98 protein-coding genes and 2 tRNA genes (2 of these 100 running past the window's edge) are annotated in these 115,343 nt (G+C 55.6%); 58 read left to right on the top strand and 42 right to left on the bottom strand.

Translation table 11 applies throughout. The features are described from left to right. Together LG297_RS02650 and LG297_RS02655 are read right to left on the bottom strand one after the other, a co-directional pair. Positions 1 to 154, bottom strand: partial view of a saccharopine dehydrogenase NADP-binding domain-containing protein gene (locus tag LG297_RS02650; RefSeq protein ID WP_404424861.1) — the 5' end (the start) only. It extends 1,088 nt beyond the left edge of the window; 154 of the gene's 1,242 nt are visible here — the first part of the coding sequence; its start codon is at positions 152 to 154; the stop codon falls past the left edge of the window. A 50-nt stretch (positions 155 to 204) separates the two neighbouring features. Then, entirely contained in the window at positions 205 to 1,302 is a 1,098-nt protein-coding gene (locus LG297_RS02655; protein ID WP_063093100.1) for a carboxynorspermidine decarboxylase, read from the bottom strand. A gap of 516 nt (positions 1,303 to 1,818) precedes the next feature. Between LG297_RS02655 and LG297_RS02660 the strand changes: the two genes are divergently transcribed. The 3 genes from LG297_RS02660 to LG297_RS02670 all read left to right on the top strand — a co-directional run bounded on the left by LG297_RS02660 (position 1,819) and on the right by LG297_RS02670 (position 3,516). Beyond that, positions 1,819 to 2,292 carry a nuclear transport factor 2 family protein gene (locus LG297_RS02660; RefSeq protein WP_062949580.1) on the top strand — a complete coding sequence of 158 codons (474 nt, stop codon included), beginning with the start codon at positions 1,819 to 1,821 and terminating at the stop codon, positions 2,290 to 2,292. A 7-nt stretch (positions 2,293 to 2,299) separates the two neighbouring features. After that, positions 2,300 to 2,875: a TetR/AcrR family transcriptional regulator gene (locus LG297_RS02665; protein ID WP_404424864.1), complete on the top strand. Its 576-nt coding sequence runs from the start codon at positions 2,300 to 2,302 to the stop codon at positions 2,873 to 2,875. A 155-nt stretch (positions 2,876 to 3,030) separates the two neighbouring features. Beyond that, positions 3,031 to 3,516: a VOC family protein gene (locus LG297_RS02670; RefSeq protein WP_007088967.1), complete on the top strand. Its 486-nt coding sequence runs from the start codon at positions 3,031 to 3,033 to the stop codon at positions 3,514 to 3,516. 7 nt (positions 3,517 to 3,523) lie between these two features. Here the strand turns inward: LG297_RS02670 and LG297_RS02675 are convergent, their stop codons facing one another. After that, the gene (locus LG297_RS02675; protein WP_404424866.1) at positions 3,524 to 4,555 is read right to left on the bottom strand and encodes a LacI family DNA-binding transcriptional regulator; all 1,032 of its coding nucleotides are present in this window, start codon (positions 4,553 to 4,555) and stop codon (positions 3,524 to 3,526) included. 185 nt (positions 4,556 to 4,740) lie between these two features. Between LG297_RS02675 and LG297_RS02680 the strand changes: the two genes are divergently transcribed. The 11 genes from LG297_RS02680 (at position 4,741) to LG297_RS02730 (ending at position 17,052) form a co-directional block, all read left to right on the top strand. After that, positions 4,741 to 6,294, top strand: coding sequence for a sugar ABC transporter ATP-binding protein (locus LG297_RS02680; protein WP_404424868.1), 1,554 nt, complete (start codon positions 4,741 to 4,743; stop codon positions 6,292 to 6,294). Further along, a complete protein-coding gene (locus LG297_RS02685) occupies positions 6,287 to 7,300 on the top strand; it encodes an ABC transporter permease (RefSeq protein WP_404424870.1) in 1,014 nt (337 codons plus the stop codon). The genes LG297_RS02680 and LG297_RS02685 overlap by 8 nt, the downstream gene beginning before the upstream one ends. A gap of 64 nt (positions 7,301 to 7,364) precedes the next feature. After that, positions 7,365 to 8,321, top strand: coding sequence for an ABC transporter substrate-binding protein (locus LG297_RS02690; RefSeq protein WP_404424872.1), 957 nt, complete (start codon positions 7,365 to 7,367; stop codon positions 8,319 to 8,321). A gap of 171 nt (positions 8,322 to 8,492) precedes the next feature. Beyond that, complete coding sequence (locus LG297_RS02695) at positions 8,493 to 9,548, top strand: sugar phosphate isomerase/epimerase family protein (protein ID WP_404424874.1); 1,056 nt, start codon at positions 8,493 to 8,495, stop codon at positions 9,546 to 9,548. A gap of 36 nt (positions 9,549 to 9,584) precedes the next feature. Next, positions 9,585 to 10,748: a Gfo/Idh/MocA family protein gene (locus tag LG297_RS02700; protein WP_404424876.1), complete on the top strand. Its 1,164-nt coding sequence runs from the start codon at positions 9,585 to 9,587 to the stop codon at positions 10,746 to 10,748. 276 nt (positions 10,749 to 11,024) lie between these two features. After that, positions 11,025 to 11,990 carry a 2-hydroxyacid dehydrogenase gene (locus LG297_RS02705; RefSeq protein WP_404424878.1) on the top strand — a complete coding sequence of 322 codons (966 nt, stop codon included), beginning with the start codon at positions 11,025 to 11,027 and terminating at the stop codon, positions 11,988 to 11,990. Between the two features lie 202 nt (positions 11,991 to 12,192). Continuing rightward, positions 12,193 to 13,356 carry a TRAP transporter substrate-binding protein gene (locus LG297_RS02710; RefSeq protein ID WP_404424880.1) on the top strand — a complete coding sequence of 388 codons (1,164 nt, stop codon included), beginning with the start codon at positions 12,193 to 12,195 and terminating at the stop codon, positions 13,354 to 13,356. Between the two features lie 95 nt (positions 13,357 to 13,451). Next, positions 13,452 to 14,024, top strand: coding sequence for a TRAP transporter small permease subunit (locus tag LG297_RS02715; RefSeq protein WP_404424882.1), 573 nt, complete (start codon positions 13,452 to 13,454; stop codon positions 14,022 to 14,024). A gap of 47 nt (positions 14,025 to 14,071) precedes the next feature. Further along, complete coding sequence (locus LG297_RS02720; protein WP_404424884.1) at positions 14,072 to 15,493, top strand: TRAP transporter large permease subunit; 1,422 nt, start codon at positions 14,072 to 14,074, stop codon at positions 15,491 to 15,493. Between the two features lie 15 nt (positions 15,494 to 15,508). Then, positions 15,509 to 16,870, top strand: a complete 1,362-nt coding sequence (locus LG297_RS02725) for an amidase (RefSeq protein WP_404424886.1) — start codon at positions 15,509 to 15,511, stop codon at positions 16,868 to 16,870. Next, positions 16,867 to 17,052: a hypothetical protein gene (locus LG297_RS02730; RefSeq protein WP_404424888.1), complete on the top strand. Its 186-nt coding sequence runs from the start codon at positions 16,867 to 16,869 to the stop codon at positions 17,050 to 17,052. Before LG297_RS02725 ends, LG297_RS02730 begins: the two co-directional genes overlap by 4 nt. A 63-nt stretch (positions 17,053 to 17,115) precedes the next feature. Here the strand turns inward: LG297_RS02730 and LG297_RS02735 are convergent, their stop codons facing one another. From LG297_RS02735 to LG297_RS02800, 14 genes are all read right to left on the bottom strand, one after another. After that, positions 17,116 to 18,309, bottom strand: coding sequence for a sulfotransferase family protein (locus LG297_RS02735; protein ID WP_404424890.1), 1,194 nt, complete (start codon positions 18,307 to 18,309; stop codon positions 17,116 to 17,118). Next, positions 18,306 to 19,049 (bottom strand): hypothetical protein, encoded by a 744-nt coding sequence (locus LG297_RS02740; protein WP_404424892.1) that lies wholly within the window; start codon positions 19,047 to 19,049, stop codon positions 18,306 to 18,308. The genes LG297_RS02735 and LG297_RS02740 overlap by 4 nt, the downstream gene beginning before the upstream one ends. 28 nt (positions 19,050 to 19,077) lie before the next feature. Then, positions 19,078 to 19,359: a hypothetical protein gene (locus LG297_RS02745; protein WP_404424894.1), complete on the bottom strand. Its 282-nt coding sequence runs from the start codon at positions 19,357 to 19,359 to the stop codon at positions 19,078 to 19,080. Continuing rightward, positions 19,356 to 20,753: an arylsulfotransferase family protein gene (locus tag LG297_RS02750; protein ID WP_404424896.1), complete on the bottom strand. Its 1,398-nt coding sequence runs from the start codon at positions 20,751 to 20,753 to the stop codon at positions 19,356 to 19,358. The genes LG297_RS02745 and LG297_RS02750 overlap by 4 nt, the downstream gene beginning before the upstream one ends. 161 nt (positions 20,754 to 20,914) lie before the next feature. After that, complete coding sequence (locus LG297_RS02755; RefSeq protein ID WP_404424898.1) at positions 20,915 to 22,333, bottom strand: hypothetical protein; 1,419 nt, start codon at positions 22,331 to 22,333, stop codon at positions 20,915 to 20,917. A gap of 120 nt (positions 22,334 to 22,453) precedes the next feature. Further along, complete coding sequence (locus LG297_RS02760; protein ID WP_404424900.1) at positions 22,454 to 22,945, bottom strand: Lrp/AsnC family transcriptional regulator; 492 nt, start codon at positions 22,943 to 22,945, stop codon at positions 22,454 to 22,456. Continuing rightward, positions 22,942 to 23,946: a N(2)-acetyl-L-2,4-diaminobutanoate deacetylase DoeB gene (doeB, locus tag LG297_RS02765; RefSeq protein ID WP_404424902.1), complete on the bottom strand. Its 1,005-nt coding sequence runs from the start codon at positions 23,944 to 23,946 to the stop codon at positions 22,942 to 22,944. The genes LG297_RS02760 and doeB overlap by 4 nt, the downstream gene beginning before the upstream one ends. Positions 23,947 to 24,053: 107 nt before the next feature. Continuing rightward, positions 24,054 to 25,235 (bottom strand): ectoine hydrolase DoeA, encoded by a 1,182-nt coding sequence (gene doeA, locus LG297_RS02770; RefSeq protein ID WP_404424904.1) that lies wholly within the window; start codon positions 25,233 to 25,235, stop codon positions 24,054 to 24,056. Positions 25,236 to 25,294: 59 nt separating this feature from the next. Beyond that, complete coding sequence (gene eutC / locus LG297_RS02775; protein ID WP_404424906.1) at positions 25,295 to 26,287, bottom strand: ectoine utilization protein EutC; 993 nt, start codon at positions 26,285 to 26,287, stop codon at positions 25,295 to 25,297. Between the two features lie 5 nt (positions 26,288 to 26,292). Further along, a complete protein-coding gene (gene eutB, locus LG297_RS02780) occupies positions 26,293 to 27,282 on the bottom strand; it encodes a hydroxyectoine utilization dehydratase EutB (RefSeq protein ID WP_404424908.1) in 990 nt (329 codons plus the stop codon). Between the two features lie 10 nt (positions 27,283 to 27,292). Next, positions 27,293 to 28,075: an Asp/Glu racemase gene (locus LG297_RS02785; RefSeq protein ID WP_404424910.1), complete on the bottom strand. Its 783-nt coding sequence runs from the start codon at positions 28,073 to 28,075 to the stop codon at positions 27,293 to 27,295. A 98-nt stretch (positions 28,076 to 28,173) separates the two neighbouring features. Further along, positions 28,174 to 29,457: a TRAP transporter large permease gene (locus tag LG297_RS02790; protein ID WP_404424912.1), complete on the bottom strand. Its 1,284-nt coding sequence runs from the start codon at positions 29,455 to 29,457 to the stop codon at positions 28,174 to 28,176. 12 nt (positions 29,458 to 29,469) lie between these two features. Beyond that, positions 29,470 to 30,054 carry a TRAP transporter small permease gene (locus LG297_RS02795; RefSeq protein ID WP_404424914.1) on the bottom strand — a complete coding sequence of 195 codons (585 nt, stop codon included), beginning with the start codon at positions 30,052 to 30,054 and terminating at the stop codon, positions 29,470 to 29,472. Positions 30,055 to 30,208: 154 nt separating this feature from the next. After that, positions 30,209 to 31,606 carry a PLP-dependent aminotransferase family protein gene (locus LG297_RS02800; protein WP_404424916.1) on the bottom strand — a complete coding sequence of 466 codons (1,398 nt, stop codon included), beginning with the start codon at positions 31,604 to 31,606 and terminating at the stop codon, positions 30,209 to 30,211. 227 nt (positions 31,607 to 31,833) lie between these two features. On the opposite strand from LG297_RS02800, the gene dctP reads away from it, so the two are divergent. Further along, a complete protein-coding gene (gene dctP / locus LG297_RS02805; RefSeq protein ID WP_404424918.1) occupies positions 31,834 to 32,853 on the top strand; it encodes a TRAP transporter substrate-binding protein DctP in 1,020 nt (339 codons plus the stop codon). Positions 32,854 to 33,061: 208 nt separating this feature from the next. On the opposite strand, the gene LG297_RS02810 is transcribed toward dctP, so the two are convergent. From LG297_RS02810 to LG297_RS02840, 7 genes are all read right to left on the bottom strand, one after another. Then, positions 33,062 to 34,462 carry an aspartate aminotransferase family protein gene (locus LG297_RS02810; RefSeq protein ID WP_404424920.1) on the bottom strand — a complete coding sequence of 467 codons (1,401 nt, stop codon included), beginning with the start codon at positions 34,460 to 34,462 and terminating at the stop codon, positions 33,062 to 33,064. A gap of 39 nt (positions 34,463 to 34,501) precedes the next feature. After that, complete coding sequence (locus LG297_RS02815) at positions 34,502 to 35,989, bottom strand: NAD-dependent succinate-semialdehyde dehydrogenase (protein ID WP_404424922.1); 1,488 nt, start codon at positions 35,987 to 35,989, stop codon at positions 34,502 to 34,504. Between the two features lie 190 nt (positions 35,990 to 36,179). Continuing rightward, positions 36,180 to 36,428: a hypothetical protein gene (locus LG297_RS02820; RefSeq protein ID WP_404424924.1), complete on the bottom strand. Its 249-nt coding sequence runs from the start codon at positions 36,426 to 36,428 to the stop codon at positions 36,180 to 36,182. A gap of 26 nt (positions 36,429 to 36,454) precedes the next feature. Then, positions 36,455 to 39,649, bottom strand: a complete 3,195-nt coding sequence (locus LG297_RS02825; RefSeq protein WP_404424926.1) for an ABC transporter transmembrane domain-containing protein — start codon at positions 39,647 to 39,649, stop codon at positions 36,455 to 36,457. Between the two features lie 89 nt (positions 39,650 to 39,738). Next, positions 39,739 to 40,518 (bottom strand): MBL fold metallo-hydrolase, encoded by a 780-nt coding sequence (locus tag LG297_RS02830; protein WP_404424928.1) that lies wholly within the window; start codon positions 40,516 to 40,518, stop codon positions 39,739 to 39,741. A gap of 133 nt (positions 40,519 to 40,651) precedes the next feature. Then, on the bottom strand, positions 40,652 to 41,467 hold the full coding sequence (locus tag LG297_RS02835; RefSeq protein WP_404424930.1) for an ion transporter: 816 nt from the start codon (positions 41,465 to 41,467) through the stop codon (positions 40,652 to 40,654). 130 nt (positions 41,468 to 41,597) lie between these two features. Next, positions 41,598 to 42,554, bottom strand: a complete 957-nt coding sequence (locus LG297_RS02840) for an acetyl-CoA carboxylase carboxyltransferase subunit alpha (RefSeq protein WP_404424932.1) — start codon at positions 42,552 to 42,554, stop codon at positions 41,598 to 41,600. A gap of 158 nt (positions 42,555 to 42,712) precedes the next feature. On the opposite strand from LG297_RS02840, the gene LG297_RS02845 reads away from it, so the two are divergent. Continuing rightward, on the top strand, positions 42,713 to 43,216 hold the full coding sequence (locus LG297_RS02845; protein WP_404424934.1) for a GNAT family N-acetyltransferase: 504 nt from the start codon (positions 42,713 to 42,715) through the stop codon (positions 43,214 to 43,216). A 12-nt stretch (positions 43,217 to 43,228) separates the two neighbouring features. Here the strand turns inward: LG297_RS02845 and LG297_RS02850 are convergent, their stop codons facing one another. After that, positions 43,229 to 43,594, bottom strand: a complete 366-nt coding sequence (locus LG297_RS02850) for a winged helix-turn-helix transcriptional regulator (RefSeq protein WP_404424936.1) — start codon at positions 43,592 to 43,594, stop codon at positions 43,229 to 43,231. Positions 43,595 to 43,739: 145 nt separating this feature from the next. Between LG297_RS02850 and LG297_RS02855 the strand changes: the two genes are divergently transcribed. Further along, positions 43,740 to 44,762: a zinc-binding alcohol dehydrogenase family protein gene (locus LG297_RS02855; protein WP_404424938.1), complete on the top strand. Its 1,023-nt coding sequence runs from the start codon at positions 43,740 to 43,742 to the stop codon at positions 44,760 to 44,762. Positions 44,763 to 44,833: 71 nt separating this feature from the next. Here LG297_RS02855 and LG297_RS02860 read toward each other — a convergent pair whose 3' ends face one another. Beyond that, positions 44,834 to 45,820, bottom strand: coding sequence for a CoA ester lyase (locus tag LG297_RS02860; RefSeq protein WP_063093069.1), 987 nt, complete (start codon positions 45,818 to 45,820; stop codon positions 44,834 to 44,836). Positions 45,821 to 46,225: 405 nt separating this feature from the next. On the opposite strand from LG297_RS02860, the gene LG297_RS02865 reads away from it, so the two are divergent. Both LG297_RS02865 and LG297_RS02870 read left to right on the top strand, forming a co-directional pair. Continuing rightward, positions 46,226 to 47,386, top strand: a complete 1,161-nt coding sequence (locus LG297_RS02865; RefSeq protein ID WP_404424941.1) for a diguanylate cyclase — start codon at positions 46,226 to 46,228, stop codon at positions 47,384 to 47,386. 151 nt (positions 47,387 to 47,537) lie between these two features. Beyond that, positions 47,538 to 49,394: a calcium-binding protein gene (locus LG297_RS02870; protein WP_404424944.1), complete on the top strand. Its 1,857-nt coding sequence runs from the start codon at positions 47,538 to 47,540 to the stop codon at positions 49,392 to 49,394. Positions 49,395 to 49,406: 12 nt separating this feature from the next. On the opposite strand, the gene LG297_RS02875 is transcribed toward LG297_RS02870, so the two are convergent. Continuing rightward, on the bottom strand, positions 49,407 to 49,928 hold the full coding sequence (locus LG297_RS02875) for a glycine cleavage system protein R (protein ID WP_404424946.1): 522 nt from the start codon (positions 49,926 to 49,928) through the stop codon (positions 49,407 to 49,409). A gap of 254 nt (positions 49,929 to 50,182) precedes the next feature. On the opposite strand from LG297_RS02875, the gene LG297_RS02880 reads away from it, so the two are divergent. Then, positions 50,183 to 50,671 (top strand): fasciclin domain-containing protein, encoded by a 489-nt coding sequence (locus LG297_RS02880; RefSeq protein ID WP_404424949.1) that lies wholly within the window; start codon positions 50,183 to 50,185, stop codon positions 50,669 to 50,671. Positions 50,672 to 50,750: 79 nt separating this feature from the next. Here the strand turns inward: LG297_RS02880 and LG297_RS02885 are convergent, their stop codons facing one another. Together LG297_RS02885 and LG297_RS02890 are read right to left on the bottom strand one after the other, a co-directional pair. Continuing rightward, positions 50,751 to 51,503 carry a tellurite resistance TerB family protein gene (locus tag LG297_RS02885; protein ID WP_404424951.1) on the bottom strand — a complete coding sequence of 251 codons (753 nt, stop codon included), beginning with the start codon at positions 51,501 to 51,503 and terminating at the stop codon, positions 50,751 to 50,753. 221 nt (positions 51,504 to 51,724) lie between these two features. Continuing rightward, positions 51,725 to 51,801 (bottom strand) — tRNA-Arg (locus LG297_RS02890). Between the two features lie 335 nt (positions 51,802 to 52,136). Here LG297_RS02890 and LG297_RS02895 point away from each other — a divergent pair. Further along, complete coding sequence (locus LG297_RS02895) at positions 52,137 to 53,261, top strand: hypothetical protein (RefSeq protein WP_404424953.1); 1,125 nt, start codon at positions 52,137 to 52,139, stop codon at positions 53,259 to 53,261. Between the two features lie 107 nt (positions 53,262 to 53,368). Then, positions 53,369 to 53,713, top strand: a complete 345-nt coding sequence (locus LG297_RS02900) for a DUF4169 family protein (protein ID WP_404424955.1) — start codon at positions 53,369 to 53,371, stop codon at positions 53,711 to 53,713. Positions 53,714 to 53,996: 283 nt separating this feature from the next. Here LG297_RS02900 and LG297_RS02905 read toward each other — a convergent pair whose 3' ends face one another. The 3 genes from LG297_RS02905 to lipB form a co-directional block, all read right to left on the bottom strand. Further along, on the bottom strand, positions 53,997 to 54,536 hold the full coding sequence (locus LG297_RS02905) for a hypothetical protein (RefSeq protein ID WP_404424957.1): 540 nt from the start codon (positions 54,534 to 54,536) through the stop codon (positions 53,997 to 53,999). 251 nt (positions 54,537 to 54,787) lie between these two features. After that, complete coding sequence (locus tag LG297_RS02910) at positions 54,788 to 55,804, bottom strand: diguanylate cyclase (protein ID WP_404424959.1); 1,017 nt, start codon at positions 55,802 to 55,804, stop codon at positions 54,788 to 54,790. After that, a complete protein-coding gene (gene lipB, locus LG297_RS02915) occupies positions 55,797 to 56,462 on the bottom strand; it encodes a lipoyl(octanoyl) transferase LipB (protein ID WP_404424961.1) in 666 nt (221 codons plus the stop codon). Before lipB ends, LG297_RS02910 begins: the two co-directional genes overlap by 8 nt. Positions 56,463 to 56,579: 117 nt before the next feature. On the opposite strand from lipB, the gene LG297_RS02920 reads away from it, so the two are divergent. The 3 genes from LG297_RS02920 (at position 56,580) to mgtE (ending at position 60,816) form a co-directional block, all read left to right on the top strand. Next, positions 56,580 to 56,666 (top strand) — tRNA-Leu (locus LG297_RS02920). A 308-nt stretch (positions 56,667 to 56,974) separates the two neighbouring features. Continuing rightward, complete coding sequence (locus tag LG297_RS02925; RefSeq protein WP_404424963.1) at positions 56,975 to 59,266, top strand: NADP-dependent malic enzyme; 2,292 nt, start codon at positions 56,975 to 56,977, stop codon at positions 59,264 to 59,266. 143 nt (positions 59,267 to 59,409) lie between these two features. Next, on the top strand, positions 59,410 to 60,816 hold the full coding sequence (mgtE, locus tag LG297_RS02930; protein ID WP_404424965.1) for a magnesium transporter: 1,407 nt from the start codon (positions 59,410 to 59,412) through the stop codon (positions 60,814 to 60,816). Positions 60,817 to 60,895: 79 nt separating this feature from the next. On the opposite strand, the gene LG297_RS02935 is transcribed toward mgtE, so the two are convergent. Then, positions 60,896 to 63,517, bottom strand: coding sequence for an EAL domain-containing protein (locus tag LG297_RS02935; RefSeq protein WP_404424967.1), 2,622 nt, complete (start codon positions 63,515 to 63,517; stop codon positions 60,896 to 60,898). A 357-nt stretch (positions 63,518 to 63,874) separates the two neighbouring features. Between LG297_RS02935 and LG297_RS02940 the strand changes: the two genes are divergently transcribed. Together LG297_RS02940 and LG297_RS02945 are read left to right on the top strand one after the other, a co-directional pair. Then, a complete protein-coding gene (locus tag LG297_RS02940) occupies positions 63,875 to 65,269 on the top strand; it encodes a class I SAM-dependent RNA methyltransferase (protein ID WP_404424969.1) in 1,395 nt (464 codons plus the stop codon). 172 nt (positions 65,270 to 65,441) lie between these two features. Then, positions 65,442 to 66,542: a flagellin gene (locus tag LG297_RS02945; RefSeq protein ID WP_404424971.1), complete on the top strand. Its 1,101-nt coding sequence runs from the start codon at positions 65,442 to 65,444 to the stop codon at positions 66,540 to 66,542. Between the two features lie 23 nt (positions 66,543 to 66,565). Here LG297_RS02945 and LG297_RS02950 read toward each other — a convergent pair whose 3' ends face one another. After that, positions 66,566 to 67,078 carry an SH3 domain-containing protein gene (locus tag LG297_RS02950; RefSeq protein ID WP_404424973.1) on the bottom strand — a complete coding sequence of 171 codons (513 nt, stop codon included), beginning with the start codon at positions 67,076 to 67,078 and terminating at the stop codon, positions 66,566 to 66,568. A gap of 202 nt (positions 67,079 to 67,280) precedes the next feature. On the opposite strand from LG297_RS02950, the gene LG297_RS02955 reads away from it, so the two are divergent. From LG297_RS02955 to LG297_RS02985, 7 genes are all read left to right on the top strand, one after another. Continuing rightward, positions 67,281 to 68,267, top strand: coding sequence for a 2-hydroxyacid dehydrogenase (locus LG297_RS02955; RefSeq protein ID WP_404424975.1), 987 nt, complete (start codon positions 67,281 to 67,283; stop codon positions 68,265 to 68,267). Between the two features lie 149 nt (positions 68,268 to 68,416). After that, positions 68,417 to 71,140, top strand: a complete 2,724-nt coding sequence (locus LG297_RS02960; protein WP_404424977.1) for a cation-transporting P-type ATPase — start codon at positions 68,417 to 68,419, stop codon at positions 71,138 to 71,140. 121 nt (positions 71,141 to 71,261) lie between these two features. Continuing rightward, on the top strand, positions 71,262 to 71,948 hold the full coding sequence (locus LG297_RS02965) for a fumarylacetoacetate hydrolase family protein (protein ID WP_404424979.1): 687 nt from the start codon (positions 71,262 to 71,264) through the stop codon (positions 71,946 to 71,948). Positions 71,949 to 72,018: 70 nt separating this feature from the next. Beyond that, complete coding sequence (gene xth / locus LG297_RS02970; protein WP_404424981.1) at positions 72,019 to 72,816, top strand: exodeoxyribonuclease III; 798 nt, start codon at positions 72,019 to 72,021, stop codon at positions 72,814 to 72,816. A 132-nt stretch (positions 72,817 to 72,948) separates the two neighbouring features. After that, positions 72,949 to 73,779 (top strand): hypothetical protein, encoded by an 831-nt coding sequence (locus LG297_RS02975; protein ID WP_404424983.1) that lies wholly within the window; start codon positions 72,949 to 72,951, stop codon positions 73,777 to 73,779. A gap of 480 nt (positions 73,780 to 74,259) precedes the next feature. Further along, positions 74,260 to 75,114, top strand: a complete 855-nt coding sequence (locus LG297_RS02980; protein WP_404424985.1) for an OmpA family protein — start codon at positions 74,260 to 74,262, stop codon at positions 75,112 to 75,114. Positions 75,115 to 75,140: 26 nt separating this feature from the next. After that, positions 75,141 to 75,338, top strand: coding sequence for a YqaE/Pmp3 family membrane protein (locus LG297_RS02985; protein WP_404424987.1), 198 nt, complete (start codon positions 75,141 to 75,143; stop codon positions 75,336 to 75,338). 89 nt (positions 75,339 to 75,427) lie between these two features. Here LG297_RS02985 and LG297_RS02990 read toward each other — a convergent pair whose 3' ends face one another. The 3 genes from LG297_RS02990 to htpG form a co-directional block, all read right to left on the bottom strand. Further along, positions 75,428 to 75,658 carry a hypothetical protein gene (locus tag LG297_RS02990; protein ID WP_404424989.1) on the bottom strand — a complete coding sequence of 77 codons (231 nt, stop codon included), beginning with the start codon at positions 75,656 to 75,658 and terminating at the stop codon, positions 75,428 to 75,430. A 44-nt stretch (positions 75,659 to 75,702) separates the two neighbouring features. Next, entirely contained in the window at positions 75,703 to 77,028 is a 1,326-nt protein-coding gene (locus tag LG297_RS02995; protein ID WP_404424991.1) for a deoxyguanosinetriphosphate triphosphohydrolase, read from the bottom strand. Between the two features lie 158 nt (positions 77,029 to 77,186). Then, positions 77,187 to 79,070, bottom strand: a complete 1,884-nt coding sequence (gene htpG, locus LG297_RS03000; RefSeq protein WP_404424993.1) for a molecular chaperone HtpG — start codon at positions 79,068 to 79,070, stop codon at positions 77,187 to 77,189. Between the two features lie 276 nt (positions 79,071 to 79,346). Here htpG and LG297_RS03005 point away from each other — a divergent pair, with 276 nt between their 5' ends. After that, a complete protein-coding gene (locus LG297_RS03005; protein WP_062949429.1) occupies positions 79,347 to 79,673 on the top strand; it encodes an HPF/RaiA family ribosome-associated protein in 327 nt (108 codons plus the stop codon). Positions 79,674 to 79,836: 163 nt separating this feature from the next. On the opposite strand, the gene LG297_RS03010 is transcribed toward LG297_RS03005, so the two are convergent. Then, positions 79,837 to 80,427, bottom strand: coding sequence for an NADPH-dependent FMN reductase (locus LG297_RS03010; protein WP_404424995.1), 591 nt, complete (start codon positions 80,425 to 80,427; stop codon positions 79,837 to 79,839). A gap of 124 nt (positions 80,428 to 80,551) precedes the next feature. Here LG297_RS03010 and soxR point away from each other — a divergent pair, with 124 nt between their 5' ends. The 16 genes from soxR to ftsY all read left to right on the top strand — a co-directional run bounded on the left by soxR (position 80,552) and on the right by ftsY (position 105,392). Further along, positions 80,552 to 81,043 (top strand): redox-sensitive transcriptional activator SoxR, encoded by a 492-nt coding sequence (gene soxR, locus LG297_RS03015; protein WP_404424997.1) that lies wholly within the window; start codon positions 80,552 to 80,554, stop codon positions 81,041 to 81,043. A gap of 130 nt (positions 81,044 to 81,173) precedes the next feature. Next, positions 81,174 to 84,044 (top strand): helicase-related protein, encoded by a 2,871-nt coding sequence (locus LG297_RS03020; protein WP_404424999.1) that lies wholly within the window; start codon positions 81,174 to 81,176, stop codon positions 84,042 to 84,044. 75 nt (positions 84,045 to 84,119) lie between these two features. Further along, a complete protein-coding gene (locus LG297_RS03025; protein WP_404425001.1) occupies positions 84,120 to 84,524 on the top strand; it encodes an RNA-binding S4 domain-containing protein in 405 nt (134 codons plus the stop codon). 177 nt (positions 84,525 to 84,701) lie between these two features. Then, on the top strand, positions 84,702 to 86,417 hold the full coding sequence (locus tag LG297_RS03030) for a peptidase domain-containing ABC transporter (protein WP_404425003.1): 1,716 nt from the start codon (positions 84,702 to 84,704) through the stop codon (positions 86,415 to 86,417). After that, positions 86,414 to 88,552 carry a peptidase domain-containing ABC transporter gene (locus LG297_RS03035; RefSeq protein WP_404425005.1) on the top strand — a complete coding sequence of 713 codons (2,139 nt, stop codon included), beginning with the start codon at positions 86,414 to 86,416 and terminating at the stop codon, positions 88,550 to 88,552. The genes LG297_RS03030 and LG297_RS03035 overlap by 4 nt, the downstream gene beginning before the upstream one ends. Continuing rightward, positions 88,549 to 89,901: an HlyD family type I secretion periplasmic adaptor subunit gene (locus LG297_RS03040; RefSeq protein ID WP_404425007.1), complete on the top strand. Its 1,353-nt coding sequence runs from the start codon at positions 88,549 to 88,551 to the stop codon at positions 89,899 to 89,901. Before LG297_RS03035 ends, LG297_RS03040 begins: the two co-directional genes overlap by 4 nt. A gap of 144 nt (positions 89,902 to 90,045) precedes the next feature. Then, complete coding sequence (locus tag LG297_RS03045) at positions 90,046 to 97,320, top strand: hypothetical protein (protein ID WP_404425009.1); 7,275 nt, start codon at positions 90,046 to 90,048, stop codon at positions 97,318 to 97,320. 158 nt (positions 97,321 to 97,478) lie between these two features. After that, positions 97,479 to 97,613 carry a 50S ribosomal protein L34 gene (gene rpmH / locus LG297_RS03050; RefSeq protein WP_007091264.1) on the top strand — a complete coding sequence of 45 codons (135 nt, stop codon included), beginning with the start codon at positions 97,479 to 97,481 and terminating at the stop codon, positions 97,611 to 97,613. Positions 97,614 to 97,629: 16 nt separating this feature from the next. Continuing rightward, positions 97,630 to 98,076: a ribonuclease P protein component gene (gene rnpA, locus LG297_RS03055; RefSeq protein ID WP_404425012.1), complete on the top strand. Its 447-nt coding sequence runs from the start codon at positions 97,630 to 97,632 to the stop codon at positions 98,074 to 98,076. Continuing rightward, on the top strand, positions 98,073 to 98,375 hold the full coding sequence (yidD, locus tag LG297_RS03060) for a membrane protein insertion efficiency factor YidD (protein WP_062950731.1): 303 nt from the start codon (positions 98,073 to 98,075) through the stop codon (positions 98,373 to 98,375). Before rnpA ends, yidD begins: the two co-directional genes overlap by 4 nt. 61 nt (positions 98,376 to 98,436) lie before the next feature. Then, complete coding sequence (gene yidC / locus LG297_RS03065; RefSeq protein ID WP_404425014.1) at positions 98,437 to 100,152, top strand: membrane protein insertase YidC; 1,716 nt, start codon at positions 98,437 to 98,439, stop codon at positions 100,150 to 100,152. 56 nt (positions 100,153 to 100,208) lie between these two features. Then, the gene (gene yihA / locus LG297_RS03070) at positions 100,209 to 100,871 is read left to right on the top strand and encodes a ribosome biogenesis GTP-binding protein YihA/YsxC (RefSeq protein ID WP_007091260.1); all 663 of its coding nucleotides are present in this window, start codon (positions 100,209 to 100,211) and stop codon (positions 100,869 to 100,871) included. Positions 100,872 to 100,909: 38 nt separating this feature from the next. Then, positions 100,910 to 101,839 (top strand): acetylglutamate kinase, encoded by a 930-nt coding sequence (gene argB / locus LG297_RS03075; RefSeq protein WP_404425016.1) that lies wholly within the window; start codon positions 100,910 to 100,912, stop codon positions 101,837 to 101,839. 153 nt (positions 101,840 to 101,992) lie between these two features. After that, the gene (locus LG297_RS03080) at positions 101,993 to 103,018 is read left to right on the top strand and encodes a GGDEF domain-containing protein (protein WP_404425018.1); all 1,026 of its coding nucleotides are present in this window, start codon (positions 101,993 to 101,995) and stop codon (positions 103,016 to 103,018) included. Between the two features lie 194 nt (positions 103,019 to 103,212). Further along, positions 103,213 to 104,460: a tRNA (N(6)-L-threonylcarbamoyladenosine(37)-C(2))-methylthiotransferase MtaB gene (gene mtaB / locus LG297_RS03085; RefSeq protein ID WP_404425020.1), complete on the top strand. Its 1,248-nt coding sequence runs from the start codon at positions 103,213 to 103,215 to the stop codon at positions 104,458 to 104,460. Then, complete coding sequence (ftsY, locus tag LG297_RS03090) at positions 104,457 to 105,392, top strand: signal recognition particle-docking protein FtsY (RefSeq protein ID WP_404425022.1); 936 nt, start codon at positions 104,457 to 104,459, stop codon at positions 105,390 to 105,392. Before mtaB ends, ftsY begins: the two co-directional genes overlap by 4 nt. 87 nt (positions 105,393 to 105,479) lie before the next feature. Here ftsY and LG297_RS03095 read toward each other — a convergent pair whose 3' ends face one another. Continuing rightward, positions 105,480 to 106,214: an SDR family NAD(P)-dependent oxidoreductase gene (locus tag LG297_RS03095; RefSeq protein ID WP_404425024.1), complete on the bottom strand. Its 735-nt coding sequence runs from the start codon at positions 106,212 to 106,214 to the stop codon at positions 105,480 to 105,482. Between the two features lie 85 nt (positions 106,215 to 106,299). Here LG297_RS03095 and LG297_RS03100 point away from each other — a divergent pair, with 85 nt between their 5' ends. Then, entirely contained in the window at positions 106,300 to 106,671 is a 372-nt protein-coding gene (locus LG297_RS03100) for a winged helix-turn-helix transcriptional regulator (RefSeq protein WP_404425026.1), read from the top strand. A 345-nt stretch (positions 106,672 to 107,016) separates the two neighbouring features. Here the strand turns inward: LG297_RS03100 and LG297_RS03105 are convergent, their stop codons facing one another. Both LG297_RS03105 and LG297_RS03110 read right to left on the bottom strand, forming a co-directional pair. Further along, complete coding sequence (locus LG297_RS03105; protein WP_404425028.1) at positions 107,017 to 108,375, bottom strand: diacylglycerol/lipid kinase family protein; 1,359 nt, start codon at positions 108,373 to 108,375, stop codon at positions 107,017 to 107,019. Positions 108,376 to 108,497: 122 nt separating this feature from the next. Then, the gene (locus LG297_RS03110) at positions 108,498 to 109,001 is read right to left on the bottom strand and encodes a Dps family protein (RefSeq protein ID WP_404425030.1); all 504 of its coding nucleotides are present in this window, start codon (positions 108,999 to 109,001) and stop codon (positions 108,498 to 108,500) included. Between the two features lie 224 nt (positions 109,002 to 109,225). Between LG297_RS03110 and LG297_RS03115 the strand changes: the two genes are divergently transcribed. Next, entirely contained in the window at positions 109,226 to 109,693 is a 468-nt protein-coding gene (locus tag LG297_RS03115) for a hypothetical protein (protein ID WP_404425032.1), read from the top strand. A 103-nt stretch (positions 109,694 to 109,796) separates the two neighbouring features. Continuing rightward, positions 109,797 to 110,366: a YqaA family protein gene (locus LG297_RS03120; protein ID WP_404425034.1), complete on the top strand. Its 570-nt coding sequence runs from the start codon at positions 109,797 to 109,799 to the stop codon at positions 110,364 to 110,366. 108 nt (positions 110,367 to 110,474) lie between these two features. Here the strand turns inward: LG297_RS03120 and LG297_RS03125 are convergent, their stop codons facing one another. Then, the gene (locus LG297_RS03125; protein WP_404425036.1) at positions 110,475 to 110,684 is read right to left on the bottom strand and encodes a hypothetical protein; all 210 of its coding nucleotides are present in this window, start codon (positions 110,682 to 110,684) and stop codon (positions 110,475 to 110,477) included. A 345-nt stretch (positions 110,685 to 111,029) separates the two neighbouring features. Here LG297_RS03125 and LG297_RS03130 point away from each other — a divergent pair, with 345 nt between their 5' ends. From LG297_RS03130 to chrA, 4 genes are all read left to right on the top strand, one after another. After that, on the top strand, positions 111,030 to 111,557 hold the full coding sequence (locus LG297_RS03130) for a sigma-70 family RNA polymerase sigma factor (RefSeq protein WP_404425038.1): 528 nt from the start codon (positions 111,030 to 111,032) through the stop codon (positions 111,555 to 111,557). Next, complete coding sequence (locus LG297_RS03135) at positions 111,557 to 111,799, top strand: hypothetical protein (RefSeq protein WP_404425040.1); 243 nt, start codon at positions 111,557 to 111,559, stop codon at positions 111,797 to 111,799. The genes LG297_RS03130 and LG297_RS03135 overlap by 1 nt, the downstream gene beginning before the upstream one ends. A 472-nt stretch (positions 111,800 to 112,271) precedes the next feature. Then, positions 112,272 to 113,741 carry an AMP nucleosidase gene (locus tag LG297_RS03140; RefSeq protein ID WP_404425042.1) on the top strand — a complete coding sequence of 490 codons (1,470 nt, stop codon included), beginning with the start codon at positions 112,272 to 112,274 and terminating at the stop codon, positions 113,739 to 113,741. A gap of 1,435 nt (positions 113,742 to 115,176) precedes the next feature. Then, positions 115,177 to 115,343, top strand: the 5' portion of a protein-coding gene (gene chrA / locus LG297_RS03145) for a chromate efflux transporter (RefSeq protein WP_404425044.1). It continues 1,063 nt past the right edge of the window; 167 of the gene's 1,230 nt are visible here — the first part of the coding sequence; it begins with the start codon at positions 115,177 to 115,179; its stop codon lies beyond the right edge, outside the window.

Consider the following 115,343-nt stretch of genomic DNA (forward strand, 5'->3'; position numbering starts at 1 on the left):
TCTTTTCGTGAATGCTGTCGATGATTTTCTGGCATTTTTCCGCCGTGCGCGACGCAATATGGATATCGCCAAGCACATCATTATGCTGTGCACATTTATGCGCGACCACCTGTGCGACGCCACCTGCGCCGATAATCAGAACATTCTTCTTCATTTCGGGCCAAAAACTCCCTTTTTCGAATAGATGAAACCCAAAGCGCCTTTTTACGAAAGGCTCGAAACATAATCATCGAAGGTGAATTCGCGTATAACGCGTTCGCTACCGTCGAGTTCCTTGATCACGATGGACGGCATGCCGACACCGTTGAACCAGTTCTTTTTGACCATGGTGTAACCGGCGGCATCCTGTACCGAGATACGGTCGCCGACCCTGATCTCGTTTTCGAAATTGAATTCGCCAAAAACGTCACCGGCAAGGCAGGATTTGCCGCAGATCATATAGGTATGATCGCCCGTGTTCGGCTCGATCTTGGCGGTTTCGCGATAGATCAGAAGATCGAGCATGTGGGCTTCGATGGAGCTATCGACAATCGCAAGGTTTTTGCCGTTAAACAGCGTATCGAGCACGGTGACTTCAAGGGTGGTGCTTTTGGTGATCGAGGCTTCGCCGGGTTCAAGATAAACCTGAACACCGTATTTTTGCGAAAAGGCTTTCAGCCGGGCGCAGAATTTATCAAGCGGGTAATTGTCACCGGTGAAGTGAATGCCGCCGCCGAGACTGACCCATTCGACGCGCGACAGAAGCGATCCGAATTTGGTTTCGATATCGCCCAGCATTTTGTCGAACAGATCGAAATCGGCGTTTTCGCAGTTATTGTGGATCATGAAGCCGGAAATGCGGTCCATGACGGCCTCGACCTTGGTGACGTCCCATTCGCCCAGACGCGAAAACGGGCGGGCCGGATCGGCCAGATCGAAGCTGGAACTTGAAACCTGCGGGTTCAGGCGAAGGCCGCGCACGATGCCCGATGCGGCATCGGCAAAGCGGTTAAGCTGGCTGATGGAATTGAAGATGATCTTATCGGCATTTTCGATGACTTCATCGATTTCGGAATCGGCATAGGCCACGCTATAGGCATGGGTTTCCTTGCCGAATTTCTTGCGGCCCAGTTTGACTTCGTGCAGCGACGAGGACGTCGTGCCATCCATATAGTCCGACATGAAATCGAAGACCGACCAGGTTGCAAAGCATTTCAATGCCAGCAAGGCCTTTGCGCCGGAATGTTCGCGCACATAGGCGATCTTTTCCATGTTGCGCAGCAGTTTCGATTTATCGATCAGATAATAAGGCGTATGCGGCATCGTATTCTGGTTCCTCGACCGAAGGCCCTGTTTTCAGGGACCGAAAAGACAACACGGAAAACGTCCGTCGACCGGCAAACATTCCCCGCAAGGTTCGGCATTCAAGCCCGGTTTGCGCCAACGAATTTCATACCATCGATGCGAAGGCGTTCTGTGCCTGTATCGCATGCGCCGCGACCCAATAGCAGCGGCGCGCACATGGGTCAACAGTATGACCGCATCCGATGATCGCATGGCCTGTTGATCGGCGCGGTTGGCGGGGCGTTTAAAGCAGGGTTTGCGGCATTAACCATCTGATTTCATAGGGAAACAGGCAGCGATCACATGCAGGTTTCCGTTTCGTGAAACTTGGCCGGACCGGGCGGGGCTTTGCGCATGTCCGATTTCCAACAATATCACCAAATCGCGGATTTTGCATGGCCGGGGGCCAAAAAGCCCGAACGGGATTTTGGTGATTGCTTTTTTGTACCGATTGGAACATAGTTTACCGATTGGTACAAAACGAAGGAGAAAATCATGTCAGAGCTACGTCAACCTCTGCCGCCCTTTACGCGGGAAACCGCAATCCAGAAAGTCCGCATGGCCGAAGATGGCTGGAACAGCCGTGATCCGGCGCGGGTGTCGCTGGCCTATACGCCCGATACGATCTGGCGGAACCGTGCGGAATTTGCCAATGGCCGTGAGGAGGTCATTGCCTTTCTGACCCGCAAATGGAACAAGGAGCTTGAATATCGATTGATCAAAGAGTTGTGGGCGCATGACGGCAACCGGATCGCGGTGCGTTTTGCCTATGAGTATCGCGATGATTCCGGGAACTGGTATCGGGCCTATGGCAACGAAAATTGGGAATTTGCCGAAAATGGCCAGATGCATCGCCGGTTTGCCTGCATCAATGACATGCCGATCCGTGAAGAAGATCGCAAATTCTTCTGGGATCGTTCGGGGCCGCGCCCGGCGGATCATCCGGGCCTGTCCGATCTGGGATTATAAGTAAGCCATGCCAAAGATTATCGCGGAGCGTTCCGATGTTATTCCCGTCCTTGCGGAGATTTTCCGCGAGTATGGCTATGAAGGGGCGAGCCTTTCACTGATCGGGAGCCGGACGGGTCTGGGAAAGGGCAGTCTTTACCATTTCTTTCCCGGCGGCAAAGAGCAGATGGCATCAGAAGTGCTTCGCGAGATCGATGGCTGGTTCGAGGACGCGGTTTACAAGCCGCTGCGTGACGGGGATGACCCGCGGGCGGCGATTTTGGAAATGTGCCGGTCGGTTGCGACCTATTTCCGGTCAGGAAAGCGGGTTTGCCTGATTGGCGCGTTTGCACTTGATAATGTGCGTGACCGTTTTTCCGACGCAATCCGCGATTATTTTGCGGTCTGGCAACGGTCGCTTCAGCAGGCGCTTGTGCGGATCGGCCATGATGCGGACCGGGCATCGGACATTGCCGAAGATGCGATTTTATCGATCCAGGGGGCGCTGGTTTTGTCGCGTGCGCTTGACGATACGGCGGTGTTTGAGCGCGCCATGGCGCGGGTTGAAGTCGGGTTGCTGGCCGGGCCCGGTCAGGGCTGCTGATGCATAGCGCCAAATGGCGGCCGATACCATTGAGGGTGTCGAAAATGACAGGTTGCCAGACGTTTGACCCTTGATCATCGGGATCGGATGACTAAGTTTTATAATGGTTTAGGGGCCTGACCCCAATCACCCAAGCGACAAATGAGGAGGCGTCCATGCCTGCACCCGTCAGTGTCGATCACTTGGCCTTTCCCACCCGCGATCTTGCGGCGACGGATGATTTTTATTCCCGTGTTCTGAAGGCCCGACTGGTTCATGCCGAAAGCGGTTACAGTCCGTCGTGGAAAAGCGATTATCTGCTGATTACCTTTGCGCTTTCGGACGGGACGCGGCTGTCATTCTTTGACTGGCCAGCCGATACCGGTCCGTATCCCGATGATCCCGATATGCCAGATGACGTGTTTCATATCGGGTTGCGCTGCGATGCGCCGCGCGATGTGATTGCCTGGCAGAACCATTTGTTCCAGCACAAGGTGGTTTATCACAACGAGGATGACGGGAAATCGCGGCGGTTGTTCATTCGTGATCCGAACGGCATCCGGTTTGAAATCTTTGCCGCCGATCAGCCGAAATACAGCAACGATCACGAAGACCGGGCACGGGCCGTTTACGAGGAATGGCAGAAGATCGCCAATCGCTGATCGCTGGTTAAGTTGGGCAGGGGCCGGTGCTTTGGCGGATGATCAGTTCGGTCGGGACAATGACCGGATTTTCCGCCGGTTCGGGAATGGTTCCGGTTTTATCGAGCCGGGCGAGGAGCAGCGAAATGGCCTGTTCGCCCAGACGTCGGCGCGGTTGACGCACGGTTGTCAGCGGCGGGTCGTAATTGGCGGCCAGATGGATATCATCAAACCCGACGACGGAAACATCGTGGGGCACGCGAAGCCCAAGTTCCTTGGCCGCGACAATGACGCCGATTGCCATGCCGTCCGATGAGCAGAAAAACGCCGTCGGGCGGTTTTTGATGTCTTTGAGCAAGGCGCGGGCCGCCGCAATACCCGATTCAATCGAAAAATCGCCGCTATAGATCAGCGACGGGTTGGCTTCGATGCCGCTGCTTGATAGTGCGCGGCGATAACCGGCGACGCGATCCGTCGTCAGGATGTTGCTGGCGGGGCCGGCGATATGGGCGATGCGGCTGTGGCCGAGGTCGAGCAGATGTTTGGTTGCGCTAAAGGCGGCCTTTTCATTGTCGATGATCACGGTCGGCAGATTGCAGCCCGGAATGCGTTCGCAGGCAATGACCACCGGCGGGATGATCCCGCGCGGGGTGTTGGCCAGCGGTGCGGGCAGGCGACCATTGAGCAGGATCATGGCATCGGCCTGATTGCTGCGCAGATAGGCGGCATAGGTTGCTTCGCGTTCGGGTTCGTTCTGGGTGTCGCCGATCAGGACGTTATAGCCCGCCTTGCTGGCCCCCTGTTCGATTCCCGATAGAATTTCCGAAAAGAAGGGGTTGCCGATATCGGGTACGAGCAAAAGGATCATGCCCGACCGGTTGAGCCGCAGGTTTCGGGCCATGACATTGGCGGTATAGCCGGTCGCGGCGATGGCGGTTTGCACCTTTTCGCGCGTGCTTTCGGAAACCACATGGGGTTTGTGCAAGGCACGGCTGACCGTGGCAATGGATACCCCGGCATGTTCGGCAACATCTTCAATCGTCGCGATTTTTTCGATCATGCTTCTTCCTACTCTGCCGCCGATACGCTGTCCAGCGGCATTGATGCCCGTGCGAAGGCCGGATTTCCGACGTGATTTTCATCACAATGCGGTAAATGTAAAGGTTTACATAAATAATGAAAACGTTTACACAAGAGGCAATCAAAAGTTGATCGCATCAATGCGACGCTAGGGAGGTTACATAGATGACGGATGCGGCTGTTCATGCCGTTAATCCCGGCACGGAGGGCAAAATACGCCTGTCCGGTCGGAAGATTTGCAAGTCCTTTGGCCCGGCCCAGGTGCTTTTCGATGTTTCCATCGATCTGTATGCGGGGGAAGTGCATGCGCTTTTGGGCGAAAACGGTGCCGGCAAATCAACGCTGGTTAAAATCCTGTCGGGATATCACGAACCGACCGAGGGCGGGCTTGTCCTTGACGGGGCGGAGGTCAGCTTTGCCGATAGCGAGGCGGGCGAGGGGCATGGGGTGATCCTGATCCATCAGGAGCTTAACCTTGCCGAGCAGCTTAGCGTTGAAGAAAACATCTTTCTGGGCCGTGAGATCAAGCGGGGCTGGTTCCTTGACAAAACCGCCATGCGCGCAGAGGCCAAAAAGCTTCTGGAACAGCTTCAATGCGATGTCGATCCGCGCACCCGTATTCGCGATCTTTCGGTTTCGGATCGCCAGATGGTCGAGATTGCCAAGGCGCTGAGCAAAAAGGCCGATATCCTGATTCTGGATGAACCGACGGCGGTTCTGACCGGGCGGGAGGTTGAAATCCTGTTTGACCAGATCCGGCGTCTGCGCGAACAGGGTGTCGCGATCCTGTATATTTCCCACAAGCTGGATGAAATCAAGGCGATTGCCGACCGTGTGACCGTGTTGCGCGATGGCCGCCATATCGTGACCGAGCCGGTGGTCGGGCTTAGCAAGGATGACATGGCGCGGCTTATGGTCGGGCGCGACATCAAACAGATGTTCCCGCACCGGGTTTCCGATACCAGCGCGCCGGTTGTTTTATCGGTGCGCGATCTTTCGGTGCCCGGACAGGTGCGCGATGCCAGTTTTGACCTGCATAAGGGCGAAGTCCTTGGTTTTGCGGGGATTGTCGGGGCGGGTCGGACGGCGTTGATGGAGGCGATTATCGGCCTTCGGGAGCGGTCATCGGGCACGATTGAGCGCAATGGTGCGCCGGTGCGGATCACAAGTTTGCAGGATGCCAAAAACAGCGGCATTGCCTATCTGACGAAGGACCGCAAGGGCAGCGGGTTGTTGCTGAATATGGATATGCGGCCCAACCTGACCTTGCTGGCGCTGGAAAAATTCGGGCGCGTGATTGTGGATCGCAAGGCGGAAGAAGCGGCCCTTGAAAAGGCGATCGAGGCGTTTGACATCCGGGCCGCCGACCGCAAGGCCAAGGTCGGTGATTTTTCGGGTGGCAATCAGCAAAAGCTGTTGCTGGCGAAGGTCATGGAAACCGATCCGGATATCGTGATCATCGACGAGCCGACACGCGGCATCGATATCGGCACCAAAAGCCAGATTTATCATTTTATCGGCGATCTGACCGATCGCGGAAAATCCGTCATTCTTCTGTCGTCGGAAATGCCGGAAATGCTGGGCCTGTCAGATCGCATCGCGGTCATGGCGGCCGGACGCATTACCGGCATTCTCGAAGGAAACGACCGCAACGAACATGAAATCATGCGGCACGCGACAGGAATATCAGGCCAGGAGGGAGTGTCTGTCCATGAGTAGCCTTGAGCGCCGCGAGGCCAGTGCCTCGCCCCGTTTTTCCATCGATTTCAAGGCACTTGGCCCGTTTATGGCCCTTGTTGTGTTGTTTGTTCTGGGAACGGCGATCAATGATGCCTTCCTGAGTGGCGGCAACCTTTCGAATATTTTCACCCGTGCGGCTTTCATCGGCATCATTGCGGTGGGTGCGACCTTTGTGATCACGGCGGGCGGGATTGACCTTTCGGTCGGTTCGATGGCGGCGTTTATATCCGGTGCGATGATCGTCGTTATGAATACGCTGGTCGAGACACTCGGACCGGGGCTTGAGACCGTTCTGATCGGCATCGTGTTAAGTGTCATTCTTGGTATCGGGGCCGGGGCGGTGAATGGCCTGGTCAGTACCAAGGGCAAGATCGAGGCCTTTATCGTCACCCTTGGCACGATGGGGATTTACCGGTCGCTTGTCACCTATATGGCCGATGGCGGGACGCTGTCGCTGGATTTCGAAATTCGCGGGACCTATCGCCCGGTTTATTACGGCGAGTTGCTGGGCATTCCGGTGCCGGTTCTGGTGTTTCTTGCGGTGGCTGTGGCGGGTTATGTCCTGCTGAACATGACGCCGTTCGGGCGGAAATGTTTTGCCATCGGATCGAACGAGCAGGTGGCGCGTTATTCGGCGATCCATGTCGACCGGGTCAAGACGATGACCTATGTGATCCAGGGGCTTTGTGTGTCGATTGCGACCATCATTTATGTCCCGCGCCTTGGGTCGGCATCGAGTTCAACCGGTGTTCTTTGGGAACTTGAAGCCATTGCAGCCGTGATCATCGGCGGCACGATGCTTAAGGGCGGTTATGGCCGGATCTGGGGCACGGTGGTCGGGGCGATCATGCTGACCACGATTGGCAATATCCTTAACCTTACCGATGCGATCAGCAATTACCTGAACGGGGCTGTTCAGGGCTTGATCATTATCGTTGCCGTGTTCCTGCAACGCGGGGACTGGCGACGCAAGAAAAGCAAATAACCGGCGATCAACGTCCGGTTCAAGATGACGTACAGAATCATTTTTTGATCAGGAGGAAGCTTGAATGAAAACGATTGCAAAGTTTCTAGGGGCGGCCTGCGTTGTGGGTCTTGGTCTGGCATCGACCACGGCACTGGCGCAGGAAAAAATCAAGATCGGGGTTTCGATCCCGGCGGCGACCCACGGCTGGGCCGGTGGCCTGAACTATCATGCGGAACAGGCCGAAAAGCGCCTTGAGGCAGCCTATCCGAACCTTGATATCATTGTTGTTACCGCCAATGGTGCGGGCGAACAGGCCAATGATCTTGAAGATCTGGTATCGGTTCAGAATATCGATGCGCTGGTGGTTCTGCCGTTTGAATCCGATCCGCTGACCGTGCCGGTCCAGCAGGTCAAGGAAGCGGGCAAGTTTGTTACCGTGGTTGACCGTGGTCTTTCGCTGCCGGGGATCGAGGATGTTTATGTTGCCGGTAACAACCCGGAACTGGGCCGTGTATCGGGCGAATACATCAAGGAACGTCTGGGCGGCAAAGGCAAGATCGTCATCCTGCGCGGCATTCCGACCGTGATTGACGAAGAACGCGTCGAAGGTTTCATGACGGCAATCGAAGGATCGGATATCGAGGTCCTTGATATGAAGCACGCCAACTGGAACCGTGATGACGGTTATGAAGTCATGCAGGACTTCCTGTCGCGCTTCCCGGAAATCGATGCTGTCTGGGCGCAGGATGATGACATCGCGCTTGGCGTGATCGAAGCCGTCAAGCAGGCCGACCGGACCGATGAACTGTTCATCGTCGGCGGGGCCGGCATGAAGGACATCATCAAGCGCGTGATGGATGGTGATGAACTGACCCCGATTGACGTTCTGTATCCGCCATCGATGATCGCAACCGCGATGGATATCACGGCGATGAAGTTCGTTTCCAATGCGGCGGTCGAAGGCCGTTACATTCTGGGTGCGACGGTTGTGACCCAGGAAAATGCCGAGAACTTCTATTTCCCGGATAGCCCGTTCTGATCGGGCTGTTCTGAACGGGCCGTTCTGAACGGGAATGGCATGATCGCATAAATGCGAGCAGGCAGAAGGAACCCCGCCCTGTCACGACAGGCCGGGCGGGGTTTGATTTTACATCACATTCGTCATCAGATGACATCCGGGCCACCCGGAAAAAACACACACGAGGTCAGTATGAAAACGCTTAAGGGACCGGCGATTTTCCTTGCCCAGTTTGCCGGGGACGAGGCCCCGTTTGACAGCCTTTCCAATATCGGACGCTGGGCGGCGTCGCTTGGCTATAAGGGGGTGCAGATCCCGAGCTGGGACAAGCGCCTGTTCGATGTCGAAAAGGCTGCCCAAAGCAAGGATTACTGTGACGAGGCCAAGGGCATTCTGGCCGGGCATGGTGTCGAGATCACCGAACTTTCGACCCATTTGCAGGGGCAGCTTGTGGCGGTGCATCCGGCCTATGACGAGATGTTTGACGGGTTTGCCGTCCCCGAAGTGCGCGGCAATCCCAAGGCGCGTCAGGAATGGGCGGTCAATCAGGTCAAGGCCGCGATCAAGGCATCGCGCCATCTGGGCATCGGGGATCATGCGACATTTTCAGGCGCCCTTGCGTGGCCTTATGTCTATCCGTGGCCGCAACGCCCGGCGGGACTGATTGAAACCGCGTTTGACGAACTGGCGAAACGCTGGTTGCCGATCCTTGATGTGGCCGAGGAAAACGGCGTCAATGTCTGCTATGAAATTCATCCGGGCGAGGATCTGTTTGACGGTGCGACGTTCGAGATGTTCCTTGAACGTGTTAAAAACCACGCGCGGTGCAACATCCTTTATGATCCGAGCCACTTTGTGTTGCAGCAGTTGGATTACCTTGATTTCATCGATATCTATGCCGAGCGGATCAAGATGTTCCATGTCAAGGATGCGGAATTTAATCCGACCGGGCGGCAGGGCGTTTATTCCGGGTATCAAAGCTGGATCGGGCGTGCGGGACGGTTCCGGTCGCTTGGCGACGGGCAGGTCGATTTTGGCGCGATCTTTTCGAAACTTGCGGCGATTGATTTTGATGGCTGGGCCGTGCTGGAATGGGAATGCGCGCTTAAACATCCCGAAGACGGCGCGCGCGAAGGGGCCGATTTCATTCGCAACCATATTATCCGTGTGACCGAAAAGGCGTTTGACGATTTCGCCGATGGCGGCACGGACGAGGCCACCAATCGTCGCCTGCTGGGGCTTGATTAAGTCGGCGGTAGAAAACCATTCAGGACGGAGATTGACATGAGTGAGACGAAAAATCCGGCGCGGCGCATCCGCCTTGGCATGGTTGGCGGCGGACAGGGGGCGTTTATCGGCGCGGTGCATCGCATTGCCGCCCGCCTTGATGACCGGTACGAACTGGTTGCCGGGGCATTGTCGTCCAAGCCCGATATTGCACGCGCATCAGCGGCGGAACTGTTTATTGCGCCGGACCGGTCCTATGACAGCTTTGCCGAAATGGCCAAACAGGAAGCCGCGCGCGCGGATGGCATTGATGCCTGTGCGATTGTCACGCCAAACCACCTGCATTTCCCGGCAGCGATGGCGATGCTGGATGCCGGTATTCATGTGATTTGCGACAAGCCGCTTTGCCTGAATGTTGAAGAAGCCGAATTGCTGGCGGCCAAGGTGCGTGAAACCGGCCTTCTGTTTGCGTTGACGCATAATTACACCGCCTATCCGATGGTGCGCGAAGCCCGCCAGATGGTGCGTGACGGGAAGCTTGGCGATATCCGGTTAGTACAGGTTGAATATCCGCAAGGCTGGATGGCGACCCGGGTCGAGGATACCGACAACAAGCAGGCCCATTGGCGGGCCGATCCGGCCAAGGCCGGGATGGGCGGGGCGTTGGGCGATATCGGAACGCACGCCCATAACCTTGCCGATTTTGTCACCGGGCTTGAGATTTCGGAGCTGTGCGCGGATATCGATGCCATCGTGCCGGGCCGCAAGCTTGACGATAATGTCCAGATCCTGCTGCGTTACGATAATGGTGCGCGCGGGATGCTTTGGGCAAGCCAGGTTGCGATTGGCCATGAAAATGGCCTGCGGCTTCGGGTTTATGGTGACAAGGGCGGCATTGAATGGGCGCAGGAACATCCCAACCATCTGCATTTCCGCCCGCTTGACGGTCGCCCCGAACTGATGACCCGCGGCGGGGCGGGGATCGGATCGGCCGGATTGCGCGGTGTCCGCGTGCCGCCGGGCCATCCGGAAGGTTATCTTGAAGGCTTTGCCAATCTTTATACCGATTTCGCCGATCAGTTGATCGCGCGCATCACCGGGGGCAAGGCCGATCCGGCAGCCATGCTGATTCCGGGCATCAATGAAGGTGTCAAAGGCATGAAATTTGTCGAGGCAGTGGTCCGTTCCAGCCAGCGTGGCGCTGTGTGGGTCAGCTTCTAGGTTCCGGCGACGGGACCACCACGCAAATCGGAACATCTGGGGAGAAACAGGCGGCCGTCCTTGTGATCGGCCGCCTGCTTTTTTATCTGCCTTGCGATGCCGTTACGGAAAGGGCGATTCGGGCGGCTTTGGCGTGAAGCGTATCACTATCTGGTATTCCATCTGGTGGAAAATTCACCCCATTGAGTTGATAGGCTATTGTTCTATCTGCCGTAAAAGTGTTTCATGTGAACGATAAAGAAAACTGCAATCCATGCAGGGAACAGGGAGTAGACGATGGCGGAGAAGCCGGTGCTACTGATCACCCGGCGTCTGACCGATGCGGTTCAGGCACGTGCGGCGCGTGATTATCAGGTTATCCTGAACGACGCGGATCACGTCTTTTCGCGTGATGAACTGATCGCACGCTGTCAGGATGTTGACGCGGTTCTTCCCTGTCATTCCGAACATTTCAGCGCGGATGTCATTGCCGAACTTGGTGATCGGGTGCGGATTATTGCCAATCATTCCGTTGGCGTGGACCATGTTGATCTGGATGCCGCAAAGAAAGCCGGGATCACGGTCACAAATACCCCCGATGTTCTTTCCGATGCGACGGCCGAGATCGCCATGTTGTGCATGCTGGGTGCGGCACGCCGTGGGGCCGAGGGCGATGCGATGGTGCGTGCCGGGAAATGGGATTTCTGGTCGCCTGCCTTTATGGTCGGGCGACAGGTGACCGGCAAGCGGTTCGGTGTTCTTGGTATGGGCCGCGTCGGGCAAGTTAGCGCCGATCGCGCGCGCGGCTTTGGCATGGAAGTGCACTATCACAATCGGTCCCGTCTGCCGGGTCACCTTGAAAAAGGGGCTGTTTTCCACGATACGGTCGAGGGGCTTCTGGCGGTATCGGATGTTTTATCGCTGCATTGTCCGGCAACGCCGGACACGACCGGCATCATCAATGAAAAAACCCTAGCACTCCTGCCGGACCGGGCCATTCTGGTCAACACGGCGCGCGGCAATCTGGTCGATGAGGCTGCCCTGATCAGGGCGCTTCAAAGCGGGAAGCTGTTTGCCGCCGGGCTTGACGTTTTCCGCAATGAACCCGGCGGAAATCCGGATCTGTCAGCGTTGAAAAACGTCTTCCTGTTGCCACATATAGGCTCCGCGACCGAAGAAACGCGTGATGCCATGGGCTTTCGGGCGCTTGATAATCTTGATGCCTTCTTTTCCGGCGGACAACCGCAGGATCGCGTAGCCTAGTGGCGCGCCAATAATAAGAACTTACTAAATTCCGGGATTCATTCTGTTCCGGAAAATAATGGTCGAAGAAAGTTTTCCACATGGTGGAAGGTGAAATATTCGATGTTCCTTGTATCGGATCAGGGCCTATGCAAGGCTGAAAATCATCGCCTGTTTTCCGCCAACTAGTTGACGGATACGGCGATAATTCTGGGAGGAAGAAATGAAAAAGATAGCTACACCTGAAGACGTGAAGTCCAAGCAAGTGTCCCGTCGTTCGTTCCTTACCAAGGGTGCGACCGGCGTTGTTGCCGGTGGTGCAGTCGCTTCGGGGCTGTTCGCAGCCCCGGCAGTTCATGCACAGCCTGCACCATTGGTCGTCAAAATGCAGACGTCCTGGCCGTCATCCGATATCTGGATGGATTTTGCCAAACAATATGTGGATCGTGTCGAAGCCATGTCCGGCGGTCGCCTGAAGGTTGACCTTTTGCCGGCCGGTGCCGTTATCGGGGCGTTCCAGGTTCTTGATGGCGTCAATGACGGCGTGATCGATATTGCCCATTCCGTGCCGGTATACTGGTACGGCAAGAACAAGGCTGCCTCGCTGTTTGGTACCGGTCCGGTGTTTGGCGGTTCGGCAACCACCATGCTGAGCTGGTTCTATGCGGGGGGTGGTGAAGAATTCTATCGCGAGCTGACCCAGGACGTTATGGGGCTTAACGTGATCGGTCTTCTTGGCTTCCCGATGCCGGCCCAGCCGTTCGGCTGGTTCAAGGGGCAGGTCAACACCGTTGCCGACATTCAGGGCTTCAAATACCGTACCGTTGGTCTGGCTGCGGATCTTCTGCAGTCGATGGGCATGTCGGTCGCACAGCTTCCGGGTGGCGAGATCGTCCCGGCGATGGAACGCGGCGTGATTGACGCGTTCGAATTCAACAACCCGTCTTCGGACATGCGTTTCGGCGCGCAGGATGTGGCGAAGAACTACTATCTGTCATCCTATCATCAGGCATCCGAAAGCTTCGAGTTCATCTTCAACCGTGATTTCTATGAAGACCTCGAACCTGATCTGCAAGCGATCCTGCGTTACGGGGTAGAAGCAGCTTCGACCTCGAACACCGCACTCGCACTTGATAACTACTCGTCCGACTTGCAGAAACTTGCTGATGACGGCGTTGAAATCCATCGTACGTCGAAGGAAATCCTCGCAGCACAGCTTGATGCCTGGGACAAGCTGATTCCGCAGCTTGAAGAAGACGAATTCATGAAGAAAGTTCTTGATAGCCAGCGTGCCTGGGTTGAGCGCGTGACCTATTATGAACTGATGAACTCGCCGGACTATCAGCTTGCCTATGACCACTATTTCCCGGGCAAACTGAAACTGTAATGAAGCCTGACGGTTTTGTTCTGTTTGTCTGAACCAAAAGGCCATCCCGTGCTATTGAATGTGCGGGATGGCCGTTACGGTAATGGAATTCCCCGATGATCAGCTTTATCGAATTCGCGGACAAGCTTTCGGCCTGGTTTGGCAAGGCCTTCGGCTGGCTCATTATTCTCATGACGCTGGGCATGAGTTACGAGGTCATGTCGCGCTATTTGTTCAATGCCCCGACGACCTGGTCGCTTGATGTGTCCTTCATCATGTATGGCACTCTTTTCATGATGGGCGGGGCCTATACCCTGTCGCGCGGCGGGCATGTTCGTGGCGATTTTATCTATCGCCTCTGGAAGCCCCGGACCCAGGCATCGGTCGACCTTGTTCTTTATATCTTTTTCTTCTTTCCCGGTGTCACGGCGCTCATCCTGTCGGGGTGGAAATATGCCGCTCGTTCCTGGGGATATGGCGAGGTCAGCGTGAACAGTCCGGCAGGTGTGCCGGTATATCAGTTCAAGGTTGTGATCGTTGCGGCCGGTATCCTGCTGTTCATTCAGGGGATCGCTCAGGTCATGCGCTGTATCATGTGTATCCGCGAGGGATACTGGCGCGGGGCCGAGGATGATGTCCAGGAAACCGAAGAATTGCTGATGAAGCAGCATGTCGCAAAAGATAGTTGAAACCGCTGTGAAAAGCGCGATGAACCGGCCCAAACGGAGCTGCAAACGTGATTGACGCACATGTCGCCCTAATGATGCTTGGCATCTTTATTGTTCTTGTTTTCCTTGGTTTCCCGGTTGCATTCACCTTGATGGCGCTGGGGATCGGGTTTGGCTATTACGCATATTTCGATGCCGGACGCATGTGGCGCGCCTTTGACCGATTGGCCGAGGATAGCGATACCCTGACATCGGCCCTTACCTGGATCGAAGGATCGGTGAACAACCGAATATTCGATCTGTTTATCAACCAGACATACACCGTGATGTCGAACGAGGTGCTGACCGCCGTTCCGTTGTTCCTGTTCATGGGCTACATCGTTGAACGTGCCAATATCGTCAATCGCCTGTTCTCGACATTGAATATCGCGGCCAAGAATGTTCCGGGGTCGCTTGGTGTTGCGGCACTGATTACCTGTGCGCTTTTTGCAACTGCGACCGGGATTGTCGGTGCCGTCGTGACCCTGATGGGGATGCTGGCACTGCCCGCCATGCTGAAAGCCCGCTATGACAAAAGCTTTGCCACGGGCATCATCTGTGCCGGCGGGACGCTGGGTATTCTGATCCCGCCATCCATCATGCTGATTGTTTATGCTGCCGCATCCGGTGTTTCAATTGTACGCCTTTATGCCGGGGCATTGTTGCCGGGGCTGACACTTGTCGGGTTGTATCTGGTTTACGTGGTAGGGCGTGCGTTATTGCAGCCCAAATCCGCCCCGCGCCCGACATCCGATGAAATTCCCGAAGTCCCCCTGGCCAAGGTTCTGTGGATGCTGGCCACGTCGTTCTTCCCGCTGGCTTTCCTGATCCTTGCGGTTCTGGGGTCGATCCTGTTTGGTCTGGCAACCCCGACCGAGGCGGCATCAATCGGCGCACTGGGCGGGATGATCCTGGCGGTGTCCTATCGGGCGCTGACCTTTGACCGGCTGCGCGAGTCCGTTTATCTGACGGTGCGGACCTCGGCGATGGTGTGCTGGCTGTTTGTCGGTTCCTATACCTTCTCGTCGGTTTTCTCGTATCTTGGCGGCGAACATGTGATTGCCGAATTTGTTGGCGGGCTGGACCTGACGCCGTTGCAATTCCTGCTGATGGCACAGCTGATTATCTTCCTGCTGGGCTGGCCGCTGGAATGGTCGGAGATCATCATCATCTTTGTGCCGATCTTCCTGCCGTTGCTGCCGCTGTTTGATATCGACCCGCTGTTCTTCGGTATTCTTGTCGCACTGAACCTTCAGACATCCTTCCTGACACCGCCGATGGCCATGTCGGCCTACTACCTTAAGGGCGTTTCGCCTCCAGGTGTTTTGCTGACGGATATTTTCAAGGGGGTTATGCCGTTCCTGTTCATGGTGATTGTCAGCATGGTTCTGATGTATGCTTTCCCGCAGATCGTCTTCCATCTTCCGGATCTGTTCTATGGCGCGCGTTAGGAGCAAGGCTGACTTATGACTGTCAATCCGTTACTCAACCTTGATGTCGTTGAACTGCGCGACCGTTTGGCAAGCGGTGCCGTGCGTGCGGTTGAATATGCCGAGGCCTGCCTTGACCGTATTGCCGAACTGGAGCCGGAAATACAGGCCTGGGCCTATCTTGATGGCGAACACGTTCTGGCGCAGGCCCGTGCGCTTGATACACGTCGTCAATCGGGGATGCCGACAGGACCGTTGCACGGTATTCCGGTTGGTTTGAAAGACGTTATCGATACGGCGCGCATGCCAACCGAAAACGGCACCCCGCTTGATGCCGGGCGGGTGCCGAACGAAGATGCGGTGATTGTCGCAAAACTGAAGGCTGCGGGTGCGATCATCATGGGCAAGACGGTTTCGACCGAAATGGCCTTCATGCATCCTTCCAAAACCCGCAACCCCCACAATACGGCGCATACGCCCGGTGGATCGTCATCGGGATCGGCGGCGGCTGTGGCGGCGTCGATGGTGCCCTTGGCGATTGGTACGCAGACGGGCGGGTCAATCATCCGGCCTGCATCCTTTTGCGGTGTGGTCGGGTTGAAGCCGACTTTTGGGGCCATACCGCGTACCGGCGTTCTGACACAGTCCCCCAGCCTTGATACCATGGGGGTATTTTCCCGGACTGTCGAAGGGGCCGCACTTCTTGCCGAAATCCTGTTCGGGTATGACGCGCGCGATACGGCAACCCGGCCGCAGCCGGTTCCGCGTTTGCTGGAAACAGCCATGACAGAACCGCCGGTGACGCCGACACTGGCGTTTATTCGTCCGCCGCAGTTTGACGAGATTGCCGATGACGATACCGTCATGGCATTTCGGGAACTGACCTCGCTCCTGGGGGAGCAATGCTTTGAAGCGCCGCTGCCCAAGGCATTCGACGATGCGGTCGATATTCGGTCCCGCATCAATTCCGCAGAAATGGCAAAATGCTATTATGCCTATGAAAAACGCGGGCGCGATCAGTTGTCGTCCGAGCTGTGCGAGGCCATCGACAAAGGCAAAACCGTTCTTGCACGCGATTATCTGGCGGCCCTTGACTGGCGGGGATTGTTCAACGCAGCCCTTGAAGAAGTGTTTCAGCGTTGTGATGCGATCATCACCCCGTCGGCACCCGGTGCCGCACCGGGGCGGCTTGATACCACGGGCAACCCGGTTTTTAACGGGCTTTGGACATTGTGTGGCACACCGGCGATTACCCTTCCGCTGCTTTGGGCGGAAAACGGTTTGCCCATGGGGGTTCAGCTTGTCGGTCGTGCCGGTGACGATGCGCGGCTTTTGCGTACGGCACGCTGGCTTGCACAATATGTTTCGAACATTGAAAACGAAGGAGCATCATCATGACGAAGGTACGCCTTGACGGTATAATGGCGATCTTCGCCTATGTCGTGCTGCTGGGGTTTGTCGGGATTTTGTTCGGGCATGTGCCCCGTTGGGATCTTGGAATTATCGTGGCGATCACGCTGGTACTGGCCGGGTGGGATTTCTGGAGTATGGCGACAGGTCGCAAAAGCGATCATCACTGATCCCGGTGCGATAAGCCGAATTCAGCAAAGCATGCGTAAAACACGTGCAAACACGCACAGGGGTTATCCCCGTGCGTGTTTTTTTCCAGCACCACGGAGCGTATTGCCGGACTTGGGGTCATAGCCGAAACGTGCGGCGGCAATTGATGTCACATCACGGATCAGATCAATCTCGTCATCGCTGAATTTCGGGCGGTAATAGGTTGGGGCGTGGATGGTCGGGGCGACATCGTTGATGATCGTTTCGGCGTCGGGCAAATCGACATGATCAAACAGGCGGCGCAACTGATTTGCCGGGTCGGCGACGAAATCCTCGTACCGGACCACCAGCGTCGCATCTTTAAGGGCCTTGTTCACGGTCATGCGATCAGCGATGTAATGGTGCAGGTCGGTCCAGTAATGGGCCCAACCGGCAACTTCTTCGCCGTCTTTCCAGTGTTTCATGATCTGGCGGGTGGCATGCAGATCGCCGGTATTGATCGGACGGCGATCAAGGCCGAATTCGTAATGGCCGACGCGCTGCATATGGGCGACCGCGCGGGGATTATCCTTCTCGCCCTTGCAGAACAAATCGTGCTGCTTGGCAAGGGATGCGATATGCCATAACGGGTCGCGCACCGGCAGAACGAACCGCGCATCGGGGAATATCGACAGCAGATATTCCATCCGGGTGACCAGATAGTTTGCCTTGGAGATGTAACGCTTCCCGCCGCGAACATGGATCAGCTTGCGAATATGATCGCGATAGAATTTCTCGAATGCCGGGTTGCTGATCTGACCATCGAGGACGTTGCTTTCATCGACGTCATGCAGGTGGCGAAAAAACGCCATCCAGATCATTTCCTCGAACGCTTCGGGGCTTTCAGGCGTGATATTGATGCCGTCCGCATGGGTGCGTTCAACCGCGACATTTTTGCCCTTGGGCGCAAGGTCGACAAACTTGTTCCACAGATAGGGGGTGAAAACCGGCGGATAGTCGCGATAACGGTGGGTTGCCGCATCCGGGTGGCGTGCCAGCGTTTCGAGAAGGATCGTGCTGCCCGAGCGGGCAAGACCCGCGACAAAGACCGGCTTTTCGATTTTGACATCTTCAATCGCATCACCGGCAATTTTCGTTTCGAAATTGCCAAGCCGGATCCATTGCATCGGGTGGCGGGCAATCAGCCCGCTTAGCCAGTTATCCCAGCCCGATACATGGAAGGCGGTGCCGTTGGAGGCGGATGCGGTGGATTTTTCGGATGTCGGTTGACCGGTCATTCGATGCGAAATCCTTTTTTGATCGCCAGCGACCCCAATATGAGGGCAAGGAAGAAAGTCAGTTCCCAGCCACGCGCCCAGTCGGGGCCGACATTGATGATGTGTTGGGGCGGTAATTCGAAACGAAGCTGTGTCACCGGGCCGTCATCGGGCAAATAACCCGCCGGATTGCCAATGATGACGTTCCACCATTGTTTTTGATGGATCACGGGAATGGCGGCGGCCGGTGCCACCAGATAGGTTTCGCCGTCATTGGCACCGGGCACCTGAACAACCGGGCAGGCATCGTCTTCCATGCCGGTCGGGTTGATGCCGACCTGTTCGATGGCGGCATTTTCCGGCTGGGTGGTGATCGAAACCTGCTGGCCGGGGGGCGGGCAGCTATAACCATATTGACCGTCCAGCCAGACAATCAGGGCAAGGGCAGGCAGGGATGCGACAACCGCCGGGCCGATGACAAATCCGACAAGTTTCAACGATTGGGCAAGCTGTGCCCTGGCCAGTTTCATGCCTTCGCCGAAATCCTCGCCATCGTCTTCGGCCATGGCCTTGCGGGCTTCTTTCAGCCGTTCCTTGATCGCCCTGATGCGGGTTTGCGGTGACAGCAGCTTATAGAGCAGCATCGATATCACAGCACAGATCAACGCCCAGATCAGGACGCGACCAAACGGCCCGACGGCATTTGCCATCAGGGTATCAAGCGCACCAAAGGCGGGGGCAGGCCAATCAAGTATTCCCATGCTTTATTCTTTCCGTTGCTTTTCCCGATCAGGCTTTCGGCTGATGGGATGCGTCGGAAGATGCCGAATGCGAGGCGGTACTGGATGTGCCCTGCTGCGCACGTTTGCGGTTGCGCATCATCTTGCGGATCGGCCACAGCAGGACAAATCCGACAGCAACAAATACCGCAGCCAGAACAGCCCAAAGGGCGGAAATCAGGCTCAGACCGGCGCCCGGTCCGACATAGGCCTGTGCGGGCAGTGCGGTCAGAAGGGTTGCTGCGGCAAGGGTCGCGGTTCCGATTGAAAACAGTTTCATATTGGGTTTCATTGGTTGTCTCCGTCAGGGGAGGTCGGGGTGAAATCGGTATCGCTGTAAAGGGCTGCGCGTTCGTCGCTGATGCGCTCGGCCTGCGATACGACGGGGATCAGTTGCTGGCCGGGATTGTCCGGATCATCGCGACGGATCGGATTGTGGAATTCCCAAACGATTTCGCCGTCGGGGGTGACTTCGAAAAGCCGTCCGCCCGATGATTCGGTAATCAGGGTATTGCCATTGGCAAGGCGTTGCTGATCAGCACGGATGTTGCTGTCGAATTTCTGTTCGGCCGTGCCCTTGTATTCCCAGGTGATGCCGTTGGTTTCGGGATCGATTTGCAGGACGCGTGATTGCCCGGCATCCGGATCGGCAAGCTGGCCCTGATTGTCAAACAGCAGGATATCGCCATTGGGCAGGACATCCGGGTCATGTTGGCCCAGCCACGGGCCGCGTGTGGCCCAGACGACTTTTTCCGCATCCATATCAAGCACGGCAATGATGCCAAGATCACGGAAGGACAGAACAACATCGCCTGCCTTGCCCTTGGCGAAGTTCTGGGCGGTTTCCTCGGTAATGAGCTGGATCGTGTTGGTGTGCAGCACATCCTCGTTCGAGAAATAGGGCGCGAAGTCGACCATGTTGGCGTAGCTGGAATTGATCAGCGCATCGAGGATCGAGACACGTTTGATTTCCTTGCCTTCGGGTGACAGGATCACCGCGAAATCGTCCAGACGTGGCGGGGTGAGCTGTTTGCGGTTCGGATATGTGTTAAAGCGGAATTCCTGTGTCAGGGCATAAATCCGGCCATCGGGCGCAATCGAAAAATCATGATGCGCGGTTCCCAGATATTTCCAGACCGGTTTGGAATTGCGGTCAAGCTTGGCCATGCCATAGCCATAGGGTGTGTCGCCCGCCGCAGTATATTGCACGATCAGGTCGCCATCGGGGGCCATTTTGGCGGTGTGCCAGTGCATGAAATCGTCTTTTTGCGGGTTGGGGATCGGCGATGTTTCATCGTGGATTTCGCTGAACGGCATGCGCCATTCATGGAGCATGTTGCCATCCATATCGACCAGAACGGCATGCGGCCCGTCCCCCGATGAATACAGCGTCAGACCTTTTTGGGTTTTTGCCGTATCATTGATGGTGACACCGGTTTTTTCGGTGCGCGCCGGGGACCAGAAATCAAGCCGTTCGATATTGGTGTATTTGGTGCGCTGTTCCCACAATGCGGTGCCCGCGCGCCACGCGTTTTTCATCGACTGGTAGGGCGGGACTTCGGCCAATATGACAAACGCACCGATGCCAAAGCTGATCGCGGCAATGCCGGTTATGAAAGCAGCAAAAAAAATTTTATCGCCGCGGTTGTTTTCCGCAGGTTCACTGTTTTTTTCAGGTGAAGGCACGCCATAATCTCCTTGTCATCAGACAAAAAGGTTATGCGTGCCTGTGGGCAAATTTACGGCCAATATCAAGGGGATTGCGGCGGTTTGGCCGCTTTTCGCCTTTGTTTCGCCCAAGAGTTCAATGGCTGCAGGGGGTGTTTTTTGCCGGTTTGTTCGCTTGATTACCGCCGGTATTCGGTCCCGTCCATCACCAGCAGGTTACCGTCAAACCGGCAGGGTACGGTGCCCGATTGTGCGCTCATACGTTGCAGGACCTGTCCGGTTGCGGCATCGCTATAGGTGCCGTTGCCATAGGTGACCGAAATGCTGTCGGGCGTGGTGACATAGGTGAAGCCGATCTCGAACCGGTATTTTTGTGCGCCGCCGTAGGTGTAAGTGACGAAATTGCCGTTCCCTTCACCGGGGGTGTCGAGTTCAAGGGTGGAATTGCCGGTATTGTCGCGGAATGTGCCGCTGGCATTCCGGCAGCCGTTTTGGGCGGCGGCCTGTGGTTCGGTGGTTTCTGCTGCGGCTTTTGCTGCGATCTGGCGATCACGTTCCATCAGGGCGGCCAGTTCATCCGGCCCCGAAAGTTTTTTGCCGCCATAATAATAGCATTCACCAGCCGGGACGGTTTCTCCGCCGCAGACGAATTCGCCGGTCTGGCTCGGGAATGCCGATCCTTCGGGCAGTTCCATCCAACCGCCTTCCCACCAGGTCAGGCGACCCTGACCGGCGGGCCTGCGTTCGCGTACCGGGCCCTGCCAGACATTGCCATCGGCCATGCGCAATTCACCGTCAAGCGGATCAAACACGCGATAGGTGCCGGTAAAGATTGTGCCGTCGGGCCATTTGGTTGTGCTGCCCGGTTCGATCTGGTGGCTGTCGCTTAGATAGTCGCCGTCCACGATGCGGCCATCGGCATATTCGGTGTCGCCGGTGATTGTTTCGCCGGTGATGTCGGCATTGACGATTTCGGCAAAGGGCTGTCCGTTGCGGGTGATTTCGACCGTGCCGGTGCCGACCGGATTGCCGTTATTTTGCGGGCCGGTATATTCCGCGCGGTAGCCGTCATGGGCAAACATGACTTCCGGGCCGTAGGTGGTGGTGATCGGTATGCGCCATATCCCGGTATTGATCTCCGGATCAATCCGGGCGGGGTCGGGTTCGCGGCTTATTTTAACGTCTTCGGAAAACAGGCCGTAATCGGCATAGACCACCGTGACCTCGCCGGGGAAGACATCGACCCAGCTTTCCGATTCCAGTTCGCCCAGTCGAGAGACCCTGACCAGATAGCTGTCGGGCCACAGGGTGTATTCCTTCATCTGTCCGGCGGAAAGCTGTTCGGTGGTGAAGGGTTTGAAACCCTTGTTACGCGCCGCTTTTACGATCTGCATCTGCCAGCCGTAATAAGCCCCGTTGCCCGACGGGTTGATCCGAAAGGCGATGCTGCCGGGGTCGGAAATACTGGCCGGGGCAATGGGGGCTTGCGATGGGGCGGGCGAGGGTGCCGGGGCTGTGTTAATCGTCTGGCAGGCAGCAAGGCCGATACCCAAAATGCCGACCGACATGATCCTGATCATGGTAACGCCCGGTTTCATCCCCCATCCCCCATAGGTCAACTGATACAGTCGATTTCGCCACAAGTTTCGCAGGTTGGGAAGTGTTTAAATTCGGGGGACAGGGGACGACCGTCAATGTTGGGTATTTGGTGTCGGTTGTTATTTTCGTCCCCCGGGATCGAGAAGGGCGTCAATCGGCGGGACCGGTGTTACCTTGACCTTTTTGGTGACGATATAGGTGAAATAGCGGTCAATGCCGATGCCTGCGATCAGAAGCCCGTCGATCAGGCGCTGATAGGCATCGACATCACGACAGAGTATCTTGAGCATGTAATCCACCCCGCCGCCAAGGGCATAGCATTCGACGATTTCGGGTATATCCTGTACGGCCTTTTCGAAAATCGTGAAATCCTCGTGCTGGTGATGGCGCAATGTTACCTCGGTCATCACAAGGGTTGGTTTGACCAGCATTTCCAGATTGATATGGGCGTGATAGCCCGAAATCACGCCAAGGTCCTCTAGGCGTTTGAGCCGTTCCCAGCACGGGCTTGGCGAGAGGTTCACCGCCTCGGCCAGTTTGACCTTGGTAATGCGCCCCTCGCGTTGCAGCGTGAGCAGGATTTTCAGATCCTGATCATCCAGCCTGATCATTTCCCGACCACCTCGGCAATGACGGCAAGGCAGTCACCGGTCTTGATCAGGCCGGGGAAATGGCGACAGGCGACGATGCCGTCGCGCGGTGCCTTGTATTCGGTCGGCACCCCGCCGGTCCGGTTGGCATCGTAAACGCGCGCAATCAGATCACCGCGCGCGACCATCTGCCCTAGGTCGACACAGGGTTCGAACAGGCCGCCTGAAACCGATGCGACAAAGCAATTGCCGTCCGGCATATCAAGCATGACGCCGCTATCGTCCGGAACGTCCGGTTCACCGGCAAGAATACCGGCATGGATCAAAAGGTTGCGAACCCCGCGATCCGCAATCGCCACCCGTTCGGCGGTGGTCGACCCGCCGCCACCCAGTTCGGTGGTAACGAATGTTTTGCCGGCTTCTTCGACAACGGTGTCAAACATGCCGACCGAATCAAGTTCCAGCATCATCATCGACCAGGGGGCGGCGAAGGCCTTCATCGCGCTAACGCAGCGGGCTTCCTGTTCCTTGTCTTCAAGGACGTGGACAGCGGCAAACGGAATGAAGTCCAGCGTCTTGCCGCCGGAATGCAGATCAAGGACGATGTCGGCTTCGGGCACCAGATGGCGCAGAACGTAATCGGCGATTTTCTGTGTTACCGTGCCGTCGGCTTTACCGGGGAAGCAGCGGTTAAGGTTGCCCTTGTCAATCGGGGATGTCCGCGATGCATTGAGGAAAGCCGGGAAATTCATGGCGGGCAGGATGATGACGCGTCCGGTGATTTCAGCAGGCGAGAGTTTACCCGCCAGTTTGAACAGCGATACCAGTCCTTCGTACTCGTCACCGTGATTGCCGCCGGTCAGAAGGGCGGTCGGTCCATCGCCGTTGCGAATGACCGTGATCGGGATCATCACGGCCCCCCACGCGGAATCATCACGCGAATAGGGCAGTTTTAAAAAGCCGTGATGAACGCCATCCTGATCGAACGGGATCGTTGGCGTAATCGGGGATTTCTTTGTCATGGCCGTTTCCTTGCATATAGGCAGGATACCGCGACCGTCGGTATCCTGCGTGGCAGTCTTGCACCGGCATTTTATCTGCGGTGCGATTTTGATCGGCGTTGTTTGCGTCAGTTTTTGACGAATAACTGCCTTGGATAACTGGTCAGCGTTTTGCTGCCGGTTTCCGTGATCATCATGCTTTCGGTGATCTCGATCCCCCAGTCATCAAACCAGAGTCCGGGCATGAAATGGAATGTCATGCCGGGTTCAAGGACCGTGCGATCACCGGGGCGCAGGCTCATGGTGCGTTCGCCCCAGTCGGGCGGATAGGAAAGCCCGATGGGATAGCCGCACCGGCTGTCTTTGTGGATGCCGTATTTTTGCAAGACACCAAAGAAGGCAATGGCGATATCCTCGCAGACATTTCCGGGTTTGGCGGCTTCAAGGCCAGCCTGAAGGCCTTCGATCAGCGCGCTTTCGGCATCAAGGAAACGCTGTTCGGGTTGCCCCAGATAGACCGTGCGCGAAAGCGGCGCGTGATAGCGCCGATAGCAACCGGCAATCTCGAAGAATGTTCCGGCATTGCCGGGGATCGGTTTGTCATCCCAGGTCAGATGCGGTGCACCGGCATCAGCACCCGATGGCAGCAACGGCACAATCGCCGGATAATCCCCGCCGATCCCGTCAATGCCGACAATCCCCGAACGATAGATTTCGGCAACCAGTTCGTTTTTCTTCATGCCCGGTTCGACAACTTCGAAAATGCGTTCATGCATGTTTTCGACGATGCGGGCGGCCTGGCGCATATAGAAAATCTCGGTCTCGGACTTTACGGCACGCTGCCAGTTTACCAGTGCGGTGGCATCGTGGAATTTTGCATTGGGCAGATGGGCCTGCAATTGCGCATAGCATCTGGCGGAGAAATAGTAGTTATCCATTTCAACACCGATATTGCGCGTGCCCCAGCCGCGATAATCGATCACCTCGGACAGGTAATCCATCGGGTGATGGGTGGTTGATTGCACGTAGTAATCGGCATAGGGGATGATGCGGTCATGGGTCATATAGACCGTGCGCTTTGCCCCGTTTGCATCCTGGGACCGCCCGAACCAGATCGGGTCATCCTCGATCGGGACAAGGACGCATTGGTGAACATAAAACGACCAGCCGTCATAGCCGGTCAGCCAGGCCATGTTTGATGGGTCGGTCACGATCAGAAGATCGAGCCCCTTTTCCACCATGGCTTTTTTTGTTTTTTCCAGACGCTCGGCATATTCCTCGCGCGTGAAATTCAATTCAACCTGGCTCATTGCAGGCCTCCAAAAAAAGGCGGGGTTTCAGTTTTTCCTGACCCTGTTTCCTTTTGTTATTACGACGTGATCTCGGTCCCGGCCTTGGCTGCGTCGCAGCGGGCGAGGGCGAGGGTGGCGATTGCGGTGTCCTGGACACCCGTACCGGTCAGATCGGCAACCGTGATTGCATCATCGGAACCGCGTCCCGATGCCGATCCGGCAATAACCTGACCCAGTTCTGGAAATGTGTGGTCGGCCTTGATGATCCGGGCATCAATGGCGTGATGCAATTCACCCAGAATCCGGCATTGCGAAAGGCTGTCGCACACATAAAGGTCTGCCCGGCCGATCAATGCCGGGTCGATTTCGTTTTTATGTTCCGCATCCGACCCCATCGCGGTGATGTGGGTGCCGGGTTTGACCCAATCGGCCAAAAGGACGGGTTCACGCGCGGGGGTGGTGGTAACGATGATATCGGCATCCTGTGCCGCCGCCCGGCCATCGGGCGTTGCGGTTACGGAAAGGCCAAGTTCGCTGGCGCAGGCGGCGGCACAGACTTCGGCCTTGGCCATATCGCGTGCCCAGATGGTGGCCGATGTGATACCGCGGACCAGTTTAAGCGCCTTTAGCTGCAATTTCGCCTGCACCCCGGCCCCGAAGATCGCGGCATGTGTGGCATCCTTGCGCGCCAGATGTTTGGCGGCAACGCCCCCGGCGGCGGCAGTGCGGACATCGGTCAGATAACCGTTATCGAGCATGACGGCTTCGAGCAGGCCGGTTTTGGCCGAAAACAGGTTCATCAACCCGTTGACCGAGGGCAGGCCGAGTTTCGGATTGTCAAAAAAGCCGGGGCTTATTTTGATTGCGAAACTGTCGAGCCCCGGCACATAGGCGGTTTTGACATCGACCTCGCCATTGTGGTCGTCGATATCAAGCCGAAGGATCGGCGGCATCCGCACATCCTTGGTCGCCAGTGCGAGAAAGGCATTTTCGATACAGGCAATCGCATCGGTATCAAGGGTGATAACGTTGCGAAGGTCGGTTTCGGTCAGAATTCTGATGTTGGGCATATCGGTTACTCCGCCATCAGGTCGACGTCTTCGCCGCCGACAATACGTTTATGCAAATCCATATCGATATTGCAGCCGGTCGACAGAACGACCGTGGTGCCGGGATTGTCGATCAATCCGGCGCGAAGGGCCGCGATGCCAACGGCGGCCGCCCCTTCGATGACCTGCTGGTCATCGTGATAGGCGGCGCGAATGCCGTCCGCGATCTGGGTTTCATTCACCAGAACAAAGTCATCGGTCAGATCGGCACACATATCGAAGGTGTATTGGTTGTTTTCCCCGATGCCGCCGCCCAGACTGTCGGCCAGTGTCGGCAGTTCCTTGACCGCGGTCGGTTTGCCTTCCTGAAGGCTTGTGATCATGGCACAGCCGCGTTCCATCGAAATGCCGACAACCCGGATCGCCGGATTGATCGACTTTGCGGCAAGGGCCACACCGGCCAGAAGCCCGCCACCGGACAATGGCACCAGAAGCGTGTCGGTTTCGGGAAGCTGTTCAAGGATTTCAAGGCCAAGCGTGCCTTGCCCGGCGATGATGTCGGCATGGTCGAAGGGAGGCAGCATGGTCATGCCCTTTTCCGCAACCAGACGGTCTACTTCCTTTTGGGCCTCGTCCTGCGAGGTGCCGGAAATGCATATTTCGGCCCCCTGGGCGCGGATGCCCTCGACCTTGTTTTTCGGGACCAGTTCGGACATGCAGATAACGGCCCGAACCCCGGCATTGCGCGCCGCATTGGCAAGGGCGCGGCCATAATTGCCGGTTGAGACACCGACAACGCCCTTTTCCTTCTGTTCGGGGGACAGTTTCAGAACGGCATTCGCCGCCCCGCGCAGCTTGAAGCTGCCGGTATATTGCTGGTGTTCGCATTTCAGCCACACGGGCGATCCGATCTGCTCAGAGAGGCTGGCAGACGGGCGGAGTGGTGTATGGATCACGTGGCCCGCGATGGTCTTGCGGGCAGAAAGCACATCACCAAGCGTGATGGGTTCCTTCATGGCGACCTCGTTACGATTTGTGTGGGGCGTGGTCAAACAGGGTTCCGAACCCTGTGACCGGCTTGTCATATTTCATCAGATGCAGGGCGTGCCAGATCATGGCCTGATTGCTGGTAATCACCGGCTTGCCCAGAAGCTTTTCCGCACGTTCGGCAATTTCGGCGGCCCGTATCGCGGTGCAGGAAATGAACACGGCATCGGCGTCCGGGCTGTTGACCTGTAATGCGGCGGCCAGCAGGGCATCGGGCGGGATTGCCGTCATATCGATATCGTTTTCAAGCCCGAAACCCATCAGCCGGGTCACATCGAAACCGCGCACCATCAGTTGTTCGGCAACGGAACGGGTAACATCCGCAACATAGGGGGCGACCACGGCGATTTTTTGCGCACCGATTGTTCGCAATGCGACATCGGCCGCCAGCAGCGGGTTGGTCACCGCCGTGCCGGGCATTCCCATGTTGATCATTGCCTCGATCCGGTCCGATCCATTAACCGCGGTGCCCGAGGTGCAGCCGAAAATGGCAACATCGACACCATAACCCGGCAACAGGGTGCGGGCCGCACGCGGCAGATCGTCGGCCATGTTACGCAGGGTGTCGACCGTGATGGGATTGGCGTTTTCAATGCGCGTGGTGAACAGGCCGACATCCTTGGGGATGATACGGCGCAGATCATCTTCGCAGTTGAAATCGGTGGCGAGCGTGATCAGTCCGATCCGCCCGGCCGGGGCAACCGGATCGGGCAAATAGGACAGGTCTACCGGCTCTGGCGTGACCGCAGGGGCAACGGACATCGTCCTGGACTCCTTGAACGGGGCGGGGCAATGAATGCCCGCACCCCGGTTTGTTATTGTGGTTATTCTTTTCCGGGACGATCCCGGTTATCTGCCGATTATCGGAATGCCATGGTCGGCAGGAACAATGCGATCTGCGGAACAAAGACCAGAATTACGGCTGCCAGCAGAAGCATGAAGATAAAGGGCGGCGTTCCGCGGATGACCTCGTAATAAGGTCGCCTGAAGATCGCGATGGCGGTGAAAATATCGCACCCGAACGGAGGCGTTGCCGACCCGATGGCGACCTGCAGGGTCACCAGCGTCCCGACCAGCACCGGATCAAGTCCGGCATCACGGACCAGCGGCATGAAGATCGGTGTCAGAACCAGAATGACGACAATCGGATCGACAAACATGCAGCCGATGAAGAACGCGATGCAGATGGCGGCAAGGATCAGGTAGCTGTTCGCGCCTTCAAGCCCCAATGCACCGATCACATGCTGCGGAATCTGGGCAAAGGAAATCACGAAGGAGAAAGTTGTGCCCGCCCCGACAAGGATGAAGACCACAGCGGTGATCAGGCCGGTCGAACGGGCGATTTCCAGCATTTCCGACCATTTCACCGACTTGAAGATCATGACTTCAAGAATGATGGCATAGACCACGGAAACGGCTGCGACCTCGGTCGGGCTGACCCAGCCGAGATAAATGCCGCCAACAATCAGCACCGGGAACATGATGGCAGGGCCGGCATTGACCACGGCCTTGCCGCGATCGGCCCAGCTCATGCGCGGAATGGTCGGAATGTCGTGCTTTTTGGCGTAATAGACGCAATAGGCCGAAAACATCAGCAGGATCAGGATGCCCGGGCCGATCCCGGCCAGGAACAGTTCACCAATCGACACCTTGCCCACGACGCCAAACACGATCATGCCAATGGATGGCGGGATCAGGAAGGCGATGTCGCTGGCATTGATGATCAGGGCCATGGCAAAGCTGTCTTTGTAACCGGCCTTCAACATTTTGGGACGCAGCGGGCCACCCATTGCAACCACGGTGGCCTGTGTCGAACCCGAAACGGCACCAAACATCGTGCAGCCAAGGGCGGTAGTGACCGCAAGACCGCCGCGGACATGGCCGACAAAGGTCATGGCAAGATCGATAAGCCGGTTGGCGGTATGTCCCTTTGTCACGATATCGGCGGCGAAGATGAACATCGGTACGGCAATCAGTGCGACCGGCGATATCCCCGTGACCATTTGCTGGATCAGAATTTTGGGATCAATCGGCATGTAAAAGGTAAAGGCGACGACGCTGGCCATGGTCAGCGGTACCATCATCGGAAAACCGAGGACGAGAAGCCCGAGCATCACAATCAGAATTGTGGTTCCAAGATCCATTTTTCCGTCCCCCTACAGATGATGGTCGTCAGCGTCGGTGAACGTGTCTTCGACCCGGTAGGACAGATGTGTCCCCGGTCTGAAGATGTTCGTCGCTGCGGCAAGTACAAACTGGATGCCTGTGACCGTAAAGCCAAAGGGCACGATGAGGACGGTCAGGTAATAGGGAATGCGCAAGGCCGGTGTCAGGCGGTTGGACTGGATCAGGGATGAAACATAGCCGATAGAATACCATGCCAGAAGAAACAGAAGAGCCGCCGTGCCCAGCGTGATGATGATCATCATGATCTTGCTGGCCTGCGGGCCCAACATATCGGTAAAGGCCGACATGCGGATATGACGCCCCATGCGGGCGGCCTCGCTGATGCCGACGAATGTGACAAGAATGATCAGAAATTGGTTGAGTTCTTCGGAAAAGAAGATGCTCGAACTGAAACCCAGACGCATGATCACGTTGGCGACCGTGTTCACGGCCATGATCACGATGCTCCACCCCAGCAACTGACGTTCGACGACAGATAGCCCGTCATCAAGCCGTTTCAGCACCGATAGCACCCCGCCTTGTGGCGCTGGTGCCTCCCCGTTAGAATCTGACATACGACCTCCATGATGCGCGTGCGAGACATTCTTGCTGAACGTTGTGTGTAGTGGTTGGTTCCCTCCCACACGTTTTCCTGCTCGCTTCACGCCAGACTGCCAGAATAAAAACGGTTTGTGACGGTTCAATCAGATTTTTGTCATGACACAAAAATCAATACATAACGTCGAAGGCATGGACACCAGGCATTTGTTCCATCGTGTGCCTGATCTGCATCAGGGCATGATGCAGGGCGGGGGTATCAACCGCCCCGCCGACACAAATCCGGATGGCATTCGGGCGGGGGACCTTGACCGTCATGAACGGGTCTGAAATCGTCACGGCAACGCCGTTTTTCCGCAGTTCTGACGCAAACCATTCTTCTTGCCAGTGATGGGGAATGCGCACCCAGGCACTTAGCGATGTGGGGTGATGGCGGACCACGGCATCACCCAGTATTTCGGCAACAAGCGCTTGGCGTTCACGCATCAGGGCGCGCTGAACGGTCACGGCCTGCTCGACCGTGCCATCGGCAATCCAGCGTATCCCGATCTCGGCCATCAGGGGTGTTCCCATCCAGCCGGTGACGCGCAGGACGCTGCTGGCGCGAATCGACAGATGTTGTGGCACGACAAGAAATCCGGTGCGCAATCCCGGCATGACGATCTTGGTCAGGCTGGAAACATGAAATCCCAGCCGTGGCAGGAAGCTTGTGATCGGCGGCAGGTTTTGTTCCAGCAGCGGGCGGTAAACATCGTCTTCGATGACATAAACGCCGTAATGCTCGGCAATCTCGGCAATTCGTTTGCGCCGTTCCAGCCCCATCAGGCAGTTGGTCGGGTTTGTGTAGATCGGGGTCACGACCAGGGCGCGGATGTGACGCGCACGGCATTCGCGTTCAAATGCGTCGGGCAGGATGCCTTCGTCATCGGTGGGCAGGGCACCAAGCTTGAACCTTAGAATGCTGGCCGTGCCGATCACGCCATGATCGGTCAGGCTTTCGGTCAGGACGACGTCATCGGGTTGCACCACGGTGGCAAGGGCGGTGAATACACCCTGGGCAGCTCCGTTTGTGACCAGAATATTGGGAAGGTCGGCAGAGATCCCCATGGATGACAGCCATTTGCTGCCGATTTCACGATGATATTCGAAACCGGCAACCGGGCGGCAGCTTTCCATCCAGTTATGGTGGGTTTCCTCGGCCAGTTTGCCGTGAATCTGGCGCGACAGGTCATTGTGGAAATCGGTATAGGCCGTGCGCACAATCGACAGGTCGATCAGGTCGGGCTGACGGTTATCCAGAATGAAGGTCGATGCACGATCCGTCAGGCGTGCCTGAACGAATGTGCCCCTTCTTCGTTCCGATCTAAGATAACCCTGCCGTTCTACTTCCTTGTAGGCGGCACTAACGGTTTGCACGCTGACATGCAGCCGATAGGCCAGTTCACGATGGGTCGGCATCCGGACATCGTGTCTGAGGCGTCCGGCCTCGATATCCGTGATGATTGCTTCGACAAGGGCCTTGTATTTTGGTCCCGTATCGCCGCTCAGGTCGATATTTGGCAGCCACATCCTGTTGATTTCCGCCCTTGTCTATTCCTGGGGTTTTTTCGACCCTAACATGACCTGAGGGTTAATGTGTAGACGTCAATGTTATTTTGTCATGATACAAAACTAACATTGACCTGATGCAGGAACATTTCAACACTTTGCGCGTTCATAACATTGATGTGCCAACTAATCGCCGCCGATTAAGGGTTAGATCCCGGTCGTCGCGGCATAATAAGGGAGACTTCGATATGAGTTTGAACAAGCTCTTCAAGGCGACCCTGTCTGCTGCCGCAATTTTTGCGGTCGCCGGGACAGCCGCCCATGCCGAAGAATGGAAATTTGCGCATGAAGAAAGCCCGGGCGATGTGCAGGACCTGTATGCACAGGAATTCAAGCGTCTGGTCGAGGAAAAAACCAATGGCGATGTGACGGTTACCGTCTACACCTATGGCCAGCTGGGGACGGAAAACGACATTACCGAACTGACGACGGCGGGGGCTGTTCAGTTCTCGAATGCATCGCCGGGCCATCTTGGCACCTTTGTTCCGGAAATTCAGGTTTTCGGCGTACCGTATCTGCTGTCGCAGGATAACGAGGTAAACAAGGAAGTTCTGTCGAGCAGCCCGACGATCTATGAAGGTCTGTCGGATGACTTTGAGTCCAAGGGGCTCAAGCTTTACACCATGTACCCGGAAGGCGAGATGGTCTGGACCACCAAAAAACCGGTGACCCAGCCGTCCGAGTTTGACGGGGTTAAATTCCGCGTCATGACCTCGCCGATCCTGATCGAAAGCTATGAATCTTTCGGTGCCGATCCGGTTGCCCTGCCGTGGGGTGAAGTCTATTCCGGTCTTCAGACCAGTGTGATCGATGCACAGGTCAACCCGATCTTCTTCATCGAAAGTGCGAAATTCTATGAAGTGACCGACTATCTGATCTATGCCGGTCAGCAGCAATACACCACGACCGTGGTGTCGAATGCTGCCTTCTATGAAGGTCTGTCTGACGAGCGCAAAGATATGCTTAAGGAAGTCAAATCGGAACTCGATGACTTCATCTATGAAGCGCAGCAAAAGGCAAATGCCGAGGCACTTGATCGCATCAAGAAAGCCAAGCCAGAAATCGAAGTCATTCGTCTGAATGATGAACAGCGCGCTGCCTTCAAAGAGGCATCGGCCGGTATTGGTGACAGCCTTGTCAAGGAAGTCGGTGGTGACACCGAAGAAGTGCTGAAAGCGCTTCGCAAGGAATTCGGCACCGAGATGTAATCATCTTTGACCGCAATTCCCCCTTCGTGGGATGATATCTGAAACCCCTGCAATGTTGGCCGCAGGGGTTTCTTTTTGTCTGCTTGGTAGACGCAGGTGTCGGGAAAATGATTTTGTACTGACAAAAAACAGAGGCCGGCATGGGTCCGGCCTCTGTGGTGCACCCGGTCGTCATAAAGAAGGCCGGGTGGGGATGGTGTGAGCCTTATTATTTGCCGCTGGCAACTTCGTCGGCAACCGCATCAACGGCCTGTTTGGCGATGTCGATAACCTTGTCGATTTCGGCCTTGGTGATGCAAAGCGGCGGGGCAAAGCCCAGGATATCGCCATGGGGCATCGCACGTGCAATCATGCCGCGTTCAAGGCAGGCGGCCGAAACGCGCGGGCCGATTTTCGCATTCGGATCGAACCGTTCCTTTTTGGTTTTATCGGCGACAAATTCCAGTGCGGCCATCAGGCCGACACCACGCGCTTCGCCAACCAGCGGGTGCTCGTTAAATGTTTCGCGCAGGCGTTTCTGGAAATAGCCCCCGGTATCGGCCGCATTGCCGGTCAGGTTTTCACCATCGACAATATCGAGATTGGCGTTGGCGGCAGCGGCACAGACCGGATGCGCGGAATAGGTCCAGCCATGACCAATCGGTCCCATTTTATCGGACCCCTGTTCCAGAACCTTCCAGACGCGTTCGCCGATGATCACACCCGACAGCGGCAGGTAGCCCGAAGACACACCTTTGGCAATCGTGATCAGGTCGGGTTTGATGTCGTAATGGTGCGAGCCGAAATAGCTGCCGGTGCGGCCAAAGGCGGTAACGACCTCGTCGGCAACCAGAAGCACATCGTACTTGTTCAATACTTCCTGGATCGCGGCCCAATAGCCTTCAGGCGGGGTGATGATGCCGCCCGTGCCCATGACCGGCTCGCCGATGAAGGCGGCAACGGTTTCCGGGCCTTCGCGCAGGATCATTTTTTCAAGATCATCGGCACAGCGTTTGGCAAATTCGGCCTCTGTCTCGCCGGCCTCGGCATTCCAGTAATGGTGCGGGCAGGTGGTGTGCAGGATCGGCGCGCGTGGCAGGTCAAACGCGTTATGGAACGCTGCCAGACCCGTCAGGCTGCCGGTCATGATGCCGGAACCATGATAGCCACGCCAGCGCGAGATGATTTTCTTCTTCTGCGGCAGGCCGCGGATATTGTTGTAATACCAGATCAGTTTGATGTTGGTTTCGTTCGCATCCGAACCCGACATGCCATAATAGACGCGCTGCATGCCTTCTGGTGCCGATTTGACGATACGATCCGACAGGCGGATGACCGGCTCGTTCCCGTGCCCGACATAGGTGTGGTAATAGGCCAGTTCCTTGGCCTGGGCATAGATCGCATCGGCGATTTCGGTACGGCCATAGCCAACATTCACACAGTAAAGACCGGCAAAGGCATCAAGCGATTCCCTGCCTTCGGTGTCATGGATATAAATGCCCTTGCCGCCATTGATGATGCGGTTGGGGGTTTCACCCGCCGCGTGCTGGCGCATATGGGTCGAGGGATGCATGAAATGGGCGCGATCCATTTCCTGCAGATCGGCGGTGGTGTTTTTGATGACATTCATTGTGCTTCTCCCATGTGAATGCGGTGGCCGCTGCGCGCGTTACGGTTTGAACGCGGCGCAGACATATTTAAGCTCGGTGAATTCTTCTAGGCCGTGGCGCGACCCTTCGCGGCCAAGGCCGGACTGCTTGACCCCGCCAAACGGGATCGGGGCGCCGGTAATCTTCACGCAATTCAGCGCGACCATGCCGTATTCAAGTGCGTTCGAAACACGCGCTGCGCGATCATGGTCGCTGGTATAGACGTAAGCTGCAAGGCCATATTCGCTGTCATTGGCGCGACTGATCACCTCTTCTTCGGTATCGAACGGGATCACCGGAGCAACCGGACCAAAAGTTTCCTGATGATAGATGTTCATATCCTCGGTCACATCGGCCAGAAGGGTCGGGGCATAGAAAAGCCCGCCCATTTTCCTGCCACCGGTCAGAACACGGGCACCTTTGGCGCGGGCATCTGCGACATGTTCATCACATTTGGCAACCGCACGATCATGCATCAGCGGACCGATTTCGGTGGTTTCATCAAGTCCGTTGCCAACGCGGAGTTCACCGATTGCCTTGGCATATTTATCAAGAAACGCGTCATAGATGTCGCGATGGACAAAGATGCGGTTTGCCGCAAGGCAATCCTGCCCGCTGGTGGCGAATTTGGCACCGAGCGCATGCGTGACGGCCTCGTCCAGATCGACATCGGGGAACAGGATAAAGGGGGCATGCCCACCCAGTTCCATCGACATCTTTTTGACGGTCTGTGCGCCCTGCGACAGCAACAACCGACCAACTTCGGTGGAGCCGGTGAACGAAAGCGCCCGCACAACAGGGTTGCCGCAAAGCTCGCCAACAACCGGATTGGGATCGCCGGTCACGACGTTAAAGACACCGGCCGGGATACCAGCACGTTCGGCCAGTTCGGCAAGGGCGGTAGCCGAAAACGGCGTTTCGGTGGCCGGGCGAACGATCATGGTGCAACCTGCGGCCAGTGCGGCGGCGGCCTTGCGCGTAATCATCGCACACGGGAAGTTCCACGGTGTTACCGCCGCAGTTACGCCAACCGGTTCGCGTTTGACGGTCATATTGCGGCCGGGCAGGTGGGATGAAATGTTTTCGACATTCACCCGTTTGGCTTCTTCGGCGAAAAATTCGATGAAGCTTGCGGCATAATCAATCTCGCCACGGGATTCCGAAATCGGCTTGCCCTGTTCAAGCGTCATCAGAAGGGCCAGATCTTCCTTGTTTTCGATCAGAAGGTCAAACCAGCGACGCAGACGTGCCGCACGATCCTGTGGCAGAAGGGCGGCCCATGCCGGAAAGGCCGCATGGGCCGCGGCAATCGCGTTACGGGTTTCGGCAATACCCATATTGGGCACGGTTCCAAGAAACGCGCCATCAAACGGATTGGTGACTTCGATAACCTGGCGATTGTCGGCCGAGCACCAGCGCCCGTCGATATAGGCATGTTCGCGCAGAAGCCGAAGATCGGACAGCTGGCTTAACGACACGCAGCGCTGTTCTTTGAGTTGTGCCGTCATGAAAACCTCCTTGAAACAAGGCCACGCCTTTTGGCGTCAGCCTCTGTTTTGTTGAACTGCCAGCAGGCTATCAACAAGCTGGCAGAGGAGGTTTCCGAACTCGATGCGATTTGATGCGGTTTTTTTGGCAAGCCCCGGTCGAAAGCAGATGTTTTTTCTGCTGGCCAGGACAAAGGTCGAAAATTGGGGATCAGTCTTGGTCGTTATCGCGCAGAAAGGCCCGCATTTCGCGGCGTTCACGACGTTTCTGAAGAACGGTACGAATGATGATCGCGGCAAAGAACAGCACCACGATGCTGGTTGACATCGGAAAGGCCAACGGAATCCCGATGATAAAGACAATCGTTCCCAAAAGCCCGCCTCCGATCATCGCTGCCAGCCCGCCCAGAAGGGCAATGGCCAAAACGGCAGCGATGATGATAGAGGCAAGCTTGTTCATAACAGGTCCGGTCGGGCGTAATTCAATCAGCCATTCCGGCTGGTAAGCTGTTTGGTGGTGACATCAACGCGGTGTGCCAGAACACGGATCAACTGAACCGCAACCGCCTGGTCCTGACGGACAAGACCAAGGAACTCGTTTTTATCGAGTTTCAGGACTGTCATTTCCTCGACCGCGCGGATGGTGGCGGAACGTGGTGCATCGACCAGCAGGGCGATTTCACCAATGACTTCCTTGGGTTCGACGTCGCGCAGCTTGATCGTCTGGGCCTCGTCGGTCGTCAGCCAGATTTCGCCACGACCGGAAATCACGATAAAGGCCGCATCGCCCGGGTCACCCTGCTTGACCAGAACCTCGCCGCGTTTGAAGGTCAGGCGCGGGCTGGTAAAGGCCAGCAGTTTGACCACGCTGGGGTCAAGCCCGGCAAAGAGCGGAATGGTGCGCAGCAACCGGACTTCCTGTTCGATGCTGCCATCATTTGTATCGATTGTGGTGTCTGCTGCTTCGTCTTCGGCTTCTTCGGCGGTGGCCTCGTCAATTGCATGGCTTTGACGTTTGACCAGTTTGCCATTTGCCATATGCAGATAGGTGCCGAACCGTTCATTGTCGGTGTCATCGCCATCGACCCAGATCAAGCTGCGATGTTCGGACTGCCCGGTCAGCCAGGAAATAACCTGTTCACGGGTTTCGCGATCAAGGGCCGAAAGGGCTTCGTCAACGACCACCAGATCGGGATTTTTGATCAGGGCGCGGACAAGTGCTATTTTCTGACGCAGGCTTTGCGAGATGCGGCTGCCGCCGACACCGACCTGACTTTCAAGGCCAAGTGCGACGAGTGCATCATACAGGCCGCCTTCATGGGCGATTTCAAACAGCACTTCGCCAACGCGTTCTTCGGAATTTGCACGACCATAGGCAAAACGTCCGAACAGAAGGTTGTCGATAACCGGGGCTGCGGCGGCATATTCGTCAACCTTGAAGAAGTCGATCATATCGGCAAGGTCATCGGGCAGATTGCCATAGAATTTTGGCCGGGCTTTCAGAACCAGTTGGCGGAATTCATTGTCAATGACCCGCAAGCGGTGACGTGCCGGGGTCAGGTTCATTGCCACGTCAAGAAGGCGCAGCTTGTCTTCGGCACGCATATCCTTGATTGCGACGCCTTCGGTCCGTTTCAGCATGTTTTTGACCTCGGGCAGTTCATCGGCCGAGATAAAGCTGTAACGGTCAAAGAATTCATGTCCCGGCGGCAGGCCGGTAAACAGTTCGATCATCAGGTCAAGCGTATCGCGACCGATACTGATCATGACATCGTAAAGCCCCGTTTCACGCAGGGTTTTCTGCATATAGGGATGGGACAGGAATGCCGTGCGTTCGAAGTCGGATCGGGCGGGCGCACCGAAAACAAGGTTGATGCCGACCGGGGCATTGTCGTTATAGAGGTCAATATCATAGGGTTCGACCAGATCGGAAAGACCGCGTTCGGCAAGGATTTCCTTAAGCTTCGGTCGTGCGGCCAGAACGGCTTCGATCAGATCGGGGCGTTCTTGCGGATCAATGCGGCGTTGCAGACCGATGCGATAAATATCGCGGTCAAGATGAACGACCTCAAGCAGGCGCATAAGTTCGGCTTTCAACTCATCGATCGAGTTAAAGCCGGGGCCGATATAATCGATCCATTCTGCCCCGGGGTCATAGGGAATGTTCCCGGAAAGCCTGATTTCATCATACATTTCGCTGGTCAGGCGCGATGGCAGATGGGTGGGATCGGAAAGTTCGACCTTTTCGACGAATTCGGGCAATGGCAGTTTCAGGTTCGAAGCGGTATCGCCGTCGGTGCCTTTATCCTTTTTTTCCAGACCGGCAACAAGGATCGGGCGATGCTTCAGGCCATAAAACAGGTTATCGGCAATCGTTCCGTTAAACAGATACGCATCACTGCCGACATAGGCCAGACGCTGTCCAAGAGTGGATGACGGGATATCTTCGGCATTCCGGTCGCTGAACTGGATGCGGCCGCCGGTCGGGGTCAATAACCGGGCGATCAGGCGGGCCAGTTGTGATTTTCCGCTGTCCGCCGAGCCCGTCAGAAGGGCCGTGCCCGGTAATGCCATGTTGAACGACACATTTTCAACAACCCGCGTGCCGTCATCATCGACCCAGGACAGGGCCGCAACATCAAGCGGCCCGGGCAGGCGTTCGGATTTCGGTGCGATCAGTTCATGTTCGCGGCCAAGATCGGGCAGTTCGAACTGTTCATGAAGCTGTTCGTATTTGATCCGGGCATCGGCAAGGCGCTGATAATAGGCCAGCAATTCTTTCCAGGGCGCGGACATATCCTTGTAGGCGGCAAGGGCAGCAACAAGTGCCCCGAAGCTGAGATTGCCCTTGATCACCAGATAGCCGCCGATGGAATAGAAGAAGAACGGCGTGATCTGGGCGATGAAATTGTTCAGAAACTTGATAAAGAATTTGCGGAAATAGATTTCCTTGCGGATTTCAAAAATCCGGCCCATCCGCTGGGTGAAATGGGTGAGTTCGAATCCTTGCGTTTCATGGGCGCGGATATCAGTGGCACCGGCGACGACTTCGCCGATATGTTCGGACATCCGGCGCACATTCTGCACACGCTGTTTGCCAAGCTGGTTCACCCGGCGTTGCAGTTTGGGGATCAGATATCCCTGCAACGGATAAAATGCAATTGCCGCAAGGCCCATCAACGGGTCCTGTACGAAAATAAAGGCGGTAATCGTTAAAAGGATGCCGCCCTGATAGAGCGGCAACGAGAAAGCTTCGCCAAAAAAGCCGCCCAGCGGTTCTGCTTCGGCGGTGATCATGGAAACGATTTCACCCTGGCTGGTCTTGCGGAAATGCGGCAAGGGAAACCGCAGAACCCGTTCAAACAGGGTGTAGCGCAACCGGCGCAAAAGCCGTTCCGACATCACGCCAACATAGACGTTGATGAAATATTTGAACCCGCCATTGACGAAAACCAGTGCGAGAAAAATACCCGAAAGCGTAAACAGATATTCGATCTGGTTCAGTTCAATGCCGAGAAATTCGTAAGGTTCGCCCGCACCGCCGATTGCCTCGTTGACGATCTGTTTGGGCAGGTCCAGCGAATAATACAGAAATGGAAAGGAAATCACCGTGACCAGGGTCAGGATGATTTGCTGGATGCTGCTGTGGCGCCAGATATAGGCAAAAACCGACTTCGGCATTTACGGGTCCCGTATTTTTTGTCGGAACGAACATGATTGTCCGTTCCTATTGCTCGTTTAGATGCAAAATGTACCCGGCCTTTAAGGCGTTAGCCAAGCTCGAAACTTTGACCCGGTTCAACAAATCCGCAAAAGCCATCCGCAACCGCATCGGGCCGTGGATAGGCCTGATAGTGATAGAGCCACATTTTCGCTTTGATATCGGCGGGCAGGGTCACAAGTTGTTCGTAATGGGCATGTACGCCGGAATGGCGCGGGCCAAGTTCGCAATCCTGAAAAATGATATCTGCTTTTTGATACAACGGCATATGGGCATCGGGATTGAAAATCGCATCTGTTGTCAGGAAAAAGCTTTGATTTTTTCCACGCCCGAACAGCGCGTAGGACAGCATGGTATTCTGGGCGGTAACGACATGTTCGACCGGGATAATGTCAAAATGCGTACCCTGCCAGTCAAATCCCTTGACCGGGCTGAGTTCCTGAATGTCGAAATAGGATGACAGGCTGCTATTGCCCGTGTCACTGACCTGAAGTCCGCCGCGCAGGCTGTGTTCCCACAGCGGCTCGATCAAATCCTTGACCGCGAGCAGTTTGACCCGGTGGCCTTCGAAAATGAAATAATTGGCAAGTGCCATCCATTCCAGCCCGCCAATATGGTCGGAATGCAGATGGCTGATATAAACGGCATCAAAGTCGTTAGGCATATAGCCCAGATTGCGTAGCGAGTGCCGTGCATCTGAACCACAGTCAATCAACATGCGTGTCGGCCGGTCGCTGCCAGGCTGAACTGCTTCCAGAACCATATTGCTCTGGAAATTGTCAGCCGCCATGCAGAATGCCGAACCTGTCCCCGCAAACGTAAGCTTCATTCCCCGATCTCCCGACATTTTGTCGAAAGATTAGACGAGGTTTGGGGCAAAGAACCACCCCCTTTGATAGAGAAATGCTAATTTTCCTGATAAAAGCCACAGGCTGACCCATGGTTCAGCACGGTATTGTCTGCTATTCGCCGGGTTGCCGGACGGTATCGACATTCTTTTTGCCATCGGCAAGCCGGGTGACTTCGGCGCGCAATTCCCGCAGTTCCCTTAGGATTTCGTGGTGATCAAGGCCAAGTTCATTGCGAGTCTGGGTCTCTTCGACGTCGACATGAGTGGCCATGGCATCCACCACAATGGCGATGAAAAGGTTGAGGACGGCAAAAGTGGTCACAAGGATGAAGGGGACGAAAAACAGCCAGGCCAGTGGATAGATTTCCATCACCGGGCGGACGATTCCCATCGACCAGCTTTCGAGCGTCATGATCTGGAACAGGGAATAAAGCGATGCGCCGATTGAACCAAACCAGTCGGGGAAACCCGATCCGAACAGCTTGGTTGCCATGACGGACGAAACGTAAAATACCAGCGACAGCAGGGTCAGGACCGAAACCATGCCCGGGATGGCTTTCATCAGGGCTTCGACGACCTTGCGCATGGAGGCCACGGTCGAGATCAACCGGAAGGCACGCAGGATTCGGAGCGCACGCAGGACCGATACGTCCTGTCCCATCGGCAGCAGGGTGATGGCAACAATCGTGAAATCAAAGATGTTCCAGGAACGCCGGAAAAAGCCCAGCCGATACACGGCAAGTTTCATCAGAAGTTCGACGACGAAAATCGCAACCGCGATCTGATCAAGCAGATGCAGGACCGATCCGGCGGCATTCATAACGGTCGGGGATGTTTCAAGTCCGAGAATGACGGCATTGATCGCAATCACGGCCGTGATGAAATTCTGGAACTTTGAAGATTCGACAATCCGGCGCAGCTTTTCCATTAGGCCCTCCCGGCAGGTACCGGTTCAAAAGGCGCAGCGACCGGGGTTTTTACCGACGGGCGGGACAGCGCCGGAGAGAAAACACAAACAGGGCGCAGGTCAGACGTGCTGATGACTGCGCCCTGCGGGATCAGTTCAGGCCGTGACGGCCCATATCGAGGAATTTGTCGCGACGGCGCGCCTTGAGAACGCCCCCTTCGACATTGTCCATCGCTTCAAGGGCCTTGATGATGGCATCGCCGACGCGTTTGCAGGCATCAACGGGTGAACGCTGTGCGCCGCCAAGCGGTTCGGTGATGATTTCATCAATAACGCCAAGCTGATGCAAATCCTGCGCGGTCAGGCGCAATGCATCGGCAGCCGTTTTGGCTTCGTCACCCGAACGCCACAGGATCGAGGCGCAGCCTTCCGGCGAGATAACGGAATAGATCGAGTTTTCAAGCATCATGACGGTGTTGGCAACAGCAAGCGCAATCGCGCCGCCAGAGCCACCTTCGCCGATGATCACCGAAATCAGCGGAACCTTGATATCAAGGCAGGCTTCGATCGAACGCGCGATGGCTTCGGACTGGCCGCGCGCCTCGGCGTCGGCCCCCGGGAAGGCACCGGCGGTATCGACCAGTGTGATGACCGGAATACCGAAACGTTCGGCCATGCGCATCAGGCGGATCGATTTGCGATAACCTTCCGGCTTGGCCATGCCGAAATTGTGTTTCACACGGGATTCGGTATCGCGGCCCTTTTCGTGGCCGATCACCATGACGCTGCGACCTTGCAGGCGCGCCAGACCACCAATGATGGCCTCGTCCTCGCCAAACAGGCGGTCGCCGGCAAGCGGGGTGAAACCCTCGAACAGGTGGGCGACATAGTCGGTGAAATGCGGCCGGTCGGGATGACGGGCGACCTGTGTTTTCTGCCACGGGGTCAGCTTGCCATAGGTGCTTTGCAGCAGCTTGGTCAGCTTGTCCTGCAGGCGCGCAACCTCGTCGGCGATGTTGACTTCATCATTGCCGGTCAGGTGGCGCAATTCTTCGATCTTGCCTTCGAGTTCGGCGATCGGTTTTTCAAAATCCAGAAAGTTATGCATCAGGGCATCATATCCGGCTGGGAAACAATGAGGCGGAACATAGTAGATCAACCCGTCACGTCAAGGGTTGAGGTCCGATACGCATATAAATTCCATCGATCCACGGGTTATATCGTATATTTCATCCTGCACAGTGACAGTTTTGCATACGGAAATCCATGACATCCAGTATCGAGATCACATCGCCCCGCGATCCCGCCCTTGTGCCGTTCGACCGGCTTGTTGAAATCCTGCTGGCCGCCTTTGCCTTTCAGGACGATATCGTCGATCCGCCCAGTTCGGCAAAATCGGTCAATATTGCCGAACTGCAGTGGCGTTTTGCGCGCGATACGTTGTTTCTGGCGCATGATTCAGCTGGTCGTGTTATTGGCCAGGTCTGGGTCGAGGATGTTGGAAAAGACGCCTATCTTTATAAATTGTCGGTCGATCCGTCCATTCAGGGCGGCGGCATTGGCAAGGCACTGGTCGAGGCGGCGTGCAACCATGCCCAAAGTGCGGGCAAGGAAAACATGCGACTTCATGTTAGGGTTGAACTGACCGGTAATATCGCCTTTTTCAAATCGCGCGGGTTTGAAATCGCCGGTGAAGGCGTTCATGACGGATACGATCGCACGACATTCTGGAAAATGGCACGGCCATTACAGTTGGCGAAAACGGCCTGATCAGACTGGCAATCATGCGACGTCGGTTTCGGGTTTGACTGCATAATAGGGCACGTGGCTTTCACCCCAATCCTTTAACGCAAGGATGATCGGGCGAAGCGTTTCGCCCTTTGCGGTCAGGCTGTATTCCACGCGCGGCGGGACTTCGGCATAGACTTCGCGGTGGATCAGGCCGTCGGCTTCCAGTTCGCGGAGTTGGCGGGTCAGCATGCGCTGTGTCACGCCGGGCATCAGGCGGCGCAATTCATTGAACCGTTTTGTTCCGTCCAGCAGATGGTACAGGACCACGCCTTTCCATTTGCCGCCAATCACGTCCAGCGCCCCTTCGACCGGGCAGCCGGGGCTGCGATCCGATGGGCAGTTGAATGTTGATGCCATCCATTGGCTCCTTAAACCTGCAGGAAACGACAATAGTATACAAAATGACACTATTGGTCTGAATTGTGCGTACTTATTATATGTGTCATTATGCGCTATGTCTTGTGCATTCACAATTCAAACCTTTGATCAAAAGGATGCCACGATGAAAGCAATCGGACTTTATAAAGCTGCCCCCGTTGAGACGGACGGGTTGTTCAGTGAAATCGATATGGAAATTCCAAAGGCCGAAGGCCGCGATATCCTGGTTCGTGTCAAAGGCGTTGCCGTCAACCCGGTTGATTTCAAGGTGCGACGCGGCAAGGCGGATGACGGTACTTTCAAAATCCTTGGCTGGGACGCGGCGGGTATCGTTGAAGCCGTTGGCGAGGATGTCACCCTGTTTCGTCCGGGGGACGAGGTCTGGTATGCCGGGGATGTCACCCGGTCCGGCAGCAACGCCCAGTTCCAGCTTGTCGATGAACGTATCGTTGCGGCAAAACCAAAGTCGCTTGGTTTCACCGAGGCGGCGGCACTGCCATTGACCACAATCACGGCATGGGAAGCCCTGTTTGACCGTATGATGATTGACCGCAACGCCAAGGATGCCAATGCGGGCAAGACGCTTCTGGTGATTGGCGGGGCAGGCGGGGTTGGCTCGATTGCGATCCAGCTTGGCAAACTGGCCGGTTTGACTGTCATTGCAACCGCATCGCGGTCGGAAACCATCGAATGGGTCAAAAAGCTTGGGGCAGATCAGGTGATCAATCATCGTAATCCGCTGGCCGATGAACTGACAGCCGTCGCGATTGCCGATGTTGATTATATCTTCTGCACGTCGGAAACCGACCAGTACTGGGAGACGATGTGCGCGATCATCGCGCCGCAGGGACGGATTGCCTCCATCACCGAAGCAAGCCGCGACCACAATATCGATATGCTGAAAGCGAAATCGGTGACGTTTTCCTATGAATTCATGTTCACCCGGTCGATGTATCAGACGCCCGATATGATCGAACAGCACAAGCTGCTGAGCAATGTTGCCGATTTGATCGACAGGGGTGTTCTGACAAACACCGCCAATGAAAGTTTTGGCCCGTTAACGCCTGAAAGCCTGCAAAAGGCGCATGCTCTGCTCGAAAGCGGCAAGGCGATTGGCAAGATCACCTTTGACGGCATCGCGGATTAATCTGTAACGATCAATCCAAAAGTAAGGGGTGCCGACGGCATCCCTTACTTTAATATGTCTGTTTTTTTGGCTTAGCCCGCGTCGCGCGCCGCAATGGCTTCCGCTTGTCGGACCATGACTTCGGCCTGTTTGATCGAGGCGATATCGATCAGTCGGCCATCAAGTGCGACGGCACCGGCACCTTCGGCCTGTGCCTTGGTCATGGCCTCAAGGATGCGTTTGGCCTTGGTGACCTCGGCCTCGGACGGGGAATAAACATCGTTGGCAAGGGTGATCTGGCTGGGATGGATGGCCCATTTGCCTTCACAGCCCAGCACCATGGCGCGTGCGGCTTGGGCGCGATAGCCATCCGGGTCGGAAAAATCGCCAAACGGGCCGTCAATCGGGCGCAGGCCATTGGCGCGCGCGGCCACCACCATACGGGCAATGGCATAGTGCCACATATCGCCCCAGTGATAATCGCGCGGATTGTCACCATCCTTGTCGGTCAGAACACCGTAATGCGGGTTCGGCCCCCCGATGCCGGTCGTCATGGCCTTGGTCGAGGCGGCGTAATCGGCGACCCCGAAATGCAGGCTTTCATTGCGTTTGGAGGCACCGGCAATTTCGTGGATATTCTGCATGCCAAGGGCGGTTTCAATAATCAGTTCGAACCCGATGCGTTTTTTGCGGCCCTTTGCGGCCTCGATCTGGGTTGCCATCATATCAAGCGCATAGACATCGGCGGCCGTTCCGACCTTGGGGATCATGATCAGGTCAAGCCGGTCACCGGCCTGTTCGAGCACATCGACGACATCACGATACATATAATGTGTATCAAGGCCATTGATGCGGACCGAAAGCACCTTGTCGCCCCAGTCGATATCGTTGATCGCGGCAATAATGTTCTTGCGGGCCTGTTCCTTGTCGCTTGGCGCAACCGCGTCCTCAAGATCAAGGAAGATGGCATCGGCCTTTGATCTGGCGGCCTTTTCAAACAGTTCGATACGGCTGCCCGGAACGGCCAGTTCGGACCGGTTCAGACGCGCCGGGGCCGGGGTCGGTGTGGTGAAGCTCATGGTAACGTCTCTCCAAAGCCTGTCATTCTGGAAGGATCGGCCTGTCTGGGCCAAGCTTCCGGCGTTAAATGCTTTTGTCCCGTTTTCGGGATCGTACCGTGGCCGCCGTGACAGAATTCTGCGCCTGCGATCATTGTGCGCCGCAGTGAGATCGAGCGAATTTGATCCAATTTATGGTGCGCATGCTAACAGATGCAAGCCATTTTGCGCACACGACCATTGTCTGATGCCAACCGGAACGCAACCCGGAAACGGGTCTTTGTGGCTGGATTAGAAAAAACGCAGAAACACGGCATAAAGCAATGGCCCCTTAAGGATGCAGTGGTTAGATTACCGGCGATATTGCGGATCGGGCCTGCCCGATACCGTATCCTTGGGGGAATTTCAGGCAGAACCAAACGGCCCATGCGTCGCGCTTATTCCATTCTTGTTTCGGCCGGGCTGGCACCCTTTCTGATATTGGGGGCTTGCCTTGTGCTTGCGCTGTCGCCCGGACTGGTTCCGGGCGAACTGGCCGGGCTTGTGCGATACGGGCCGTTCGTCCTTGCGGTGCTGGGCGGTGCAATCGGGTGGTGGTTTAACCGCGGGCGGGCGGTTCTCGTGATGATCCTGCTTCTGGTCTGTTACTGGTTGCTGGTGGGAAATGGTGGCGGATTTTCCGCCGATGGCCTTGCCTTTATGCGCATTGCGACGCTTTATCTGATCCCGGTTAATCTGCTGGTGCTGGGTTTTACCGCCGAACGCGGGGTGCTGAATTCACGCGGTATTGCGCGGATGCTGGTGCTGGGATTGCAGGTTTTTGTCATGCTGATGCTGGCAGGCAAGGCCGATGTCGGGGCCGCACTTCATCAGATACTTAATTACCGGCTGATCGATACCGGAAGTTTCATGGCCGACATGCCGCAACCGGCCCTGATCCTGTCGATCCTGTCGGTCGGGATATTGCTTGCCCTGCATCGACCGCTTGAAACCAGTTTTGCCGCCGCGATCATTGCCATTGCGGTTGCAACAGTCATGGGCCCGGGTTTTATCAAGTTCGGTTATCTGGCAGCAACCGGTGTGGTCCTGGCCGGGTTGGCGCAGGAAGCCTGGCGGATGGCGTTTGTCGATGATCTGACCGGATTGCCCGGACGGCGTGCGTTGGGACATGCCTTGGCCGAACTTGGCAGCCAGTATGCGATTGCCATGCTTGACGTCGATCATTTCAAGAAATTCAACGATACCTATGGCCATGATGTCGGTGACATCGTGCTGCGCAAGGTTTCACGCGAACTGGCACGTGTTGGCGGCGGGGGCAAGGCATTCCGCTATGGTGGCGAAGAATTTACCGTCGTTTTTGCCGGACGGAGTGCAGAAAAGGCCTATGAGCCACTGGAAGCCCTTCGCAAGCGGATTGCCGCGACCAGAATTGCCCCGCCTGACAAAAACAAGACCGTTTCGGTCACCATTTCGGTGGGTCTTTCGGAACGTGACGAGGATGTTGATGATCCCTGGGCGGTGCTGAAACAGGCAGACGAAAAACTTTATGCCGCCAAGCAGGCAGGGCGTAACCGGGTTGCGGTTTAAGGGCGTCATTGGCGCGGCGTCGTGCCATTATTGGCAGAAAACCTGCATTTCCGGTTGAAAATGGAACTATATTTTAGGTTTTATTTTTCTTTTTTGAATCACCCATAGGGCGTACCGTTGAGTCGTTTCATTCAACGACAGGAGGCCTTCCATGGCACGGATCATCGGTACAAACGAAGACGACGTGTTGAACCATACCTCTCGTGGTCGTGACATTATTTATGGGCTGGATGGTGATGATGAAATCCATTTCAGCGAGTCAGACACGGTGATCGGTGGGGCCGGGGCCGACAGCTTTTTCGTCAGTGGCCGATCTGACGATTACGTATTGTCCTATGCGACGTCGCGCGAACCGCTAACCTTCAAATTCTACAATAACGAAGATGCCCCGTCTGGCGAACAGGTGGCCGAGCTTGATGTCAGTGGTGGTGATGCGGATGGCGATCAGTTGATTGTTGGTGAGTATGGCGACCATATCTCCCAGAAGCTGGGCGTGATTGGTACTGACGGAGACGACTATTTTGAAGGAGAAATAAGTGCGGTCGAAGGTGGTGGCGGTGCCGATACCATCAACTTTGATTTTCGCGATATATTTCCCACTTCCTATTCCCGTTATGCGCCGACTGTTGCGTATGGCAGTTCGCCCGAAGCCATTTACTTCGATCAGGACAGCATGAACGGTTATGGCGGGGATGCCGAGGGTGACAAAATTTCCTTTGCGGACGACAGCGAGCTTCGCGATCTGAACATACGCGGATCAAATCATGATGACCTGCTGATTGGTGGGGCGGATCGCGGCGGCACCCTGTTTGGCGCGGGGGGCGATGATCTGATGATTGGACGCGGTGGTGACAATACAATGGTTGGCGATACCGGCAATGACACCCTGATGGGAAATGACGGTGATGACCACCTGACAGGCGGCCAAGGAGCGGATTTCCTTGATGGCGGCAGCGGGCAGGACACGATCAGCTATCAGACGTCTGCCGAGGCTGTGCATATTGATCTTGGCGCGGGCATTGCCGAAGGCGGCGATGCCAACGGGGATGTCCTGATTGATGTCGAGGGCATTTTCGGAACCAGCCACAGCGATCTTTTGATCGGTGACGATCAGGATAACAATATTGATGGCTATTTTGGATATGACACCATCTATGGCAAGGGCGGTGATGACACGCTAACCGGGGCGACGGCCTATGGCGGTGACGGCAACGATACCCTTTCTGGCACGGAATATGGTCAGCCTGATCGCGATTACCTTTACGGTGATGCCGGTGATGACACCATTCTGGGTAATGAGGGCGGCGATTATCTATATGGCGGCGATGGCAATGACACGGTTCTGGCCGGTGAGGTGTATTATGATGATGATCTCTTTCCGCCGGACGGCACCCATGCCGATGGCGGAGACGGAGATGACATTGTCAAAGGCCACAATGCGGACGACTTTCTTTATGGCGGCGCCGGGAATGACCTTATCGAAGGGGGTATGGGTGATGACGCAATGTATGGCAACGATGGTCAGGACATCATGCGCGGGGATCACGGCGATGATCAGTTAGTGGCGGGTGCTGGTCGCGACCTTCTGGAAGGTGGTCGGGGCGAGGACCGGATGTTCGGGCAAGACGGGCATGATGTCCTGCGCGGGGACTATGGCGAAGACGCGCTGTTTGGCGGGGATGGCAATGATCTTCTGACCGGCGGGGCATCTTCGGACAGTTTCGTCTGGGTCAGGTTCGAAGGCGGGGCAGAACGTGATCGCATTACCGATTTCGAAGCAGGTGAAAACGGTGACCGCCTTCTGCTTGGCAAGACATTCCAGGAAAAAAGCGGCATCGACGATTTTGATGATTTCATCAACCACGCCGAACAAAACGACGACGGTGTCTATGTCGATTTCAGTGACGGCCGGCATTACAGCTATGGCGTTCAGATCGACGGGATCGAGATCAGTGATCTGGTTGAAGATAACGTGACCTTTGACGTCGACGATTACGGAAGCTTGTAAGCCGTGACGCTCTTAAAGTTCTTCGAACCGGAACAGCATGCGCATTGACCCGGCGGTATTGGCAAGCGTTGCCAGACAGGCAGCCGCACGGCCGGCCGGGATGGCAATCGCAAAGCGCGTGGTATAGATGCGCGTGTCTTTTTCATCGGTTGCCGATGCGGCGAGCTGCACGATGTTGGCGTTGAATTCGATGAAAATTTCCGACAGCCGGGCGATCAGGCCGGGCTGATCAATCCCGGAACATTCAATCATGTGCGTCGCCCCCGGTGCGCGGGTCAGAAGCGGGGCGGGCTGGATTTCCTCGACCGTGATTTCGGCCTGGTCCATTGGCAGTTCGCAAAGGGCTGCCTCGCATTCGGTGATCGGGCAGGTGTCGGGCAATTCGCAGGTCGTTACGAAATTCGCGCGCCCCTGATCCAGCACAAAGCTGGTCGGCCCCAGATTGGCCCCGATATCAAACAGACGACCGGATATATCCGATACCAGACCGACGCGATCGGTGCAGGAAATGGTGATACGCGTGTTGGCATTCATGCGTGGGGCTCCTTGAGGCGATCATGAGATGGCATCAAGCATAGCATTCCTTGCCGTTTCCGGGCACCGGCTTTTTCCCGATTTCGACAGGCACAAGCGATCCTGTACGCAAGCCAGCCCCATGTGGATGTCGGGGTGGTCATCACAATTAAATGATGGATTGCGATGGATCCGTGCCTTGGGCAGGGTACGTACGGTTTTCGACAGCAGAGATGTCGGGAACATCCGACGACATATGGACAGGAGTTCGAAACATGACTGCTTTGAAGAAAACCGTGATCGCAACCGTTGCCGCCGCGGCACTCGCATTGGCAAGCCTTCCGGCAAAGGCCGCCGACATCGTTGATACGGCTGTATCTGCCGGGTCTTTTAAAACGCTTGTTACTGCGGTTCAGGCAGCCGGACTTGTCGATACCCTTAAAGGTGAAGGGCCCTTTACCGTTTTTGCGCCAACCGATGAAGCCTTTGCCAAGCTGCCGGCAGGGACGGTCGAAGACCTTCTGAAGCCGGAAAACAAGGAAAAGCTGGTGGCCGTGCTGACCTATCACGTTGTGCCGGGCAAAGTGATGGCAGCAGATATCGCGGGCAAGGAAATGGAAGTTGCCAGCGTGCAGGGTGACACCATTGATGTGAACGCGACAAACGGGGTTATGGTCGATGGTGCAACGGTGACGAAGGCCGATATCGAAGCCGATAATGGCGTCATTCACGTCATTGATACCGTCATCATGCCGGGAATGTAATCGGCCAACATAATATATTGTCACGAAGTCAGGCCCGGACGATATCGTCCGGGCCTGCTTGTTTGTATCGGCGGATCTTCTATGCGGCTGCGAATTCGCGCCGGGCCCCTTCGGCCTGTGTATCAAGATGGGCCCGCAATTCACCGGGCAGGCCAAGGCAACCGGCAAGCCGGTCAAGATATTGCTGTTCGACCTGTTCATCGGGATCAATCGACAGACTGGATGCCAGATAGATTTCGGCACCCTGTTCGCTGGTCCGTGCAAGACGGGCAATCGCGAGCGGATCGGCATCGGCCGAGAAGGCATCAAACAGAAACGCCTTTTCCGATGCACCAAGTTCAAACTGTTCGATCTGGGCTGCGATGCGTTTGTTTTCAGTCTGGTCGATATGTCCGTCGGACTTGGCAGCCGCGATCATCGCGCGGACCAGTGCCAGACGGAAATCAAGATCGCCTTCGCCGCGTTCCTGTTCCGGTGCAAAACCGCTATCGGCGGGGACGTTGGCAAGATCGCTATCGCGCGCGTGGCTTTGCGGTTTCTGGCGATTGCTGTAATCGCGCCATGCCTTGTAGGCGAGGCCCGCAACAAGGGCTGTGCCGCCATAAGCCAACACTTTTCCGCCCATCTTGCGGCCCTTTTTCGACCCGAGAATCGCAGACATCAATCCGCCGCTTAGCGCGCCACCGACAAGACCGCCACCCAGACCGCTATTGCCCAGTGCCTTGCCAATGCCGCCGGTCGATCCGCCGGAAGTGACTTCCCTGATCCTGTCGCCGATCTGGCCGGTGCTGCCGGAGCCGAGCACGTCGCCGAGAATTTTTCCGATATCCATTCCTGTTTCCTTGCGGGCGGGATTACTGTTCTACCGAGATATGTTCGTCGTATTGGGAGAGGCAAGGATGATGGATAAAAGTTGCGTAATAAGGGCAGATAACCGGTCAAAAGTGTAATCCGGTTCACATTTTCGCAGCCTTGCGGGAGGGGAAATCGGACCTGGATCAAACATGATCCGGAAATGGCAAAGGCCCGACGCGGTGACGTCGGGCCTTTGAATGGCGCGCCCGGAAGGATTCGAACCTCCGGCCTTCTGATTCGTAGTCAGATGCTCTATCCAGCTGAGCTACGGGCGCTTTGCCTTGGTTTCCGCCGGTTTGCGTCGAGTGCTCCCCGTCGGCGGAGCGGAACTTATGCAAACGAGCGGGCCATTGCAAGCGGTAAATTTCAAAAAACCGTATTTTTTCCGAATGCAGGTTTTTTACCGTTGCTAGGGCCTTGTTCTGCCCCGGTTTGTTGCGTTTGACACCGATATGACAAACTATGGCTAAAAAAGGGGCAAATGCGTCTTGTTCCACAAGTGGTCGTGGACTAAGATGCATTCAATCCCGGGGGAGCAGGGGCTTGTTTCAATTCATAAAAAAGCAGGCTCAGGGAGATTCGCTTATTCCTACTTAGGTAATAGATCGAAATGGCCGTTCGTAAAACCTACCTCGCCGTAATCGGCGCCGCCCTTTTGCTGGGGGGATGTTCTTTTTCTTCAGAGGCCCTTTGGCCTACATTGGCTGGCGAAGAGAATGCCGGCACTGAAAGCTCGGCTGAGATGGCCGATACAAGCGGGGCAGATGCTACGACATCCACCGATGTTGCGCGCAGCTCCCAACCACTGACGAGCATATCGCAGACCGGGACCTTTGTCGGTTCAAAGGTCGAAAATATGCAGTCCGAACTCAATCGTCTGAAATCGGCGCTGGACGATCACAGCAATGAATTGCAGCAGCTTCGGGCGCAGACGGTCCGCAATTCGCAGGCCTATCACGGCACTGTCGCTGCGATCAGTGCGCGGCTTCAGGTTGGTACCACGCCGGGCAACCCGGTTCTGGTACAGCAGTGGAATACCGCACAGCAGGAACTTGATCGTGTGAATGACGACATTGCGGCGATGAATTCGCTGGCCAACAAAGTGGCTGCTGATTCGACGCTGTCGACCTTCCTGCTGGAATCTGTCCGTTCTGCCTATCAGGTTTCAGGTGCGGTTGACGAAGATCACCGTCAGTTGGCGTTGCTGGAAGACGAAACCAATCGCACCACGGTGCTGATTGACCGTCTTCTCAATGAAATCAGCGAGGGCCTTGCCCGTCAGACGTCTTATGTCAGCAACGAGCGTGCGAACCTCAATGCGCTGGCGCTGGCTGTCAAGAATGGCGAGATTTTCGGTGACGCGCTTTCCAAGCGTGTCTTCCAGTCGCAGCAGGAGGCACCGGCATCGGCCGGTGCCAGCATGGCATCGACCAGCGAACGTCCGCTGGTGGTTATCCGCTTCGACAGTTCGAGCGTGAAATACGAGCAGGCGCTTTATAACGCGGTCAACCGTGTGCTGGAGCGTCGCCCGCAGGCCAGCTTTGACGTTGTTGCGGTAACGCCGAATCGCGGGACTCCGGCGCAGGTTGCACTCAACAGCAACAAATCCAAACGCAATGCACAGTCTGTTCTGCGTTCCCTGACCGATATGGGAATGCCAAGCGGGCGTGTCCGCGTTTCTGATGCGACCAGTGCCTCGGTCTCGGCCAACGAGGTGCATGTCTTCGTCCGCTAAGGCGCGACAAGGCAGGTTTTATCGACGGTTTGCATGTTCTAGCGGGTGCCCTGATCAATCGGGGTGCCCGTTTGTCATTTTATGCCGGGATGAAAGGGGACGTCCGGATGGGCGATCTTGTCAATTTGCGTCAGGCGCGCAAGCAGAAGAAGCGCACAGCCAAGGAAAAGCAGGCCGATGCCAATCGTGCCCTGCATGGCCGGACACGTGGCGAACGCACGAAGAAAGACGCCGAGGATCGCAAGGCCGACAGGCAGCATGACGGCCATTATCGTGGTGGTTCAGCATCGTCTGAAAATACCGAATCCGATAAAATCGATGATGAAACCGAAGCCGCCGTGATCCGGGCCGATGAAAATCCGGATGACACCGATATGGCGCGGTCGGATAAAGATAACGTGATTTCGTTTTTCCGCGCCGCCAATCCGAATTCCAGACCCGATAACGACTAAACCCGGTTCTTGCGCCAGAGCCGCCGCCTGATGGCCTTGCTATCTGGTGTCGCTATACATATCCGGGAAATAGGGTGACGCATACTGGTTGCCCTGCTGTTGGCTGGACCGGTACGCATTCGTACCCGGGAACAGCTGGCGGGCAATATGTGGCCATCGGACGGGCATCCGGGCCGACCGGATTAATTCCGGTGTGGTCAATTCCGGCACCGCCCTGGTTCCCCCAAATGGTGCCGGTCGCAGATTTTTATTACCGGTCAGGTCAAGCCGCCGGGATGACCGGCTAATTCAGAAGCGTTTCTGCTTCCCGTTTGCTTTGATCAAGTGCTTCGTCCCAGCCCATTTGCCAATCTTCATGGTCGCGGCAATCCGATGGATAGGGGTTTTCAGTCAATCGATGGAAACCAAGTCCGGCCGAAAAGCCCGATCCATAGGCGGGATTAGGCAGATGACGTTCATGGACCACCGGGGCGTTGGCATCATAAATCTGATTGCGAAATGCCGGTAGCGAACACAATACACCATCATCAATGCCCATCGGATAGGCCATCATCATGGCCCGGCCAAGGGATGTGATCGCCAGTTTTTCATCGGATGTTTTATGCACCAGACCGGCAATTTCCAGATGCGAAATGGCATTGGCGATACGACGCCGCAGATCGGGCGTGTCTTCGACAACGACCTGGTTGCCGTCATCGTCTGTACAAAACAGGGATAAAATGCGTTCCAGCAGAACGCTATGGTCAAGGTTGCCATCGGCACTGCGTAGTACCGTCAGCATCAAGGCGGGATCGCCAGGCACGAAATCCGTCGCAGTGGACATCAGGGGCCTCCATTCTGTCCGAACCGAATTCCCTCCCAACAGGCAGCATTTTTCTCTCTCATCGCGAGCCCGTTACCGGGCTTCGACTGCCTTTTATTATTATAGTTTGCAGATATGTTTCCATCTTGTGAAGACAAGATTGCAGACGGGTAAAATTTTTTGGATTTGAGAACAGATTTTGCCAGCCCGTTGGAATCGAAGCTTTAACCTTGACGTTAGACTTTGGGATGAGAATGCCTATCGGGCAGACGTCAGGCCTTTGACGTGTCGCCGTCGCGCTTGCCCGTGCGAACGTCATCGGGGCTGCGCCAGACGCGGACCTTGTTGCGCCCGCCTTCCTTGGCGGCGTAAAGCGCCTGATCAGCCTTTTCGATGATTTGTTCCATGGTGCGGGTTTTGGTCATCGGGGCCGCCCCGATGGAGGCAGTGACAGGTAACATGGTGCCGTCGTTGAGAGTAACCGGAGATGCTTCGATTACGCGGCGCAACCGTTCAAGCACGCGCGCACATTGCTTCATATCCGCGTTGGGCAGGCAGATCAGGAATTCTTCGCCGCCATAACGGTACACCTTGTCAAACGGTCGGACATGCGATTGCAGGATGCTTGCCACTGATTGCAGGACAAGGTCGCCGATCTGATGGCCGTGCGTGTCGTTAACCGATTTGAAGTGATCCAGATCGACCAGGGCAATCGCGGTCGGCGTATCGGTACGCACGGCGCGTTCGCGCTCCGTCGCAAGGTCTTCGAGCATATTCTGGCGGTTATAGGTGCCGGTCAGGGGGTCGACATCCGATCTTGCCGTGCGGAAGGCCCGTTCAAGACGGCGAAGCTGGGCAAAGAAGGATTCGGCACGCAGCGACAGCATTTCGAATTCGGCTTCGTCGACGCTGCCATCAATTTCGTGGCCGTCCAGAAGCCGTCTGGCAGAGGCATGAAGCTGTTCATGGGTGGCGGCAAGCGCGTGCATCGCAGGCTGGTCTATCAGCCTGTTATGGCGATTAAGCGCATACCATGCGCCAAAGTCGCAATCGTGGTCTTCGGCATGATCATGCGGGGAGGGGGCGGCGGCCTTGCCCGCAGGCAGGGTCAGGCGGCGGCTCCATCCGAGCAGGAGCGAGATATGTTCGCTTAACGCCTTGTCGAGTTCCGCCAGAATATCACGTTCTGCATCGGCCATGCCGACTTCGGCGATGCTTTCGCCCATCTTCCGGGAATTGCCCGGTTTGGTTTTGCTGTTTTTGGCAACCTTGTTTTGGCTGTCACTCATCTGCGAATCCGGGGAATACGTCGACAAAGGTCTGTTTTAACAGCCTATCGAGTTCCGCCATAGAAATATCGACGCCAAGATCGGCAAGGCTGGTGACACCGTGATCGGAAATGCCACACGGGACGATGCCGCCAAAATGTGACAAATCCGGGTTCACATTGATCGCAATGCCGTGAAATGTGACCCAGCGCCGGACGCGCACACCGATCGCGGCGATCTTATCTTCGCGACCGCCGCTACGCGCGACCCAGATACCGACCCTTCCATCGCGGCGTTCGCCGACAACGCCAAGCAGTGCGAGCGTGCGAATCACCCATTCTTCAAGGTTGTGGACATAGGCGCGGACGTCGCGACCGCGTCTTTTGAGGTCCAGCATCAGGTAAACGGTGCGCTGTCCGGGACCGTGATAGGTATATTGTCCGCCGCGTCCCGCGTCATAGACGGGGAAGCGGTCCGGATCGACGAGATCTTCTGCATGCGCGCTGGTTCCGGCCGTATATAGCGGCGGATGTTCCAGAAACCATACCAGTTCCGTGGCTTTGCCTTCATGGATGGCTTCGGCGCGCGCTTCCATTTCGGCCAGTGCTTCGGGGTAGGAAACCAAACCGGAGGCGGTGCGCCAGTCGGGAATTTGCGCGGTAGGGGCGATGGTTTGCATTTTTCCTGTCAAATAAGTGAAATGAGCCCTTGATCAGGGGTAACCTTTTTGCTATCTCCCTTTCCGCACCAAGGCAAGCCCGCAAAATTACCTCATGGGTTTGCAGACAAGACATATGCGGTCGTGGCGGAATTGGTAGACGCGCAGCGTTGAGGTCGCTGTGGGCTAACCCCCGTGGAAGTTCGAGTCTTCTCGACCGCACCATTATCTGGATCTTTCCTTCGGGAAGGATCATGAAAAAGAACCCGCCAGTGATGGCGGGTTTTTTCGTTTCGGATGATCCCCATATGAAACGGGACCGCTATTGGGTCGGGAACGTGGAAAGTTGCGGTGTGGCGTTGAAAATTATGCAATGCTGACCCTTGCCGTGTTTGGGCACTTCTTTGAACTGAATGCTTCAAACCGGCTTGAAAGTACTTTACGCTGTGCGCCCCACTTAAAGACAAAATAATCAGGATTTAACCAATTTACAGTTAATTTGGCTCAAATACCTGAAATTAAAAGGTATTCTTATGGCAAACAGAAATGACAAGCTGCGCGAAGCAGCTTTGGACTATCACCGGTATCCCACCCCGGGGAAGCTGTCCGTTACGGCAACCACGACGCTTGCGAACCAGCGTGACCTTGCGCTGGCCTATTCGCCGGGTGTTGCGTTCGCCTGCGAGGAAATTGTCAAAGACCCTGAAACCGCAGCCGAATATACCGCGCGCGGCAATCTGGTTGGTGTGATTTCCAACGGTACGGCGGTTCTGGGCCTTGGCCCGATTGGCCCGCTGGCATCCAAGCCGGTGATGGAAGGCAAGGCGGTTCTGTTCAAGAAATTCGCCAATATTGATGTCTTCGATCTTGAAGTGAACGAAACCGACCCTCAGAAATTCATCGATATTGTTGCCGCCCTTGAGCCGACATTTGGCGGTGTTAACCTGGAAGACATTAAGGCACCGGAATGCTTCATTATCGAGAAGGCATTGCGCGAACGTTGCAACATCCCGATTTTCCATGATGACCAGCACGGAACCGCGATTTGCGTTGCCGCAGCAGTGCGCAACGGGCTTCGGGTTGTTGGCAAGGATATCAGCAAGGTGCGCCTTGTTGCATCGGGTGCCGGGGCTGCGGCACTTGCGTGCCTTAACCTGCTGGTTTCCATGGGCATGCCGCGTGAAAACATCACCGTAACCGACCGGTTCGGTGTGGTTTACAAGGGACGCAAGGAAGAGATGGATCCGTGGAAAGCGGAATATGCCATCGATACCAATGCACGTACCCTGAGCGATGTGATCGAGGGCGCGGATGTGTTCCTTGGTCTTTCGGCGCCGAACATCATGGGCGAGGAAGAACTGCGCAAGATGGGCGAACGCCCGATCATTATGGCGCTGGCAAACCCGACCCCGGAAGTTTCGCCCGAACTGGTCAAGGAAATCCGCCCGGATGCCGTTATGGCGACCGGACGTACGGATTACCCGAACCAGGTTAACAACGTTCTTTGTTTCCCGTTCCTGTTCCGCGGTGCGCTTGACGTCGGCGCGACCGAGATTAACGAGGAAATGAAGATTGCGGCGGTCGAGGCGATTGCCGATCTGGCAACCGCCGAGGTTTCCGACATTGTCGCGGCCGCCTATGGCGGGCAGGAGCTTCGTTTTGGGCCGGAATATCTTATTCCGAAGCCGTTTGATCCGCGCCTGATGCTTGAAATCCCGCCGCGCGTGGCAAAGGCCGCAATGGATAGTGGTGTTGCCAAACGCCCGATCACGGATTTCGATGCCTATCGTCAGCAGCTTGAGGGCTTTGTCTTCCGGTCCGGTCTGGTGATGAAGCCGGTCTTTGACATGGCACGTGCGCACAAGAAGCGCGTGGTTTATCCCGAAGGCGAATCGCGCCGTGTTTTGCAGGCCTGCCAGGTTCTGGTTGATGATGGTGTGTGCCATCCGGTTCTGATCGGTCGTCGTGATGTCATTCTTGAACGCATCGCCGAACTTGGCTTGCGCCTGATCCCCGACGAGCAGGTTGAAATCCATGATCCCGAAGACAATCCGCATTTCGAACAGGACTGGCAGGATTTCCACAACATCATGGGCCGTCGCGGCATCAACCCGGAATATGCCCGTGCCATCGTTCGGACCCGCCCGACCGTTATTGCAGCCCTGATGCTGCGCCGTGGCGAAGTCGATGCGATGCTGTGCGGTTGCCAGGGCGGTTTCCTGCGTCATCTGCGTTATGTGCGGAACCTTGTCGGCGTGCAGAAGGGCGTGACCGATTTCTCGACCGTCAATATGATGATCATGAAGCAGGGCACATTCTTCCTGACCGATACCTATGTGTCGGTTGATCCGACGCCGGAGCATGTGGCGGAAACCGCGATTATGGCGGCCGATGTGGTCAAGCGTTTCGGGATTACGCCAAAGGCGGCCCTGATTTCGCATTCGAATTTCGGCAGCCATGAAAACAAATCGGCCTGCAAGATGCGCGATGCGTTGCAACTGATCCGCACATTGGCACCTGACCTTGAGGTTGAGGGCGAAATGCATGCGGATGCCGCGATTTCCGAAGAAATCCGGTCGCGCATTTTCCCGAATTCAATGTTGAAAGGTTCGGCAAACCTGCTGGTGATGCCGACCCTTGATGCGGCGAACATTTCCTACAACATGGTCAAGATGCTGGGCGATGGTTTGCCGGTTGGCCCGATTCTGGTCGGTGCGGCCAAACCGGCCCATGTCGTCAGCCCGTCGATCACCGTACGAGGGATCGTTAATATGAGTGCGATTGCCGTGGTTGATGCCATCAATCGCAGTCAGGAACACAGTTAACCGTAAATTGCTATCGCGCGGCCCTTGACCGGGCCTGATCGATAGCGCAGAAACAGCCGTGTCGGGCAACATGGTCCGACACGGCATTTTTAATTGAAGTGCAGGAACGGACTTAGCGCGCAACACAATCAGGGGAGGGACAGATGACGGATCAGGTCGAAGAACTGGAACGTCCGGCAGAAAATACGTCGTCTGGTGACGACTATGTCGATCTTACTCCTGAATATGCGCGCGAGATTCTCGATGCACTGGGCGAAGATGATGTATCGCGCGCCGAAGAACTGATTTCCGAACTTCACTTTGCCGATATCGCCGACCTTCTGGGGTGGGCGAGCAGCAGCCAGCGCGCAAAACTTGTTGACCTGATCCGTCCGGATTTCGATCCGGAACTTTTGACCGAACTTGATGACGAGTTGCGCGAAGAGGTCATTTCGCTGCTTGGTACCGAGGCGGTGGCCGAAGCGATTTCCGAACTCGATTCGGATGACGTGGTCGAGGTTGTCGAATATCTGGAAGAAGAAGACCAGAAAGAACTTCTGGGCGCGCTTTCGGATATCGAACGCGCGCGTGTTGAAGAAGCACTATCCTATCCGGAATATACCGCCGGTCGTATCATGCAGCGCGAGCTGGTGGCGATCCCGGATTACTGGTCGGTCGGGCAGACCATCGATTTCCTGCGGTCTGCGAAAAATCTGCCGGATGATTTTTATGATATTATCGTGGTTGATCCACGATACAGCCCGGTGGGCATCGTGCCGCTTTCACGGGCCATCCGTACCAATCGTCCGGTACTTATACGCGATGTGATGGATACCGAAAACATGCGCACGGTTGTCGTGACCGAGGAACAGGAAAACGTCGCCCATCTGTTCCGTCAACGCGACCTTATTTCCGCACCGGTTGTTGATGATACCGGGCGACTGGTCGGTGTGATCACGGTCGATGACGTGGTTGACGTTATCGATGAAGAATACGAAGAAGACATGATGCGCCTTGCCGGTGTCGGCGAGGAGGACGACCTTTCAAGTGCGATTTTTGATACCACCCGATCCCGCTTTACCTGGTTGCTGGTCAATCTTTTTACCGCGATTGCGGCATCGATGGTCATTGGCGTGTTTGAAGCGACCATCCAGCAGCTTGTTGCGCTGGCGGTTCTGATGCCGATTGTGGCCTCGATGGGGGGTAATGCCGGCACCCAGACCCTGACCGTTGCCGTGCGTGCGATTGCCACACGTGAATTGACCAGCACCAACGCCTGGCGTGTTATCCGCAAGGAAGTGGCGGTATGTGGCCTTAACGGCATTGCCTTTGCCATTCTGACCGGTGCGGTAACCTGGTTCTGGTTTAATGACGGATTGCTTGGGGCGGTGATCGGGGCGGCGATGGTGATCAATCTTTTGTTTGCCGGACTGTTTGGTGCGCTGATCCCGCTGGGACTGGAACGGGCCGGGATCGACCCGGCGGTGTCTTCATCGGTGTTTCTGACGACGATTACCGATGTTGTCGGGTTCTTTGCCTTCCTTGGACTGGCGGCAACCTTCCTGCTGTAAGGCTCTTTTTACCAAACAGGCAAAAGCCGGGCGACGAGGCCCGGCTTTTTTGATTGCGATCCCGGATAAAAGCGAACGATCAGCTTCGGGGTTGTGTCTTGTCCGACGGGTTCTGTCGGGTAAGCAATGCGGCGGTTTCAATTGCATCGACAGGCGGGGATAACAGGAAGCCCTGCAATTCATCGCAGTCTGCCGATTGCAGGACGGCCAATTGATCTTCTGTCTCGACCCCAACGGCGACCACCTTGCGGTTCAGGCTTTTGCACAGGCGAATGGCCGGTTGCAGGATGCTGTTTTCAGGTTGTTCATCAAGGGCAATATTGAATAATGCCTTGGACAGTTTGATGCGCTGAACCGGGAAGCGTTTCAGGTAACGAAGCGACGTATTGGCCGCAGCAAAGTGATCCAGTGTCAGACCAATGCCTGCCTCGGCGAAGCGATAGAACTGGCCAAGTGCGCGTTCGGGGTCGCGCATGGCGATTTCCTCGGACACTTCGATTTCGATCATGGCGGGATCGATTTCATGTGCCTTGGTCAGTTCGACAATGCTTTTAAGCAGATCGGCCTGAATGAACTGGCGGCTTGATACGTTCAGCGCGACGGGGACCGGTACATAGCCCTCTTCACGCCATTGGGCGATCTGGGTGCAGACGGTTTCAATGATCCAGCGACCCAGCGGTGACAAAAGACCGGTACGATCGGCAACCGCGATGAAGTCAGGCGGCAGGCGTCGTTTGCCGCTTTCATCAATCCAGCGCAGCAGGGCTTCGAAGCCGGTAATGGTTCGGTCTGATGTGCGATAGCGCGGCTGGAATTCCAGCATAAAGCGTTTTTCATCAACCGCACGGCGCAACTGCGTTTCCATCGAAAGGCGCGCATGCATGACGCTGTTCATCGTCTCGACAAAGAAGCAATAGGACGATTCTGCAGATTTCTGTGCGCGATACATTGCGGCATCGGCATTGGCCAGCAATTGCGATGGTGCCCGTGCATCGTTGGGATAAAGGGCAACCCCGACACTAACATGCAGGCGGATTTCGTCATTGCCACCAGCCTGGATCGGTTGCGACATGGCCTCGACAATCCGTTCAGCGACAAGGGCCGCACCTTCTGCCTCGGACAGGTCGGTCGCGATCACGGCAAACATGTCGCCCGAAAAACGCGCACAGCTGTCTTTTTCCCGAATGGTTGCGCGCAGGCGGCCCGATACGGTGCGCAGTGTTTCATCACCGATGTCCGAGCCAAAGCGGTCATTGATGGCGCGGAAATTATCGATATCCACCACCAGAACCGCCAGAAGCTTTTCATAGCGTTTGGCATGGGCGACGGCCTGATTAAGGCGGTCATCAAACAGGGCCCGGTTGGGCAGGCCGGTCATCGGATCGTGGGTCGCCAGATAGCGCAGGCGATTGACCGATGCATTGGCGGCCGGATTGTGATGCAGGGTAATATCGACGCAATCATCATGATTGACGGATGGCCGCATCGACAGATCGCATACAACATGCACGCCTTCAGCGCTTCGGACGACCCATTCACGGCGGATTTCCTCGTCACCGCGGCTTAGCGCAAGCAGCATTTTTTCCTGTGCCCGGCGTGATGCGGTGCCATCGGACTGGAATTCGGGTGCCAGATTATAGAACCGTATGAAACCGTAATCCTCTTCGCGCAGGTCAAAGAAATCGGCAGTTTCGGGCGTCATGGATTTCAGGTGACCATCCAGCCGTGTGATGGCAAGTGACAGGTCGCTGATATCGTCAGGCGCGCGCATGTGATGGATGATGCGCCCGGACGAACGCGGTTGCCGGTTGCCAAGAACAAAAACAACAATCGTCATGATGATGGTAATGGTAGCCCCGATGAACAGAACCATTTCCGGGTTGAACATCGCCTGATCCGCGAGGTCTGGATCGGCAGTAACGTCAATGTGCCATTGACGACCGGCAATATCGACCGCCGTGGTTTGTTCGAGCCGCGGGTCATCGCCCTCGCCCTGAAGGTCGAACAGGACGGTATCGCCCTCGCGGACGCGAACAGAATAGCCGATGATACCTTCGTCATCGATAACCGATGTCAGCATGGTCCGGATACGGATGACACCATTGATCACGCCGATAATCTCGCCGTCACGGCTAAGCACCGGGGTATAAACGGCAAAACCGCGACCACCCTGCAGCAGTTCAAGGGTCGGGGTGATCTGGGTGCGGCGTTGATCCAGCGCGATATCAAGCACCGGACCGGCCAGGGGATGACGTTTGAGGTCAGCCCCCATCGCCGGGACATTGCCCTTGATCGGGGCGACATACATGATGATGTAATTCGGTGTGACCCAGTTTACGGCCTGAAGAGCGGGGAAGCGTGCCTGCAACGGGGTGGCAAGGCTAAGATAGTCGCGTTCCTCTGAAGGGGGGGCATCTTGCCAGTTATCTGCAAAGGTTTCGAGCACATGAAGATTGTTATCGACGATCTGCTTTACCTGACGGGCGATACTGTCCGACATGATGCGTGCTGAAGACAACAACATGGTATCGCGGTTCTGGAGTGCATTGTTCCAAAGCAGGAATGTCGCCAGTGCCAGAAAGGTTCCGGTCACAAAGCTGGCGAGCAATGCCTGCTTGCGAATGCCGGTTTTGCGTTCGGTTGCTGTTTCTTCGGTTTGCCGGTTATCGTCTTCCATGTCTTCCCCAAGTCTCACGATCATTGGTTAATCGTGACTTTATTCTGCGCCTCAGCCTTATGAGACAGATTGCATTGCCGGGATAGTGTTCGTGCAATTGTCGAAAATAGCGTGCCAGCGCTTTGTGGCCCCGAATTTAATCCACTACGCTGTTTATGTGGGCATTCTTACACGATTTTAAGGGTTTGAGCGTGTGCAAAAGTGAATAAGGGCTAAATTCAACTGACCCGGTGATCACTTGTGATGATGGGAAAGGCGGATTTCGGGCTGTCAGGCAGCCATGCATTGTGCGGGTCTGTTCGTTGTTGCATATCTGGTGTATGTCGATGCCGATGCGCCATCCCGCAAGGCAGCCGAGAAGACCGATCAAAGAGAGAGTTCATGAAACATCACAGCCGCAATCCCCGTGCCCGGGGTGGACGTCGTAAATCCGCGCCGCGTCGTGATCCGCTGATCGGGCTTGAGGCGACCACGACAATTCGCGAGATCGGATCGCGCGGCGACGGGATTTCCAGCGTTACAGGCCCCGGTGGCGCCAGCATCATCGCTTATGTCGATTGTGTCCTGCCCGGTGACGAGGTTCGCGTGGCCCTGCGTCAGAAACGCGGTGACGGGTATGGCGCGGAGCTGATCGAACTGATTGCGCGCAGTGTCCCGGCCAGTGCGCCACGTTGCAGCCATTATGAGAGCTGCGGCGGGTGTGCGCTTCAGCATCTGGACGACGATGCCTATCGGAACTGGAAGCGCCAGAAGGCGCTGACGGCTGTCCAGCGTGCCGGAATTGATCCAGACGAAGCGGAAGAACTGGTGGGGGCGGTTGAAATTTCCCCCCCGGCAAGCCGTCGCCGGGCCGGCTTTGCCGTTCATGTGGGGGCAACCGGTGTGCATGTCGGCTTCCATGGCCGGTTCAGCCATACGGTCATCGACATTACCGACTGTGCCGTTCTGCATCCGGACCTGATGGCGTTTCGTGATGCCTTTGCGGCCTTTCTTGGCAAATGTGAACCGGATGCCGCAAAGACCGTCAAGGAAGTGTTTGTGACCCGTGCTGATAACGGCCTTGATGTGGTGATACATGCAGGTGTCGAACCGGGGCTCGATATGCGGCAGGATCTGGCCGAATTTGCCCAAAATCTTGATCTGGCAAGGCTAAGCTGGAAGGTCGGTGACGCGAATGATGAACCGGTGGCGGCGCGCCGTACCCCAACCGTTGCGTTCGAAGGCATCGACGTGCCCTTACCACCGGGGGGATTCCTGCAGGCGACCCGCAATGGTGAGGCATCCCTGACCAATGCGATCAAGGTGGCCTTGCAACGTATTCCGGCCCGTCATGTGGCGGACCTGTTTTGCGGGATTGGCAGTTTTACCTTTGCGCTTGCTTTGGGCGGGGACCGTCGCAACGTGATGGCGGTCGAAAGTGATCCGCGTGCGGTGCGCAGCCTTCAGTATGCGGTGGGACAATCGTCAAGTCCGATCAAGGTTGTCGAACGAGACCTGTTTCGGCGACCGCTGGATAAATCCGATCTTTCGGGGCTTGATCTGGTGCTGTTTGATCCGCCACGGGCGGGGGCGTTGGCACAGTGTGAAAACCTTGCGATTGACGGGCCGGAATGGGTGATTGCGGTGTCCTGCAATCCGGCGACTTTTTCGCGTGATATCAGAGTGTTGCGGAATGGCGGTTATGAGTTGAAACAGGTGTTGCCGGTTGATCAGTTTTTGTGGTCGGCCCATCTGGAAATATTTGCGGTTTTGCAACGTCAGAACGCAGCATTATAGCCAAACGCACCGGTTGCCTGATTTGTCTTAATATTTAACTTCAAATAAATTATACTTCTGTCTGGTTTTTCCGCCGGACTTCCAGGATGGGCTGCCCGGATCTGAACCAGTTTGGTTCGGACCGGGACGTGGCATGTAGCTGCATAACCGGCTTGTTTGTGCGGAAACGACATTGCAGGCAGTTGGTAGTCCCTATCCGGTCTATACAAATACTGCGCGCGCCATTGCGCCGCAGCAACGTTTGCTTGCGTCCGTCGATACGATCCAAAGCAGCAATGCGCAGAATTCCAGCCGCAGCAATGATGCCCTTCGCAACAGTGGTTCTGCTTCGCAGAACCTGCGCGGATCGCTTGGCCATGCCGACGATCTTCTGAAAACAGCGGCGGACGATCTTTCGCGGATCGGTTCTACACTTGATGAAATCGATACGCTTGTCACCAGCGTTGAAAACAATTCATCGTTGTCGCGGACCGAACGCGCATTTATTTCGTCGCAAATTCAGGATTATCTCGAACAGATCGACGATATCGCTGCCAGCAGCAATTATGACGGGCGGAATCTGCTCGATAGCGATCAGACCCTTGAATTGCAGATCGGGTCGGGTACGACATCAAATGATCGTTTGAATGTCGAACTTTATGCATCGGGCAGTGACGATCTGGCGACGGGCCTGTCATCCATCGACATTTCCGATGATGCCGCGGTTTCCAGCGCGCGCGACCTTGTCGATGCCGCACAGGAAGCACTTTCAAACCGGGAAATATCATTACAGGCGGACCGTGGCAGCATTGCCGGTGCAGCGGACCGCAGTCGTGTTTCACAGATCGCCAGCGACAATATCCTTCAGGCGCAACTTGCCGCCAGTGAAGCCGGTAGTGCCGATCAGGCTCGTGCCGGGATTATCGAGGCTTTTCAGGGTTATCTTGGCGAAATATCGGCCCGCTTGCAGGATCAGACGGTGACGCTTGGCGGCATCAGCCTGCCAGAACCATTGCCAGAACCATTGCCAGAACCGCGGCCTGAACCGGTTATCGAACGCGATGATCCGTTTGCCTATGATCCGAATGATGATCCGAATGCGGACGCGTTCGGTAGAAACGAAACGCAATATTTTGCCCTGAATGATCGCACACCGGCTGAAAACCCCACACCATCCATCGGCTTTGGCGGTTATGACAGCAATGGTGGCGGTACCGGGATTGGCGGGGGAGTGTCAGGTGGCGGAGCATCCGGTAGATCGGGTAGCGGGTCGAACGTGTCGATAGAGGCCTGACATCCTGTTCCGGTATGTCTTACCTATTCTATATATTCCCCGTCATAGACACCCCAGTAACCCTGTCGCGGGGCCCATCCCTCGAAATCGCCAAACTGCAACTGGCACCAGTCAACTGCCCTTGGACAGGTTTCGATCTTGCCAATCACCGAACTGGAAATCAGGGCAATTTTGCGGGCATTTTCATCGGCGGCGGAATAAAGCGTGATGGTGTCGGCGGTAACAATCACATGACGTGATCCCAGCAAAAGGCTTTGATGTACCCATCCTTCGCTGCCTTCCCAGTCCCGCACCTTGCGCCAGGTATCAAATTCCGAAATGACTTCCATCGGCATGTTGCGGCGTTGATAGATCCAGACCTTTGGGTAACGCAGCCCGGGACCGGAACGCAGATGCACCTTGTCTGATCGCAACGCAACAAAGCGCGGAATCGGCAGGCCGGATTCCTGTGCGCTGGCGACAATCGGCGCACCAAAACTGCCAAGGATCACCAAGGCGAAAAAGCGACGAAGGAATTTACGGATCATCCGCGGCATTGTGACGGTTTTCCCTGCTCTTTCTTATGCTGCCGGAGCCCGGCAGGCTGTTGTCTTTAAGAAATAAAATTACAAAAATGACGTCAAAATTCTTGCTTTAATACCCGATGCCGTGGCATCACTGCATTGCGGCAAGTGCGCATTTGGCGCAAGAAACCCATCTTGTCAGCAAAAGAGTTAAAAGACCGCATAGGAACGGCAGATGACCAAGAAAAAACCCCTCGTCATCGTGACCCGCAAACTGCCGGAAGCGATTGAAACCCGCATGATGGAACTGTTTGATGCACGCCTGAACATCGACGATGTCCCGATGTCCAAGGCCGAATTGATCGAGGCGGTCAAACAGGCAGATGTTCTTGTCCCGACGGTCACCGACCGGATCGATTCTGCTGTTCTTGCCCATGCGGGGCCGAATTTGCGCCTGATCGCCAATTTCGGGACGGGTGTTGACCATGTCGATCTGCAAACCGCACGGTCACGCGGCATTACCGTGACCAACACCCCCGATGTCCTGACCGAGGACACTGCCGATATGACAATGGCGTTGATCCTTGCGGTATCGCGCCGTGTGGCCGAAGGCGAACGTCTGATTCGCAGCGGCGAATGGACGGGCTGGGCACCGACATCGATGCTGGGACATCGCATCTGGGGCAAGCGGCTTGGCATTGTCGGCATGGGGCGTATTGGCCGTGCCTTGGCCCGGCGCGCAAAGGGTTTTGGTCTTTCGGTGCATTATCATAACCGCCGCCGCGTTCATCCCGATATCGAGGAAGAACTGGATGCGACCTGGTGGGAAAGCCTGGATCAGATGCTGGCCCATGTTGATGTTGTGTCGGTCAACTGCCCGCATACACCGGCAACCTATCATTTGCTGTCGGCCCGTCGCCTTAAACTGATGCAGCCGCACGCCATTCTGGTCAACACGGCCCGTGGCGAGATTGTCGATGAACCGGCATTGACCCGGATGCTGACTGATCGCGAGATCGCCGGGGCGGGGCTTGACGTGTTTGAACATGAGCCGGCGGTGAACCCGAAATTGCTTGAATTGCAAAACGCTGTTTTGCTGCCGCATATGGGGTCGGCGACCATTGAGGGACGTGTCGATATGGGCGAAAAGGTGCTGATCAATATCAAGACCTTTGTCGATGGCCACACGCCGCCTGATCGGGTGATTGAGGGCTTGCTGTAACCGGCATTCAAAATCGGAAAATCTGAAGCCCGTCGCACCCTGTGGCGGGCTTTTTGAGTTTTTCCAAACTGGTTTGATTTGCCGCAAGGTGTGAGCGGGTGCAGCATTCTACCTTTGGGTGAATATTTCACAAAGCGCGGAATGGCACCATGACAAAACGTGTTGGCACCACCCACACCGGTTCGTCAGACAGACAGCAGATATGGCATGCGATGCCTGTGGAGGTGATACACGCCACACTGGGTAGCCGCAATGCGGGGTTGTCCCGGGCCGAAGCCGCAGCGCGACGGATGGAATATGGTCCAAACAGCTTGCCTGCCCCGCGTCCGCGTTCGGCTATGATGCGTTTTGCCATGCAGTTTCACAATCTTCTGATCTATGTGTTGCTGGTTGCGGCTGGAGTTACCGGGGTGATGGGGCACTGGGTTGACACATCCGTAATCCTTGCTGTGTGTGCGCTGAATGCAATTATCGGTTTTGTGCAGGAAGGCAAGGCGGAAGAAACGCTTCGTGCGATCCGGCAGATTCTCTCGCCGCATGCGGCGGTTTTAAGGGATGGTCATCGCCAGTCAATCCCGGCCGAGGACCTTGTGCCAGGTGATGTTGTGCTGCTGGAACCGGGGGATCGTGTGCCTGCCGATATCCGTTTGACGGCTGTCAAATCGCTTCGAATTCTGGAATCCACCCTGACAGGCGAATCTGTGGCGGTGTCTAAATCGCCCGATCCGGTTACCGCTGATGCCGCGCTTGGCGACCGGGTTTCGATGGCGTTCGGCGGCACAATGGTTTCAACCGGGCAAGGGCGGGGCGTTGTTGTTGGAACCGGGCGGAATACCGAAATCGGCAAGATCAATGCCCTCCTGCACGAGGTGGTCGATCTTTCGACCCCTCTTTTGCGGCAGATGTCGCAATTTGCCAGAACTCTGACAGTCGTGATCCTGTTGCTGGCGACGATTGTGTTTGCGATCGGCGTCTGGGGGCAAGGGCTGGTTGTGCAGGAAACCTTTATCGCGGTCGTCAGTCTGGCGGTAGCAGCCATCCCCGAAGGACTGCCTGCGATCCTGACGGTGGCAATGGCGATTGGCGTGCAGCGCATGGCCGGGCGTAACGCGATTATCCGCCGTCTGCCCGCTGTGGAAACGCTGGGTGCGGTATCGGTGATTTGTTCGGATAAAACCGGGACGCTGACGCGCAATGAAATGACAGTACAATCGATCTGGCTGGCGGGCCTGCATGTAAAAGTCGACGGGATCGGATATGCGCCACATGGCGGATTTTCTATCGATGGAGGTGACCGCCCGGTTGACGATATTCCCGGCCTGATCGAACTTTCACGGATTGCCGCCCTGTGTAACGAGGCGCGTCTGTATCAGACCGACGGGACATGGCAAATTGCAGGTGATCCGATGGAGGGCGCTTTACAGGTTCTGGCCCTCAAGGCCGGGCTCGACCGCACGCACGAGCAGGGACTTTTTCCCCGAACCGATATCGTGCCATTCGACTCACAGCATAAATTCATGGCGACCCTGCATCACGATCATCAGGGCCATGACATGGTGTTCATCAAGGGAGCACCGGAAAAGATCATTGCCATGTCGACCCATGAGCGCGCCGCAGATGGTGGTGAAATCGCCATTGACGATGAAAAATGGCTTGCAGCACTTGATCGATTAGCTGAACAGGGGCAGCGTGTTCTCGGGATTGCATTCAAACCGATGCCGAAGGGGACAACGGAACTGGAATTCGACGATGTGACCGGCGGCATGGTGATCGTTGGCCTGGTCGGCATGATTGATCCCCCCCGGCCCGAGGCGATTGCAGCGGTAGCCGATTGTCATGCGGCGGGCATACGGGTCAAGATGATTACCGGCGATCATAGTGGTACGGCATGTGCGATTGGTGCACAGCTTGGCCTCGAAAACGCGGGAGCGGTTTTGACCGGGCCGCAGCTTGATGCCATGAGCGATGCAGAATTGCATGAATGTGTCAGGACAACCGACATTTTCGCCCGGACCAGCCCGGAGAACAAATTGCGCCTTGTCACTGCCTTGCAGGCACACGGGCATGTCGTGGCAATGACGGGCGATGGCGTGAATGATGCCCCTGCTCTGAAGCGTTCCGATGTTGGGATTGCGATGGGTATTTCGGGAACCGAAGCGGCAAAGGAAGCCGCTGAAATGGTTCTTGGCGATGATAATTTTGCCTCCATAGTCAATGCTGTGCGCGAGGGGCGAACGGTTTACGACAATCTCAAGAAGGCAATTGTCTTTCTGTTGCCGGTCAATGGCGGTGAATCGCTGGGTGTTCTGTTTGCCATTCTGATGGGCCTGTCCCTTCCGATTACGCCGCTTCAGATTCTGTGGATCAATATGGTCAGTTCAATCGGGCTTGCCTTGGCCCTTGCATTTGAACAGGCCGAGGAAAGCATCATGAACCGTCCGCCCCGAGATCGTGCACAACCGATCCTGTCGGGCTTCCTTTTATGGCGGATTTTATTTGTATCCTGTCTGTTCATGGCCGGGATTTTCGGTGCCTTTGAAATGGCGCTGTATCTTGGTGAAGATGTCGAAACCGCCCGTACTCTTGCGGTTAATGTGCTGGTTGCGATGGAGGTTTTTTATCTGTTCAGCGTCCGCTATCTTGCCGGGTCGTCACTGACTGTCGTCGGAGCGATGGGGACGAAGCCGGTGCTGATTGCCATCACTGTTGTGTTGGTATTGCAGCTCAGCTTTACCTATTTGCCCCCGGTTCAAAGTTTGTTTGACAGTCGTCCGGTCAGCATTCAGTACGGGATTGCGATTATCGCGACAGGTATTGGGTTATTTTTGGTGCTGGAGATAGAAAAAATACTGCGTCGCCACTGGATCGGTTAACCGGTATCTGGTCTCTCCTGACAATTACTGACAGGGGAAAGACGGGTTTTGCGGATCGGCCATTTCAATTTTGCGGTGGCTTGGGTATCAGTAAGGGCAATATTTCCTTCAGGGGGCCACCATGAATTTTGTCTTTCCCGCAGCCGCGCCGGTTACTGTTCCCGTTCAGAATTCGGATCAGCTTTTCCCGGTCAATCGTATTTTCTGCATCGGCAAAAACTATGCCGACCATGTGCGCGAAATGGGTTCCGATCCGGCCGACACCCCGCCCTGTATCTTCATGAAGCCGACGGATTGCCTCAAAGTCGGAAACGGTGATCTTGCCTATCCGTCGGGGACCGAAGACCTGCATTACGAGGGCGAGCTGGTTGTTGCCCTTGGTGCGGGCGGCAAGCATCTTGATCGTGCAGCGGTTGAAGCCGCCATTTTCGGATATGCTGCGGGACTTGATATGACACGCCGTGATGTGCAGGCAGGCCTCAAGGACCGCCGTTTGCCGTGGGATATGGCAAAGTCCTTTGATGATTGTGCCGCGATTTCGGTAATCCGCCCCAAGGCAGACGCAGGCAATCCGCAGGCAACCAATCTGAAATTGTCGGTCAATGGCACGGTCAAACAGGATGATACGACCGCCAAGATGATCTGGCCGATGGTTGACGCATTGGTGCATCTGTCGACCCTGATCGAGCTTAAGGCAGGTGATCTTTTGTTTACCGGGACGCCCGAAGGTGTCGGTCAGGTGGTGCGCGGTGACCGCATGGATGTGGTGATTGCCGATGTTGCCGAACTGTCGGTTACGTTGAAATAGAACCAATCCAGTCGGATACAGGGATTAAAGGGTCAGGGCCCAATCACCCCATCAGGAAACGGAGTCCGTTTTGAAAATCGTCAGTTGGAATATCAATTCCGTTCGATTGCGCATCGAACAGGTCGTGAAGTTTTTGGAAGAACAACAACCCGATGTGCTTTGCCTTCAGGAACTGAAATGCCCGGACGAGCATTTCCCCCATGAAGCATTTGAAGCCGCCGGTTACGTCCATCGCCATAACCACGGCATGAAAAGCTATAACGGTGTCGCGATCCTGTCGCGGTTGCCGTTTGCAGAAACCGACATCAGGCATTTCTGCGGCAAGGAAGATCGCCGTCATTGCATGGTGACGTTTGAAAACGGGGTTGAACTGCACAATTTCTATATTCCGGCCGGGGGTGATGAGCCGGATGTGACGATCAATGAAAAGTTCGCTCACAAGCTTTCTTTCCTTGATGAAATGACTGCATGGTGGGCGGAACGCCGGGTTGCCAATCCGGACCGCAAGGCCATTCTGGTCGGGGATTTCAATATTGCCCCGTCGGAAAACGACGTCTGGTCGCACAAACAGCTTTTGAAAGTTGTCAGCCACACCCCGATCGAGGTCGAGAAGCTCGAAGCATTCCGTAAATCCGGTGATTTCGTGGACTCGGTGCGTGAAATCGTCGAAGAGCCGGAAAAGCTGTTTAGCTGGTGGAGCTATCGTTCACGCGACTGGCGGGCCAGCAACAAGGGGCGTCGTCTGGATCATGTCTGGATGACGCCGAATATGGCCGGATCGGTCCGCACCGCATCGGTCTATGACCTTGCGCGTGACTGGGAAAAACCATCCGATCATGCACCGGTGGTTGTCGAGTTCAATATCTGAATACCGTTTTTTCGTCTAAAATGTCTTGATCACGGGACGTGCCGGGGTGAAGCTTCTGATTGAATCCGGAAACGAACGTCCCCAGTTCTTTAAGCAATTTTATCCCGATGAAACAAAAACAGGATACGGGCAATGAAAAAGATCCTTATCGCGTTGGCAGCCATCATTTTGCTGGTCGTTGCCGGACTGGTGTATGTCTATGTCAATCTAGACAATATCGTCAAAGCAACCATCGAAGAGGCAGGCACGCGTGTGACGCTGGCCGATGTGACGGTGGATAACGTCAAGATTGAAACCACGCAGAACACGGCATCGATTGGCGGGCTGGTTGTCGGGAACCCGGATGGTTTTGAAACCGACTATGCCTTTTCGCTAGGCAATATTTCGGTTCGACTGGATGGTTCGACGCTTACCAGCGATACGATCCGTATTATCGAGGTGATCGTGGATGAACCAAGTGTGACCTACGAATTGGGGCAGGGTTCGTCAAACATCGCGACCATTCAGCGCAATGTTGAAAGCTTTGTCCAGCGTGTCTCCGGCCCGACCGGTGCAGATGGCGACAAGGCAGATACCGCCGCCGATGACGGTTCGGGCGCCAAGGTCGTGATCGACAATGTTTATGTTCGCAATGGCAATGTCAGCGTATCGGCTGCGATGCTGAAGGGCAAAAAGCTGTCATCGGGGCTTCCGGAAATCCACCTTAAGGACATTGGCAAGGAAGAAGGCGGGGCGACCCCGGCGCAAGTTGCCGAGGAAATCATCACGGCCCTTAACACGGCGGTGTTCAAATCGGTTTCCAGCCTGAATGTCGATGGGCTTTTGCAAGGGGTTGGTGACCTTGGCAAAGGTGTCACCGGACTGATTGGTGGTGCTGCCACCGGGACTGGCGGTGTGGTCAAGGACGGCACAGGTGCCGTCGGTGATGCGGTCAAGGGACTGTTTGGCGGTTCGTCCGAATAACGGGACTCGGAACCGGAATTACGGGATATTTCAATAATATCCTTATAATCAATGTCTTGGCGGAAGGGGTGGTTGTCACTCCTTCCGTTTTCTGTTTAAGGACGAATTCTCGGCCCAGCCGCGCGGCATAAGGATAGTCCGCATATTACTGATGTGCGATTTTCTCTATCCCCCTGCTTTTTTTCATGAATTTGGTTTCCATATATTTTGGGGTGTGGAAACATTTCAGCAAAGGCCGGTGTCGTCTTGGGGAACCTTATTCGGTACTACGAACCGAACACGTTTATTTTCGGGGTCGGGTCATTTTTCCGATCTGGTCATCGACAAGGATTTACACCGCCAAACAAGGATCGATGCATTGCATCCGATCACGGGGCATTTGCCATCAAGCCGGATCAACCGGTTGGTAAAGCGCTCTTAGAATAAAACGATTGGGACTGGGATCATTATTGTCGTCATCCAGACAAGGAGTGAAGACCAATGAGAGCTAAACTGCTTTTCGCTGTTTCCGCTGCGGCATTTCTTGGTGCCTGCGCGAATATGGACATTCCGGGCGTTCGCGGAATGGCCGATACCGGATCGGCATTCGATGCAACCCTTCATCAGGCATATTCCGATCTGGCGCAGGCCGAATATGACGAAGCGGATTGGGGTGATGCACGTTACTTCACCAACCGCGCGAAAATGGCGGCGATGGGACAGGATACCGGTCCGCAGCCATTGGCAGATCGCAATCTGCCCCAGGAAGGTCTGTCCGAGATCAGTGTTGCACGGGCTGATTTGATGGCGGCTTTTGACGCGGGGGGACGTGACAAGGCACCAGAAGCCGCCGCGCGGGCCCAGGCCGGTTTCGATTGCTGGATGCAGGAACTTGAAGAAAACATCCAGAAGGAAGACATTGATAATTGCCGTGCGTCATTCTATCAGGCGCTTGCCCTTGTTCAGGCGGAATTCGATAAAAAGCCGATGGCCGCGACTGCGACCGCGCCGATGATGCCCGAACCGATGAAAATCTATTTTGCCTTTGACAGTGCCGTTCTTGGAGACAAGGCGATGCCGGTTATCGACGGGATTGTCGAGGCATATGAAAAATACGACCCGAAAATGATCAGCCTTACAGCCTATGCTGACCGGGCGGGGGATGCGATGTATAATGACATCCTTGCCAAATCGCGCGTCGATGCGGTGGTCAAGGCATTGCGTGATCATGGCGTCAGCCCGAGCCGGCTTGCCATCAGCATCAGTGGCGAGGCCAACGTACCGGTTCCGACCGCCGATGGTGTCGCGGAAAAAGGCAACAGGGTTGTTACAGTCGAATTTGAAGACGGCATGTAAGCCGACACAACAAAGAGGATGAATATATGCGGTTACTTATCGCGCTTCTGCTGCCGTGGTTGTTGTTCTTTACCATCGGGCGGCCAATTGCAGGTATCATCTGCCTGATCTTGCAGATCACCCTTCTGGGTTGGGTTCCGGCAGCAATCTGGGCTGTCTATGCGCTGAGCCAGTACAACACCGACAAAAAAATCAGCAATGCCATGGGCGGTGGGCAGGATTAATTCCCTGCAATATGTTCACGCATACTGATTGTATTGGCGGTAATGCCGCACCGTATCTGAAAGACAGGTCTTTGGGCCTGTCTTTTTTGTTAATGCATGTGGCGTCGGACGCCACCGACAAACCGGCCAATCACGCGCGATACGATAAAGCGCGTGACAATAAAGGCAGCAAATCCGGCAAGGCCAGGCCAGTACCATGCCTGAACTTCGGGGCGCGTGCTTTGTTCAACCAGCCCATAAATGACAGCAGCAACACCGGCCCCCGCCAGAAAGGCCACGCGCCTGCGATAGCGACCGATAAACGGGGCAAGTAACCACATCGTTACTTATTCCTGCACTGCCAGTCTTTGAAACCGGAGCGGTATCAATGCTGCCCGCCGCCGATATCGCGCGCCAGCCGGGCGGCAAAGTCATCGGTCATGCCCGAGATGTAATCAAGGATCGTCAGATACAGGTTGTAAAGCGGTGCGCCGACCGGCATTGAATCATTGCCGATCAGTTCGCGAACCCGTCCGGTACGATAGGAAAGCTCTGCGTCATCCCTGGCCTGATGGATTTCAAGTGCGGACTTGCAGAAGGTATCAAGCAGCGTTTCAAGGCAGGCAAAGGCCCCGACCTCGATCTGTACCTTGCGCCGGTTCAGGATGATCTGCTTTTCGGAAAACTGTTTGGCGGTGGCGATCATTTCGTTGAACGGACCATCGGCACAGGACAGAAGATCACCCGTAACCTCGCCCTTGAGGAACGGCTCCTCGCGCGTGATAAAGGCATCGGTCAGGGCATCGAGCAGCCCGGTGATGATCTTGCCGCGCAAGAAGGTCATCTTGCGCCGGATGTTGGTTTCACGATGATATTCGGCGGGAATATCATCGGGGATGCAGGGCAATAACAGGTTTTCAAAGACGCTGAAATCAACTAGTTCCAGTTCGATCCCGTCTTCTATGTCAATCAGGGCGTAACAGACATCATCGGCTGCCTCGACCAGGTAAACCAGCGGATGGCGGCAAAACGATTGCGGACCGGTGCGGATCAGTCCTGTGGCATCGGCGACCTCGGTCAGCAAATCCATTTCGCGCTGAAACGCGCCGAATTTCATTTTCTCCGGATAGGGACTTCCAATCGCCGACCATGGATATTTTACAAAACTTGCCAGCGTCGCATAGGTCAGGCGCATGCCACCGTCATAAAGGCCGCTTCGTTTATGGGTCAGTAACCTGAACCCCTGCGCATTGCCTTCAAAGGTGGTCAGATCGGCGCGTTCGGCTTCTGACAACGGGGCAAGATATTTGGGATCGGCATCCAGAAACCACTGACGCACGGCATATTCCCCGGCATGGCCAAATGGCGGGTTGCCGATGTCGTGGGCAAGGGCGGCGGCCTGGACGATGGCGGCCATGTGATCGGCTTCAATCCCGTCGGGCAGATGTCCTTTTTCCGCCAACTGATGGCCGACCATAAGCCCCAGGGACCGCGCAACACAGGATACTTCGAGGCTGTGGGTCAGGCGGGTATGCACATTGTCATTTTCGGGCAAGGGATGCACCTGCGTCTTGCGTTGCAGGCGCCGGAATGCCGACGAGAAAATGATCCGGTCGTAATCCTTGTGGAAATCGGATCGGCCAAAGGCACCGACACTTGAATGTCGTGTGCCCAGACGTGCTGGTGACAGCAATTTTTGCCAGTTCATCATCGGTCCGAATTTCCCGTATGCCAAAGTCTGTTTGCTTAATGTGGTGGTTATATGCCGGTGTTTGGTAAAGAACCGTTTTAAATTTGCAGAATCTGCAAAAGAAAACGGCGCATCGAATGACGACGCGCCGCTTTGGTTTTCCATAGAACAGGGTTGGGTTAGCTGCCCAGACCCTTTTCCATCACCAGATCAAGACGGCGGGCAAAGCTGACCGGATCGGGCAGGGCTTCGCCTTCAAGGATGCGGGCCTGATCAAGCAACAGCAGGGCGGCGTCATGAAGGATCGGGGTCTTGGCGTCCTTGATGGCAATGTCCGAAAGCTTTTTGATCAGGCTGTGTTTCGGGTTGATTTCAAGGATGCGCGGGCTGATTTCATCAACACGGTTATGCTGCTTCATCAGGCGTTCCATCCGCAAATCCATGCCGGTTTCATCGGCAATCAGGCAGCAGGCCGAACTGGTCAGGCGATCTGATTCACGAACATCCTTGATGTTGGTGCCAAGTGCTATCTTGATTGATGCGATCAGGGCATCAAGCGATGCATCGGACGCGGCATCGTCTTTCTTATCATCCTTGGCATCGTCCTTGTCGTCCGATTTGACGTCGGCCAGGTCAGCCCCGCCACGGGTAACCGATTTGAAGTCTTTTTCTTCAAACTGGCCAACAGATGGCAACCAGAATTCATCCACCGGATCGGTCAGCAGCAGGACTTCGATCCCCTTGGCGGCAAAGCCTTCAAGCTGCGGGCTGCGTTTAAGCGCATCGACGTCTTCGCCGCTGATGTAATAGATCGCCTTCTGGCCATCCTTCATGCGCGCGACATAGTCGGCAAGCGTTGTCCAGCCATCGGAATGGGTGGAACGGAAGCGTGCCAGTTTCAGGATACGGTCGCGGTTGGTGTAGTCCTCGTACAGGCCTTCCTTGACGACAGAGCCGAAGTTTTCCCAGAAGGTTTCGAAACCCTCAGAGTCTTTTTTCGATGCGGTTTCAAGTTCGGACAGCAGTTTCTTGGTCAGGCCGTTTTTGATTTTGGTCAGGACCGGATTGTGTTGCAGCATTTCGCGCGAAATATTCAGCGGCAGATCCTGGCTGTCGACAACACCGGATACAAAGCGCAACCAAGGCGGCAGAAGGTCATCCGCACCCTCGGTGATGAAGACCTTGCGAACGTAAAGTTTCAGATGGCCTTTGCGGGCCGGATCATAAAGATCGAACGGGCGCATGGTCGGCAGGAACAGAAGGCCGGTATATTCAATCGCACCTTCGGCCTGATAGTGGATCGTTTTCCACGGATCGTCGAAGGCGTGCGAATTGTGTTTGTAGAATTCCTTGTACTGCTCGTCGGTAATGTCGGATTTCGGACGGGTCCAGAGTGCCGATGCCTCGTTCAGCGTTTCGTCATTGCCGTCCGCCTTCATCAGGACAACCGGGATGCCGATATGGTCGGAATAGGTTTTGACGATATGACGCAGACGATGTTCTTCGGTGAATTCCTTGAAATCGTCGGTCAGATGCAGGGTGATCTGGGTGCCGTGGCCTTCCATTTCGGCTTCGGCGATGGTGTATTCGCCCTTGCCGTCCGATGACCATTTCCACGCCTGATCTTCACCGGCCTTTTTCGTGACGACTTCGACCTGGCCCGCAACCATGAAGGCGGAATAGAAACCGACGCCAAACTGACCGATCAGGTCAACATCCTTGGCCTTGTCGGATTTCGACAGGGCCTCGACGAATTTCGCGGTGCCCGAATTGGCAATCGTGCCAAGGTTTTCGATCAGGTCGGTCTTGTTCATTCCGATCCCGTTATCGGCAATCGTCAGAACATTACGGACGTTATCGGTCAGAAGACGAACCTTGAATTCCGAATCCCCTGCGAGCAGTTCCGGCCTGGCAATCGCCTCGTAGCGCAGCTTGTCGCAGGCGTCCGACGCATTGGAAATGAGCTCGCGCAGGAAGATGTCCTTGTTCGAATAAAGCGAATGGACAACGATATCGAGCAGGCGGCTGACTTCAGCCTCGAACCGCATTTTTTCTTCCGTCATGACCTCTGTGTTCTCCTGTAATTTCAATCCACTATGTGCAATTTGCGCTGTTGGGTCCCGATTTGGCAACCGTCAGGCAGTGCTTGATATGCGTCAACGCATCTTGCAGCGCAAGCCCTGTATCCTAAGTATATAAAAAGACGGTTTCATTACAGGGCGCGAGGCTTGCGGAAGTTGTCTTGGGTCCTGTCCTGCCCCGAAACGGCAAACGTTTCGGATAATTGCAAGGTGCAATGCCTTGTGAATGTCTCAGGCTCTATAACAGGAGGCCGCAATATGAAGGTTCCCGTTCAAATCACCTACCGTGATGTTGATCAATCAGATGCGCTGGACGAGCGGATCCGCTTCAAGGTGCAAAAACTGGAAGAAACCTTCGACCGCATGACAAGTTGTCATGTCATCGTGGAAAGACCCCATGCATCCCACGCACAGGGAAACCGCTATGCGGTTCATTTCGGAATTAATGTGCCGGGTAAGGAGATTATGGTTAAGCGCGACAGTGCCGATCATGCCCATGAGGATGTCTATATCGCGCTCAAAAACAGCTATCAGGCCGCGCGCCGTCAACTTAAGGAATATGTCGACCGGATGCGCGCCCACTAGGGTTCCTGTTAACAACAGCGAGTAATTGAAATGACGGGGCGGTCAGTTGACCGTCCCGTTCATGTTTGGGCAAACGCGATGCGGTTCGGGGCGCTACACAACGTCCGACCGCCAGCGTGGTATATCCAGCACGGGATATACCGGCAGGCAGCGCCCTTGTTGTTCATGATGCCGCGACCTCCTGCATTTCGGCCAGGACTTGCGGATAGCGACCGTCGCGCAATGTGCGCGCCCACCATTTCAAATCATTGACCATGTGTTTAAGGGCCGCCTCGGACCCGGCTTTGTCGATCGGATAACCATTCTGATCAAACCGGTCCCAGACATTGGCAAAGCTGACAACATCCCGCATGGTCACGACATGCAATTCGGCAAAAACCAGTCGCAATTGTTCGACCGCCCGCAAACCACCCGACATTCCGCCATAGGACACAAACGCCAATGGCTTTCGGCGCCATTCGGGCTTGGCGGCGTCGATCAGCAATTTCAGTTCGCCGGTAAAGCTGTGATTATATTCCGGGGTTACGATCAGAAAGGCGTCGGCTTCGGCCAAGCTGGCCTGTAGTTCGGCAACACCGGGATGCGTATTGCCGACATGACGCGACGGCAGATCAAGCTTTGCGGGGTCGATGATATCAATGGACAGGTCCGGATCATTTTTCAGGATTTCGACGGCCCATCCGGCAACCGTGTCACAGAACCGGTTTTCGCGCGCACTGCCATAGATGATAGCAAGGTTGAATGACTCTTTCATGGCGTGACTCCTTGATTATTTTGCAGCAAGGAGTAATTCTATAGAACCTTAACATTGGTTCAGGTCAATAACGTATTTAGAATGCAGCAATGCATCGTGAAAGAATGACGAAAAGGGCAGGGAAATGGGAAAAAGCGGCGTATTACATCGCTATCTCAGTGTTGGTGAGGTCGCAAAAAGAAGCGGACTTGCCGTATCGGCGATTCATTTTTACGAGCGCAAGGGGCTGATTTCCTCGATCAGAACAGATGGCAATCAGCGACGCTTTCCGCGTGGTATCCTGCGCCGGGTCGCGATCATCAAGGTAGCACAACGCACCGGCATTCCGTTGGCCGAAATCGGTAATGCGTTATCGGGGCTGCCAAATAACCGGGCGCCGACGACACAGGACTGGGAAAAGCTTTCGTCGCGTTGGCGTGATGATCTTGATAGCCGGATCGAACAATTGACCCTGCTGCGCGATCAACTCGGTAAATGCATCGGGTGTGGCTGCCTTTCCATCAGCGACTGCCCGCTTCGCAACCCGTCGGATGAATTGGCAACGGATGGTCCAGGGGCGCGGTTGCTTGAACTTGATGATGCACAGGATCACGACCCGTCAGATGGAACGTCTTGATCTGTAACGGAATGCATTGGGATACTCTTGCCGATACGGCAGAATGCTTGACATTGTGCGATGCGGCGTGTTGAAAGGCGCATTGATCTAGGCGCGCGAAATCATCCGCGATGCCTGCTGGAAAAGTTTGATGCAGATTTCAACCCGAACCGGTCCCCGTATCCTTGCCATATTGGGGCCGACCAACACCGGCAAGACCCATCTGGCCATGGAACGGATGTTGGCGCATACCTCGGGTATGATCGGTTTTCCGCTGCGGCTTCTGGCGCGTGAAAACTATGATCGTGCGGTCGCCCGTGTTGGCAAGGGTGCGGTGGCGCTGATCACCGGCGAAGAACGCATTCTTCCGAAGTCTGCACGCTATTTCCTGTGTACGGTCGAAGCCATGCCGGTCAACAAGCAGGTTGATTTTCTGGCTATCGATGAAATCCAGATGTGTGCCGATCCCGAACGCGGGCACGTATTTACCGACCGGCTTTTGCATGCGCGCGGTATCAGCGAAACCATGTTCATGGGGGCGGAAACCATTCGCCCGGTGATCGGTCAACTGATCGACAATGTTGAATTTGACACCCGCGCACGGTTTTCGACTCTGACCTATAACGGATCGAAAAAAATCCAGCGTCTGCCGTCACAATCGGCCGTGGTGACATTTTCCGCACAGGAAGTTTACGCCGTTGCCGAACTTGTCCGCCGCCAGAAGGGCGGGGCGGCGGTGGTGCTTGGCGCACTCAGCCCGCGTACACGCAATGCTCAGGTCGAGATGTTCCAGAATGGCGAGGTCGAACACCTGATCGCGACCGATGCCATCGGTATGGGGCTTAATCTTGAGCTGAATCATGTTGCTTTTGCCGCCCTTCACAAGTTTGACGGTCAGTTCAATCGCGGGCTTACGGCGGCGGAAACCGCGCAGATTGCCGGACGTGCCGGGCGGCATATGAATGACGGCACCTTTGGGGTGACGGGGAATCTTTCGGGGATCGATCCCGATATTATCGAACAGATCGAAGCCCACGAGTTCGAACCGCTTGCGAAAGTCTTCTGGCGCAATGCGCGACTGGATTTCAGAACCGTCGATGCCTTGCTGAAATCGCTGCGCAGGCGGTCGGATAATCCGACGCTTGTTCTGGCGCGCGAACCGGTCGATGAAATCATGCTGGCGCATCTGTCGCAAAACGAAGACGTTGCGCGCATCGCATCAGCACCCGACCGGGTGCAATTGTTATGGGAAGTCTGCCAGATTCCTGACTTCAGAAATATCCATACCGATGCACATCCAAGACTGCTAACATCTATCTATCGCTATCTCGCGAAACCAAACAGCAAGCTGCCAATCGACTGGTTGGGCGAACAAGTCTTGCGCCTGGATCGTTATGATGGTGATATTGATCAGTTGTCATCACGGTTGGCGGGGATTCGCGTCTGGACTTATGTATCGCACAAGCATCACTGGCTTGAAGATGCCAATCATTGGCAGGAACGTACGCGGGCCATTGAGGATAAGCTCTCTGATGTGCTACATGAACGCCTGACCCAAAGGTTCGTTGACAGACGAACTTCGGTTTTATTGAAAAGTCTCAAGGACAAGTCTGAACTCATGTCTACCATCACTGCGAATGGTGAAGTCCAGGTCGAAGGTGAATACGTCGGCCGACTGGAAGGATTCCGTTTCATCGCCGATGAAACCGATGCTGCGTTTGAAGGCAAGGCTATCGCCAGTGCTGCACGTCGTGCGCTGACTGGCGAAATTGCCCAGCGTGTCAAACAACTGGAAACCGATGAAGACGATAAATTCGCGGTGAATGGTCAACTGGAAGTCCTGTGGAACGGGGCTGTCGTCGGTGGGCTGAAAAAGGGCGATACTGTCCTCAGTCCAGACGTCCAGGTCATTGACAGCGAGTTCTTTGACGGGCCGACCCGCGAACGTGTGCGGACCCGGCTTCAGAATTTCGTCAACGCCCATATCGAAGCGCGCCTAAAAATGCTGACCCGCCTGCGCGATTGTCAGTTGCCCGGTCCGATTCGCGGCCTTCTGTTCCAGTTGAACGAAGGTCTGGGCTGTGTGCCGCGTGCCGATCTTGAAAGTCTGATCAAGGATCTTTCGGACGAGGACCGCAAGGCACTGGCCAAGCTGGGCGTGCGTCTGGGCGTTGAAACGGTTCATGTTCTGGACGCGCTGAAACCCGACCCGGTCGAACTGCGTGGTATTTTGTGGGCTGTTTCGCGCGAACTTGACGCGCTGCCGGAACTGCCGCCCGCAGGCCGGACATCTGTTCCCAATGATCGCAGCAATTCCAAGGGTTTCTATCTCGCGGCCGGCTATATGCCCGTTGGGCCGCTTGCCGCGCGTGTCGACATGCTCGAACGTTTTGCGGCATTGCTGCGCCAGAAGGCACGCGAAAATGATGGCAAGGTAAAACCAGATCCCGATCTTTTGTCGCTTCTGGGGTGCACGGTCGAACAGGCCGAAGGTGTTTTCACCGCACTTGGCTGGCGTGCCGAAATCGTCAAGGTCAGCAAGGCTGAACTTGACGCCAAGGAAGCTGCTAAAAAGGCTGCTGAACTTGCTTCTGAACCTGCTGCTGTGACCGCAGATGCACCGGAAGCTCCTGCTGAAGCCGCAAATGCCGATGAAGCAGCGAAAGAAGCACCGGCCGACGCCGTCAGCGAAACGCCCGCCGAAGAAGCTGCCCCGGCAGCCGGTGAAGCCGAAGCCGAGCCGGAATTCGTCGAGGTCAAGTATTTTGTCCGTGTAGATCGCCGAAAACGCGGTGGCGGTGCAAACAAAGGCCAGCGTGGCGGCCCGCGTCAGGAAGCCCGTGGCAAGGGTGCCCCGAAAGGCAAGGGCGGTCAGCGTCCGAATCGTGGCGGCCCGAACAAGGGCGGCGACCGTTCCGGTGGCGGACAGGGGCGTCCGAACAACGCACCGGCCAAAAACAACCAGATCAACGAGGATTCACCTTTCGCCAAGCTCAAAGAAATGCTGGCGGCAAAAGGCTGACTCCGACCTGTTTTCAGCAATACGGCGATCCTTTGCGGGATCGCCGTATTGCGTTGGGGATGGCAAAATCAATTCATGACAACTGATCAATCAGGCAACAAGGTCCGTATAGATAAATGGCTGTGGTATGCGCGGTTCTATAAAACCCGCTCGCTTGCCAGCAAAGCCTGCCAGTCGGGGCATATTGTTCTGAACGGGCAATCCGTTTCCAAGGCCAGTGTGACGGTCGTTGCCGGGGACCGGCTGCAGTTCTTTCAGGGGCCACATCTGCGTGTGGTCGAGGTGGTGGCACCGGGGGAGCGTCGCGGACCTGCCCCCGAGGCCCAATTGCTTTATGTCGATCATTCGCCGCCGCGCGTGGCAAAAAAGGAAGTTGCATCGGATATCAGGACTGCCCCGGTTGCCGAACGCGAATCCGGAAGCGGCCGCCCGACAAAGGCCGAAAGACGTGCTACAGATCGCTTGCGCGGCGAGGAATAATACTTTTACAGATAGAAATCTGATCTGACGCCAGGTACGGCGCGAACATTATATCGGGTTGTATAATCTTCAGGATCTTCTTGCTTATGGCATAGGCTTGGGCTATTGATCCTATATAGAAGTATAATACACCTACTTAAGTATGGTTTCGCTCGAACCTCGGAGATCGACGGCGTTATGAAACGCAAGCCTGGCCTGCATATCGGAACTTTATCCCATTTGGGTGCGGGCCGACTTAGCATTTTGATTGCTGCACTCGTTATTAACCTGCTGTCGCTGGCACTGCCGGTGACATTGTTGCAGGTCTATGACCGTGTGCTGCCCCATAATGCCATCCCGACTTTGACGCTGCTGATACTGGGTGTTTTCGGGGCCCTGCTGCTTGAGGCGATCCTGCGTCTGGGGCGTGCCTATATCTCGTCCCTGTCGGCGGCGAAGTTCGAACATAAAAGTTCCCAGGCCGCAGTCGGTCACTTGCTGGCGACCAGTCTTTCCGATTACGAAAAAATCGCGCCGGGTTTACATCTTCAACGGCTTAACAGCCTGAATGTCCTGCGTGATTTCTATGCCGGGCAGGCGATCGGAGCCGTTATCGATTTACCGTTTATCGTCCTGTTCCTTGGCCTGATTGCGATTATCGGCGGCAAACTTGTCATTGTGCCTCTGGGCATTCTGATTGCCTTCATGCTGACCGCGATGTTTTTGGGGCGGCGTTTGCGCCATGCGCTTGACGAACGCAGCCAGGCCGACGAGCGGCGCTATAATTTCATCATCGAAACCCTGACCGGTATTCACACCATCAAGGCGATGGCGATGGAAAACATGATGATCCGCCGCCACGACCAACTGCAAATCCAGTGCTCCGGGGACGATCTTGCCGCGGCGCGTTCTGCCCATGCCGCAATCAATTCCAGCGCCAGTTTTTCCATGATCACCATGGTCCTTGTTGCGGGGGTCGGCAGTCTGCTTGTCATCAATGCTGACCTGACGGTCGGCGGTCTTGCGGCCTGCACCATGTTGGCCGGACGGTCGATCCAGCCACTGCAACGGGCGATGGGGCTTTGGACCCAGTTCCAGAATATCCGGGTTGCGCGTGACCGTTGCCGGGAACTTTTCCGTTTGCCGCCCGAAGATGCCGAAAATGCAGGCGAGATGCCGCCGCTTGACGGGCGTATCGAGCTTAACGATGTCAGTTTTTCGCATGCAGGCGGGGACATGGTTTTTGACAATCTGTCCCTTGCGATACAGCCCGGTGAATCGGTTGCAATTACCGGCGAAAACGGGACGGGAAAAACAACCCTGCTGTGGCTTCTGATGGGGGCATTGCGCCCCGATAGCGGCACGGTGCGGCTTGATGGTCGCGACCCGCAAAAATATGCATCGGAATCGATCCGTCGCCAGATTGCCTATCTGCCGCAGCATGGTGTGATGTTCAAGGGCACGATCCTTGAAAACATCACATCTTTCCGCAAGGAAATCGGCAGTGATCGTGTGGTCGAAATTTCCAGACGGCTTGGGCTTGATGAAATCGTCATGCGCATGCCGCACGGTTATGACACCGAGGTTGGCGGGCAGGCTTCCGAAACCCTTCCGCGCGGGGTCAAACAGCGCATCGCAATCGCACGCGCCCTGATTGATTATCCGCGGATCGTGCTGTTTGACGAAGCCAACAGTTCGCTTGATATCGCGGGTGATAACATTCTGGCCGGCCTTCTGATCGAACTTCGCAAACATTGCACGCTGGTGATGGTATCGCATCGCCCGTCCCTGATCGCCCTTGCCGACAAACAATATCGCCTGATTGAAAAACGTCTGGTGCCGGTTCTGCGGCGCAGCGGGACGCAGCCGGTGATCGAGGCACAGGAAATCCGGCACACGGGGGCCCGGTCATGAATATCGAAAACATGGATTTTGCGCTGAATTATCGCATGGGGCTTGCCAGTCACGATGCGCAATCGGATTTTGATGCCTGCCTGTGGCCGTTGTTGCAAGCCCTTGGCTGGCGTGGATTGCCACGCCAGGTCGCAGAAGCCCTGCCGCATATGGACGAGGCGCTTGATCTGACCGATTTTCGCAATGTGCTGGCCAACCTGAATTACCGGTCGCGCGAAATCGATACGACTTTTGACCGGATCGATGACCGGCTGATGCCCTGTCTGTTTGTCCCCGATAATGGTACGGCACTGGTGGTGATCAAGCCGGAAAATGTTGGTATCCGGGTGTTTGATGGCGGCACCAGCCGCGAAATGGTGATCAAGCCGGGGAACCTTCCGGGGCGACTGTTCCAGTTCACCCAGGCCGACCGAAATGAACGCTTCTTTGAAGATGACAAACGTGGCTGGTTTGGCGGGATCACGGACCGGTTTTCCGCTCTTGGCGGGCAGCTTCTGATGATTACCCTGATGCTGAACCTGATGGCCTTGGCAAGTCCGATCTTTGTGATGGGGATTTATGACCGGGTTATCGGGACGCGGTCGATTCCGATGCTGATCCAGTTCGGGATCGGTATGGGGATTATCCTGATCCTTGACTGGGTCTTGCGCAATTTGCGCAGCCAGATGGTCAGTCATTTTGGCGCACGCCTTGATACCCTGGTCAGCAGTGCCATTTTCGAACGGTTGCTATCCCTGCCGCCGGCCTTTACCGAACGTGCGCCGGTCGGGGTCCAGATTTCGCGTATTCGCGATTTTGAAAGTGTCCGCGAATTCTTCAGCGGCCCGATGGCGCTGGTCGTTCTTGAAATGCCGTTCTTGCCGATTTTCCTGATTGTGCTGGCGATCCTTGGGGGCTGGTTGGCACTTATTCCGATTGGACTTATCTTCGTCTTTGCCCTGATCGGGCTGGTGACCTTCCCGGTCGTGTCACGACGGGTTTCCGAACTGGGGCGCAATGGTGCGAACCGGCAGGAATTTCTGGTCGAGACGGTCGGCAAGATGCAGGCGCTGAAATATACCGGGGCCGAACATCGCTGGTTATCGCGTTTCCGCGATATTTCGGCGGATACGGCTTATGCCGGCTTCCGGGTGGCGATGGTCAATAATGTGATCAATACATCAGCACAGATTCTGATGGTCTCAGCCGGGGCGCTTATCCTTGCCTTTGGCGCGGTTCAGGTCATGGCTGGTTCAATGACCGTTGGCGCGCTGGTGGCATCGATGATGCTGGCCTGGCGTGTACTTGGCCCGATCAATCAGGCCTTTGTCGGTATGCCGCGACTGGCACAGTTGCGCGGCTCCGTGCGTCAGATCAACCGTCTGATGACGCTGGCGCCGGAACGTGATCTGGTGCCGCGCACGGTTGGCCAACGCCGTTTCGAAGGCAATGTTACCTTCTCGCGCGTGAGCTTCCGCTACGCACCGGATGCCGACCCGGCACTGGTGGGGGTGAATTTCGATATCAAGGCGGGTCAGGTGGTCGCCATCGTCGGTTCAAACGGGGCCGGAAAATCATCCCTGATCAAACTGATCGCCGGGATGTATCAGCCCCAGGCAGGGGCTGTCTTGATCGACGGGGCCGATATCCGCCAGATGGACCCGCAAACCCTGCGTCAGTCGATTTCCTATGTCCCGCAGGATATTGAATTTTTCCGCGGATCAATCGCGCAGAATCTGCGTCTTGCCAACCCGATTGCATCGCCTGATGAATTGCGGATGGCCTGTATGTCGGCGGGCATTCTTTCAGAAATCGAAGCCCTGCCCGACGGTTTTGAGACACGGATCGGCGATCAGCATTCCTCGCGCTTTTCGGCAAGCTTCCTGCAACGGCTTGCTCTGGCGCGTGCCTTTGTCCGCGAAGCACCGATCATTCTGTTTGACGAGCCGACCAACGGCCTTGACCAGAAAGCGGATCGGGCTTTCCAGCATACGATCAACCGCCTGCGTGGCGGGTCGACGATTTTCCTGATTACCCATCGGCCCAGTCACCTTGATCTGGCCGACCGCATCATTGTTCTTGATGCCGGGCAGGTGCGCGCCGATGCGCCCCCCGCACGCATCAAGCAACGGGTGCTTGACGGAGGTTTCCTATGAGCGACGCAGCCCAGAACACCGCAATAGAACGGTTCCGTCAGTCGCGTCGTATGGCGCGTTATCTGTCGCATGCCGTATTGCTTGAAGAAGGCGGAATTTCCGTTTTTGTCCGCTCGGCGATGGTGATGCTCTCGGTTGGCTTTATCGCGCTGGTCGCGTGGGCCGCGACCACACAAATTAAGGAAACCGCGACGACCTTCGGGCAGGTTATGCCGACCGGAGCCGTCAATAAAATTCAGCATTTTGAAGGCGGTATCATTTCCGAGATCATGGTGCGGGATGGTGACTTGGTCGAAAAAGACCAGGTTTTGATGCGGTTGAAACCCGAAGCATCTCAGGCCGAACTGTCGCAGGCCGAAACCAGACTGGGCAGTCTGCGTCTTGAAGCCGAACGCTATCGCGCCCTTGCCGAATCGCGCGAACCCGATTTTTCCCTGCTGATGGATCGCTATCCGGAACTGGCAAAGAACCAGCAGGAAATCTATCGGATCAAGACCGATCTCGATAACAGCCAGCGTGAAATCCTTGAAGTCCAGATCAAGGAACGCAATGCCGAGCTTGCCCAGCTTCGGCAACAGGAAAGCACATTGCGCCGTTCTGCTGACCTGCTTGATCAGGAAGTGACCATGCGTCGCTCGCTGTATGAACAGGGTCTGAATTCCAAGGTTCTATTCCTCAACATCCAGCGCGAATTGAACGAGGCGCAGGGCAATCTTTCCGGCGTCATTGCCGAAATGGCACGTGCGCGCGAAACCATCGCCGAAGCAAATTTACGCCTGAATGAGCTGGAAAACAGCCAGCGCGAAGAAGCACTTAGCGAACTGGGGCGGCTTGGCGGTGAAATTGCCCAAGCGGACGAGGCACTGCGTAAACTGAAGGACAGGGTCGCCCGCCTTGAAATTCGTGCACCGTCCAAGGGCTATATCAAGGGGCTGCAATTCACCACGATCGGCGGGGTGATCGCCCCGGCACAGGTGGTCATGGAACTGGTTCCGACCGATGATGCACTCGTCGCGGAAACCCGGATTTCGACCGAGGATATCGGTCATGTCCATCTTGGACAGCCGGTGACGGTCAAGGTGAGCGCATTTGACTATATACGATATGGTAGTATCAGTGGTGAATTAGTATCAATATCGGCCTCTACTTTTGTTGATGAAGAAGGCCGACCGTATTATAAGGGAAGGGTGGCGCTTGATGCCGACAAAGTCGGTGACGGTGCCCGCGCTCAGCCGATTATCCCGGGCATGACGGTTCAGGCCGATATCCAGACCGGGGAAAGAACATTGCTGCAATATCTGCTCAAGCCGGTTTATGTCTCGCTTGATCAGGCATTTAGCGAACGCTGAGTTCAAATTGGTCCCGCTGGAAATGATGATGTCATTTCTACTGCCTGGCCGCACATTTCTCTGGTAAAACAGAGAATTCTATACTTTTGTATAGAAATGCGGACTGGGGATTCCCTTCCCGCATTTCTCGGAGAATGGGTTTAGATGGCGGACGATCCTCGCGACGCAGAAGGCACTCGTAACGAACTGGGCGGCAACCGGTCTGAACCGGACACCGGCGATGACGACCTTTTGCGCGATGACCGCAGCGGCGATGATACGGACGAGCATGTCGAACTCCATGCCGATCAGGATGCCGATGCATCCAATCCCAATGAACAGCTTGGCAATGTTCATTACGGTAACCAGATCAGCAACCCCGAGGGCGAACAGCAACGCGAATTCCGCCGTCGCAATGCCGATGACAAGCGCGCCGAGGAAGCCACTCAGGCCGAAGCGACCGAAAAGCAGGCCTTGGCCGAGTCCGAGCGCGCCGATCTTGAAAACAATATCGATACGGTTGGTGAAAGTCCCGAAACTGCCGGGGGCGGATCGGGGCGCGACCCGGTTTCCTTGCGCGGAAGCGACACGGGTAATCTACAGGACCTGCAGCCGGTATCGACACCCGATACTACATCCGTCCCGGGGGCCCGTGAAGGATCGGGGGGCCGCACGGGTGAAAATATCGGACCAGACGTCGTGCCACAGGCCGCGCCCGATACGCCCGATGTGACCAATGTTTCCACTTCAACTGGTCAGGCCGTATCGGCAGAGGCAGCCGATCCTCTTGAAACCGAAACACCGGTCGAGGTGCCGAAAATTGCCGATGCACCAATCCTCTCTGCGTCTGATGCCCGCGGTGACGAGGACAGCGCCATCGCGCTCGATGTTTCGGCAGCCCTGCGCGACCTTGATGGTGGCAACGAAACTCTTTCCATCACTATTTCGGGTGTGCCCGAGGGCGCAATCCTGTCTGCCGGTACGAATAACGGCAACGGCATATGGACGCTGACGCCGGGGCAACTTTCCGGGCTGACGATTACGCCGGGCGAAAACTACAATGGCAGCTTCAATCTGTCGGTTACTGCAACCAGTACCGAAGCCAACGGCAGCACATCCTCGACCGGCACGACACTGACCGTCGATGTCGGAGCGGTCGCAGATGGTGCGACACTTGATGTGACCGATGCGGCAGGTACCGAAGACAGCGCAATCGCGTTGTCGATCGATACCGAACTGCTCGATGCCAACGAAGCCCTTTCGATTACCATCTCCGGTGTTCCGGACGGCGCGACCCTGTCTGCCGGCACCGATAATGGCGACGGCACCTGGACGCTTGATGTCTCAGACCTTGACGGTTTGACCGTCACGCCAGGGGAAAACTATAGCGGCAGTTTCGACCTGACCGTTTCGGTCTCGACAAGCGACGGCAACGATACCGCGGTCGTGGTCGAAGAGATTACGGTGGATGTCGAAGGACTCGCCGATGCGCCGACGCTTGATGTTGCCGATGCCAGTGGTTCGGAAGACAGCGCGATAGCACTCGACATTGATGCGGGTCTGACCGACAGCAGCGAAGTTCTGACGGTTACCATCTCTGGTGTTCCGGAAGGTGCGGCCTTGTCTGCCGGAACCGATAATGGCGATGGAAGCTGGACATTGTCTGCTGCTGATCTGAACGGTTTGACGATTACACCAGCTGAAGATTTCAGTGGATCGTTTGATCTGATGGTCACGGCGCAGTCTGCGGATGGCAATGATATCGCCACTGCGTCAGATACGATCACGGTCGATATTGCTGGTGTCGCCGATGCGCCGACACTGGAAGTATCCGATGCAAGCGGATACGAAGACAGGACAATTGCGCTGGACATCGATGCGGGCGTAACGGATTCGAGCGAAGCATTGACCGTCACCATTTCCGGTGTTCCGGACGGTGCAAGCCTGTCGGCAGGCACGAACAATGGTGATGGAAGCTGGACACTTGATGCTGGTGATCTTGATGGCCTCAGGATACACCCGGCTCACAACTATAGTGGCTCGTTTGATCTTGGTGTCACGGCGAAATCTGCGGATGGAACCGATATTGCCAGTGCAAGCGGCATCATCACAGTTGATGTTGCGGGCGTCGCGGACAGGCCATTGCTTGATGTGTCTGATGCATCGGGCAATGAAGATTCAGCTATCGCTCTGGATATTGATGCATCCCTCACCGATGATAGCGAAGTTCTGACAGTCACGATTAGTGGTGTTCCGGAAGGTGCGATTCTATCCGCCGGAACCGATAATGGTGACGGTAGTTGGAGCCTGTCCGCAGCTGACCTCGATGGCCTGACGATTACGCCACCAGACGAGTATTGGGGGGGCTTTGATCTTGGTGTGACGGTTACTTCTACCGATGGTACGGATAGCCAAAGCGTTTCGAATACCGTCACTGTTGATGTCGCATCTGACGGGCGCGAAACCATCATTGGCAGCGACGGCAAGGATCAGATCACGGGTGGTGATACCGACGATTATATCGAAGGGGGTTGGGATCACGATAGCATTGCATCGGGCGCGGGCAATGACACGGTTTATGGTGGAGATGGCCATGACACGATTGATGCCGGTGCCGGAGATGACAGCGTTTATGGTGGTACCGGGCACGACACGATTGCCGGTGGCGAGGGAAATGATTACCTCGATGGCGGCAGTGGCGAAGACATCATTACCGGTGGGGCCGGTGACGATACACTGGAAGGTGGCAGTGGCAACGACACGCTTGATGGTGGTGAAGGCACAGATGTGCTTTCAGGCGGCTCGTGGGACGATACCCTGATCGGATCGGGTGGTGACACACTTGATGGCGGCTCGGGTGATGACATTCTGGAATATACCATCACGCCTGAAAGCGGACAGGTCGGTCTTGTTGATGGCAGTGGCAATGCCGACATTCTCAAACTGCATCTGACGAGCGAACAGCTCGCGAACCCGGATGTCCTGAGTGCTTTGCAGGACCTGCAGAATCATATTGATGGCGGAAATACAGGCAGCCTGACGTTTGCTGCACTTGGTGTTGAAGTCGCCGATATCGAAGAGCTTCAGGTCTTTGTTGACGGCGAAGCCTATAATCCGCTTGCCGATGCGCCCGAGCTTGAGGTTGGCAATATCTCGGGCAATGAAGATACGGCGATCACTCTTGACATTGATGCATCCCTTTCTGATGCGACCGAGACATTGAGTGTGACTGTTTCCGGCGTGCCGGAAGGTGCCACTTTGTCAGCCGGAACCAACAACGGAGATGGCAGCTGGACGTTAAGCCCGGATCAGCTTGACGGCCTCACGATTACGCCGCCCGCGGATTACGCTGGCAGCTTCGATCTGAATGTGGTGGCGACATCTGTATCCGGCGATGACAGTGCAACGAATGCTGCAACCATCACGGTTGATGTCGCTGGTGTCGCAGACACACCAATCCTGAATGTGTCGAATGCTTCCGGTTTGGAAGATTCTGCGATTGCGCTTGATATTGATGCCGGTCTGACGGACAGCTCTGAAATTCTGAGTGTGACGATCTCCGGTGTGCCGGAGGGAGCAAACCTGTCAGCGGGAACCGATAACGGCGACGGAAGCTGGACGCTCAGTGCTGTTGATCTGAATGGTCTGACGATTACGCCAGCCGATGACTTCAGTGGTTCATTCGATCTGACGGTGACCGCCAAATCGGCAGATGGTGAAGATGTCGCCACCGTGGGCGGGACGATCACAGTTGATGTCACTGGCGTCGCCGATACCCCGATGCTGGAAATCGCAGATGCATCCGGAAATGAAGATGCGGCGATCGCGCTTAATATCGATGCCGGTTTGACGGATGGTTCGGAGAGCCTGACGATCACCATTTCCGGGGTGCCCGACGGTGCAACGCTTTCTGCTGGCACGGACAATGGTGACGGGATCTGGACGCTTGTTGCCGCCGACCTTGAGGGTTTGTCGATCACACCGCCGGAGAATTATAGCGGCAGCTTTGATATCGATATCACTGCAAAGTCTGCGGACGGGATCGATATTGCGACGGTTTCCGATACTGTCATGGTCAATGTCGCAGCGGTTGCCGATGTGCCGTTGCTTGAGGTTCTTGATGCCTCGGGTGATGAAGGCACGGCCATCAGCCTTGATATCGATGCAATCCTGACCGATGCGTCCGAGACCCTGACGGTAATGATCACAGGCGTTCCCGATGGTGCAATCCTGTCGGCCGGAACCGATAATGGCGATGGTAGCTGGGCATTGAGTGCTGCCGATCTCGAAGGACTGACGATTACCCCGGGCGAAAATTATTCCGGTTCGTTTGACCTGAGCGTGACGGCGACCTCAATCGACGGAGAGGACAGCAACAGTGTCAGCCAGAACCTGACGGTCGAGGTGATTGATAACCCGGACGAGACGGTAACCGGCACCAACGGCAAGGATACGATCACCACAAGCGACGGCGATGATTATATCGACGGCAAGAACGGCAATGACACAATTTCATCGGGCGCGGGGGATGACACCATCCTTGGCGGTTCGGGCAAGGATAAGATCAATGCCGGGGATGGTAATGATTATATCGATGCGGGAAATTCCGATGACATCGTTTACGGGGGAGCCGGCAGCGACACAATTTATGGCGGCGGTGGCAAGGATACGATTTCCGGCGGTGACGGCGATGATTACATCGAAGCCGGCAATGCCAATGACATCGTCTTCGGCGATGCGGGCAATGACACCATTCTGGGCGGTTCCGGCAAGGATACTCTGGATGGCGGGGAAGGCACCGATACGCTTTATGGCGGTAGTTCCGATGACAAGCTGACGGGATCGGGCGACGACAGGCTGTATGGCGAGGCCGGAAATGATGAGATCAATTACACCGTCGATCTGACCGCAGAGGGAACCGGCATTGTCGATGGCGGTTCAAATACAGACACATTGAAGCTGTATCTCCGTTCCGATCAGCTTTCGGGGGATGGTGTCCTTGAAGCGCTTCAGGACCTGAAAACCCATATTGAAAGCGGTGAGGGCGGAAGCCTGATGCTCGACTCGCTCGGTGTCGAGGTCAATAACATCGAGAATCTCGAGATTTATGTTGATGGTGCGTCTTATGATCCGGCGGCAGAAAGTCCCGTGCTGGATGTCAGCGACGCCAGCGGTGTCGAGGATGGTGGCGCGATTGCCATTGATATCGATGCGTCGCTAACCGATGCGACCGAAATTCTGGGCATCACGATTTCAGGTGTGCCGGATGGCGCAACCCTGTCAGCCGGAACCAATAACGGAGACGGTAGCTGGACGTTGGCTGCATCTGACCTGGAAGGTTTGACGATCACACCGGCGGATAATTACAGCGGTACATTCGATCTGACCGTCACGGCAACGTCGACTGCCGGTGACGACAGTGCATCGACCAGCCAGATCGTCAGTGTTGATGTCGGTGCGGTTGCCGATACACCGACTTTGGCGGTGTCCGATGCATCGGGCAGCGAAGACAGTGCGATTGGTCTGGATGTCGATGCGGGGCTGACAGATAGCAGCGAAACGATGACGATCACCATTACCGGTATGCCGGACGGTGCGAGCCTGTCTGCCGGTACGGATAATGGTGATGGCAGTTGGACATTGTTGCCTGCTGACCTGAACGGTCTGACGATTACCCCAGCCGATGATTTCAGCGGATCGTTTGATCTGACGGTCACGGCACAATCTGCGGATGGCAGCGATATCGCCACCGCGACGGAGAGGTTCACGGTCGATGTTGCGGGTGTTGCCGATGCGCCGATACTTGATCTGTCTGATGTCAGTGGGGACGAGGGCAATGCTGTTGCGCTTGATATCGACGCGGCATTAACCGACAGCAGCGAGACCCTGACGATCACGATTGGCGGTGTGCCCGATGGCGCAATCCTCTCTGCTGGAATCGATAACGGGGACGGAACCTGGACGTTAAGTGCGGCGCAGCTAAGCGGTCTGACGATTACACCGGCAAGCGATTATTTCGGAACCTTCGAATTGACCGTGTCGGCCCGATCTCGGGATGGCAACGATACCGCGACCACAACAGCGATCCTTTTGGTGACCATCGAGGAAGAAATCGTCGATCCCGATGAAACCGCATGGGGCGGTGAGGCAAGCGAAACCTTCTATACTGGTTCGGGCAACGACACCATCGGTGCGGGTGGCGGGAACGACACCATCTGGACAAATGGCGGGAACGACACAATCTGGGCCGGAAACGGCAATGATGTGATTTATGCCGGTGATGGAGATGACAGTATTACCGGCGACGGTGGCAACGATTATATCGATGCCGGTGCCGGCAACGACACCGTTCATGGTGGGGAAGGCACAAACACGATCTATGCCGGTGACGGCAATGATTATGTTACTGGCGGCAGCGGTAGTGACAAGATCCACGCCAGCGGCGGCGATAACATTGTTTATGCCAACGAAGGCACCAATACCATCCAGACGGGTGCGGGCAACGACACGATTTATAGTGGCAGCGGCAATGACACCATTGTTGGTGGCGATGGCAACAACATCGTCAATGCAGGGGAAGGCGATAACCGCATCTGGACGGGGACCGGCAATGACACGATCAGTGTCGGAAGCGATGACGACTATATCGATGCCGGGGATGGCGACAACACGATCACGGGTGGCGAAGGCCGCAATACCATCCTGAGCGGCAGTGGCGATGACAGCATCACGACCGGCAGCGGTAACGATACGGTCGCGTCTGGTGATGGGAATGATCGCATTGATGTTAGCGGTGGGAATAACACCGTATGGGGCGAGGGCGGCAACGACTCCATCCATGGCGCATACGGTGATGACACCTTCCTTGGCGGTGACGGCAACGACATCCTGAACGCGGATGGCGGGTCCAACTATTTTGACGGTGGATCGGGCAACGATACGCTAACCACCGGATGGGGGCGCGATACGCTGTATGGCGGATCGGGTGACGACACGATTGATGGCGGTGGTGACAATGACCGTCTTTATGGTGACGACGGAAATGACACCCTGATTGGCGGTGCGGGGAAAGATACCCTGTCTGGGGGGGCCGGGAATGACATGCTGCTGGGCGGGGATGATGACGACACGCTGATTGGTGGCACGGGGGATGACCAGCTTTACGGTGGTGGCGGGTCGGATCTGTTTATTTTCAACATGGGTGACGGGGCGGACCATGTGGACGGTGGGGCCAATGGCTGGACCACCGATACCATCGAATTGCATAGCGCCAATGGTGGCAATATCGATTCGAGCGACTGGACCCTGGTTCTGGATGAAGGCAGCATTACGAAATCGAAGCACAACTATATGGAACTATCCACCGATTCGTCCGGAACCATTGTGTTTTCTGATGGAACCGAGTTGACATTTTCCAATGTCGAACGTATCGAGTGGTGACGAAAAGGCGCTTTGGATGCCGTCGGGACGCAATCTCGGCGGCATTGCCGGTTTTCTGGGGGAATTCACCCTGTCGCGATTGACAGCCATGGTGTGAAGTCCTATACAGCGGACCTCGAATTTTATTGGATTACCTTTATTAGAACGGAGTAAGTGCAGTGAAGCGCACCTACCAGCCCAGCAAACTCGTACGGAAACGCCGCCACGGCTTCCGTTCCCGCAGCGCGACCGTCGGTGGCCGCCGTGTGCTGACCGCACGCCGCGCCAAGGGCCGCAAGCGTCTGTCGGCCTAATGTTGTGACCGTTTCGGTGGAACGCTTGAAAAAGCGCGCAGAATTTCTTCGCGTCGCAGGCACCCGCCGGAAATGGGTTACACAAGGATTGATCCTTCAGGGCGCACCCCGCCCCGGGATCAAACCGGACACAGAATACGCCGGTGAAGATCGACTCGCACGAGTCGGATTTACCGTCACCAAAAAGGTGGGCAAGGCCGTCGTTCGCAATCGCGTTCGGCGGCGTTTGCGTGCCGTGGCGGACCAATTGATGACGGAAATGGCATTGCCTGGTTGGGATTATGTCGTGATCGGTCGTCAGCAGACCATTGACCGGGATTTTGAAAAACTGGTCGAGGATATGCGGTTTGCCCTGCGGCGTATTCCGGATGCCAAACCTTCTGCCCCGGATGCCCAGCGTCCCCGCAAGGGACGTGGATCAAGGCCCGGTGGTGCGACGAAGGCGGGAGACTCTGCGAAATGAGTAACCTTCCCGGATCGAATGTGGGCCCCTTGGCGCGTCTTCTTCAAATCGCGGTTCGCGGCTACCAGCTCTTTTTATCGCCCTATATCGGGTGGTCCTGCAGATATCAGCCGACCTGTTCGGCCTATATGATGGAGGCTCTTGCCCGCCATGGGGCAATAAAAGGCGGCTGGATGGGTTTTAAACGGATAATGCGTTGCCATCCATGGGGTGGTCATGGTTATGATCCCGTGCCCGGATGTGGCTGTGAACAAAACAAAGCGCCGTCGGAGGATGAACTCCGGTTAACGGCGCTTTAGTCATGTAAATAGAATACCGGTCAGGCGTTTCTTCGCCGCCGGACGAAAGCGGAAAGAGGCGATGAACGAACAACGTAACCTGTGGATTGCGATTATAGCTTCGGTCGCAATCCTTGTCGGGTTCCAATTCTTTTTCGCTCCCGAACCTGCCCCGCAGGATCGGGAAGCGCAAGTTCGCGAACAACTTGACGTCAACGGCAATACTGCACCGCAGTCTGCCTCGAACGTGCCCAGCGTACCGGGTAGTGCAGCACCGGCAGCGCCGGTCGTCAACCGCGACGCAGCGTTGGCAAAAGCTCCGCGTATCAAGATCGAAACCCCGCGTGTCGAGGGTTCGATCCGTCTGGTTGGTGGCGTAATTGACGACATCCAGTTGCAGGATTACCGCGAGACCGAAGAACCGGACAGCCCGCTGATCCATGTTCTGAACCCGACCGGCAGCGATAATGCATACTTTGCCGAATTCGGCTGGGTTGCTGCTGACAAATCTGTCAGTGTTCCGAACAGCGACACCCAGTGGACCGCAAGTTCCAATGAATTGACGCCGGAAAAGCCGGTCACGCTGAGCTGGGATAATGGCAGCGGCCTGACCTTCAATCGCGAGATTTCGATTGACGAGAACTATATGTTCTCGATCAGGCAGTCGGTCAAAAACGACAGCGGTTCGGATGTCACGCTGTATCCGTACGGCCTGATTTCGCGTAAGGGCAAGCCGACCACGGCAGGGTTCTATATCCTGCATGAAGGTCCGCTTGGCGTCATTGACGGCACCCTGACCGAAATCGATTATGACGATCTTGCCGAAGATGGTGCGGTAGAAAAGAAAACCACCGGTGGCTGGCTTGGCATTACCGACAAATACTGGCTGGTTGCGCTGGCACCGTCCTCGGACGAGGCACTGACCACGCGCTTTAGCCACCATGTTGCCGAGAATTCCGACAAGTACCAGACCGATTATCTTGGTTCGGCCCGCACGGTGGCGGCCGGTTCCGAAGCCGCTTCGGAAACCCGTCTGTTTGCCGGTGCCAAGGAAGTGGCGCTTCTTGATCAGTATGCCAATGACTATGGCATCACGAATTTTGACCTCGCGATTGATTTCGGCTGGTTCTACTTCCTGACCAAACCGTTCTTCCTGTTCCTGCAGTGGTTGAACCATCTGGTTGGTAATTTCGGGGTCGCCATTCTGGCATTTACGGTTCTTGTTAAGCTGGTTCTCTATCCGCTGGCGAACAAATCCTACAAATCCATGAGTGCGATGAAAAAGCTGCAGCCGCAGATCATGAAGCTGCGTGACCAGTTCAAGGATGACCGTCAGCGTCAGCAGCAGGAAATGATGGCGCTTTACAAGCGCGAGAAGATCAACCCGGCTTCGGGTTGCCTGCCGATCGTGGTTCAGATTCCGGTGTTCTTCGCACTCTATAAAGTGCTGTTTGTGAACATCGAAATGCGCCATGCCCCGTTCTTTGGCTGGATTCAGGATCTTTCGGCACCGGATCCGACCTCGTTGTTCAACCTGTTTGGCCTGATCCCGTGGGATCCGCCGCAGATGTTGATGATCGGCGTATGGCCGCTGATCATGGGGATCACCATGTTCCTGCAGCAGAAACTGAACCCGGCACCGGCAGATCCGACGCAGGCCAAGATCATGATGTTCCTGCCGCTGATCTTTACCTTCATGCTGGCAAGTTTCCCGGCGGGTCTTGTGATCTACTGGGCATGGAACAACCTGCTGTCGATCGCGCAACAGCGTTACATCATGTATAAGATGGGGATGTAAATCCCCGTCCTCCCCCAGGGGCGTGTAAACGCCCCCTGGGGGCTCAAGGAACGACAATGACCGAAGAAAAATTGCCATCGGCAACTGCTATCCCGACATTTGAATCGGCTCAGATCGAAGCCGGGCGGAAACTGTTTTCCCGCCCGGTTACTTTCATGTTGGGGGTGGCGCAACTTGAACAGTTGCCGCCCGAAGACAAGATCGAAATCTGCCTCGCGGGGCGCTCCAATGTCGGAAAATCAAGCCTTTTTAATGCCATAACCGGTCGCAAGGATATGGCCCGGACATCGAACACGCCTGGTCGCACCCAGCAGCTGAACTATTTCGATCTGGATGGCGCGCTTAATATCGTCGATTTGCCGGGCTATGGATTTGCCAAGGCTCCCAAGGATATCGTCGATACATGGCAGAATGTGATCAAACAGTATTTGCGCGGGCGGGTAACGTTGCGGCGTGTGTTTGTTTTGATCGATTCCCGGCATGGCTTCATGAAAGCCGATCTTGAAATGATGAAGATGCTTGATGAAGCCGCCGTGTCTTATCAGATTGTTCTGACCAAGGCCGACAAGCTGAAAAAAGGCCAGATGGAAAAACGCATTCGCGAAGTGGTCGAAGCGGTCAAAAAACATCCCGCCGCCCTGTCGCAGCTTTTTGCGACATCAAGCGAAAAAGGCACCGGCCTTGAAGCGCTTCGCGCAGAAATCGCAACGCTGCTATAATCCACCCGATAGCGCTCGTATAACATTGGGGAAAAGACATGAACGAAGAAGTCCGTTCTGAAGAAGAAAACTCGGAATCCAGCGCATACCGGACGCTGGCACGTGCCAAGGTTCTGTCCGAGGCTCTTCCCTATATGCGACGCTATAACGGTCAGACGATTGTGGTCAAATATGGCGGGCACGCAATGGGGGATCCGGAGCTGGCCCGCCTGTTTGCCCAGGATATGGTTCTTTTGAAGCAGGTCGGCATGAACCCGATCGTGGTTCATGGCGGCGGTCCGCAGATCGGTCAGATGCTCAAAGAGCTTAACATCCAGTCCGAATTTGTTGATGGCCTTCGCGTGACGGACCAGCAGACAATCGACGTTGTCGAAATGGTTCTGGCAGGCAAGATCAACAAGGAAATCGTTTCGAACATCAACCGTGCCGGGGGTGTCAGCGTTGGCTTGTGCGGCAAGGATGCGCATTTGATCAAGGCGCGCAAACTGCAACGCACCAAACGCGATCCCGAAAGCAATATCGAGAAGGTCCTTGACCTTGGCTTTGTCGGTGAACCGGTGGAGGTCAATCCGCATGTGCTTGATTGCTTCATCAATACCGACATTATTCCGGTAATTGCACCCATAGGGGTTGGTGAAGACGGTCAGACATACAATATCAATGCTGATACGGCTGCCGGTGCGATTGCAAAGGCCGTCGGTGCGCGTCGCCTTTATATGCTGACCGACGTCAAGGGTATCCTTGATGCAGACAAGCAACTGGTGCGCGATGCGGACATCGACAGCATCAATGCAATGATCGCCGACGGTACGATCCAGGGCGGTATGATCCCGAAAACGGAAACCTGCATGGATGCAGTCCGCAACGGGGTCGAGGCCGCGGTAATCGTCGATGGTCGTGCGCCGCATGCGGTATTGCTGGAACTGTTCACCGAACGCGGTGCCGGTACCATGATCCGGGGCGGCTGATTCCGGCCTTTTTAAGTGTAGACCGCCGATAGATTACCATTATGGATGAGTGGCCCGATCCCGCAGACTAGGCTATGTTCTATGCGAGCAAACGCCTTTGCGGGCTTAGGTCTCTGAAATATAATAGGTAAATAAAAAGGCGGAGCAGCCGTTGTGACAACGACGGATCATCATGTTTCAAAACATTGGGACTATGCCAAGGCAACGCTGGATGCCCTGCGCGATCATGGCCTGCGTCCCACCCCCGAACTTTACCATGTCTGGTTTGTCTACTACGCCGAAGAAAACCCCGAAATTCTGCGGGTTATCGACGCGGTAAAGGCAAGTGGCGAGGCCATCGGCGAAGAAACGCTGCTGCAACTTTATTACCGCTATATCTTTGACCGGCAGGCTGCCGATTTCCTTCAGCGCGGCATGGAAGATTTTTCCGATGTTGTTGAGAACAGCGACGCCAGCCTGACAAACACGCGTGACGAGCTGCGCGTTTATGGCGATATTCTGGGCAAGGCAGGGGAATCCCTCAAGACCGGTGAAAATCTTGAAGAGATGATCCACAATGTTGCCTTGCATACGGATCGGATGCAAACGACGGTCGAAAGCCTGCATGAACAGCTGGGCGATTATCTGAACAAGATCGCCCATCTGCAGCGTGAATTGCATGAGACCCGTGAACGGTCCTACACCGATGGCCTGACCCGGGTGTCCAATCGAATGCATTTCGAGGAAACCCTGGCGAACTGCTGCATCGAGTTCGATGCTGGCAACAGCGACGAGCCATTTTGCGTGATGATGGTTGATCTTGATCAGTTCAAGGTGGTGAATGACAAATACGGTCACCGGATCGGCGATGAAATCCTTGTCCTGATCGCATCCATGATCAAGGCAAATACCAAGGGCCGCGATCTGGTGGCACGTTATGGCGGGGACGAGTTTGCAATCCTGTTGCCCCAGACGCCGCTTAACGATGCGATGATGCTGGCCGATGATATGAGCAAGCGTATCGCCGCCCGCGAAGTCCGTGCCAAATCCAGTGGAACGTCATTTGGCCACATGACGGTTTCGGTCGGTGTGGCCGAATATGTGAAGGGCGAAGGTGCCGCCAAGGTCGTTGATCGGGCCGATAATGCACTCTATCGGGCGAAAAAGAACGGTCGCAATCGTAACTTCGCTGCCGAATAGGTATTCCGTCCCGTTCGGTGCATGCGTGCCATGAACCGGGCAGACTTGCATTGAAACTGCGAAAAGCGTATGAAACCAGCGCTTGGCAAGGGAATTGACCTTGCCAGACATTCCGTACTGGCAGCAGGTAATTTTGATTGTGCCGCGCCGACGGGGTTGTTTTCCAAACCGGAATGGACGGTAAAAGGGCGAGCATGACAGAGCCGCGCGTTGTTACATTTGGTTGTCGCCTGAACACCTATGAATCCGAGGTGATGCGCGACCATGCCAAAAATGCCGGTCTTGATGATGCGATCATTATCAATACATGCGCCGTTACGACCGAGGCAGAACGTCAGGCCCGCCAAAGCATCCGTCGCCTGCGTCGTGAAAACCCCAATGCCAAGATTTTCGTGACCGGCTGCGCGGTTCAGGTCAATCCCGACAAATTCGCCAAAATGACCGAGATCGACCGCATCTTTGGCAACGATGCCAAGATGAAGGCCGAAACATTCCTGATGCCCGAACATGAACGTGTTGTCGTGAACGACATCATGTCGGTCGAGGAAACTGCAAGCCATCTGGTTTCGGGTTTCGAAGGCCGCGCGCGCGCCTTTGTTCAGGTTCAGAATGGCTGTGATCATCGCTGCACATTCTGCATCATCCCGTTTGGGCGCGGTAATTCGCGCAGTGTGCCGATGGGCGAGATTGTAACACAGGTGCGCGAACTGGTTGCCAATGGCTACGGCGAAGTCGTTTTGACCGGGGTGGATATCACATCCTATGGTCATGATCTTCCGGGCAAGCCGACATTGGGGCAGATGGCACGCCGTCTGCTGGCACAGGTTCCCGAATTGCCACGTCTGCGGATTTCGTCAATCGACCCGGTCGAGGTCGACGAGGATATTTTCCGTCTGATCGAAACCGAACCACGCCTGATGCCGCATATGCATATCAGCCTCCAGGCAGGCGATGACATGGTACTGAAACGCATGAAGCGTCGCCATCTGCGGCAAGATGTCATCGATTTTTGCGACAAGGTGCGGGGGCTTCGCGCCGATGTGACCTTTGGGGCGGATATCATTGCCGGTTTCCCGACCGAAACCGATGAAATGGCGGAAAATACCCTGCGTCTGGTTGATGAATGCGGCCTGATTTACCTGCATGTTTTCCCCTATTCTGCCCGTCCGGGCACACCGGCAGCCCGTATGCCCCAGGTGCCAAAGGATATCCGCAAGGAACGCGCAGGCGCGCTTCGCGATGCCGGTGACATTCAGTTGAACAATTTCCTGAAATCACGCATCGGCCTGACCGAGAATGTGTTGGTGGAAAAGGAAAATACCGGACATACGGAGCATTTTGCTCCCGTTACGTTGGATCGCGTGATAGAACCGGGCACAATTGCAAAGGCCAAAGTTATTGGCGTTGAAGACGGAAAATTGAAAGCGGAGCTTGCGGGATGAGTGAAGAGGGGAAAAAAAGCTGGTTTGCCCGGTTGAAAGACGGGTTGAAACGCTCCTCCTCGAAACTGACCACCGGGATTGCGGATATCTTCACCAAGCGCCGTCTGGATGACGATGCGCTTGAGGAATTCGAAGATCTGCTGATCACATCCGATCTGGGTGTCACCACAGCGGCAAAACTGGGCGCGGAATTGTCGCGCACCCGTTTCGACAAGGAAGTCGATCCCGCCGAGGTTCAGGAATTCATCGCCAGCGAAGTCGCCAAAATCCTTGAACCCGTGGCAAAGCCGCTGGTGATTGATGCGACCAAAAAGCCCCATGTGATCCTTGTGGTCGGCGTTAACGGATCGGGCAAAACCACCACAATCGGAAAGCTTGCCAAAACCTATCGCGATCAGGGACTCAAGGTCATGATGGCTGCGGGTGATACATTCCGCGCCGCCGCAGTCGAACAGCTTAAAGTCTGGGGCGAGCGGACCGGTTGCCCGGTGATTGCGCGTGATACCGGTGCGGATGCCGCAGGGCTTGCCTTTGATGCCATCGATCAGGCCCAGCGCGAAGGTTATGACCTTTTGCTGATCGATACCGCCGGCCGTTTGCAGAACAAGGCGCATTTGATGGACGAACTTAAAAAGATCGTCCGTGTCATTCACAAACGCGATGAAACAGCCCCGCATGACACCCTTCTGGTGCTTGATGCGACCACCGGCCAGAATGCCCATTCCCAGGTCGAGGTCTTTTCCGAAGCAACCAGTGTCAGCGGCCTGATCGTGACCAAGCTGGACGGGACCGCCAAGGGGGGTGTCGTCGTTGCACTGGCTGAAAAGTTTGGCAAACCGGTTCATGCGATCGGGGTGGGCGAAAGTGCCGAGGATTTGCGACCGTTTGACGCCAAATCCTTTGCGCGCAGTCTGGCAGGGCTTGAGGACTAAGGAACGGTCCAACTGGCTGTGTATAAGTGACTGGTCAAGAATAGACAGGGGCGGCTTTTCCGGTGGGAGACGTCGCCCCTTTTGTTTTTAAATCTGGGCGTAGCCGCCATCGACGAAGACTTCGCTTCCGGTCATGAAACTGCTGTCGTCAGATGCGAGGAATGCCGCGACGGCCGCTGTTTCAGACGGATCACCCATCCGTTCCAGCGCGGTGCCATTGCGCAGGCCTTCGATGATTTCGGGATTAAGCAGGTCGTCGATCTTGTCTGTATGGGTTGGGCCAGGACTGAGCACATTAACGCGGATTGATGTGCCGCGGAGGTCTTGTGCCCAACTGCGCACCAGATTACGCACAGCGGCCTTTGAGGCGCTATAGATGCTCATGGCAGGGGTGCCCATAACCCCGGTGGTCGAACCGGTCAAAATCACAGAACTTCCTGCCTTAAGCAGGGGAAGAGCCTTTTGCACCGTAAACACCGTGCCTTTGACATTGATATCAAACGTGTAGTCAAAATGCTTGGTGGTGATTTCGCCCAGCGGGACAAGTTCCCCGACCCCGGCATTGGCAAACAGGACATCAAGCTGTCCTTTTTCCGTTTTGATCGTTTCCATGACCCGGTCAAGGTCGTCGGGATTGGTGATGTCTGCCTGAATGCCGCGGATGGTGCCGCCGATTTCGGCAACGGCAGCATCAATGACATCCTTGCGTCGTCCCGAGATATAGACAAAGGCCCCTTCGGCAACAAATCGCTTTGCCGTGGCAAGACCGATGCCGCTTGCGCCACCGGTGATCAGGACCGTTTTACCTGTAAGTTTGGTCATCTTTCTGGTCTCCGTAATTAGGGTTGACCAAAACGATATGTATCAACATACTTTTTAACAAGTATGCACCTTTTGGTAAGTACCTATGGCAGAACACAAGCAACCATCGATTCAGCCGTTCATCTGTGGTCTTGATGCGGCCCTTCAGGTGATGTCGGGGAAGTGGAAGCCGTTGATTTTGTTCTTTTTAGCAAAGGAACCAAGGCGGTATGGTGAGTTGAAGCGGTGTGTCCGCGGGGTCAGCGACAAAATGTTGATTCAGCAGCTCAAGGAACTTGAGATGGATGGTGTTGTGGTTCGAACGGACTACAAGGAAATCCCGCCGCGCGTGCTTTATGAGCTTTCGCCCTTTGGTTTTAGCTTGGCCGGGGCGTTAATGCCCCTGTGCGATTGGGGGGAAGAAAATGCTTATATCATTAAGAAAAACCTGGCAGCCAAACGAAACGACCAGGCATAAAGACATCAGATGCATTGCCCGGCGCGCGGAGTCGCAAGTAAGCGCACAGCAACAAAAAGCAGCGTGTATCGACTGCCTTTTGTTGGTTGGGCCGTTTCACATTGCCACGCCGGTCATGTGCTTTGGGGCATGGCCCTGTCGAGATCAGTCTGAAAAGCGTGATCTTTTGGCCAACTGTGTCGATGTCGGCTTTGACGTTTCCCTGCAAGCTGGTGCATGCGATCATGATCGGCCAAAAGTGCCGAGGATTTGCGACCGTTCCACGTAAAGTCATTTGTCCGCAGTCTGGATGGACTGGAAGACTGAGCTGGGCCCGGACCGGAAAGCGCGCGCTTCCGGATATTGCTATTCCTGAAAATCGTCCAGTTGCCTTTGCAGATTCCCGATCAGTTTCTGCATATCCGTGAGGGGGACGGCTATGTCGTCAGGCACTTTATCGATAGCACACGCTGCAAGCGCATCATCAATCAAGGTCGACTGGGTTTTTAAGCCGCGCGCAAGCCGTTGATCGGCATCGGGCAGCATCCAGGACATTGCCCGGTCGCGCAATTGTTCCAGACTGTGCAGATCCGGATCGGGCGACGATGTTGGCAGGCCATAAGGGCGCAATGCCAGTTCAAGGCGACGATTGATATCGCGCAGATCATTGGCCGTATCATGACAGATCGCCTTCATGCCGCTATCTGTTGCCAGCGGGTAGATGGCAGACAAACGCAGGGAAAGTCCAAGCGCATCAAGGGCAATGTCATTGACGATTTCCTGATCCTGAAATGATGCGTGCCGATCCGCCTCGCCGTGAAAGGCATTCGGTGCAAAAACCGGAAGGACCTTTGCGTCCAGCGTGAAACGGGCGGGCAGTTTGCTGATGATTTCACCATCCGCCAGGATTGGCTCGCCTTCGGCCCCTTCGACGCCGATTTCATCGCATTCCTGACTGATGGCATAGTCGCTGTCATCGATCGAGCCAAACAGCAATTCCGCAGCGATATCCATGCCTGATAATGTGTCGACATCGGCCTGAATGGCAAACATGTGCAGTTTGCCGTCATCAAGGCGCTTGTTTTCACGCGGACGCAGGCCACCACCAAAATACTGACCGTTGGTAACGGTCAGTTGGCGCAATTTCAAATCCTGTGGCGGGTTTCCTCCGCAGGTAACGCGAAGTTCCAGCGGTTTCATTTCATGCCAGCTTTGCCAGTTGGCGACCGCATAACTGATTGCGCCGGTCCATCGTTTCAAATTCGGATCAATGCGTTTTCTGGCATCGGCCGGAACCCCGATACTCGCCGCATTGACAAAGCTTTGGCCGTTGACCCGTCCGATATCAAGCATGGCAATTTGCCCGTTAATCGTGGCCCTTGCGGCCTGCAGGATATCGTCGGGGATATAAAGGCTGCGGGCAAAATCGTTCGCCGTGCCAAGTGGCAGGGGGATCATGACCACCCCGGCCTCAATTACCGCATCCAGTACAGCATTGATCGTGCCATCCCCGCCCCCGATAACGACGATATCGCCGGGTACACATGACGTGCGAAGAAAGGTATTCATGGCAACAGGATCGTCACACAGTTCAAGCTCGGCTGTGTAACCGGCATCCTCGAATATCTCGCGCAACGGCTGCGCGCCACTATCGCGCCATTCATCGGGCATTTTGTGACGTGTCAGAAGAATGCAAACCTTGCCAGTCAGATCGGTTGATTTCATCTGGGTGCCTCTGCCATGTGGGGCGGGAAACTTTGCCGGTCAGGATAGGGATAGGGGATCAGAACGGCAAGATTGCGACACAAAACCGGCGCCAATCAGGCGCCGGTTTGCAATAGGTGATTTTACGAAATGGTTGCGCGAAGCATCCATGCGGCTTCTTCGTGAACGCCAAGGCGATCCGTCAGAAGGTCGGCGGTTTTGACATCGTCGGCCGCTTCGGCCTCTGCTACACCCTCGCGCAACAGGCGCGAGATATGATCATGGTCCTCGACCAGCTCCTTAACCATGTCATTGGCCGGAAGAAGTTTGGTCTGATCCTTGATGACGGAATGTTCCATCATTTCGGCCAAACCGACGGGGGCCTGAAAACCGATTGCACGAATGCGCTCTGCCATATCGTCAATCGCTTCGTTCAGGTCCTCATATTGCTCTTCGGTCATTTTATGGATTGAATAGAAGGCCGGACCGACCACGTTCCAGTGAACACCGCGAATTTTGGCATACAGTACGTGGGACGAACCGATGATCTTTGTCAGCATCTTGGCCAGTTCGCGACGGTCTTTGCGATCAACACCGGTCTTGACCGGAAATTCTTTCGCAACGCTCTGCATACTGCTGTGTGCCATTTTGTAACTCCTGTATTTCTTTTCACGTTCTGTTGCTCTGACCCCGGACCCGTATGAACGGGCGGTTATGCATATCCCGAACGCTTGTTTGGAAAACGTCAGCAGAAAACAAAAGTTCCAGAAATTAAAATCAACACAATTGGAACATTCTTTTGCACCACCCGTTCAATATTGTAACCAGCGCCAAAGAAAATGCGCTGTTATTTAATAACCAGGAGGTTGTGATGCTTAGCAAGACTGTTCTGATGGCTGGTACTATTATGATGTCTGTTGCGGTGGCTGCACCGGCTTATGCAGATGCACAGAAAAGCCCGGACCAGGCAGGCTCGATGGCAACCGACGATGCAATGAAATCGGACGCCGAAAAAATGGGCGATAAAGCCGGGGCTGAATATGAACAGGCCAAGGAATTCACCTATGAGGAAAAGAACGAGTTCCTCGCCTGGGTTGAAGAAAAATCCAACCAGCTTGGCGAGAAATACGATGAGGTATCCACGCGTGTAGGCAATGATAGCGAGGATGCCGTCGACGATCTTTCCTCGGCATGGGATAGTGCCAGCGAGAATCTGAGCTCGGCATACGAAAATACCAAGGATGCATCAGCCGAGACATGGGACACCGTGAAAGCCAATACCCTTGAAGCACTTGATAACGCCGAGCAGGCGCTCTCAGATGATCACGCCACCGAATAAGACATCACAACCTTAACTCGGTGAAGTGGTGTTCCGGGTGTCGGCGGCCCGCCCTTTTGGGGCGGGCCGTTGCGTGTCAGGCCATGTTTAATCAGCGGCATCCATGGAAAAAGAACAACAAAATCAAAAAGCGGGCCGACTTCGCCGATGGTTGCGATTATGGCAACTGCGTCTTGAAAAGCTGGCCGCCGGTCGCAAGGGACTTGGCGGCATTGCAGTCGCATCGTTTCTTGAAACCACCATCATTCCCGTTCCAATCGAAATCCTGATTGCCCCGATCATGGCGGCGTCCCGTCGCCGGGGTGCCATCGTTGCGACGGTAACGCTTGCGGGGAGTGTTGCGGGGTCGGTCTTCCTGTATCTGATCGCGTATGGCCTTTCCGAAGAATTTGTTCGCCCTCTTGTTGAACTGTCCGGCGGGCAGCAGGAGTTTCAGAAGGTCGAACAACAGTTTCGGGATGGTGGTTTCTGGGTGGTTTTTGCGATCAGCATTACACCTGTTCCGATGCAGCTTGCCGCAACTGCCGCGGGGGCAACGTCGTATCCCTTCTGGCTGTTTCTGATCGCAATCGGGATATCGCGTGCCTTGCGGTATTATGGGTTGTGGTTGCTGGTTCTGGGATTTGGTGTCGGTATCGCGCAGATTTTTGCGGGAAAGAACCGGAAACGTTGAAAAACAGTCCCCGCCAAAAGCAGAAACAGACAACCAGACCGTTTGGAAATAACAAAGCCCGGCAAATCGCCGGGCTTTTTGCGAGATATCATGGATATCTTTTTTGTTCTATTCCGGTTCGATGCGGAAATCGGTGGTGGTTTTTCCCTCGGTTTCCGGATCTTCCACGTCCTCGGCAACCAGACCACGGCGGATCAGCTCACGAATGGCCGCTGCCCGGGTTGGCATGCGATGCTCAAACCGCCAGTCGTCGATGAACTTCAGTTCATCGTCGTCGAGCATAATCTGAAGCTTTTCAGTTCTTTTCGAGGTCGACACGTGGGGTTCCTTATGAAGTTCAGGCGCTCCAATATGTGCCTGAAACCATTGATATGCAACGCATTCAAGAATTTTGGAGTAACTTACGTTACCTGCGTTTTCTCCGTAATACAACTGCCTTGCTGAAGTGATACATTTAACGCAACCTGTGCAAGTAACGTAAAGTAATTATTCGGTGTTACTGGGGTTTGTTATTCATGTTGCTGTAAATATGTCTGTTGTGTGTTTTGATAATGTCATGCATCTGAAGTAGGTTCATTGTATTTCTTAAGTTAAGTATACGATTTTACTTTAAATATTATTTTCGTTTGTTAGGGTGAAGACATCCAAAAAACGGAGGTTGTGATGTCTGAGCAAGTGATGAACGAAATTGAAGATCACGTACCCGCGCTGCGTCGCCATGCATATCGGCTGACGGGCAGCATGGATCGTGCACAGGATCTCGTGCAGGACACTTTGCTGAAAGCCATCAGCAAGAAGGACCAGTTCGAAGATGGCACCAGCCTGAAGGCGTGGTTGCACCGGATTCTGTTCAACACATTCATTTCAGGCAAACGCCGCGAAAAAACGCGCGGCCATCATGTGGACTGGGATGATCTGGGCGATGTTTACGGACATGGCAGCAATCAGATGGCCCGCTTGCAGTTGCGTGATGCCGATCGCATTCTGGACGAACTTCCCGAACAGGAACGTCAGGCGATCCTTCTTACCGCCGTGGACGAGATTTCCTATCAGGATGCGGCCCTGCAAATGAATGTCGAGATTGGCACGGTCAAATCCCGTGTCGGTCGGGCCCGCCGGAAGTTGCGTTCTTCTGTTGGCCGGATCGAAGCACGGGAACACGCATCGCGGTTCGTGGCGGAGGCAGCCTGATGACCCATGTGCTTGCTGTATATGGCAAGGACGACATAGTGAATTACGTGCGCGGATCGATAGATGACGAGGACAAGGACGATATCGAAAGCCTTGTCCAGTCCGACCCGCGTGCAGCAGGAATTGTCCGGGATATCGAAAAAGGTCATTTAGGTGACGGCGAGACAGTTGATCTGCTGCACTACCGTCGTCTGAAAAAGCTTAAGTCTTTGGCCTCAAGCGCCGGGCTCTTGCGGGAATAATGCATTCAGCGCAACGCTGCATTGTTCTGAAAATTTATTGACTTTGTTGACCAATGGTCAGATAAAGTCTGTATCGGAGTTGATCGTCTTTTCCCTCAACGTCTAAGGCCCTTCTCCGAAATAGGCCGAAACCATCTGGTTTCGGCCCTTTTTTTGTTCTGATGACATTTCGCAGTTTTGTTCGCGAATCGATGGCTTTTGGTGCCGCGATATCCGGATTATCGCGGCGTGGTTATAATCCGTGCATCAAAACTGTCATTTGGATTTCTTGAAAATAATCCCGACATATAAATGCAAGGTATTGCTGTCAGGGCCGGTTTATGCGCCCCGGACGCGATGGTGCGTCATTTTCCATGCGACCGATATGCCGGAATGATGTTCGGTCATGCATGAATTGGGGGTTGCCAGAGTCCGGGCAGGCGGTGATAAATCTCTCGCTCAATACAACAATAAGAAAAAGGAGCAACTTATTATGGTATCCGGAGTCCACGGATCGGTACGCGATCTGTTTGAATTTACTGACGCCGACGAGGCAATTGCCCGTATCAAGGACATTTATGCCACGGGTGCGGAGTCAGTTCGCGAAGCATTCACCCGGTTCGGAAACGGCCAGCAATCCACGCCTGTGCGCGCCTATTACCCGTATCTCGGGATCGAGGTGCCGCCCGAAAAATTGCATGTCGAAAGCGCACTGTCCTATGGCGCGCCGCGTGATCCCGGCGTTTATGGCACGACCCTGACGCGTCCGGACCTGTTCGAACAATATTACCGCGAACAGATCGAACTGCTGTTGAAAAACCATGACGTTCCGGTCGTGGTTGGTGTTTCTGATCGTGCGATCCCCTTGCCGTTCCTTGTTGAAACCGCGACCGACAATATCGGCCCGACCGATATTCGCCAGCTTCAGCTGGTTTTTGATATGCCCGATCTGGCACGGACCGATGACGATATTGCCAATGGCGTGCATTACGGAATTACCGAAGGGCCAAAGCCGCTTTCGCTGTTTTCCGGTGAACGTGTTGACTACTCCTTGGCGCGGTTGCGCCATTACACGGCAACGCTGCCGGAACATTTCCAGAAATTTGTGCTGTTCACTAACTATCAGCGCTATGTCGACGAATTCATCGAGTTTGCCAAGGTTCAGCTTGAAGATCCCAAAAGCCCCTATGTCGCGTTTGTCGAACCGGGGCCGAAGATCCATGTGCGCAAGAATGCGCCAAAGGGTTGGGTCGAAAGCGGCGAAGCCGTAGCCCAACTGCCCCAGATGCCGTCCTATCACCTGATCCGCGAGGACGGGCTTGGGGTGACGCTGGTCAATATCGGGGTCGGCCCGTCAAATGCGAAAACCGCGACCGACCATATCGCCGTCCTGCGGTCGCATTGCTGGCTGATGCTGGGCCATTGCGCCGGTCTTCGCCGCAGCCAGCTTCTGGGCGATTATGTTCTGGCACATGGTTATGTCCGCGACGATCATGTTCTGGATTCGGATCTGCCGCTCTGGATTCCGGTGCCGCCGATTGCCGAGGTGCAGGTTGCGCTTACCAATTCTGTTGCCAGGATCACCGGCCTTAAAGGGCGTGAAATGAAGGCCAGGATGCGGACCGGTACCGTGGCAACCACGGATAACCGGAACTGGGAATTACGATATAGCGAGCTGTTTGTTCGCCTTAACCAGTCGCGTGCGATTGCGGTGGATATGGAAAGTGCGACCATTGCCGCCAACGGTTTCCGTTTCCGTGTACCCTATGGCACATTGCTGTGTGTTTCCGATAAACCGGTTCACGGTGAATTGAAACTGCCGGGCATGGCCAATAATTTCTATCGCCAGCGTATCGGCCAGCATCTTCAGGTCGGGCTGGATACCATTGATACGCTTCGAAGCGATGTCAATCAGCTACATTCGCGCAAGCTGCGTTCCCTTGACGAGCCTGCCTTCCGCTAAAGCACGCCGCGTTTAATCTGCACCATTTTGCTGGGACAGTCTTCCGCCCGAAGGGGTTGATTTTGGCGACATTTCGCCAAAAACAAACAAATGATACAGATTGAATGCGACCTGCTCTGGCTCATCCTGACATTCACGAAAGCGCCCGTTGCCTCACGGCGGCGGGCGTTTCAGACCGCTGACACCACACTCCCAACCTGATCGCCATTCCGTTTCGATGGGATGTGGATTCCGGCTCTGCGCCCCGAATGACGATTAAACCAACCGCCCGGCCAACCCAGCCACCCCGCAGCCCCCGGCATTGCCAACCGCCATCAATCGCACCCCGGACGAATCCCGCTGCCCTGAGCAAGCACCCGCCGCCCTCGGTTGACGTCGCAAACGCACCTCACCCCAATGGCCACAGCGCTGCCGCATGGCAGGCACACAAATCCCGCCATCGATCACCGGCCTTTCGGCATCTCCGAACGCACCATCGGCCCGCTGGCAACTGATCCTGCCAGCCGCTCCGGGCAAACCGATCCAATCTCGCCAAGCCAGACCCGTTGCCCCCGGCATTGCCAACCGGCACCAACCGCACCCCGGACGGATCCCGCTGCCCTGAACAAGCACCCGCCGCCCTCGGTTGACGTCGCAAACGCACCTCACCCCAATGGCCACAGCGCTGCCGCATGGCAGGCACACAAATCCCGCCATCGATGACTGTCCTTTCGACATGTCCGAACGATCCATCGGCCGGCTGGCAACCGATCCTGCCTGCCATCCCGGCACCCTAGCCAGACGATCCCGTGCCGATCCAATCCGGGCGCAATTCGGGCCCGCTGATTCTCGACATTTTCAGGCTTTATCGACCGGGCTGAACCGGACTGAACTGGACCAGACCAACTTGGCCCCGGCTCTCGTTGCCCCGAACAAACGCCCTTGCCCCAAGGGCACATTTCTCCCGTCATGATAAACACCCGTTTTTCGCAAATATCCAAGGGCCTTACGGCACGAACACACCACCCCCGTAATGACTTTTCCATGCGCCGTTAACGTCCCTTCGGCGATACCGTCCCCGCCATCTCATCCCGTCAGATCGCTGCCCTGTCATCGTCTCATTCCTGTTTTTACCGCCCGAAACGCAAAAAACCCGCAAAAGCGAATCACGCTTTGCGGGTTTTGTCTCCGGGCCCATTTGTCCCGTTGATTTTGCTCTTATGCCACAACGAAAAGAACAAATCAAGAACTTTTTTCAAAAAAAAACGGAAAAAGTTCCCGACCAAAGCTCGGTGCGGAAAGAATGTTATATTTGTCAATATCTTAGCCGGGCGTTTTGTGATGGTTTGATGAAGTCGGCAAAATCGGCTGCTTTGGGCTTTGGCCCTGCGGTTGCATCCATTATCCTTCGCCCTCCGTTCCATCGGGACCGCATTGATCTGAGCACGGGAAAAGCATGACCGACCAAAACCTGGCCAAGCCCGATTTACGCCTTTGGCAGATTTTCCTGATTTTTCTGCGTCTGGGGTTAACCAGCTTTGGCGGGCCGGTCGCCCATATCGGCTATTTCCGCGAAGAATTCGTGATACGGCGGAAATGGTTTTCGGATGCGGCCTATGGCGA

It is taken from the genome of Thalassospira australica, assembly GCF_044790785.1.
GTDB lineage: Bacteria > Pseudomonadota > Alphaproteobacteria > Rhodospirillales > Thalassospiraceae > Thalassospira > Thalassospira australica_A.

Bases quoted from the DNA above. Each gene is read 5' to 3' on its own strand.
- LG297_RS02655 (WP_063093100.1), bottom strand. From the start codon at position 1,302: ATGCCGCATACGCCTTATTATCTGATCGATAAATCGAAACTGCTGCGC.
- LG297_RS02660 (WP_062949580.1), top strand. From the start codon at position 1,819: ATGTCAGAGCTACGTCAACCTCTGCCGCCCTTTACGCGGGAAACCGCA.
- LG297_RS02665 (WP_404424864.1), top strand. From the start codon at position 2,300: ATGCCAAAGATTATCGCGGAGCGTTCCGATGTTATTCCCGTCCTTGCG.
- LG297_RS02670 (WP_007088967.1), top strand. From the start codon at position 3,031: ATGCCTGCACCCGTCAGTGTCGATCACTTGGCCTTTCCCACCCGCGAT.
- LG297_RS02675 (WP_404424866.1), bottom strand. From the start codon at position 4,555: ATGATCGAAAAAATCGCGACGATTGAAGATGTTGCCGAACATGCCGGG.
- LG297_RS02680 (WP_404424868.1), top strand. From the start codon at position 4,741: ATGACGGATGCGGCTGTTCATGCCGTTAATCCCGGCACGGAGGGCAAA.
- LG297_RS02685 (WP_404424870.1), top strand. From the start codon at position 6,287: ATGAGTAGCCTTGAGCGCCGCGAGGCCAGTGCCTCGCCCCGTTTTTCC.
- LG297_RS02690 (WP_404424872.1), top strand. From the start codon at position 7,365: ATGAAAACGATTGCAAAGTTTCTAGGGGCGGCCTGCGTTGTGGGTCTT.
- LG297_RS02695 (WP_404424874.1), top strand. From the start codon at position 8,493: ATGAAAACGCTTAAGGGACCGGCGATTTTCCTTGCCCAGTTTGCCGGG.
- LG297_RS02700 (WP_404424876.1), top strand. From the start codon at position 9,585: ATGAGTGAGACGAAAAATCCGGCGCGGCGCATCCGCCTTGGCATGGTT.
- LG297_RS02705 (WP_404424878.1), top strand. From the start codon at position 11,025: ATGGCGGAGAAGCCGGTGCTACTGATCACCCGGCGTCTGACCGATGCG.
- LG297_RS02710 (WP_404424880.1), top strand. From the start codon at position 12,193: ATGAAAAAGATAGCTACACCTGAAGACGTGAAGTCCAAGCAAGTGTCC.
- LG297_RS02715 (WP_404424882.1), top strand. From the start codon at position 13,452: ATGATCAGCTTTATCGAATTCGCGGACAAGCTTTCGGCCTGGTTTGGC.
- LG297_RS02725 (WP_404424886.1), top strand. From the start codon at position 15,509: ATGACTGTCAATCCGTTACTCAACCTTGATGTCGTTGAACTGCGCGAC.
- LG297_RS02730 (WP_404424888.1), top strand. From the start codon at position 16,867: ATGACGAAGGTACGCCTTGACGGTATAATGGCGATCTTCGCCTATGTC.
- LG297_RS02735 (WP_404424890.1), bottom strand. From the start codon at position 18,309: ATGACCGGTCAACCGACATCCGAAAAATCCACCGCATCCGCCTCCAAC.
- LG297_RS02740 (WP_404424892.1), bottom strand. From the start codon at position 19,049: ATGGGAATACTTGATTGGCCTGCCCCCGCCTTTGGTGCGCTTGATACC.
- LG297_RS02745 (WP_404424894.1), bottom strand. From the start codon at position 19,359: ATGAAACCCAATATGAAACTGTTTTCAATCGGAACCGCGACCCTTGCC.
- LG297_RS02755 (WP_404424898.1), bottom strand. From the start codon at position 22,333: ATGAAACCGGGCGTTACCATGATCAGGATCATGTCGGTCGGCATTTTG.
- LG297_RS02760 (WP_404424900.1), bottom strand. From the start codon at position 22,945: ATGATCAGGCTGGATGATCAGGATCTGAAAATCCTGCTCACGCTGCAA.
- doeB (WP_404424902.1), bottom strand. From the start codon at position 23,946: ATGACAAAGAAATCCCCGATTACGCCAACGATCCCGTTCGATCAGGAT.
- doeA (WP_404424904.1), bottom strand. From the start codon at position 25,235: ATGAGCCAGGTTGAATTGAATTTCACGCGCGAGGAATATGCCGAGCGT.
- eutC (WP_404424906.1), bottom strand. From the start codon at position 26,287: ATGCCCAACATCAGAATTCTGACCGAAACCGACCTTCGCAACGTTATC.
- eutB (WP_404424908.1), bottom strand. From the start codon at position 27,282: ATGAAGGAACCCATCACGCTTGGTGATGTGCTTTCTGCCCGCAAGACC.
- LG297_RS02785 (WP_404424910.1), bottom strand. From the start codon at position 28,075: ATGTCCGTTGCCCCTGCGGTCACGCCAGAGCCGGTAGACCTGTCCTAT.
- LG297_RS02790 (WP_404424912.1), bottom strand. From the start codon at position 29,457: ATGGATCTTGGAACCACAATTCTGATTGTGATGCTCGGGCTTCTCGTC.
- LG297_RS02795 (WP_404424914.1), bottom strand. From the start codon at position 30,054: ATGTCAGATTCTAACGGGGAGGCACCAGCGCCACAAGGCGGGGTGCTA.
- LG297_RS02800 (WP_404424916.1), bottom strand. From the start codon at position 31,606: ATGTGGCTGCCAAATATCGACCTGAGCGGCGATACGGGACCAAAATAC.
- dctP (WP_404424918.1), top strand. From the start codon at position 31,834: ATGAGTTTGAACAAGCTCTTCAAGGCGACCCTGTCTGCTGCCGCAATT.
- LG297_RS02810 (WP_404424920.1), bottom strand. From the start codon at position 34,462: ATGAATGTCATCAAAAACACCACCGCCGATCTGCAGGAAATGGATCGC.
- LG297_RS02815 (WP_404424922.1), bottom strand. From the start codon at position 35,989: ATGACGGCACAACTCAAAGAACAGCGCTGCGTGTCGTTAAGCCAGCTG.
- LG297_RS02820 (WP_404424924.1), bottom strand. From the start codon at position 36,428: ATGAACAAGCTTGCCTCTATCATCATCGCTGCCGTTTTGGCCATTGCC.
- LG297_RS02825 (WP_404424926.1), bottom strand. From the start codon at position 39,649: ATGCCGAAGTCGGTTTTTGCCTATATCTGGCGCCACAGCAGCATCCAG.
- LG297_RS02830 (WP_404424928.1), bottom strand. From the start codon at position 40,518: ATGAAGCTTACGTTTGCGGGGACAGGTTCGGCATTCTGCATGGCGGCT.
- LG297_RS02835 (WP_404424930.1), bottom strand. From the start codon at position 41,467: ATGGAAAAGCTGCGCCGGATTGTCGAATCTTCAAAGTTCCAGAATTTC.
- LG297_RS02840 (WP_404424932.1), bottom strand. From the start codon at position 42,554: ATGCATAACTTTCTGGATTTTGAAAAACCGATCGCCGAACTCGAAGGC.
- LG297_RS02845 (WP_404424934.1), top strand. From the start codon at position 42,713: ATGACATCCAGTATCGAGATCACATCGCCCCGCGATCCCGCCCTTGTG.
- LG297_RS02850 (WP_404424936.1), bottom strand. From the start codon at position 43,594: ATGGCATCAACATTCAACTGCCCATCGGATCGCAGCCCCGGCTGCCCG.
- LG297_RS02855 (WP_404424938.1), top strand. From the start codon at position 43,740: ATGAAAGCAATCGGACTTTATAAAGCTGCCCCCGTTGAGACGGACGGG.
- LG297_RS02860 (WP_063093069.1), bottom strand. From the start codon at position 45,820: ATGAGCTTCACCACACCGACCCCGGCCCCGGCGCGTCTGAACCGGTCC.
- LG297_RS02865 (WP_404424941.1), top strand. From the start codon at position 46,226: ATGCGTCGCGCTTATTCCATTCTTGTTTCGGCCGGGCTGGCACCCTTT.
- LG297_RS02870 (WP_404424944.1), top strand. From the start codon at position 47,538: ATGGCACGGATCATCGGTACAAACGAAGACGACGTGTTGAACCATACC.
- LG297_RS02875 (WP_404424946.1), bottom strand. From the start codon at position 49,928: ATGAATGCCAACACGCGTATCACCATTTCCTGCACCGATCGCGTCGGT.
- LG297_RS02880 (WP_404424949.1), top strand. From the start codon at position 50,183: ATGACTGCTTTGAAGAAAACCGTGATCGCAACCGTTGCCGCCGCGGCA.
- LG297_RS02885 (WP_404424951.1), bottom strand. From the start codon at position 51,503: ATGGATATCGGAAAAATTCTCGGCGACGTGCTCGGCTCCGGCAGCACC.
- LG297_RS02895 (WP_404424953.1), top strand. From the start codon at position 52,137: ATGGCCGTTCGTAAAACCTACCTCGCCGTAATCGGCGCCGCCCTTTTG.
- LG297_RS02900 (WP_404424955.1), top strand. From the start codon at position 53,369: ATGGGCGATCTTGTCAATTTGCGTCAGGCGCGCAAGCAGAAGAAGCGC.
- LG297_RS02905 (WP_404424957.1), bottom strand. From the start codon at position 54,536: ATGTCCACTGCGACGGATTTCGTGCCTGGCGATCCCGCCTTGATGCTG.
- LG297_RS02910 (WP_404424959.1), bottom strand. From the start codon at position 55,804: ATGAGTGACAGCCAAAACAAGGTTGCCAAAAACAGCAAAACCAAACCG.
- lipB (WP_404424961.1), bottom strand. From the start codon at position 56,462: ATGCAAACCATCGCCCCTACCGCGCAAATTCCCGACTGGCGCACCGCC.
- LG297_RS02925 (WP_404424963.1), top strand. From the start codon at position 56,975: ATGGCAAACAGAAATGACAAGCTGCGCGAAGCAGCTTTGGACTATCAC.
- mgtE (WP_404424965.1), top strand. From the start codon at position 59,410: ATGACGGATCAGGTCGAAGAACTGGAACGTCCGGCAGAAAATACGTCG.
- LG297_RS02935 (WP_404424967.1), bottom strand. From the start codon at position 63,517: ATGATCGTGAGACTTGGGGAAGACATGGAAGACGATAACCGGCAAACC.
- LG297_RS02940 (WP_404424969.1), top strand. From the start codon at position 63,875: ATGAAACATCACAGCCGCAATCCCCGTGCCCGGGGTGGACGTCGTAAA.
- LG297_RS02950 (WP_404424973.1), bottom strand. From the start codon at position 67,078: ATGCCGCGGATGATCCGTAAATTCCTTCGTCGCTTTTTCGCCTTGGTG.
- LG297_RS02955 (WP_404424975.1), top strand. From the start codon at position 67,281: ATGACCAAGAAAAAACCCCTCGTCATCGTGACCCGCAAACTGCCGGAA.
- LG297_RS02960 (WP_404424977.1), top strand. From the start codon at position 68,417: ATGACAAAACGTGTTGGCACCACCCACACCGGTTCGTCAGACAGACAG.
- LG297_RS02965 (WP_404424979.1), top strand. From the start codon at position 71,262: ATGAATTTTGTCTTTCCCGCAGCCGCGCCGGTTACTGTTCCCGTTCAG.
- LG297_RS02975 (WP_404424983.1), top strand. From the start codon at position 72,949: ATGAAAAAGATCCTTATCGCGTTGGCAGCCATCATTTTGCTGGTCGTT.
- LG297_RS02980 (WP_404424985.1), top strand. From the start codon at position 74,260: ATGAGAGCTAAACTGCTTTTCGCTGTTTCCGCTGCGGCATTTCTTGGT.
- LG297_RS02985 (WP_404424987.1), top strand. From the start codon at position 75,141: ATGCGGTTACTTATCGCGCTTCTGCTGCCGTGGTTGTTGTTCTTTACC.
- LG297_RS02990 (WP_404424989.1), bottom strand. From the start codon at position 75,658: ATGTGGTTACTTGCCCCGTTTATCGGTCGCTATCGCAGGCGCGTGGCC.
- LG297_RS02995 (WP_404424991.1), bottom strand. From the start codon at position 77,028: ATGATGAACTGGCAAAAATTGCTGTCACCAGCACGTCTGGGCACACGA.
- htpG (WP_404424993.1), bottom strand. From the start codon at position 79,070: ATGACGGAAGAAAAAATGCGGTTCGAGGCTGAAGTCAGCCGCCTGCTC.
- LG297_RS03005 (WP_062949429.1), top strand. From the start codon at position 79,347: ATGAAGGTTCCCGTTCAAATCACCTACCGTGATGTTGATCAATCAGAT.
- LG297_RS03010 (WP_404424995.1), bottom strand. From the start codon at position 80,427: ATGAAAGAGTCATTCAACCTTGCTATCATCTATGGCAGTGCGCGCGAA.
- soxR (WP_404424997.1), top strand. From the start codon at position 80,552: ATGGGAAAAAGCGGCGTATTACATCGCTATCTCAGTGTTGGTGAGGTC.
- LG297_RS03020 (WP_404424999.1), top strand. From the start codon at position 81,174: ATGCAGATTTCAACCCGAACCGGTCCCCGTATCCTTGCCATATTGGGG.
- LG297_RS03025 (WP_404425001.1), top strand. From the start codon at position 84,120: ATGACAACTGATCAATCAGGCAACAAGGTCCGTATAGATAAATGGCTG.
- LG297_RS03030 (WP_404425003.1), top strand. From the start codon at position 84,702: ATGAAACGCAAGCCTGGCCTGCATATCGGAACTTTATCCCATTTGGGT.
- LG297_RS03035 (WP_404425005.1), top strand. From the start codon at position 86,414: ATGAATATCGAAAACATGGATTTTGCGCTGAATTATCGCATGGGGCTT.
- LG297_RS03040 (WP_404425007.1), top strand. From the start codon at position 88,549: ATGAGCGACGCAGCCCAGAACACCGCAATAGAACGGTTCCGTCAGTCG.
- LG297_RS03045 (WP_404425009.1), top strand. From the start codon at position 90,046: ATGGCGGACGATCCTCGCGACGCAGAAGGCACTCGTAACGAACTGGGC.
- yidD (WP_062950731.1), top strand. From the start codon at position 98,073: ATGAGTAACCTTCCCGGATCGAATGTGGGCCCCTTGGCGCGTCTTCTT.
- yidC (WP_404425014.1), top strand. From the start codon at position 98,437: ATGAACGAACAACGTAACCTGTGGATTGCGATTATAGCTTCGGTCGCA.
- yihA (WP_007091260.1), top strand. From the start codon at position 100,209: ATGACCGAAGAAAAATTGCCATCGGCAACTGCTATCCCGACATTTGAA.
- argB (WP_404425016.1), top strand. From the start codon at position 100,910: ATGAACGAAGAAGTCCGTTCTGAAGAAGAAAACTCGGAATCCAGCGCA.
- mtaB (WP_404425020.1), top strand. From the start codon at position 103,213: ATGACAGAGCCGCGCGTTGTTACATTTGGTTGTCGCCTGAACACCTAT.
- ftsY (WP_404425022.1), top strand. From the start codon at position 104,457: ATGAGTGAAGAGGGGAAAAAAAGCTGGTTTGCCCGGTTGAAAGACGGG.
- LG297_RS03095 (WP_404425024.1), bottom strand. From the start codon at position 106,214: ATGACCAAACTTACAGGTAAAACGGTCCTGATCACCGGTGGCGCAAGC.
- LG297_RS03100 (WP_404425026.1), top strand. From the start codon at position 106,300: ATGGCAGAACACAAGCAACCATCGATTCAGCCGTTCATCTGTGGTCTT.
- LG297_RS03105 (WP_404425028.1), bottom strand. From the start codon at position 108,375: ATGAAATCAACCGATCTGACTGGCAAGGTTTGCATTCTTCTGACACGT.
- LG297_RS03110 (WP_404425030.1), bottom strand. From the start codon at position 109,001: ATGGCACACAGCAGTATGCAGAGCGTTGCGAAAGAATTTCCGGTCAAG.
- LG297_RS03115 (WP_404425032.1), top strand. From the start codon at position 109,226: ATGCTTAGCAAGACTGTTCTGATGGCTGGTACTATTATGATGTCTGTT.
- LG297_RS03120 (WP_404425034.1), top strand. From the start codon at position 109,797: ATGGAAAAAGAACAACAAAATCAAAAAGCGGGCCGACTTCGCCGATGG.
- LG297_RS03130 (WP_404425038.1), top strand. From the start codon at position 111,030: ATGTCTGAGCAAGTGATGAACGAAATTGAAGATCACGTACCCGCGCTG.
- LG297_RS03135 (WP_404425040.1), top strand. From the start codon at position 111,557: ATGACCCATGTGCTTGCTGTATATGGCAAGGACGACATAGTGAATTAC.
- LG297_RS03140 (WP_404425042.1), top strand. From the start codon at position 112,272: ATGGTATCCGGAGTCCACGGATCGGTACGCGATCTGTTTGAATTTACT.